General features: G+C 72.4%; 104 protein-coding genes and 1 pseudogene (1 of these 105 running past the window's edge). 49 read left to right on the top strand and 56 right to left on the bottom strand.

What is annotated here, in order from left to right; genetic code table 11:
• The first annotated feature begins 589 nt into the window (after positions 1 to 589).
• Positions 590 to 1372, top strand: a complete 783-nt coding sequence (locus AB0I89_RS03485) for a 3-hydroxybutyrate dehydrogenase (RefSeq protein ID WP_357119513.1) — start codon at positions 590 to 592, stop codon at positions 1370 to 1372.
• Between the two features lie 14 nt (positions 1373 to 1386).
• On the top strand, positions 1387 to 3306 hold the full coding sequence (locus tag AB0I89_RS03490; protein WP_357119516.1) for a helix-turn-helix domain-containing protein: 1920 nt from the start codon (positions 1387 to 1389) through the stop codon (positions 3304 to 3306).
• Between the two features lie 45 nt (positions 3307 to 3351).
• On the opposite strand, the gene AB0I89_RS03495 is transcribed toward AB0I89_RS03490, so the two are convergent.
• The 3 genes from AB0I89_RS03495 to AB0I89_RS03505 all read right to left on the bottom strand — a co-directional run bounded on the left by AB0I89_RS03495 (position 3352) and on the right by AB0I89_RS03505 (position 6325).
• Positions 3352 to 3960 carry a TetR/AcrR family transcriptional regulator gene (locus AB0I89_RS03495; RefSeq protein WP_357119519.1) on the bottom strand — a complete coding sequence of 203 codons (609 nt, stop codon included), beginning with the start codon at positions 3958 to 3960 and terminating at the stop codon, positions 3352 to 3354.
• 11 nt (positions 3961 to 3971) lie between these two features.
• Positions 3972 to 5540 (bottom strand): MFS transporter, encoded by a 1569-nt coding sequence (locus AB0I89_RS03500; RefSeq protein ID WP_357119522.1) that lies wholly within the window; start codon positions 5538 to 5540, stop codon positions 3972 to 3974.
• Positions 5541 to 5662: 122 nt separating this feature from the next.
• Complete coding sequence (locus AB0I89_RS03505; protein ID WP_357120740.1) at positions 5663 to 6325, bottom strand: transcriptional regulator; 663 nt, start codon at positions 6323 to 6325, stop codon at positions 5663 to 5665.
• Positions 6326 to 6535: 210 nt separating this feature from the next.
• Between AB0I89_RS03505 and AB0I89_RS03510 the strand changes: the two genes are divergently transcribed.
• The gene (locus AB0I89_RS03510; protein WP_357119525.1) at positions 6536 to 7393 is read left to right on the top strand and encodes an SPFH domain-containing protein; all 858 of its coding nucleotides are present in this window, start codon (positions 6536 to 6538) and stop codon (positions 7391 to 7393) included.
• Positions 7394 to 7630: 237 nt separating this feature from the next.
• Here the strand turns inward: AB0I89_RS03510 and AB0I89_RS03515 are convergent, their stop codons facing one another.
• Positions 7631 to 9025 carry a permease prefix domain 1-containing protein gene (locus AB0I89_RS03515; RefSeq protein ID WP_357119529.1) on the bottom strand — a complete coding sequence of 465 codons (1395 nt, stop codon included), beginning with the start codon at positions 9023 to 9025 and terminating at the stop codon, positions 7631 to 7633.
• Positions 9022 to 9387: a PadR family transcriptional regulator gene (locus AB0I89_RS03520; RefSeq protein ID WP_357119532.1), complete on the bottom strand. Its 366-nt coding sequence runs from the start codon at positions 9385 to 9387 to the stop codon at positions 9022 to 9024. The genes AB0I89_RS03515 and AB0I89_RS03520 overlap by 4 nt, the downstream gene beginning before the upstream one ends.
• Before the next feature lie 112 nt (positions 9388 to 9499).
• On the opposite strand from AB0I89_RS03520, the gene AB0I89_RS03525 reads away from it, so the two are divergent.
• On the top strand, positions 9500 to 10246 hold the full coding sequence (locus tag AB0I89_RS03525) for an aminoglycoside phosphotransferase family protein (protein ID WP_357119535.1): 747 nt from the start codon (positions 9500 to 9502) through the stop codon (positions 10244 to 10246).
• A 6-nt stretch (positions 10247 to 10252) separates the two neighbouring features.
• Here the strand turns inward: AB0I89_RS03525 and AB0I89_RS03530 are convergent, their stop codons facing one another.
• Both AB0I89_RS03530 and AB0I89_RS03535 read right to left on the bottom strand, forming a co-directional pair.
• Positions 10253 to 10789, bottom strand: coding sequence for an alpha/beta hydrolase (locus AB0I89_RS03530; RefSeq protein ID WP_357119539.1), 537 nt, complete (start codon positions 10787 to 10789; stop codon positions 10253 to 10255).
• 27 nt (positions 10790 to 10816) lie between these two features.
• On the bottom strand, positions 10817 to 11485 hold the full coding sequence (locus AB0I89_RS03535; RefSeq protein ID WP_357120743.1) for a TetR/AcrR family transcriptional regulator: 669 nt from the start codon (positions 11483 to 11485) through the stop codon (positions 10817 to 10819).
• 180 nt (positions 11486 to 11665) lie between these two features.
• Here AB0I89_RS03535 and AB0I89_RS03540 point away from each other — a divergent pair, with 180 nt between their 5' ends.
• Positions 11666 to 12658: an aldo/keto reductase gene (locus AB0I89_RS03540; protein WP_357119541.1), complete on the top strand. Its 993-nt coding sequence runs from the start codon at positions 11666 to 11668 to the stop codon at positions 12656 to 12658.
• A gap of 109 nt (positions 12659 to 12767) precedes the next feature.
• Positions 12768 to 13055, top strand: coding sequence for a hypothetical protein (locus tag AB0I89_RS03545; protein ID WP_355053485.1), 288 nt, complete (start codon positions 12768 to 12770; stop codon positions 13053 to 13055).
• A gap of 62 nt (positions 13056 to 13117) precedes the next feature.
• On the opposite strand, the gene AB0I89_RS03550 is transcribed toward AB0I89_RS03545, so the two are convergent.
• The 3 genes from AB0I89_RS03550 to AB0I89_RS03560 form a co-directional block, all read right to left on the bottom strand.
• Complete coding sequence (locus AB0I89_RS03550; RefSeq protein WP_357119546.1) at positions 13118 to 14260, bottom strand: zinc-binding dehydrogenase; 1143 nt, start codon at positions 14258 to 14260, stop codon at positions 13118 to 13120.
• Positions 14257 to 15711, bottom strand: coding sequence for an aldehyde dehydrogenase family protein (locus tag AB0I89_RS03555; RefSeq protein WP_357119549.1), 1455 nt, complete (start codon positions 15709 to 15711; stop codon positions 14257 to 14259). The genes AB0I89_RS03550 and AB0I89_RS03555 overlap by 4 nt, the downstream gene beginning before the upstream one ends.
• Before the next feature lie 76 nt (positions 15712 to 15787).
• Positions 15788 to 16453, bottom strand: coding sequence for a TetR/AcrR family transcriptional regulator C-terminal domain-containing protein (locus tag AB0I89_RS03560; protein ID WP_357119552.1), 666 nt, complete (start codon positions 16451 to 16453; stop codon positions 15788 to 15790).
• An 84-nt stretch (positions 16454 to 16537) separates the two neighbouring features.
• Between AB0I89_RS03560 and AB0I89_RS03565 the strand changes: the two genes are divergently transcribed.
• Complete coding sequence (locus AB0I89_RS03565; protein WP_357119555.1) at positions 16538 to 17710, top strand: acyl-CoA dehydrogenase family protein; 1173 nt, start codon at positions 16538 to 16540, stop codon at positions 17708 to 17710.
• Between the two features lie 75 nt (positions 17711 to 17785).
• Here the strand turns inward: AB0I89_RS03565 and AB0I89_RS03570 are convergent, their stop codons facing one another.
• The gene (locus AB0I89_RS03570) at positions 17786 to 18823 is read right to left on the bottom strand and encodes an aminotransferase class V-fold PLP-dependent enzyme (RefSeq protein WP_357119558.1); all 1038 of its coding nucleotides are present in this window, start codon (positions 18821 to 18823) and stop codon (positions 17786 to 17788) included.
• 149 nt (positions 18824 to 18972) lie between these two features.
• Between AB0I89_RS03570 and AB0I89_RS03575 the strand changes: the two genes are divergently transcribed.
• A complete protein-coding gene (locus AB0I89_RS03575) occupies positions 18973 to 22860 on the top strand; it encodes a COR domain-containing protein (protein ID WP_357119561.1) in 3888 nt (1295 codons plus the stop codon).
• A 10-nt stretch (positions 22861 to 22870) separates the two neighbouring features.
• On the opposite strand, the gene AB0I89_RS03580 is transcribed toward AB0I89_RS03575, so the two are convergent.
• Together AB0I89_RS03580 and AB0I89_RS03585 are read right to left on the bottom strand one after the other, a co-directional pair.
• Positions 22871 to 25018, bottom strand: a complete 2148-nt coding sequence (locus tag AB0I89_RS03580) for an FUSC family protein (protein ID WP_357119564.1) — start codon at positions 25016 to 25018, stop codon at positions 22871 to 22873.
• Between the two features lie 112 nt (positions 25019 to 25130).
• The gene (locus AB0I89_RS03585) at positions 25131 to 27350 is read right to left on the bottom strand and encodes a serine/threonine protein kinase (RefSeq protein WP_357119567.1); all 2220 of its coding nucleotides are present in this window, start codon (positions 27348 to 27350) and stop codon (positions 25131 to 25133) included.
• A 431-nt stretch (positions 27351 to 27781) separates the two neighbouring features.
• Between AB0I89_RS03585 and AB0I89_RS03590 the strand changes: the two genes are divergently transcribed.
• Positions 27782 to 30955: a hypothetical protein gene (locus tag AB0I89_RS03590; protein WP_357119570.1), complete on the top strand. Its 3174-nt coding sequence runs from the start codon at positions 27782 to 27784 to the stop codon at positions 30953 to 30955.
• A 108-nt stretch (positions 30956 to 31063) separates the two neighbouring features.
• Here the strand turns inward: AB0I89_RS03590 and AB0I89_RS03595 are convergent, their stop codons facing one another.
• Positions 31064 to 32452, bottom strand: coding sequence for a cation:dicarboxylase symporter family transporter (locus AB0I89_RS03595; protein ID WP_357119573.1), 1389 nt, complete (start codon positions 32450 to 32452; stop codon positions 31064 to 31066).
• Positions 32453 to 32542: 90 nt separating this feature from the next.
• Here AB0I89_RS03595 and AB0I89_RS03600 point away from each other — a divergent pair, with 90 nt between their 5' ends.
• From AB0I89_RS03600 to abc-f, 5 genes are all read left to right on the top strand, one after another.
• Positions 32543 to 34123 (top strand): sensor histidine kinase, encoded by a 1581-nt coding sequence (locus AB0I89_RS03600; protein WP_357119576.1) that lies wholly within the window; start codon positions 32543 to 32545, stop codon positions 34121 to 34123.
• The gene (locus tag AB0I89_RS03605) at positions 34120 to 34815 is read left to right on the top strand and encodes a response regulator (protein WP_357119579.1); all 696 of its coding nucleotides are present in this window, start codon (positions 34120 to 34122) and stop codon (positions 34813 to 34815) included. The genes AB0I89_RS03600 and AB0I89_RS03605 overlap by 4 nt, the downstream gene beginning before the upstream one ends.
• Positions 34816 to 34918: 103 nt before the next feature.
• Positions 34919 to 35350, top strand: a complete 432-nt coding sequence (locus AB0I89_RS03610) for a hypothetical protein (protein WP_357119582.1) — start codon at positions 34919 to 34921, stop codon at positions 35348 to 35350.
• Complete coding sequence (locus AB0I89_RS03615; protein ID WP_357119585.1) at positions 35347 to 35730, top strand: hypothetical protein; 384 nt, start codon at positions 35347 to 35349, stop codon at positions 35728 to 35730. Before AB0I89_RS03610 ends, AB0I89_RS03615 begins: the two co-directional genes overlap by 4 nt.
• A 337-nt stretch (positions 35731 to 36067) precedes the next feature.
• Entirely contained in the window at positions 36068 to 37705 is a 1638-nt protein-coding gene (abc-f, locus tag AB0I89_RS03620; RefSeq protein ID WP_357119588.1) for a ribosomal protection-like ABC-F family protein, read from the top strand.
• A gap of 190 nt (positions 37706 to 37895) precedes the next feature.
• On the opposite strand, the gene dnaE is transcribed toward abc-f, so the two are convergent.
• The gene (gene dnaE, locus AB0I89_RS03625; RefSeq protein WP_357119591.1) at positions 37896 to 41426 is read right to left on the bottom strand and encodes a DNA polymerase III subunit alpha; all 3531 of its coding nucleotides are present in this window, start codon (positions 41424 to 41426) and stop codon (positions 37896 to 37898) included.
• A gap of 143 nt (positions 41427 to 41569) precedes the next feature.
• Between dnaE and AB0I89_RS03630 the strand changes: the two genes are divergently transcribed.
• The 4 genes from AB0I89_RS03630 (at position 41570) to AB0I89_RS03645 (ending at position 44705) form a co-directional block, all read left to right on the top strand.
• On the top strand, positions 41570 to 42190 hold the full coding sequence (locus AB0I89_RS03630; protein WP_357119594.1) for an L-threonylcarbamoyladenylate synthase: 621 nt from the start codon (positions 41570 to 41572) through the stop codon (positions 42188 to 42190).
• 78 nt (positions 42191 to 42268) lie between these two features.
• Positions 42269 to 43288, top strand: a complete 1020-nt coding sequence (locus AB0I89_RS03635; protein WP_357119596.1) for an RNA polymerase sigma factor — start codon at positions 42269 to 42271, stop codon at positions 43286 to 43288.
• A gap of 131 nt (positions 43289 to 43419) precedes the next feature.
• A complete protein-coding gene (locus AB0I89_RS03640; RefSeq protein WP_110564981.1) occupies positions 43420 to 43761 on the top strand; it encodes a PadR family transcriptional regulator in 342 nt (113 codons plus the stop codon).
• Positions 43758 to 44705, top strand: coding sequence for a permease prefix domain 1-containing protein (locus tag AB0I89_RS03645; protein WP_357119599.1), 948 nt, complete (start codon positions 43758 to 43760; stop codon positions 44703 to 44705). The genes AB0I89_RS03640 and AB0I89_RS03645 overlap by 4 nt, the downstream gene beginning before the upstream one ends.
• A 93-nt stretch (positions 44706 to 44798) precedes the next feature.
• On the opposite strand, the gene AB0I89_RS03650 is transcribed toward AB0I89_RS03645, so the two are convergent.
• Positions 44799 to 45839 carry a peptidoglycan-binding protein gene (locus AB0I89_RS03650; RefSeq protein WP_357119602.1) on the bottom strand — a complete coding sequence of 347 codons (1041 nt, stop codon included), beginning with the start codon at positions 45837 to 45839 and terminating at the stop codon, positions 44799 to 44801.
• 252 nt (positions 45840 to 46091) lie between these two features.
• Here AB0I89_RS03650 and AB0I89_RS03655 point away from each other — a divergent pair, with 252 nt between their 5' ends.
• A complete protein-coding gene (locus AB0I89_RS03655; protein ID WP_357119605.1) occupies positions 46092 to 47108 on the top strand; it encodes a helix-turn-helix domain-containing protein in 1017 nt (338 codons plus the stop codon).
• A gap of 121 nt (positions 47109 to 47229) precedes the next feature.
• Here the strand turns inward: AB0I89_RS03655 and AB0I89_RS03660 are convergent, their stop codons facing one another.
• The 7 genes from AB0I89_RS03660 to pgsA all read right to left on the bottom strand — a co-directional run bounded on the left by AB0I89_RS03660 (position 47230) and on the right by pgsA (position 53385).
• On the bottom strand, positions 47230 to 47982 hold the full coding sequence (locus tag AB0I89_RS03660; protein WP_139587604.1) for a YebC/PmpR family DNA-binding transcriptional regulator: 753 nt from the start codon (positions 47980 to 47982) through the stop codon (positions 47230 to 47232).
• Positions 47983 to 48241: 259 nt separating this feature from the next.
• Positions 48242 to 48844 (bottom strand): pyridoxal 5'-phosphate synthase glutaminase subunit PdxT, encoded by a 603-nt coding sequence (pdxT, locus tag AB0I89_RS03665; RefSeq protein ID WP_357119609.1) that lies wholly within the window; start codon positions 48842 to 48844, stop codon positions 48242 to 48244.
• A 134-nt stretch (positions 48845 to 48978) separates the two neighbouring features.
• Positions 48979 to 49896 carry a pyridoxal 5'-phosphate synthase lyase subunit PdxS gene (gene pdxS, locus AB0I89_RS03670; RefSeq protein ID WP_357119612.1) on the bottom strand — a complete coding sequence of 306 codons (918 nt, stop codon included), beginning with the start codon at positions 49894 to 49896 and terminating at the stop codon, positions 48979 to 48981.
• Between the two features lie 143 nt (positions 49897 to 50039).
• Positions 50040 to 50543: a hypothetical protein gene (locus AB0I89_RS03675; protein WP_357119615.1), complete on the bottom strand. Its 504-nt coding sequence runs from the start codon at positions 50541 to 50543 to the stop codon at positions 50040 to 50042.
• An 83-nt stretch (positions 50544 to 50626) separates the two neighbouring features.
• Positions 50627 to 51787, bottom strand: a complete 1161-nt coding sequence (locus AB0I89_RS03680; RefSeq protein WP_357119619.1) for a glycosyltransferase family 4 protein — start codon at positions 51785 to 51787, stop codon at positions 50627 to 50629.
• A 16-nt stretch (positions 51788 to 51803) separates the two neighbouring features.
• Positions 51804 to 52733 (bottom strand): phosphatidylinositol mannoside acyltransferase, encoded by a 930-nt coding sequence (locus tag AB0I89_RS03685; protein ID WP_357120747.1) that lies wholly within the window; start codon positions 52731 to 52733, stop codon positions 51804 to 51806.
• A gap of 22 nt (positions 52734 to 52755) precedes the next feature.
• Positions 52756 to 53385 carry a phosphatidylinositol phosphate synthase gene (gene pgsA / locus AB0I89_RS03690; protein WP_355053455.1) on the bottom strand — a complete coding sequence of 210 codons (630 nt, stop codon included), beginning with the start codon at positions 53383 to 53385 and terminating at the stop codon, positions 52756 to 52758.
• A 251-nt stretch (positions 53386 to 53636) separates the two neighbouring features.
• Here pgsA and AB0I89_RS03695 point away from each other — a divergent pair, with 251 nt between their 5' ends.
• Entirely contained in the window at positions 53637 to 55793 is a 2157-nt protein-coding gene (locus tag AB0I89_RS03695; protein WP_357119623.1) for an elongation factor G-like protein EF-G2, read from the top strand.
• A gap of 510 nt (positions 55794 to 56303) precedes the next feature.
• Here the strand turns inward: AB0I89_RS03695 and AB0I89_RS03700 are convergent.
• On the bottom strand, positions 56304 to 57362 hold the full coding sequence (locus tag AB0I89_RS03700; protein ID WP_357119626.1) for an aldo/keto reductase: 1059 nt from the start codon (positions 57360 to 57362) through the stop codon (positions 56304 to 56306).
• A gap of 97 nt (positions 57363 to 57459) precedes the next feature.
• Between AB0I89_RS03700 and AB0I89_RS03705 the strand changes: the two genes are divergently transcribed.
• Complete coding sequence (locus tag AB0I89_RS03705) at positions 57460 to 57942, top strand: hypothetical protein (protein WP_357119630.1); 483 nt, start codon at positions 57460 to 57462, stop codon at positions 57940 to 57942.
• A gap of 34 nt (positions 57943 to 57976) precedes the next feature.
• Here AB0I89_RS03705 and AB0I89_RS03710 read toward each other — a convergent pair whose 3' ends face one another.
• Complete coding sequence (locus AB0I89_RS03710; protein WP_357120750.1) at positions 57977 to 58489, bottom strand: HIT domain-containing protein; 513 nt, start codon at positions 58487 to 58489, stop codon at positions 57977 to 57979.
• Positions 58490 to 58665: 176 nt separating this feature from the next.
• Here AB0I89_RS03710 and AB0I89_RS03715 point away from each other — a divergent pair, with 176 nt between their 5' ends.
• Entirely contained in the window at positions 58666 to 59394 is a 729-nt protein-coding gene (locus tag AB0I89_RS03715) for a D-Ala-D-Ala carboxypeptidase family metallohydrolase (protein ID WP_357119634.1), read from the top strand.
• A gap of 127 nt (positions 59395 to 59521) precedes the next feature.
• On the opposite strand, the gene thrS is transcribed toward AB0I89_RS03715, so the two are convergent.
• Positions 59522 to 61531: a threonine--tRNA ligase gene (gene thrS / locus AB0I89_RS03720; RefSeq protein WP_357119637.1), complete on the bottom strand. Its 2010-nt coding sequence runs from the start codon at positions 61529 to 61531 to the stop codon at positions 59522 to 59524.
• A gap of 206 nt (positions 61532 to 61737) precedes the next feature.
• Here thrS and AB0I89_RS03725 point away from each other — a divergent pair, with 206 nt between their 5' ends.
• Complete coding sequence (locus tag AB0I89_RS03725) at positions 61738 to 62598, top strand: DUF1775 domain-containing protein (RefSeq protein ID WP_357119640.1); 861 nt, start codon at positions 61738 to 61740, stop codon at positions 62596 to 62598.
• A 96-nt stretch (positions 62599 to 62694) separates the two neighbouring features.
• Here the strand turns inward: AB0I89_RS03725 and AB0I89_RS03730 are convergent, their stop codons facing one another.
• The gene (locus AB0I89_RS03730) at positions 62695 to 63663 is read right to left on the bottom strand and encodes an ADP-ribosylglycohydrolase family protein (RefSeq protein ID WP_357119643.1); all 969 of its coding nucleotides are present in this window, start codon (positions 63661 to 63663) and stop codon (positions 62695 to 62697) included.
• A 73-nt stretch (positions 63664 to 63736) separates the two neighbouring features.
• Here AB0I89_RS03730 and AB0I89_RS03735 point away from each other — a divergent pair, with 73 nt between their 5' ends.
• Both AB0I89_RS03735 and AB0I89_RS03740 read left to right on the top strand, forming a co-directional pair.
• Positions 63737 to 64426, top strand: coding sequence for a response regulator transcription factor (locus AB0I89_RS03735; RefSeq protein ID WP_074318485.1), 690 nt, complete (start codon positions 63737 to 63739; stop codon positions 64424 to 64426).
• Positions 64427 to 64455: 29 nt separating this feature from the next.
• Complete coding sequence (locus tag AB0I89_RS03740) at positions 64456 to 65859, top strand: HAMP domain-containing sensor histidine kinase (protein WP_357119646.1); 1404 nt, start codon at positions 64456 to 64458, stop codon at positions 65857 to 65859.
• A gap of 321 nt (positions 65860 to 66180) precedes the next feature.
• Here the strand turns inward: AB0I89_RS03740 and AB0I89_RS03745 are convergent, their stop codons facing one another.
• Positions 66181 to 67203 (bottom strand): adenosine deaminase, encoded by a 1023-nt coding sequence (locus AB0I89_RS03745; RefSeq protein WP_357119649.1) that lies wholly within the window; start codon positions 67201 to 67203, stop codon positions 66181 to 66183.
• The gene (locus tag AB0I89_RS03750; RefSeq protein ID WP_357119654.1) at positions 67200 to 67994 is read right to left on the bottom strand and encodes a trans-aconitate 2-methyltransferase; all 795 of its coding nucleotides are present in this window, start codon (positions 67992 to 67994) and stop codon (positions 67200 to 67202) included. The genes AB0I89_RS03745 and AB0I89_RS03750 overlap by 4 nt, the downstream gene beginning before the upstream one ends.
• An 82-nt stretch (positions 67995 to 68076) precedes the next feature.
• Here AB0I89_RS03750 and AB0I89_RS03755 point away from each other — a divergent pair, with 82 nt between their 5' ends.
• A complete protein-coding gene (locus AB0I89_RS03755; protein ID WP_357119657.1) occupies positions 68077 to 69060 on the top strand; it encodes an aldo/keto reductase in 984 nt (327 codons plus the stop codon).
• 94 nt (positions 69061 to 69154) lie between these two features.
• Positions 69155 to 69349 carry a hypothetical protein gene (locus AB0I89_RS03760; RefSeq protein WP_357119660.1) on the top strand — a complete coding sequence of 65 codons (195 nt, stop codon included), beginning with the start codon at positions 69155 to 69157 and terminating at the stop codon, positions 69347 to 69349.
• 121 nt (positions 69350 to 69470) lie between these two features.
• Here the strand turns inward: AB0I89_RS03760 and AB0I89_RS03765 are convergent, their stop codons facing one another.
• The 7 genes from AB0I89_RS03765 to AB0I89_RS03795 form a co-directional block, all read right to left on the bottom strand.
• The gene (locus tag AB0I89_RS03765) at positions 69471 to 69674 is read right to left on the bottom strand and encodes a cold-shock protein (protein WP_011905669.1); all 204 of its coding nucleotides are present in this window, start codon (positions 69672 to 69674) and stop codon (positions 69471 to 69473) included.
• A gap of 288 nt (positions 69675 to 69962) precedes the next feature.
• Positions 69963 to 70235, bottom strand: coding sequence for a DUF4235 domain-containing protein (locus AB0I89_RS03770; protein ID WP_007458126.1), 273 nt, complete (start codon positions 70233 to 70235; stop codon positions 69963 to 69965).
• Positions 70232 to 70594: a DUF3618 domain-containing protein gene (locus tag AB0I89_RS03775; protein WP_357119663.1), complete on the bottom strand. Its 363-nt coding sequence runs from the start codon at positions 70592 to 70594 to the stop codon at positions 70232 to 70234. The genes AB0I89_RS03770 and AB0I89_RS03775 overlap by 4 nt, the downstream gene beginning before the upstream one ends.
• Complete coding sequence (locus AB0I89_RS03780) at positions 70591 to 71025, bottom strand: phage holin family protein (RefSeq protein WP_357119666.1); 435 nt, start codon at positions 71023 to 71025, stop codon at positions 70591 to 70593. The genes AB0I89_RS03775 and AB0I89_RS03780 overlap by 4 nt, the downstream gene beginning before the upstream one ends.
• A gap of 286 nt (positions 71026 to 71311) precedes the next feature.
• Complete coding sequence (locus tag AB0I89_RS03785; RefSeq protein ID WP_357119669.1) at positions 71312 to 72499, bottom strand: mechanosensitive ion channel family protein; 1188 nt, start codon at positions 72497 to 72499, stop codon at positions 71312 to 71314.
• Between the two features lie 82 nt (positions 72500 to 72581).
• Positions 72582 to 73403, bottom strand: a complete 822-nt coding sequence (locus AB0I89_RS03790; RefSeq protein ID WP_357119673.1) for a DUF1206 domain-containing protein — start codon at positions 73401 to 73403, stop codon at positions 72582 to 72584.
• A 59-nt stretch (positions 73404 to 73462) separates the two neighbouring features.
• Positions 73463 to 73828, bottom strand: a complete 366-nt coding sequence (locus tag AB0I89_RS03795) for a hypothetical protein (RefSeq protein WP_357119675.1) — start codon at positions 73826 to 73828, stop codon at positions 73463 to 73465.
• Between the two features lie 75 nt (positions 73829 to 73903).
• Here AB0I89_RS03795 and AB0I89_RS03800 point away from each other — a divergent pair, with 75 nt between their 5' ends.
• Both AB0I89_RS03800 and AB0I89_RS03805 read left to right on the top strand, forming a co-directional pair.
• On the top strand, positions 73904 to 75130 hold the full coding sequence (locus AB0I89_RS03800) for a cysteine desulfurase-like protein (RefSeq protein ID WP_357119678.1): 1227 nt from the start codon (positions 73904 to 73906) through the stop codon (positions 75128 to 75130).
• Entirely contained in the window at positions 75127 to 75417 is a 291-nt protein-coding gene (locus AB0I89_RS03805) for a GNAT family N-acetyltransferase (RefSeq protein ID WP_357119681.1), read from the top strand. The genes AB0I89_RS03800 and AB0I89_RS03805 overlap by 4 nt, the downstream gene beginning before the upstream one ends.
• A 2-nt stretch (positions 75418 to 75419) precedes the next feature.
• Here the strand turns inward: AB0I89_RS03805 and AB0I89_RS03810 are convergent, their stop codons facing one another.
• On the bottom strand, positions 75420 to 76913 hold the full coding sequence (locus AB0I89_RS03810) for a glycoside hydrolase family 3 N-terminal domain-containing protein (RefSeq protein WP_357119684.1): 1494 nt from the start codon (positions 76911 to 76913) through the stop codon (positions 75420 to 75422).
• Between the two features lie 210 nt (positions 76914 to 77123).
• On the opposite strand from AB0I89_RS03810, the gene AB0I89_RS03815 reads away from it, so the two are divergent.
• From AB0I89_RS03815 to AB0I89_RS03830, 4 genes are all read left to right on the top strand, one after another.
• Entirely contained in the window at positions 77124 to 77249 is a 126-nt protein-coding gene (locus AB0I89_RS03815; RefSeq protein WP_355053401.1) for a hypothetical protein, read from the top strand.
• Positions 77250 to 77338: 89 nt separating this feature from the next.
• The gene (locus tag AB0I89_RS03820) at positions 77339 to 78289 is read left to right on the top strand and encodes a TIGR03557 family F420-dependent LLM class oxidoreductase (RefSeq protein WP_357119688.1); all 951 of its coding nucleotides are present in this window, start codon (positions 77339 to 77341) and stop codon (positions 78287 to 78289) included.
• A 74-nt stretch (positions 78290 to 78363) separates the two neighbouring features.
• Positions 78364 to 79995: a RecQ family ATP-dependent DNA helicase gene (locus AB0I89_RS03825; protein WP_357119691.1), complete on the top strand. Its 1632-nt coding sequence runs from the start codon at positions 78364 to 78366 to the stop codon at positions 79993 to 79995.
• Positions 79996 to 80080: 85 nt separating this feature from the next.
• On the top strand, positions 80081 to 80584 hold the full coding sequence (locus AB0I89_RS03830) for a hypothetical protein (protein ID WP_355053404.1): 504 nt from the start codon (positions 80081 to 80083) through the stop codon (positions 80582 to 80584).
• On the opposite strand, the gene AB0I89_RS03835 is transcribed toward AB0I89_RS03830, so the two are convergent.
• Positions 80574 to 82163, bottom strand: a complete 1590-nt coding sequence (locus AB0I89_RS03835; RefSeq protein ID WP_357119694.1) for an MFS transporter — start codon at positions 82161 to 82163, stop codon at positions 80574 to 80576. The two genes, AB0I89_RS03830 and AB0I89_RS03835, sit on opposite strands and share 11 nt — an antisense overlap.
• 79 nt (positions 82164 to 82242) lie before the next feature.
• Here AB0I89_RS03835 and AB0I89_RS03840 point away from each other — a divergent pair, with 79 nt between their 5' ends.
• Both AB0I89_RS03840 and AB0I89_RS03845 read left to right on the top strand, forming a co-directional pair.
• Positions 82243 to 83004, top strand: coding sequence for a TetR/AcrR family transcriptional regulator (locus tag AB0I89_RS03840; RefSeq protein ID WP_357119698.1), 762 nt, complete (start codon positions 82243 to 82245; stop codon positions 83002 to 83004).
• Positions 83005 to 83014: 10 nt separating this feature from the next.
• Positions 83015 to 84043: a helix-turn-helix domain-containing protein gene (locus tag AB0I89_RS03845; RefSeq protein WP_357119701.1), complete on the top strand. Its 1029-nt coding sequence runs from the start codon at positions 83015 to 83017 to the stop codon at positions 84041 to 84043.
• Between the two features lie 170 nt (positions 84044 to 84213).
• Here AB0I89_RS03845 and AB0I89_RS03850 read toward each other — a convergent pair whose 3' ends face one another.
• Genes AB0I89_RS03850 through AB0I89_RS03885 form a run of 8 tightly spaced genes read right to left on the bottom strand, consistent with a single transcriptional unit; the run spans position 84214 to position 92829 of the window.
• Entirely contained in the window at positions 84214 to 85197 is a 984-nt protein-coding gene (locus AB0I89_RS03850; RefSeq protein ID WP_357119704.1) for a DNA topoisomerase IB, read from the bottom strand.
• Positions 85181 to 86134, bottom strand: a complete 954-nt coding sequence (locus AB0I89_RS03855; protein WP_357120753.1) for a glycosyltransferase family 9 protein — start codon at positions 86132 to 86134, stop codon at positions 85181 to 85183. The genes AB0I89_RS03850 and AB0I89_RS03855 overlap by 17 nt, the downstream gene beginning before the upstream one ends.
• Positions 86131 to 86832, bottom strand: a complete 702-nt coding sequence (locus AB0I89_RS03860) for an SDR family oxidoreductase (protein WP_357119707.1) — start codon at positions 86830 to 86832, stop codon at positions 86131 to 86133. Before AB0I89_RS03860 ends, AB0I89_RS03855 begins: the two co-directional genes overlap by 4 nt.
• Positions 86829 to 88331 carry a PfkB family carbohydrate kinase gene (locus AB0I89_RS03865; RefSeq protein ID WP_357119710.1) on the bottom strand — a complete coding sequence of 501 codons (1503 nt, stop codon included), beginning with the start codon at positions 88329 to 88331 and terminating at the stop codon, positions 86829 to 86831. The genes AB0I89_RS03860 and AB0I89_RS03865 overlap by 4 nt, the downstream gene beginning before the upstream one ends.
• Positions 88332 to 88347: 16 nt before the next feature.
• Positions 88348 to 89031 (bottom strand): SIS domain-containing protein, encoded by a 684-nt coding sequence (locus tag AB0I89_RS03870; protein WP_357120756.1) that lies wholly within the window; start codon positions 89029 to 89031, stop codon positions 88348 to 88350.
• Positions 89028 to 90245 (bottom strand): glycosyltransferase, encoded by a 1218-nt coding sequence (locus AB0I89_RS03875; RefSeq protein ID WP_357119713.1) that lies wholly within the window; start codon positions 90243 to 90245, stop codon positions 89028 to 89030. The genes AB0I89_RS03870 and AB0I89_RS03875 overlap by 4 nt, the downstream gene beginning before the upstream one ends.
• On the bottom strand, positions 90230 to 91204 hold the full coding sequence (locus tag AB0I89_RS03880; RefSeq protein WP_357119716.1) for a glycosyltransferase: 975 nt from the start codon (positions 91202 to 91204) through the stop codon (positions 90230 to 90232). The genes AB0I89_RS03875 and AB0I89_RS03880 overlap by 16 nt, the downstream gene beginning before the upstream one ends.
• Positions 91201 to 92829, bottom strand: coding sequence for an HAD-IIIA family hydrolase (locus tag AB0I89_RS03885; RefSeq protein ID WP_357119719.1), 1629 nt, complete (start codon positions 92827 to 92829; stop codon positions 91201 to 91203). Before AB0I89_RS03885 ends, AB0I89_RS03880 begins: the two co-directional genes overlap by 4 nt.
• 200 nt (positions 92830 to 93029) lie before the next feature.
• On the opposite strand from AB0I89_RS03885, the gene AB0I89_RS03890 reads away from it, so the two are divergent.
• Together AB0I89_RS03890 and AB0I89_RS03895 are read left to right on the top strand one after the other, a co-directional pair.
• Positions 93030 to 93476 carry an SRPBCC family protein gene (locus AB0I89_RS03890; RefSeq protein ID WP_357119722.1) on the top strand — a complete coding sequence of 149 codons (447 nt, stop codon included), beginning with the start codon at positions 93030 to 93032 and terminating at the stop codon, positions 93474 to 93476.
• Between the two features lie 141 nt (positions 93477 to 93617).
• Positions 93618 to 94385, top strand: a complete 768-nt coding sequence (locus AB0I89_RS03895; protein WP_355053415.1) for a polyprenol monophosphomannose synthase — start codon at positions 93618 to 93620, stop codon at positions 94383 to 94385.
• A 110-nt stretch (positions 94386 to 94495) separates the two neighbouring features.
• Here the strand turns inward: AB0I89_RS03895 and AB0I89_RS03900 are convergent, their stop codons facing one another.
• Positions 94496 to 96106 carry an NAD(P)/FAD-dependent oxidoreductase gene (locus tag AB0I89_RS03900; RefSeq protein ID WP_357119725.1) on the bottom strand — a complete coding sequence of 537 codons (1611 nt, stop codon included), beginning with the start codon at positions 96104 to 96106 and terminating at the stop codon, positions 94496 to 94498.
• A gap of 72 nt (positions 96107 to 96178) precedes the next feature.
• Between AB0I89_RS03900 and AB0I89_RS03905 the strand changes: the two genes are divergently transcribed.
• Complete coding sequence (locus AB0I89_RS03905) at positions 96179 to 97612, top strand: aldehyde dehydrogenase family protein (RefSeq protein ID WP_357119728.1); 1434 nt, start codon at positions 96179 to 96181, stop codon at positions 97610 to 97612.
• 66 nt (positions 97613 to 97678) lie between these two features.
• On the opposite strand, the gene AB0I89_RS03910 is transcribed toward AB0I89_RS03905, so the two are convergent.
• Positions 97679 to 98080: a ChaB family protein gene (locus AB0I89_RS03910; protein ID WP_357119731.1), complete on the bottom strand. Its 402-nt coding sequence runs from the start codon at positions 98078 to 98080 to the stop codon at positions 97679 to 97681.
• 178 nt (positions 98081 to 98258) lie between these two features.
• Between AB0I89_RS03910 and AB0I89_RS03915 the strand changes: the two genes are divergently transcribed.
• From AB0I89_RS03915 to AB0I89_RS03930, 4 genes are all read left to right on the top strand, one after another.
• Positions 98259 to 99236, top strand: a complete 978-nt coding sequence (locus tag AB0I89_RS03915; protein ID WP_357119734.1) for a YihY/virulence factor BrkB family protein — start codon at positions 98259 to 98261, stop codon at positions 99234 to 99236.
• 82 nt (positions 99237 to 99318) lie between these two features.
• The gene (locus tag AB0I89_RS03920) at positions 99319 to 99735 is read left to right on the top strand and encodes a DUF2795 domain-containing protein (protein ID WP_007458076.1); all 417 of its coding nucleotides are present in this window, start codon (positions 99319 to 99321) and stop codon (positions 99733 to 99735) included.
• Positions 99736 to 99782: 47 nt separating this feature from the next.
• Entirely contained in the window at positions 99783 to 100244 is a 462-nt protein-coding gene (locus AB0I89_RS03925; RefSeq protein ID WP_357119737.1) for an SRPBCC family protein, read from the top strand.
• A 108-nt stretch (positions 100245 to 100352) separates the two neighbouring features.
• Complete coding sequence (locus AB0I89_RS03930; protein WP_355053421.1) at positions 100353 to 100604, top strand: hypothetical protein; 252 nt, start codon at positions 100353 to 100355, stop codon at positions 100602 to 100604.
• Here the strand turns inward: AB0I89_RS03930 and AB0I89_RS03935 are convergent.
• Positions 100559 to 101830: an MFS transporter gene (locus tag AB0I89_RS03935; protein ID WP_357119740.1), complete on the bottom strand. Its 1272-nt coding sequence runs from the start codon at positions 101828 to 101830 to the stop codon at positions 100559 to 100561. The two genes, AB0I89_RS03930 and AB0I89_RS03935, sit on opposite strands and share 46 nt — an antisense overlap.
• A 157-nt stretch (positions 101831 to 101987) precedes the next feature.
• Between AB0I89_RS03935 and AB0I89_RS03940 the strand changes: the two genes are divergently transcribed.
• Complete coding sequence (locus tag AB0I89_RS03940) at positions 101988 to 102197, top strand: hypothetical protein (protein WP_357119743.1); 210 nt, start codon at positions 101988 to 101990, stop codon at positions 102195 to 102197.
• 106 nt (positions 102198 to 102303) lie between these two features.
• On the opposite strand, the gene AB0I89_RS03945 is transcribed toward AB0I89_RS03940, so the two are convergent.
• Together AB0I89_RS03945 and AB0I89_RS03950 are read right to left on the bottom strand one after the other, a co-directional pair.
• Positions 102304 to 102627, bottom strand: a complete 324-nt coding sequence (locus AB0I89_RS03945) for a nuclear transport factor 2 family protein (RefSeq protein WP_357119746.1) — start codon at positions 102625 to 102627, stop codon at positions 102304 to 102306.
• Positions 102628 to 102686: 59 nt separating this feature from the next.
• Positions 102687 to 103517 (bottom strand): SDR family NAD(P)-dependent oxidoreductase, encoded by an 831-nt coding sequence (locus AB0I89_RS03950; protein WP_357119749.1) that lies wholly within the window; start codon positions 103515 to 103517, stop codon positions 102687 to 102689.
• Between the two features lie 58 nt (positions 103518 to 103575).
• On the opposite strand from AB0I89_RS03950, the gene AB0I89_RS03955 reads away from it, so the two are divergent.
• Positions 103576 to 104226: a TetR/AcrR family transcriptional regulator gene (locus tag AB0I89_RS03955; RefSeq protein ID WP_357119752.1), complete on the top strand. Its 651-nt coding sequence runs from the start codon at positions 103576 to 103578 to the stop codon at positions 104224 to 104226.
• Between the two features lie 222 nt (positions 104227 to 104448).
• Here the strand turns inward: AB0I89_RS03955 and AB0I89_RS03960 are convergent.
• Positions 104449 to 104646, bottom strand: a pseudogene (locus tag AB0I89_RS03960) (hypothetical protein); the annotation flags it as partial.
• Between the two features lie 99 nt (positions 104647 to 104745).
• Positions 104746 to 105186, bottom strand: a complete 441-nt coding sequence (locus tag AB0I89_RS03965) for a hypothetical protein (protein WP_357119755.1) — start codon at positions 105184 to 105186, stop codon at positions 104746 to 104748.
• A gap of 160 nt (positions 105187 to 105346) precedes the next feature.
• Between AB0I89_RS03965 and AB0I89_RS03970 the strand changes: the two genes are divergently transcribed.
• Complete coding sequence (locus AB0I89_RS03970; RefSeq protein WP_357119758.1) at positions 105347 to 105700, top strand: DUF6401 family natural product biosynthesis protein; 354 nt, start codon at positions 105347 to 105349, stop codon at positions 105698 to 105700.
• A 60-nt stretch (positions 105701 to 105760) separates the two neighbouring features.
• Here AB0I89_RS03970 and AB0I89_RS03975 read toward each other — a convergent pair whose 3' ends face one another.
• A complete protein-coding gene (locus tag AB0I89_RS03975) occupies positions 105761 to 106624 on the bottom strand; it encodes a hypothetical protein (protein WP_357119761.1) in 864 nt (287 codons plus the stop codon).
• A 198-nt stretch (positions 106625 to 106822) separates the two neighbouring features.
• On the opposite strand from AB0I89_RS03975, the gene AB0I89_RS03980 reads away from it, so the two are divergent.
• From AB0I89_RS03980 to AB0I89_RS03990, 3 genes are all read left to right on the top strand, one after another.
• Positions 106823 to 108955 carry a SpoIIE family protein phosphatase gene (locus AB0I89_RS03980; protein ID WP_357119765.1) on the top strand — a complete coding sequence of 711 codons (2133 nt, stop codon included), beginning with the start codon at positions 106823 to 106825 and terminating at the stop codon, positions 108953 to 108955.
• A 62-nt stretch (positions 108956 to 109017) separates the two neighbouring features.
• Positions 109018 to 109695: an HAD family hydrolase gene (locus AB0I89_RS03985; RefSeq protein WP_355053431.1), complete on the top strand. Its 678-nt coding sequence runs from the start codon at positions 109018 to 109020 to the stop codon at positions 109693 to 109695.
• A 107-nt stretch (positions 109696 to 109802) separates the two neighbouring features.
• Positions 109803 to 111092 (top strand): cation:proton antiporter, encoded by a 1290-nt coding sequence (locus AB0I89_RS03990; protein WP_357119769.1) that lies wholly within the window; start codon positions 109803 to 109805, stop codon positions 111090 to 111092.
• Positions 111093 to 111107: 15 nt separating this feature from the next.
• On the opposite strand, the gene AB0I89_RS03995 is transcribed toward AB0I89_RS03990, so the two are convergent.
• Positions 111108 to 112046, bottom strand: coding sequence for an FAD-dependent oxidoreductase (locus tag AB0I89_RS03995; RefSeq protein WP_357120759.1), 939 nt, complete (start codon positions 112044 to 112046; stop codon positions 111108 to 111110).
• A gap of 105 nt (positions 112047 to 112151) precedes the next feature.
• Here AB0I89_RS03995 and AB0I89_RS04000 point away from each other — a divergent pair, with 105 nt between their 5' ends.
• Complete coding sequence (locus AB0I89_RS04000) at positions 112152 to 112367, top strand: DUF3072 domain-containing protein (RefSeq protein ID WP_357119772.1); 216 nt, start codon at positions 112152 to 112154, stop codon at positions 112365 to 112367.
• A 9-nt stretch (positions 112368 to 112376) separates the two neighbouring features.
• Here the strand turns inward: AB0I89_RS04000 and AB0I89_RS04005 are convergent, their stop codons facing one another.
• Positions 112377 to 112709, bottom strand: partial view of a metallophosphoesterase gene (locus tag AB0I89_RS04005; protein ID WP_357119775.1) — the 3' portion only. 168 nt of this gene lie beyond the right edge of the window; 333 of the gene's 501 nt are visible here — the last part of the coding sequence; its start codon lies off the right edge, out of view — the gene reads right to left on this strand; its stop codon occupies positions 112377 to 112379.

Genomic DNA, 112709 nt, shown 5'->3' on the forward strand with positions numbered 1-112709 from the left:
CGCCCCGCGCCCCGCGCCCCGCGCCCCGCGCCCCGCGCCCCGCGCCCCGCGCCCCGCGCCCCGCGCCCCGCGCCCCGCGCCCCGCGCCCAAGATCCTCACAAGATCGGGGATGTTGCTGCCTCAGCCGCGCCGGAGACAGCAACATCCCCGAAGTCGCGCGGATCTTGACGGCGCGCGCCAGCCACGACCACCGACCGGCACGGGTCTGCGGGCCGACGGGCAGCGGCACGGGCGGGCCGGGCCGGCACGGCTCAAGGTCACGCTCGATCCTGGATGTAGTGGCCTCTCGCACCGCCGACACCACTACATCCTGGATGCAGCGCGATCTTGCGGGCGGCCCAGCGGGCAGCGCGGCGGCCGGGCGGGCAGCGCGGCGACCCGGCGGGCAGCGCGACGACCCAGCGGGCAGCGCGACGACCCAGCGGGCAGCGCGACGACCCAGCGGGGGCGCGGCGACCCGGCGGAGCGGCAACCCACCAGGCCTACGACCCAACGGAGCGGCGACCCAGCGGGGCACACAGCTTTGCCCGGGAGTATGTGGCTCCGGCCCATGTGCCGACGGACACACAGCTCGTAACTTCTTGCGCCATGACGGCAGAACCCGTGGCGGTCCCCCACGTCGTACAGGTCGACCTCGCCGGTCGGACCGCCCTGGTCACCGGCGGCGGCAGCGGCATCGGGCGGGCGTGCGCCCTGCGTCTCGGCGCGGCCGGCGCGAAGGTGCTCGTGGTGGACCGCAACCTGGAGGCGGCCAAGGCCGTGGCCGCCCAGGCCGGCGGACGCGCCGAGGGCGTGGACCTGGCCGACCCGGCTGCCGTGGACGCGCTCGACGTGGACGTCGACATCGTGGTGAACAACGCGGGGCTCCAGCACGTGGCGCCGGTGCAGGATTTTCCCGTCGAGCGTTTCGAGTACATCCAGCGGGTGATGGTGGAGGCGCCGTTCCTGCTGATCCGCCGGGCGCTGCCGCACATGTACGCCCGGGGCTGGGGTCGGATCGTCAACATCTCGTCGGTGCACGGTCTGCGGGCCTCGCCGTACAAGGCGGCGTACGTCTCGGCGAAGCACGCCCTCGAAGGGCTCTCGAAGGTGGTGGCGCTGGAGGGCGCCGCGCACGGGGTGACCGCCAACTGCATCAACCCCGCGTACGTGCGGACCGCCCTGGTGGAGAGCCAGATCGCCGACCAGGCGGCCAGCCACGGTATCGAGGAGGCCGAGGTCGTCGAGAAGATCATGCTGGCCCGGGCGGCCGTCAAACGGCTGATCGAACCGGAGGAGGTGGCCGAGTTGCTGGCGTACCTCTGCTCCCCGCCGGCGGCCTTCATCACCGGCGCGTCGATCGCGCTCGACGGGGGCTGGACGGCCAACTAGTGGGTCCGCGCACAATGTCGACCATGTCGTCGCCGGTGGAGTTCCTGGAACTGCTCGCCCGCGAGGCCGCCGCGGTGGAGTTCGAGGGCCCGCTGGTGGCCGCGCGGGCCGCGGGTGTGCCGCCGGCCCGGCTGGCCGAGTTGGAGCAGGCCAAGACGGTGGCGTTGCGGGTCCGTGCGCTGCTGGAGCGCCGTCGTCGCCGGGAGACCGAGCTGTCCGGCCTGTACGACACGGTCAGTGACCTGGCCGGGCTGCGCGACCTGGACGACGTGCTGCGGGCGATCGTGCACCGGGCGCGCAACCTGCTCGGCGCCGACGTGGCGTACATGACGCTGAACGACGACGAGCGCGGCGACACGTACATGCGGGTGACCGACGGGTCCGTGTCGGCCCGCTTCCAGCGGTTGCGGCTGCCGATGGGCGCCGGCCTCGGTGGTCTGGTGGCCCAGTCCGGCGCGCCGTACGTCACCGCCAACTACGGCGAGGACGCGCGCTTTCACCACACCGGTGAGATCGACGCCGGAGTGGGCGAGGAGGGCCTGGTGGCGATCCTCGGGGTGCCGCTGCGGCTCGGGTCCACCTCGATCGGGGTGCTCTACTCGGCCAACCGCTCGGCCCGGCCGTTCGCCCGGGAGGAGGTGGCGTTGCTGGTCTCCCTGGCCGCGCACGCCGCGGTGGCGATCGACACGGCCCGGCTGCTGGCCGAGACCCGTTCGGCGCTGGCCGAGTTGTCGGCGGCGAACACCACCATCCGGGCGCACAGCAGCTCGGTGGAGCGGGCCGCGGCGGCGCACGACCGGATGACGGCGCTGGTGCTGCGCGGCGGCGGCGTGGAGGACGTGGCGGCGGCGGTGACCGACGTGCTGGGCGGGGCGCTGCTGGCGTTGGACGCCGAGGGCCGCCTGCTGGCCCGGGTCGGCGAGATCGACGAGCCGGAGCGGGCGGACATTGTCGAGGCGGTGGCCGCTTCCCGGACCGAGGGGCGCAGCGTCCGGCGTGGTCCACTGTGGTACGCGGCGGTGGTGGCGGGCGCCGAGAACCTGGGCGCGCTGGTGTTGCGTCCCAACGACGAGTTGGTCGACGCGGACCAGCGCATCCTGGAGCGGGCCGCGCTGGTGACCGCGCTGCTGCTGCTGTTCCGCCGGACGGTCGCCGAGGCGGAGGGGCGGGTCCGTGGCGAGTTGCTGGACGACCTGATCGCCCGGCCGCTGCGCGACACCGACGCGCTGCGCAGCCGGGCCCGTCGGCTCGGCGTGGACCTGGACGCGCCGCACGTGCTGGTGACGGTGGGCGACGACGCGATCGCGGCGACCGGCTCGGCGCGGCAGCGGGTGCTCTCCTGGGCCACCACGTACGCCTCGACGCGGGGTGGCCTGGCGGCGGCGCGCGACGGTCGGGTGGTCCTGATGCTGCCGGGCCAGGATGCCGGCGGCAGCGCCCGCGCGGTGGCGCGGGACCTGTCGCGGGTGACGGGCCGGCCGGTGACCGCCGGGGCGAGCGGCCCGGCGACGGGGCCGGGGGCGCTGGCGGGGACGTTCCACGAGGCGGACCGGTGCCTCACCGCCCTCGGCGCGCTGGGCCGCGCCGGTCAGGGGGCGAGCACCGCCGAGTTGGGCTTCGTCGGGCTGCTGCTGGGCACGGTGGGTGACCGGGGCGACAGGGACGTGGCGCGGTTCCTCACCACCACGGTCGGACCGGTGGTCGACTACGACGCCCGGCGCGGGACGGCGCTGGTGAAGACGCTGGAGGCGTACTTCGGGGTGGGTGGCAGCCTGGCCCGGGCCGCCGAGCAACTGCACGTGCACGTCAACACGGTGACGCAGCGGCTGGAGCGGGTCGGGCAGCTGCTCGGCGCGGACTGGCAGCGCCCCGAGCGGGCGTTGGAGGTGCAGTTGGCGCTGCGCCTGCACCGGCTGCGCGCCCCGGCGGGCTGACCCGACGCGCGGTCGAGAAGGCCCCGGCCAGGGCGCGCGGTCGGCTCAGCGGGCGCGGATGCCCTCGAGAACAGCGTCCACGACCTGCGCGGGCAGCTTGCGGTTGTCCAGCTCCGGGTTCCACTGGAGTACGCGTTGGATCAGCATCGGCCCGGTGAGCAGCGCCATGGTGACCTCGATGTCGATGTCGGGCCGGAGCAGTCCCTCGTCGATGCCGCGCCGCAGCACCTCGCGCATGAGCTGCCGCCGGGGCTCGATGATGTTCTGGTAGAGCTGGAACTGGTCCGGGCTGCGGTTCACCGCCGGCACCAGGCACGGCATGATCTTCGTCGCGCGGGGGTCGACGTTCTGCCCGACCGCGCCGACCAGCAGCAGCAGGTCGTCGCGGACGGAGTGGCCGGCCGGCTGCGGCATGATGCCCTTGAGTCGGCGCAGCGCGTCCAGCAGCAACGCGTCCTTGCCGGCCCAGCGGCGGTAGATGGTGGCCTTGCCGACGCCGGCGCGGGTGGCGATCGCCTCGATCGAGAGCGCCTCGATGGTGCTGCCCTCGGCGAGCAGGTCGAGGGTCGCCTCGATGATCGCCTCGTCGGCGCGGATGCTCCGCGGTCGCCCGGGCGACCGCGGAGCATCTGCGGTGGAGGTCATGTCGGACATCGTCCCCGAACCTAGGCCGTCCCGGCCAACTCGGGCTCGGCGGCGGGGGCCGCCGACGCCGGAGCCAGCGCGTCGCGGCCCGGCATCCACCGCAGCACCACCAGCATGCCGAGAGCCGCGACGATCGCGGACAGCGCCGCCGCCCAGTGCATGGCGGTGACGAAGGCGTCGTTGGCCGCCGAGATCAGCGTGGGCGCTGCCGGGCCGAGCTGTCCGGCGGCTGCGTACGCCCCGGAGATCGACTCGTTGGCCGCGTCCTGCGCCTGGGCGGGCAGGCCGGTCAGCGCGTCGCCCACGTCGCTGCGGTAGACCGCGCTGAGCACCGAGCCGAGGACCGCCACGCCGAGCGCGCCGGCCACCTGGCGGACGGTGTTGCTCACCGCGGAGCCGACGCCGGCCTTCTCGCGCGGCAGCGCCGACATGATGGACTCGGTGGCCGGCGGCATGATGTTGGCCATTCCGACGCCCTGGAGGAAGAAGACGACCAGCACCATCCAGATCGGGGTGGAGGCGTCGATGAAGGCGAACGCGGCCAGCGCCACCACGGTCAGCCCCAGCCCGACGGCGGCGACCGCCCGGCCGCCGTAGCGGCGGACCATCGCGGCGCTGCGCGGCGCGAAGATCAGCTGGGCCCCGGCGAAGGGCAGGAAGAGCAGACCGGTCTGCAGCGGGCTGTAGTCGCGAACCAGCTGCAGGTAGAAGGAGCTGAAGAACATCACGCCCATCGCGGCGAAGAACACCAGGCCGACGATGGCCACCGGCGCGGCGAAACGGGGCACCTTGAACAGGCGGACGTCCAGTGACGGGTGGTCGGAGCGGAGCTCGTGCCGCACGAACCAGGCCAGCACGGCGATGCCCACCAGAATCGAACCCCAGGCCACCGGACGGTCGAAGCCGTGCTCGCCACCGTCGATGATGCCGTAGGAGAGGGCCACCAGGCCGACCACGGAGAGCAGGACGCCGAGCAGGTCGACGCGGCCGGGGCGCGGGTCACGCGACTCGGGGACGAGCAGCGCCACCAGGATCACGCCGGCGACGACCACCGGGACGTTGATCAGGAAGACCGAGCCCCACCAGAAGTGCTCCAGCAGCGTGCCGCCGAGGATCGGGCCGATCGCCACGGCCAGGCCGACCGCGCCGGCCCAGACGCCGATGGCCCGGCCGCGCTCGCGGGGGTCGAAGACGTTGGAGATGATCGAGAGCGTCACCGGCATGATGGCCGCGCCGCCGACCCCCATCAGGGCGCGGGCGCCGATGAGCTGCGCGGGGCTGTCGGCGTACGCCGAGAGCAGCGACGCCAGGCCGAACAGCGCCAGCCCGATCATCAGGAAGCGCTTGCGGCCGGCGCGGTCGCCGAGCACGCCGAAGGTGAACAGCAGGCCGGCGAAGACCAGCGTGTAGGAGTTGATCGCCCACTCCAGCTCGCCCTGGCTGGCGCCGAGACCGTGTACCGGGTCGGCCAGGGTGCGGAGGGCGACGTTGAGGATCGTGTTGTCGAGGACGACGACGAGGAGGCTGATCACCAGCACCCCCAGGATCGCCCACCTCCTCGGGTGTCCTGTGTTCTCGTGCAGCTCCATGCCCGGTTCTCCCCCCGGTTGCACCCGTTCCGCAATACGATACGGGCCAGACTCGTAACGGCGAACAGACTACGACCAGCCATTAACGATACGGAACTGTTTCGTATCGGAAGTGGTCGGCGTCACGTCTCGGCGCGACGCCGCTCCCCCGGCTCCGGCACGTTCAGACAGGCGGCCACGGCGGCCGGCAGCGCGCTCAGGTGGACCGCGGGCGCGGCGAGCGGTTCGATCCAGCCCGGCCCGGCGCCGTAGACGCGCAGGCCGGGGAAATCACGGGCGAAACGCACCAGCCGGTACGCGCGCCCGGTGACCGGCGTCTGCGACCACACCACGACGGTGTACGGGCGAGCGCGGCGCACGGCGCCGCTCAGCGCGGACCACGGCAGCGCGGGTCCCAGGTGCAGGCAGCCACGCCCCCGCTCCCGCAGGGCCGCGGCGAGGGCGTGCAGACCGAGCGAGTGCGCCTCCCGCTCGGCGCCGGCCAGCAGCACCCCGCCGGTCGGCAGGGACCGCCCGGGATCCCGGCGATACACGTCCAGCCCGACCCGGACGCCCTCGGACAGGGCGTGTTCCACGGCGATCTCGCCGACGTCGCGCCCCGACATCGGCGCCAGCAGCGGCTGGCAGACCTGCTCCCAGAGCGCCGGCACGCCCCACTCGGCCGCCAACTCCAGCATCAGCGTGGCGACCCGGTTACCGTCCAGGTCCTCGGCCGCCAGCGAGACCCGCTTGAGCGCGGTCTGCACGGCGTCGGCCGGCATCGGATCGGTCAGCACAGGCGGCATCGGATCGGTCAGCACAGGCGGCATCGGATCGGTCAGCACAGACGTACCCCCGGGTCGGTGTTCGCTACCCAGGGTTCGCCGCGACCGGGCGCGGCGGATGCGCCCGGCGCGGAATTTACCGGCGGCGGGCCGACGCCGACCGGCGCGGCCCGACTTGACCGGACCTCCTAGCGTGAAGATCCACACAGCCCAGCGGAAGGCCCCCACCCCATGCCCGTCGGCTTCACCATGGCGATCATCCTCGCCGTCGCCCTGGTCGTCAGCGCCGTCGCCGCGCTCGTCGCCCCCGCCCGCTCGCTGAAGCGGGTGGCCGCCCTCGCCGCGCTCGGCTTCCTCACCCTCAGCCTGGTGGTCGGCATCGCCTCCAGCGCCCACTCGGTGCCGATCCGCTCGGTCGGCATCGTGACCAGCTTCGGCAAGCCGACCGGCGAGGTGACCGGCTCGGGCCTGAAGTGGGTGGCCCCCTGGCAGAAGGTCGGCGAGTGGGACGCGGGCCGGCAGAAGTACGACCACATCGGCGGCGACGACTGCGTCCGGGTCCGTACCGGAACGCTCGCCGACGCCTGCGTCGAGGTGCTCATCGAGTGGCAGGTCAAACCGGAGAACGCCCCCAAGCAGTTCATGGACTACAAGGGCGACTTCGTGAGCTTCCGGGGACAGCGGGTGGGCGTGCAGCTCGACAGCGCGGTCAACGACGCGTTCGCCGCGTACAACCCGCTGGAGAAGATCGACGCGCGCACCGGCGACCTCAACGTGGACCTCAAACCGTTCGCGGCGAACATCAAGACCAGCGCGGAGAGCCGCCTCGCCACGGACGTCGACATCCTGTCGGTGACCATCACCCGGGTCAACCACGACGACAAGACCGAGGGCAACATCAAGGCGTTCCAGGACAAGCTGGCGCAGACCCGCAACCTGGAGCAGGACCGTAAGAACGCCGAGATCTCCAAGCAGATCACCGAGACCAACGCGAAGGTCGACAAGGTGACCCGATGCCTGGAGATCGCCGAGAAGAACGGCGCGAACCCGGGCCTGTGCATCAACCCGGGCATCGTCACCGGCAAGTGACCCGGGGCGGGGCTCGGACCATCCGACGCAGCGCGTCTTCCACGGCGTCCGTCAACGGATCACCCTCCGTCGCCGGCGACAGGTCTGCAGTCGTCGGCGCAGAGCGCCGGGTTCGCCCTGGGGTCCCCTCTCGTCGGCGTGGCGATCGACCTCTCCGTACCGGCCGGCGGCTTCGCGGCGGCCGGGATCGCCGGCCTCGCCGCCGCGCTGGCCGGACGCCTCCTGTCCCGCAGCTCGCTAGGCGTACCGGAACAGCGGAGGGAAGGCGAGGACCACGATCCAGGCCCAGGCGGCGTACACCGGCAGGTAGCCGGTCTGCCAGCGTTCGAGGGCCGCGAACGGCGTACGCCGACGGACGAAGCTCAGCAGGAGCCAGGCCGACCACGCGAGGTTGACCAGCAGGACCACGTTCTCGCCGAGGGCCGCCGCCCGGTTGGGCGTACCGCCGTAGTCGTCGGTGATCCGCCCGGTGATCTCGAACAGCACCAGCAGGTCGATGGCCAGCGCGCTGAGCACCAGCGCCAGCTGGAGCTTGTCGAACGCGCCGGGCGGGGCCAGCGGGTCGCGGGCCGACAACGAGTAGAGCAGCAGCCCCAGCACCACGACCAGCAGCAGGTCGAACAGGATCAGCGCCTCGCGCTCGACGTCGATGCCGTGGCTGGTCCAGACGACGGCGACGAGGAAGGCCAGGAGCGCGGCCGTGAACAGCGGGGTGAACAGCCGGGTGAGGACGGGCGCGATGTTCTCGACGACGCTCTGCTTGGCCTCGACCAGCCACCCGGCCACGACGACCGCGGCCGCCGCGCCGCAGGGTAGGAGCCACTGCGAGACGAACGCCTCCGGGACGATGCCGATGGCCGCGAAGGTGTTGAACAGGAAGGCGGCGAGCACTCCACCACCGAGGGCCATCAGCACGAAGTAGATGAACCACTCCCCGGTGAAGCGGATGAAGTCCATGCGTCGACGTGTCGAGCGCCAGTCGTCGGCGACGTAGGCCAGACCGACCACGAGCCACAGCGCGATCGGTAGGTGGACGCTGGTGACGACGATGGACTGCGAGTCGCCCGCCAGCGGGTAGACGTTGGCCGCCAGCGCGCCGAGGACGAACAGCGCCACCAGCGCCACGACCACCGCCGGCCGGGCTCGGCGCCGCCAGGCGAGGAACGCCGCCAGCCAGGGCAGCGCGAACAGGGTGAAGTTACGCGTGTAGAACGAGCCGTCGCCGTCGAAGGTCAGCCCGAACAGCGCCGGCACCTTCACCGACGCCACCGCGCCGGCCGCCGCGCCGAGCATCACCCACAGGTCCCGTCGGGAACGCGTGCCGGCGTCCGAGGCGCCGGAGTCGCCGGTGAGCACGAGCTGCTTCCAGAGCCGCTCCGAGTGTTCCCGGGCGAACTCCCGGGACAACTCGTCGAGGCTGCCCATCCGTTTCACGGCGACCAGGAACGCCTCGTCCGCGCTGAGGCCCGCCGCGACGAGCGCGTCGACGGAACCGCGGAGATGGTCCTCCAGCTCGTCGGCGTCGGCCGGGCTCAGCGTCCCGCGGCGCAGCACGTACTGACGCCACTGCGTCACCTGCGCCTCCAACTCGCGCGGGCCTTCGTGCTCGTGGGGACCGTCGTACACCGTCATGCGAGACCCTCCAGCGGACGCGGCGTCAGCGGCGCGCGGTCGTGCCAGACCGCCTTGAGCGCGCCCACGACCGTGTCCCACTGCCGGCGCTGCTCGGCCAGCTCGGCCCGGCCCCGGTCGGTGATCCGGTAGTACTTGCGCCTGCGCTCGCCGGCGACCGCCTGCCAGCTCGACTCCACGAAGCCGAGACGTTCGAGCCGGTGCAGCAACGGATAGAGCAGCCCCTCGGTCCAGTCCAGCTCACCGCCGGACAGCTCGTTGATCCGCCGGAGGATGGCGTAGCCGTAGCTGTCCCCCTCGGCCAGGATGCCGAGCACCATCGGCGTCGCCGACGCGGCGACCAGATCCTTGGCGACCTTCACGGGACCTCCCGTCCAACCCTAGAAGTACGATGCATAGTACTGCTAGGTATTTTCCCGCCGCAACGACTCCGCCACCGAAAACCCGTCGAAGGTCGCGGCCGATCCCGCGACAATGGCCGACGTGCCGGAGATCGAGGTCGTCGTCGCCCATTCCGAGCGGGCGACCGTACGTGCCGGGGACGTGTTTCTCAAGATCGACGCTGATCCGGATCACGCGGACGTCGAGGTGGCGGCGATGGCGCTGGCGCCCGTGCCGACCCCGCAGGTCCTCTGGCACAACCCGCCCGTGCTCGCGCTCGCCGCCCTGCGCGGGCGGGCGCTCGGCCGCCTGGGCGAGCCGTCGACCGCGCCGGCCACGGCGTGGGTCGCGGCGGGCGCCGCCGTACGGAGGCTGCACGACGCGCCGCTGCCGCCCTGGCCCGGTCGGAGTCTCGACGAGTTGGCCACGCGGCTCGACCGCGAGTGCGCCTGGCTCGTCGCGAACGGCGCTCTCCCCACCGACCTGGTCACCCGCAACCGGCACATCGCCGAGGCGGCGCTCCGGCCGTGGACGCCGGTCTTCACGCACGGCGACCTGCAGGTGGGCCACGTGTTCGTCGACGATGACGAGGTCACCGGCGTCCTCGACTGGTCCGAGGCGGCCCGGGGCGACGCCCTGTTCGACCTCGCCACGCTGACGCTCGGCCACGAGGAGCGCCTCGGTGATGTCCTGGCCGGCTACGGTGCCGACGTCGACCTCGACGTGATCCGGGCGTGGTGGTCGTGGCGCAGCCTGGTGGTGATCCGTTGGCTGACCGAGCACGGCTTCGACCCGTCGGCGCCCGGCTGCGAGGTCGACGTGCTGCGGGCGCGGATGTGACGAGCGTCAGGGGATGAGGCGGTCGAGCAGCTCGAACCGCTCGTACGGCTGGTCGTAGTCGCCGAAGTGGCCGTCGTCGCGCACGATCTGGGTGCCGCCGAGCCGCTCGAACATCGCGCGTCCCTGCCGGTCGTCGCAGCCGTACGGATCCTCGCGCGAGTTGACGAAGTAGATGTCCCGCACGTGCGACCGGATCGCCGCCCAGTCGTAGCGCTCCTGCAGGACGGGCTCGTCGCTCGTGTTGGGCCGGGTGCAGTAGCCGGCGACCAGGATCGCCTGGGCCACGGTCACCTCGACGTGCTCCAGGAGCGCCAGCAGCAGGGCCGCGCCGCCGGAGTGGCCCACCAGCACCGTCTCCTCGTCGAAGTGGTGCCCGGCCAGCACCGTCGGCAGGAACGTCGCGATCGGCTCGACGTTGACACCCGGCAGGTGCGGCACCTCGACGGCGTAACCCCGGGCCTCCAGCCGCCGGGCCAGCCAGCGGTACCAGACGACGTCCGGGTTACCGCCGGTGCCGTGGAAGATGATCGCGTTCCGTCCCACCGTGCCCCCTCCGCATCGACGTCGTGATCAAACCACCTGACCGCCAGCAGGACGAGAGGGATTCCCGGTCGTCGGTACGGGCTGGTCGTACAGCGCCGACACCCACAGGCGGGTGAGCGTGTCGACCAGCACCGCCCGGTCGTCGAACGGCGGCACCCCGCACGCGGCCAGGTAGTAGAGCCGCTCGCCGGTCCAGGTCAGCGTTGCGGCGAGCGCGTGCACGTCGACACCGTCGAGCCGGGCCGAGACAGCGGGGTCCGCCCGACGATCGGCCTCGATCCGTGCGACCGTCGCGTCGGTGAACGTCGCCATCTGGCCCAGCCACAGCTCGCGCAACTGCGGGTCGGACGCCCAGGTCTCCACGATCGCGCGCAGCACGGCGGCATTGGCGAGCCAGAGTTCGGCACCGGCGTCGATGCCCGCTCGCAGCGTCTCGCGCGGGTCGGCGGCCGCCTGCACCCACGGTTGGGCGGCCTCGTGACCGGCACCGACCGCCCGACGTACCAGCTCGGCCAGCACCGCCTGTTTGCCGGCGAAGTAGAAGTAGAAGCTGGCCCGCGAGACGCCTGCGGCGGTGATGATGTCGGCCACGCTGAGCGTGTCGAAAGTGCGTTCGCGCAGCAGTTCACGAAGTGCGTTCAAGACACGTTCGCGCAGCTCGGCGCGGCTCTGCTGCGGGTCGTCACGGCGGGCCATCACAGGCCGCAGCCTACCTGATAGAGCATCTGGACACTGTGACCAGACAGGGCGTATGGTCGGGCGCATGACCGAGGTTACCGACCGCACCGCGCAGTTCCTCGACCCGCCCGAGCACCGCTGGGCACCCCACCGGCACCTGAGCGACGTCGCTGCCGAGTTCGTTGCGACGGAGTTCGCATGAGGTACACGACGTTCGGGCGGACCGGGCTGCGAGTGTCCGAGTTGGTGCTCGGCGCGATGACGTTCGGTGAACAGGGTGGCGTCGGTGCGCCGATCGAAGAGTGCCGCCGCATCCTCGACGCCTACGCCGAGGCCGGCGGCAACGTCGTTGACACCGCCATCAACTACCGCGGCGGCGCCAGCGAGGAGATGCTCGGCGAGCTGCTCGCCGGGCGGCGCGACAGGTTCGTCGTGGCCACGAAGTACACGGTGACCCGTGATTCGGCCGACCCCAACGGTGGTGGCAGCCACCGCAAGAACCTCAGGCTGTCGCTGGAGACCAGCCTGCGCCGGCTGCGCACCGACCACGTCGACGTCTACTGGGTGCACATCTGGGACCAGCGCACGCCCATCGACGAGACCATGCGGGCACTCGACGACGCGGTCACCGCCGGCAAGGTCCTCTATGTCGGGGTGTCGGACACCCCTGCCTGGGTGGTCTCCCGCGCGAACACGTTGGCCGAGTGGCGCGGCTGGAGCCCGTTCGCCGGCCTCCAGGTGCCGTACAGCCTCGTCAACCGCGACGCCGAGCGGGAACTGTTGCCCATGGCCGAGGCGTACGGCATGACCGTGACGGCCTGGAGCCCGCTCGGCGGCGGCGTGCTGTCCGGCAAGTACAACGCCGGCCCGCCGCAGGAGAGGACGCGGCTGAGCCGGGACACGATCGGCGACCGCGACCTCACTGTGGCGCAGGTCGTGCAGGAGGTCGCCGGCGAGCTGGGCGTCACCCCGGCGCAGGTGGCCCTCGCCTGGACCCGCCTCCGCAGCGGCGTGCTGCCGATCATCGGCGCGCGGACCGTGGAACAACTCCGGGACAACCTGGGCTGCACCGCGGTCACGCTGCCGCCGGAACTGGCCCTGCGGCTGGAGACGGCCACCGGGTTCCGTCTCGGCTTCCCGGCCGATTTCATCGCCGAGACCAGACAGTGGGTGCTCGGCGCCGCCGCGTGACCCCGGTGGCCGCCGGCCAGCGACAAAGGCGTCCGGGCCGGCGGCGGTCGACGTTTACCCGCGCCGTCATCTGCCGCGACCGCGGCACTCCGGGATAGCCTTGGCGCATATGGCTACCTATCGCAGCGCCTCAGTGCTTCTCTCCTCGGACGGCACCAGGACCCCTGGCACCGCCGCCCTCTTCGCCGAGCCCGCCCGCAAAGGTGGGACCCGGCCGTGGGCCGGCGACTTCCGTCCCGCCAACAGCGCCGGAAATGGTCCCAAGAACGCGATCGGCAAGACCTTCACGTTGGAGCTGCCCGACGGCAGCACCGGCAAGGTCGTCGTCCAGAGCCTCAAGAGCGGAAGGGGTGGCGTCGTACTGGCGCTGATGGGCGAGGACGCACCACCCTTCTGAGCGAAGCCGATCTCCGGCCGGTGCCGCCGGCCGGAGATCGCCAGCGGGTGAGCCTGCTCGGCTCAGTCCAGTGTCACCACCCAGCGGGCACCCTCGCCTCGGGCGAGCCGGTCGAACGCGGCGGGCGCCTCGCCCAGCGCGACCGTGCCGCTGACCAGCACGCGCAGGTCCAGTGCACCGTCGGCCAGTTCGGCGGCCAGCACCGGCACCTCACGGTCCGGGTCGGACGAGCCGTACACCGAGGAGCGCAGCGTACGGGCGGAGTGGAAGATGTCGAGCGCGCCGAGGCTGACCATGTCGTCCTTCGCGCCCATGCCGACCACGGTGACCGAGCCCCCGCGCCGGGTGAGCCGCCAGGCCGCCCGGATGGTGGCGGCCCGACCCACGCACTCGAAGGCGTGGTCGACGCCCCGCCCCTCGGTGCGAGCCCGCACCTCCTTGGAGAGCCGATCGTCGGAGAGCAGGAAGTCGGTGGCTCCGGCGGCCAGGGCCAGGTCACGCTTCGCCTCGGCCACGTCCACGGCGAGGATCGTCGTGGCACCCGCCCGGCGTGCCGCGCTGAGCACGGCGAGCCCGACCCCGCCGAGCCCGACGACGGCGACCGACTCGCCGGACGCCACCCGGGCGGTGTTCCGGACCGCGCCGAGGCCGGTGAGCACCGCGCAGCCGAGCAGCGCGGCCTGCTCGACCGGCAGGCCGACGGGGATCGGTACGACAGCGCTCTCCGGGACCACCACCGCCTCGGCGAGCGCGCCGAGACCGAGGGTCAGGTGCAGCGGAACCCCGTCCTCGGTCTCGCCCCGCGGCACGGTCGGGGCCGTCGTGTCGGCGCACAGCCACGGCTCGCCGCGTCGGCACCACCAGCAGGCCCGGCAGGCGGGCGCCCAGTTGAGCACCACCGGTGTGCCGACCGTCAGCCCGCCGCCCGGCCCGACCTCGGCCACCACCCCGGTCGCCTCGTGCCCGAGCACCAGCGGGAACCTCGCGGCGATCGTGCCGTTCACCATGGACAGGTCGGAGTGGCAGACACCGGCCGCCCGGATCGTCACCCGCACCTCGCCGGGGCCGGGCGCGGGCAGTCGTACCCGCTCGACCCGCAGCTCGGCCCCGCGTTCGCGGGCGACCAGCGCGCGGACGACGACCGGCGCGGACGCCGGCTCGGCGGCGCCGCCCGGCGCGGCCGATGTCAGCTCGGGGCCGGTCATCGCTGGATCGCCTTTACCTCGCAGAACTCGGCGAGCCCGTGCGTGCCCAGCTCCCGGCCGAGGCCGGACTGCTTGTAGCCGCCGAAGGGAGCGAGCGGGTTGAACGGCGCGCCGTTGATGTCGACGGCCCCGGTCCGCAGGCGTCGCGCCACCGCGAGCGCCGCGTCGGTGTCGGCGGACCAGACCGCGCCGGCCAACCCGTACCGCGAGTTGTTGGCGATGGCCACGGCCTCGTCGGTGTCGTCGAACGGGATGACCGCGAGGACCGGGCCGAAGACCTCCTCCTGGGCGAGCGCGCTGTCCGGACGCACGTCGGCGAAGACGGTCGGGGCGACGAAGTGCCCGCGCGCCGGGACCGGGGCGTCCGGGCCGCCGACGACCAGCCGCGCGCCGTCGGCGAGCGCCCGGTCGACGTGACCGCGTACCCGCTGCGCCTGCGCAGCGGAGACGAGCGGGCCCAGCCGGGTGGCCGGGTCGAACGGGTCGCCGAGGCGGTAACCGGAGACCGCCGCCGCGACCAGGTCGAGCGCCTCGTCGTACCGGTCACGGTGCACCAGCATCCTGGTCCACGCCGTGCAGGTCTGCCCGGAGTTGAGCAGGGCGTTGCCCACGCCCACCTTGACCGCGGTGGCCAGGTCGGCGTCGCCGAGGATCACGTTGGCGGACTTGCCGCCCAGCTCCAGCGCGACCCGGGTGATCCGGTCGGCGGCGAGCCGCATGATCCGGCTGCCGGTGGCGGTGCTGCCGGTGAACGACACCAGGTCGACGTCCGGGTGCCCGGCGAGCGCCTCGCCCGCCACCGCGCCGGTGCCGGGGACCAGGTTGAGCACGCCCGGCGGCAGGCCGGCCTCGGTGACCGCGTCGAAGAGCAGGTACGCGGTCAGCGGGGTCAGCTCGCTCGGCTTGAGCACGACCGTGCAGCCGGCGGCGAGCGCGGACGCCACCTTGGCCATCACCTGGTGCAGGGGGTAGTTCCACGGGGTGATCGCGCCGACCACGCCGATCGGCTCGCGGACGACGAGAGAGTTGCCGATGCTCTCCTCGACCGGCGGACGGGCGGCGAGCGCGACGTGGTCGCGCAGCACCGTCAGCGGGAGCCCGACCTGCACGCGGGTAGCGAGCTTGAGCGGCGAGCCCTGCTCCACGGCGATGGTGCGGGCGAGGTCGTCGGCACGGGCGGCGAGCGCGGTGTGCAGCCGGTCGAGGTGCGCGGAGCGTTCCGCGGGCGCGGTGGCCGCCCAGCCCGCGAAGGCGGCGCGGGCGGCGGTGACGGCGGCGTCCACATCGGCCGCCGTGCCGGCGGGGACCTGGCCGACGGTGTCCCCGGTGCTCGGATTCTCCACGTCGAGCACGTCGGCGCCGGCGGGCGGCGTCCACTCGCCGCCGATGTGCAGGTGACGCCGGAGGCGCAGGGTGTCGGGGAGCGGCGACGGCGGTGCGGCGAGGTCCATGGCGTCCCTTCGGGGGGTGGGCGACGGGCGGCTCAGCGGCGGACGGACGATGAAACTAGCGCTGGGAGTTTGGACGCTACCCGCTGGACTGCCCGGACTCCACCGCGCCGAGGGGGCCGACGGCGCGGTCGTACTCGGCGGCCAGCCCGTGCAGCAGCGCGTCCAGGCCGAGGGCGAAGGCGCCCTCGTCGACGCTCTGCTGGTGCTCGGCGAGCCGGTGCGCCTGGCCCAGGTGCGGGTAGTGCGCGGCGTACAGCTCGGGATCCTCGACGAAGCCGCGAGCGAACGAGCCGAGCGCCGACCCGGCCACGAAGTAGCGCAGCGCCGCGCCGATGTGGGTGGCGCGGGCCGGCGGCCAGCCGGCGCGGACGAGACCGCCGTAGACCGCGTCCGCCATGGCGAGCGCGGCCGGACGTCGACCCGGCCCCTGCGCCAGGTACGGCACGATGTTCGGGTGCGCGGTGAGCGCCCGCCGGTACGACCACGCCCAATCGCGCAGCGCGGCGGCCCAGTCACGGCTGGCGAATCCGCTGGTGTCGACGGCGCCGGTGACCCCGTCGGCGACCGCGTCGAGGATCTCGTCCTTGGTGGCGAAGTGGTTGTAGAGCGAGGGCCCCTGGACGCTCAACGCGGCGGCGAGCCGGCGGGTGGAGAAGGCGGGCAGGCCCTCGGCGTCGATCAGCGCGGTGGCTGTCTCGACGATCAGCTGCCGGGTGAGCCGGGGCTGGCGGGGTCGGGGCACAACGCTCCTCGCGGGACTGGACTCAGCAAAACTTACACCGCTAGTTTAGTGGTGACCGGCCGCGCCGACGCCAGGAGGACCATCGTGGACTTTTCGCTCACCGACGAGGAGCGGGCGGTGCGGGACACCGCCCGGTCGTTCATCCAACGCGAGGTGATGCCGCTGGAGGCGGAGGTGCTTCGCCGGGAGCGGGCCCACCAGCCGAGTCTGGACCATTCCGAGGTCCGCGAGCTGCAACTCAAGGCCCGCAAGTTCGGCTTCTGGGGTCTCGCGACCCCCGAGGAGTACGGCGGGATGAACCTGCCGGCCGTCCTCCAGTCGCTGATCTGGACAGAGCTGGGCCACACGTTCGTGCCGTTCCGCTTCGGCGGCGAGGCCGACAACATCCTGTTCCACGCCACCGAGGAGCAGAAGCAGGAGTTCCTCATCCCGACGATCGAGGGTGAGCGCCGGTCCTGCTTCGCGATCACCGAACCGGGCGCCGGCTCGGACGCCGCCAACATCCGGCTCTCCGCCCGCCGCGACGGCGACGACTGGATCCTCGACGGCGAGAAGACCTTCATCACCGGCGGTCACGACGCCGACTTCGCCATCGTCGTCGCGGTGACCGACCGGGAGAAGGGCGCCCGCAACGGCGGCGCGACCGCCTTCCTGGTGGACCGGGCCATGGGCTGGCGCTCGGAGTTCATCCAGACCATGGGCGAGGGCGGCCCGGCGTCCCTCATCTTCGACGGCGTACGGGTGCCACACCGCAACATCCTCGGCGAGATCGGGCAGGGCTTCACCCTCGGCATGGAGTGGATCGGCAAGGGCCGCTACACCATCCCGTCGCACGCCGTCGGCATCGCCGAGCGGGTCCTGCAGATGGCCATCGAGTACGCCAACACCCGGGAGACCTTCGGCGCGAAGATCGGCACCAACCAGGCCATCCAGTGGATGATCGCCGACTCGGAGACCGAACTGGAGGCGGCCCGCTGGCTGATCCTGCGCTCGGCGTGGACCGTCGACCAGGGCCTCGACCCCCGGCACGCGTCGTCGATGGGCAAGTTGTACGGCGCGCAGATGGTCAACCGGGTCGTCGACCGGGTGCTCCAGATCCACGGCGGTATGGGCTACACCCGGGAGCTGCCCATCGAACGCTGGTACCGGCAGGTCCGGCTCTACCGCATCTTCGAGGGCACCGACGAGATGCAGCGGCTCATCATCTCCCGGGACCTGCTGCGCGGGTACACGAAGATCGGCGGTCACCTGGCCTGAGCCCGAATGTCAGTCCTCTGCTCCTGAGCGCCGGCCGGCCGTGCCCCACTGCGGGGCGCGGCCGGCCTTCCGGCCTCAGCCGACGAGCGCCGTCAGCGCCGCGTCCACGTCCGCCTCGGTCGAGTAGAGGTGGAACGAGGCGCGGACCCGGCCGGCCCGGACCGCCGCCCGGATGCCAGCCGCCGCGAGGCGCTGTTCCGCGTCGGGCACGTCAACGGCGACGATGGCGCTGTCCCCCGCCGGCCGGCCCAGGCCGGTCAGGAACCGGTTGGCCAGCGCCACGTTGTGCGCCTGGATCGCCGGCACGCCGATCTCGGCGACCAGCTCCATGGCGGGGGCCGCGCCCACCCAGCTGAACCAGGCCGGCGAGATGTCGAACCGGCGGGCATCGTCCGCCAGCCGCAACGGCAGGCCGTAATAGGAGGCGTGCGGGTCCTGCCCGGCGAACCAGCCGGCCGCGTCCGGGCGCAGCCGCTCGCGCAGGGCGGGGGCCAGATAGGCGTACGCGGTGCCGCGCGGGTTCATCAGCCACTTGTAACCGCCCACGGCCACCACGTCGGCCCGGCTGCCGTCGAACGGCAGCCACCCGCACGCCTGGGTCGCGTCCACCACCACCAGCGCGCCGTGCGCGCGGGCGGCGGCCACGATCTCGTCGTACGCGGCGACGGCGCCGTCGGACGACTGCACCAGGCTGAACGCGACCACGTCCGTGTCGGCGTCGATCGCGTCGACGAGCCCGTCCACTGGCACGGTGCGGACCGTGACGCCGCGCTCCTCCTGCACCAGCCAGGGGAACAGGTTCGAGGTGAACTCGATGTCCGGAACGACCACGGTGGCGCCGGCCGGCAGGGCCGCCGCCACCGGCGCGAGCATCTGGGAGACCGTCGCGCCGACGGCCACGTCGACGTCAGGCACCCCGATCAGACCGGCGAACGTCGTCCGGGCCCGCTGCACCGAGTCGCCCCAGCCCTCCCAGGAGGTGCTACCGACACGCCACTGGGCCAGGGAGTCCTGCAACGCCGTCCAGCCCGGCTCGGGCGGCAAGCCGTACGAGGCGGTGTTCAACCAGCCGGGCTCCGGCTTCCACAACTGCTGCGCCTGCGCGATCTCCATACCACCGACGTTAGGCCTGGTCACCGCCGGTGAACCACGGCCAATCGGCAATCGGCAGCCTGCCAGCGGGCATCCCTGCTCGCGACCCGGACGCACGGCAGACCGCGCCGGCCGTACCGACTGTGCACGGGAGACTACGCTGCTCGGGCATGGACGACGGCAGGCTTGTCGAGGCCCGGAAGCGCATTGATGCCGCCACCACTGGGCATGTCGACCTGAGCGGTCTCGATCTCACCTCAGAAGACCTCACCGAACTGCTGCGCGACACCTGGGCTTTCGCCGAGGTCGTCAGCCTCGATCTCGCCAGCAACGAGCTGGACACGCTGCCGGACGCCGTCGCCGCCTGGACGTCCCTCACCCTGTTGGACCTGAGTAGCAACCGGTTTTCGTCGCTACCCGACGCCGTCGCCGCCTGGACCACCCTGGAACGGCTCATCCTGGACAACAACCAGCTCACCGCGCTGCCGAACGCCGTCGCCGCCTGGACCTCCCTCAGCGAGCTGAACCTGATCGACAACAGAATCACCGCGCTACCCGACGCCGTCGCCGCCTGGACCGCCATGACAAAGCTCAACCTGGATAACAATCAGATCAGCGCACTACCCGACGCCGTCGCCGCCTGGACCGCCCTCACCCGGCTCGACATGGATCACAACCAGCTCACCGCACTACCCGACGCGGTCGCCGCCTGGAGCTGCCTCAATGTCCTGTACCTGGAAGGCAACCAGCTCACCGCACTACCCGACGCCGTCGCCGCCTGGACCTCCCTCAGCGAGCTGAACCTGGCCAGCAACAAACTCACCGCGCTACCCGACGCCGTCGCCGCCTGGACCTCCCTCAGCGGGCTGTACCTGGAGAACAACCAGCTCACCGCACTACCCGACGCGGTCGCCGCCTGGACCGCCCTCACCGACCTGCACCTGGACAGCAACCAGCTCACCGCACTACCCGAAGCCGTCGCCGCCTGGCCCTTCCTCGATGTCCTGCACCTGAATCACAACCAGCTCACCGCACTACCCGACGCCGTCGCCGCTTGGACCGCCATGACAAAGTCCAACCTGGATAACAATCAGATCAGCGCACTACCCGACGCCGTCGCCGCCTGGACCGCCCTCACCCGGCTCGACATGGATCACAACCAGCTCACCGCACTACCCGACGCGGTCGCCGCCTGGAGCTGCCTCAATGTCCTGTACCTGGAAGGCAACCAGCTCACCGCACTACCCGACGCCGTCGCCGCCTGGACCTCCCTCACCGAGCTGCACCTGACCGGCAACAAACTCACCGCCTTGCCCGACGCTGTCGCCGCCTGGACCGCCCTCACCAGCCTTTACCTCCAGAACAATGAGCTCACCGCCTTGCCCGACGACGCCGCGTCCTGGACCTCCCTCACCGAGCTGCACCTGGAAGGCAACCAGCTCACCGCACTACCCGACGCCGTCGCCGCCTGGACCGCCCTCACCGAGCTGAACCTCGACAGCAACCGCCTCACCGCGCTACCCGACGCCGTTACCGCCTGGACCTCCCTCACCGGGCTTTACCTAGCCGGCAACCGGCTCACCGCGCTACCCGACGCCGTCGCCGCTTGGACCTCCCTCACCGGCCTTTACCTGGAAAGCAATCAGCTCACCACCCTGCCCCACGCCATCGGTCGGCTCGCAGAGCTCCGGACGCTCGTCGTCGACGACAACCCACTTCCGCCCGAGGTGCTGGCCGCTGAGGCGGAGGGCACTGAAGCGCTGCTGGCGTTTCTCCGGAACGTCGCCGCCGACGGGATACCGATTTCGGAGGCGAAGCTCCTGTTCGTGGGCGCCGGCGAGGCGGGGAAGAGCTCGCTGCTCGGAGCGTTGCGCGGCGAGCCGTGGCGGGATCGTCACCAGACGCAGGGCATGGACATCAAGTCGCTGGTGGTGACCCACGCCGGTCGGGAGATCACCCTGAACGGGTGGGATTTCGGCGGTCAGCAAGCCTACCAGCCGGCGCACCAGTTGTTCTTCAGCGCGCCGGCCGTCTACGTCGTCGTCTGGAAACCGCGTCCGGGTGTCGCGGCCGGCATGGTGGAATCCTGGATCGCCATGATCGCCCACCGGGCCCCGGACGCCCGGGTGCTCGTGGTCGCGTCGCACGGCGGGCCGACCTCGCGGGCGGACGCCATCGACGAACGGCATCTCAAGCAGCGCTTCGGTGACCTGATCATCGGCTTCTACGAGGTCGACAGCGCCGTCCCGGACGACCGGCTGGAGGCGCTGCGGGAGGCGATCTCCGTGGCCGCCGGCACGCTCCCGCACGTGCACCGCAACTATCCGGCGAGCTGGCAGCGGACGATCGAGGCCGTCACCGCCGACGGTCAGCAGGTGATCGACTACCGCGACTTCGAGGCGATGGCCGAGGCGCAGGGACTGACCGTTGCCCAGGCGCGGGCGCTGGCCAGCAACGCCCACCACCTGGGAAAGTGGATCTACTACGCGGACGACGACGCGTTGGCCGCGTTCGTGATCCTCCAACCGGACTGGCTCAACGTCGCGATCGCCGCCGTCCTCGACAGTCGAGACGCCGTCGACGCCCTCGGTCTCGTTTCACACCGTATGCTCGGCAGCCTGTGGGGTGCCGGGCAGGCGCCCGACGGCACGCTCTACACGAGGGAACAACAGCGACTGTTCCTGGCGCTCATGGGGCGCTTCGAGCTGACGTACCAGGTCTCGCTCGACGCCTCGCCCGAGCCGGTGAGCCTCATCGCGCAACTCGTCCCCGCCGCGCAGCCGGACCTGCGCAGCGCCTGGGTCGACTTTCGTTCCGGCGACCGCGAGTACCTGGAGGTGTGCCGGATCTCGGAGGGCCCGGCGGGTCCCGTGGTCATTCCCGAGTCGCTGATGTACCGGCTCATCGTGCGTCTGCACCATCAGCGCTACACGGAGCCCGACTCGTTGCAGGGCGTGCACTGGCAGCAGGGTGTGATCCTGCAGAGCCGGTACGGCGCCCGCGCGCTCCTCACGGTGCGTACCGGAGTCGGTGTCCAGGTCCAGGTCCGTGGCCCGGATGCCGTCACCTACCTGCGACAGGTCACCGACGAAATCCGCTACTGCATCGAACGGTTCTGGCCCGGCCTGACCACAGTCGCCCTCGTCGCCTGCCGGCACGGCTGCGGCCTGCCCACCCCGGGCGCGGGCCTGTTCGACGTCGACAAGCTCGTCAAGCTGCGCGACGCGCACGGTCAGAGCGTGGCGCAGTGTCCCGTCTCCAGCTGCGATGCCTTCCCCGCCATCGACGCGCTGTTGGGCGGCTCGCACGCCGGGCACGACGCGCTCGCGGTGCTGCAGGACGGCATGGCCCTGGTGGACAGGCAGGTCCGCGGCCTGAGTCGGCGGGTCACCGAGCTCAGCGACACCGTCAAGGCCAACCTCGCGGGCGTGAACGCCCGGCTGACGGCCCTGATGTGGCAGCTCAACGACGAGGCCGCGGACGGGCCGCGCCTCTTCACCCTCACTCCCGTCGAGTCCTCCCTACGCAATCCGCAGTGGACCTCCATCCGGATGCGGCTGACGTTGTACTGCGAGCACTCGCTCCAGCCCGTGCACGTCCTGGAACCCTCCCGACGCGACGCCGGCGTCTACTCGATCGACGTCTCCCGGGAGTGGTGGGTCCGGGCCGTCCCGCTCCTGAAGGCAACCTCCATGCTCCTGAAGCCCCTGCTCGGCGTGGGGGTGGCCGAACTCAAACTCGAGTTCGACGACGAGCAGTGGAAGGCCGTGGAAGAGCAGGTCTCGCTGGCCAACGAGACACTGAAGACCGCGGCGGAGGCCGCCGACCACCTCACCGCCGACGACCACAGCGCCGGTCTGGCGGAGCAGGCCCCGGGCGCACCGCCGGTGCCGGTCATCGCCGAGGGCGCCACCCTCCGGACGCTGCACGCCGCGCTGCGCGCCCAGGACGTCACCATCGCCGATCTCCGCAAGGTCGTCCGCCCGGACGGCCGCATCCTCTGGGTACACCGCCAGTTCGAGCACCTGTACCACAGCGGCCTGCCCGTCATCCCCTGACCGGGCCGGCTCAGGGTCGCCGGGGCGCGTCGGCGTCCGGGTGGATCCGGCTGAGGCTGTCGGCGAGCCCGGCGAGCCACCTGTCGACCTCCACCAGGTGCCGCACCGCAGCGGAGTCGACGTCGCCGAGCAGCGGGCGGAGCCGGTCCACCTCGTCGACGCAGTCGATCGGTACGGGCATCGGCCCGGCCGCCCGACCGTTCGTCACCTCGCCGGCCAGGTCGTCGTACGCCGACCGCAGGTGACCGGCCGTGTCCCGCAGCAGTGCCCCGGCCGCCGGCCAGGCGGCCAGGCAGCCGGGCGGGTTCCGGCGCAGCAACGACTCGGCGCCGGGCACCGGGTGGTGCCCGGCGCTCAGGGCGGCGTCCCAGTTCAGCTGAGCGCGCCGTGGGTCGTGGCGCTCGGAGTGGTACTGGCAGTAGGACGAGTCGACCAGGATCATCCGCCGGCCGACCTGGTCGAAGTCGTGCTCGGGTGGCCGCCCGTCGCCGAGCACCGCCTCGACGGTCCGCTCGACCGCCGTCCCACTGGCCGCCAGGTAGCGGGCGGCGTTGTGCCGTAGGTCGTGGCCGGCGCCGCGCGGCCACATGGCCACACCGGCGAGCACGCCGATCACCGCGCCGAGCCCGACGTCGACCAGCCGTGCCTCGGCGAGTCGCCACCCCTCGGGGCTGAGCTGGGTGAACACGACGGTCAGCAGCAGGGTGAACAGCGCCTGTTGCCACACCGGGCCGAGCAGGCGACCGACTCCGAACGCCAGCAGCAACGAGACCGGCAGTACGACGGCGTACACGACCGGTTCCTGCACGACGAGCACCAGCAGGCCGCTCGCGACCACGCCCGCGATGGTGCCGAGCACGGCGGGTCGCAGCGCGGTGCGGGTGTCGGCGGCCGAGGTGCGCAGGACGGTGAGAGTCGCCAGGAGCACCCAGAAGCCGTGGTTGAGGTGCAGCACCCCGGCCGCCACCCGGGCGACCGCCAGCGCCACCGCCAGTCGCAGCGCGCTGTGCAGGTGCGCGGAGCGGGGCGCGAGGTGGGCGCGGAACTGTCGCCAGTACAGCGTCCACGCGCCGTGCCGCGCGTACTCGAAGAGCCGGGGATAGGCGTCGACGTCGACGCGCGCCCCGGCGGCGATCCGGGTGCCGAGGGCGAAGATCCGTACCTGGTCGGCGAGGGCCAGCGCCGTCGCGTCCCGGCACATCCGGGGTACGTCCGGCGGGCCCGATCCCACCGACGGCTCAGCCGCGCCGATCGCGGCGTCCAGGTCGCGCAGATCCGCCTGGGGCGCGTCGGAAAGCAGGCTACGGCTGGCAGCCCGGATCGCGTCGGCGCACGGGCGCAGCAGCCGCGCCGCCGCCAGGTCCGGGATCGGCGTCGAGGGGGCGTCCGTGGCGAGCCGGTCCGCCGTGGCCAGCACCTCCCGCAGCGCCGCTGCGGAGGTCCGCAGCGCCCGGTCCTGCGCTCCGGCGGCCGTGGGCGCCGACTCCGGGGAGTTGCGGCCCAGCCCGAGCAGTGCCACGAGGTCGTACGCCCGTTCGCGACGCCCGTCCCGAGCACCGGGGCCGGGGGCGGTCATCGCGTCGGCCGTGGCGTCGAGGAAGGCCGCGACGCTGTCCGCCGCTCGGGCGAGCAGTTGCCGGTAGGAGACGGGCACCGGGTCGGGCCAGAGCACCACCTCGGCCGCGGCGAGCAGCACGATCGCGAGGGTGACCCCGCCGAGGCGCTGCGGCAGGCTGTCCGGCTGGTACGGCGGGAACGACGCCAGGATGTAGAAGAGTTGGAACGCGCTGGCCAGACCCACCAGTCGCGGGTTACCGACCCCGGCGAACGCCACGACGAACCCGATGACCAGCATCCCGCCGGCCGCCGCCCAGGTGTTCCACGCCAGGAGCGTGCCGGCGGCGATCAACGCCCAGACCGCCGGCAGCGACGTGACGAGGATCCGCGCCCGTTGTGACGCCGGGCCGGGCAGTTGCGCGAACGCCCCGGCGGCGATCGTGCCGAACAGTGCGTACGTGGCGAGCAGCGGGCTGCCCACGCCGTAGCGGCAGGCGTAGAAGAGGACCGACGCGACCAGGGTCAGCCGGGCCGCGCGCCGCAGGACGGCGTCACCCGGGTCACGGCGGCGAAGCCGACCGAGGAGGCTGGTTCCGAGCACGACCGCTCCCCCGGTTCGTCGCAGCGCCCCTGTCCGGTCCACCATTCTCCCCGCGACCCGCCCGGGGCGATGGGTTTCGCGGCAATTCACCGCCGTGCTCAGGATCCAGAGGCTAGGTGGCCCGCCACTTCTGGTTGGCGTTGCCGGTGCACTGCCAGATCTGCAACTGGGCGCCGTTGTCCGGGTTCGATTCGACCACGTCGACGCATCTGTCCGCCTTGGTGTTCACCAGGTCGTACGCCTTGTTGAGGGTGAACTTCTGCGATGACGCTCCGGAGCATTCGGCCAGGATGACGGCGGCCCCGTCCTGGGTGGAGTGGCCCGCGACGTCCAGGCACATACCCATGGACCGGACCGTGCCGTCCGACGGGAAGGTCCACAGCTGCTTGGCGGTGCGCCGGCAGTCCCAGATCTGCGGTCGCGCGCCCGCGTAGGGGTTGCCGTCCTGGATGTCGATGCAGCGGTCACTGGCGAAGCTGGAGATCTGCTTGCCGGCGGGCGCGCTGGACTTCGTCGGGGACGGCGGAGCGGACGGCTGCTGCGCCTGGTTCCGCGGTGCGGTGGTCGTGCCGCTGCCGGTCCCGGTGGACGCCGGCGGCCCGACGCTCATCGACGGTGGCGGGCCGGGGGACCGGGGCGGAGCCGTCGCCGCCGGCAGGCCCTGGAAACCATCCGTGATCAGCGCGAACACGGGCGTGCTGGCGGACCATTCGGCGGCGGAGGTGGTCCAGTCGATGGAGTACGCGTGCCCGTTGTGGCCGACGAACAGCCGGCTCGCCATGCGGGTCGGCGTGTCGTCCCGGTCGGTGTACGTCCACTCCCATTCGGCGGCCCGCGCCTGGTAGCGCAGCGCAGCGAGCCGGACCGGCCGGTACTGGGTGTACCGCCCGCGTTCCGCGTCCTCGCGCTGCCGCAGGGCGGCGACCAGGTCCGCCGGGACGGCCCGAAGCTCGTTGATGACGAGCACCCGGCTGCCGTCCTGCTCGCGGAAGACGACGCGCTCGCCGTCGCGGCGCGCCTGCCAACCGTCTGGAACCGGCACGAGGAAGCGGGGGTCGTCGCGGTAGTAGCGCCATCCGGCGGGCGCGGGCGGCAGCACCCGGGACACCGGCATCTCCGCGATGTTCGGGTTGGCGCTCGGGTCCGACGATCCGAGGACGCCCGCACCGCCCAGCATTCCGCCGTACCGCAGCGACGTCGTCACCACCAGGACGAGCAGCAGCGCGGCGGCCAGCGACCCGATCAACCGAGCCCGACGACGGCGCGCTGGTCCTGGCGACGGCTCGTCGTGGACCGTCGACGACGCGGCCGGGCCGTCGGCGGTGACGAACTCGGGCACGATCGCCGGACGGGACACCGGGTCGGTGGCGTCGTTGCCGGCCATGTCATCGGCGCTGGTCACCGGCACGGTGGGGGCGCCGGCATCCGGCGCCGGGACGGCAGGCACGGCTACCGCGGGCACCGCCACGGCAGGCACGGCCACGGCGGGCATTGCGGGGGTGGAGAGCGTGTCGGGGGCGGTGGCCTGACGCAGCAGTCGCTCGGCTTCGTCCGCGCCGATCCGTTGGTCCGGATCCCGCCGCAGCAGTCCTTCCAGGAGCGGGGTCAGCCGACCGGCTCGCTGGGCCGGCGGTGGCGGCTCGGTGGCCAGGGCCGCCAGCGTGGCGAGCGGAGACGAACGGTGGTACGGGGTGCGCCCCTCGACGGCCGCGTAGAGGGTGGCGCCGAGTGACCACAGGTCGGCGGCCGGACCCACGTCGCCGTCGGTGGCCCGCTCGGGCGCGAGGAACGCCGGCGAGCCGAGCACCATCCCAGTCTGGGTCATCCGTGGGTCGCCCGGAAGGGTGGCCAGACCGAAGTCGGTCAGCACCACCCTGCCGTCGTCGCCGAGCAGCACGTTGGCCGGCTTGACGTCGCGGTGCAGCACGCCGGCCCGATGTGCGGCCCGCAGCGCGCCCAGGAGGCCCAGCCCGATCCGCGCGGCGCGGTCCACCGGCATCGGCCCGTCGGCTTCGAGCACCTGGTGCAGCGACCGGGACGGGACGAGTTCCATCACGATCAGGGGGTCGCCGCCCGAGTGCAGCACATCGAAGACGCGTACCACGTTGGGGTGGCCCAGGCGGGCGACGGCCCGCGCCTCGCGCATGGACCGTTCGCGCAGCTCCCGGCGTTCGTCGTCACGCAGGCCGAGCGGTGCCACCAGTTCCTTGATGGCGACGTCGCGCTGAAGCATCTCGTCGCGGGCCTGCCACACGCGGCCCATCCCGCCCTGGCCGAGGGGACGGACCAGCCGGTAACGATCGGCGATCAACTGTCGAGGGGCATCGGGCACGTCAGGAAGGTACCGGGCGTTGTTTACACACCCAATTTCTCGGGACCGTCAATAAGCGGCAGTTGGCTTTTTCACATAAGGCTTCCGGTGACAACCATCCGCCATTCGATACATATGCGCCGTTGACCTGGCCCAGTCGCCCAGAGCAACGTTACCGACACGTATATCGGCAGTGCCGCAAATTAGTCATGAATTCAAATTCAGCTAGGCCGAGCGCCCAACTACCGCCGGAGTGGAGATGAGGCATCGGGCATCGATTGCCGCTGAAGGATTCGGCCCCTCAACCAACTCTCAAAAGATATGGGAACATCCCAAAGCGGGAAAGGCAGGCGTTGCCCGCCCGTAGTCGCTGCACTACGGTGCGGCACATGCGCTCCCGCCCGCTGTGCTATGCCGATGCGGCTCGTCTGCTTGGCAGCCCGGAAAATCCCGTGATACGAGCCGTCGGCGCGACGAGCGGCGTAGCTGCCGCCGGCCTGACCGCGGCTGGCCTCGGCGGAGCCGACCTCCTTTCCCTGGGCCGCGAACTGATCCTCTGGGGCAACTCGGCAATGGCCGGCCTGCACGAGCGGATCGCTGGCCTACGGCGTTTCGACCGCACGCAACGTCTCGTAGCCGCCCACGCGATCATCGTCGTCACCGCCTTCTACGAGGCGCTTGAGATCGCCCTGGCCGACCATCCGGAGGTCGACCTGGCCGATGCCGCACTGACCGCCGGCGAACAGGTCGCCATCACCACCTCGACGGCGGTCGTCGACCGCTACGCCGACCTGGTGCGGGTGCTCATCGACACACCGCCTCCGATGCCCGCGCCGCACCAACCCTTCGAGGCGACGATCGCCGCGCTCGGCGGTTACTTCGGATCAGCGGCGGCAGCCTTGCGGGACTTCCTGCACGGTCTCAGCGCCTTCGAGGCACGCGACGACCGGGTCACCGAGACCATCGCGGCCATCGAAGGAGACGTACGGCGGATCGCGATTGACCGGTATACGCAGGCGTACCGGGCACTCATCACGCAGGCCCCCGAGTTCGGGGTCTGGGCGAGCATGGTCGACACCGAGGCCACCCGCGCGCTGCTGCGGGACTCGGTCGCCGACCTGTCCAGACAGCTTGCCGATCTGCGCGCCGTGTCGGCTGCGACCGCCGTCGACGCCGTCCTGGCCGGTCTCGGCCGGCGGTACCGGGCCGGATTGGACCGAGCCATCCTGGCCTCCGCGCATGCGCCTCGCCACGTCGTGCTTCCCAGCCTGGGCAAGGGCTACGTCAACCCGCACGGCCGGGTCGCGGTGGCCGGGCCCTACGATCTTCCCGCCACCGAGACGTGGTGGTCACGGTCCACCCGCCTCGATGACGTCCATGCCTTCCTGCTGGCGCACCTGACCGGACCGAACGCCGTCGAGAGCCCGCTCGTCGTACTGGGCCAACCCGGCTCGGGCAAGTCCGCGATGACGAGGGTTCTCGCCGCCCGGCTTCCTCCGGCCGACTTCCTGGTCATCCGAGTCGAACTACGCAACGTTCCCGCTGACTCCTCGATCCAGGGGCAGATTGAGGAGGCGCTCGTGCAGATGCTCGGCGAGCGGGTCTCCTGGCCCGACCTCGCCCGCCGCGCGGGCGACGCGCTGCCCGTCGTCATCCTGGACGGCTTCGACGAGTTGCTGCAAGCCACCGGGATCAACCACGCGGACTACCTCGACCAGATCCGGCTGTTTCAGCAGCGCGAGGAGGAACTTGACCGTCCGGTCGCCGTGCTCGTCACCAGCCGTACCGTCGTCGCCGACCGAGCGCGGTTCCCGGACAAGTCCGTGGTGCTGCGACTCGAACCGTTCGGAGAACCGCAGATCCGGGCGTGGCTCGACGTGTGGAACGACCACAACGGTGCCAGCCTCACCGCCCGGGGGTTGCGGCCGTTGTCCGCCGAAACAGCCCTCGCACATGGCGAGTTGGCGAGTCAGCCACTGCTGCTTCTCCTGCTGGCGCTCTATGACGCGGGTGACAACGGCCTGCAGAACGCCGAGGGCGACATGCGCCGCGTGGAACTCTACGAACGACTCTTCGCTGATTTCGTCGAACGCGAGGTCGACAAACAGGAGCGCGGCCACACCGACGACCAACGCGCCCACGAGATCGCTGCGGAATGGCGCCGTCTGATGGCGGTCGCCATCGCCATCCTGAACCGGAGCGGTGAGGTGATCCTGGAAGCCGAACTGGATGCTGACATCCCGCACCTGCTGTGGAAAGAAGACCTGCGCTCGCCGTCGGCCGAGTCTGCCGACCGGGCGCTCACCATGAGCCAGCTGATGGTCGGTCGGTTCTTCTTCATCCACGAGTCGCGAGCGTCCCGGGACACCAGCGGACCGGAACGCAGCTTCGAATTCCTGCACGCCACCTTCGGCGATTTTCTGGCCGCCCGACAGATTGTCGCCGCCCTTGTCGATCTCGCCGAAGAACGCGTCCATCAGCGACGGCGTCAGGGTGTGATCGATCCCGGCCCGTTGTACGGGGCGACATCCTTCGTCACCATCACCCGGCGAACTCCGCTGTGGGAGTTCTGCCGGGGAATGCTCGGGCGACTGGACCCACGGCGGCGTGGGATCTGCCGCGAGCTGGCCCTGGAGCTCCTGCCTGACGTCGGATACCCCCACCCCACCTGGACGAGAGGCGAATACGAACCTCGGCGGACACCGGCCGCCGTGCGGCAGGCGGCGTTCTCGGCGAACCTGGCCTGCTTCGTGCTGCTGTTGTCGGACGGCCCCGTGGACGCGGTCGAGTTGGTCGGGGAGCCGGTTGTCGACAACTGGCGACGGCAGGCGCTGCTGTGGCAGAGCCAACTCGACGCCGAGGACCGCAAGCGGATATGGCAGACGCTTCGGGTGGCCTGGCGGCTGGATGTGTCTCCCACCCGCCTGGAGGTACGCCCCGAGGACGGCGCCGAGATCAGCGTCTACGAGTCGCTGCCCTGGCCACCGGATACCCGTCCGGACACCCAGCCGCTTGATCGTCGGGTAGCTGCCATGGCGCCGGACGTGTTCGTCGCGGCGGACAGCCGCATCGGGCGGTCCCTGCGTCGGTCGGCGTTCGTGCAGACCGGACACGACGTTCGGGAATGCCTCTACGACCTGATGCCGTACTGGCAAGAAGCTGGCGTTCCCGGTCTGCACCAGATCGACGGCGAGCCGTTCCTGGTGTCCGAAGCGGCACTCTTTCTGCAACTACTGCTGTCGCCACAGGATCCGCAGCGGCGCGACATGCGGGCCGAGCAGTACGCCTGGGCCTTCGCGCTCACGCCCCTGCCACGGCAGCGGAGCCTGCTCATCCGGCAACTGGTCGACGATGCTCCGGGATTCTCCGCGGCGAACCTGAGGAAGATCTTCGGACGCCTCAGGATGGACGACCTCGTGAGCAACCCGACGGAGAGCGAACGGATCGTGACCACAGTGGCGGCGCGCGAGGATGACGGGCTAACGCTCGCGGAAGGACTGCTGCGCGCTGTTCAGCGCGGCGTACCTACCGAACCGATCGGGCCCGCCCGTGAGCAGGTCACTCACCTGCACCGGATGCTCGGCCTGGCGGATCCGTTCGCGCTCCCGGACCGGCCCTCCCGATAGATGGTCGGCTTCGGTGGAACCCCCTGCGGTCGCGCCGCTCGCCTCGCAACGCGGTCACGTCCTCGTCAGCGATGAGCAGGCGACCGCAGAGGGCTCCCAAGCTCCGGATCAGGTTCTCACACCTGCGGTAACCGCCTCGTCGTCTTCGGACCGCCGCGGCTCGGACTCCTCGTCGTCGTGGTGGTCGAGCATGGTCGCCTCGTCGAACGGATCGTCGCCGCGCAGGACCTCGGCCGCCCGCTCCCGGTCGAACTCGCCGGTCCAGGTGCCTACCAGCACGGTCGCCACCGCGTTGCCGGCGAAGTTGGTCAGCGCCCGCGCCTCGGACATGAAGCGGTCGATGCCGACGATCAGGCCGACCCCGTCGACGAGGTCCGGGCGGTGCGACTGGAGGCCACCGGCCAGCGTGGCCAGCCCGGCGCCGGTGACGCCGGCCGCGCCCTTGGACGCGATCACCATGAACAGCAGCAGCGAGATCTGCTCCCCGACCGCGAGGGGCTTGCCCAGCGCGTCGGCGATGAACAGCGACGCCATGGTCAGGTAGATGGCCGTGCCGTCGAGGTTGAACGAGTAGCCGGTCGGCACGGTGATGCCGACGACCGGCTTGCTGACGCCGAAGTGCTCCATCTTGGCGATCAGGCGGGGCAGCGCCGACTCCGACGACGACGTCGAGAGGATCAGCAGGAACTCGCGACCCAGGTAGCGCAGCAGCGAGAAGATCGAGATCCGGGCGATGAACCCGAGCAGCGCGCCCAGCACCACCAGCACGAAGATCAGACAGGTGACGTAGAAGCCGACCATGATCTGGGCGAGGCTCTTGAGGGCGTCCACGCCGGTCGCGCCGACCACGGCGGCCATCGCGCCGAACGCGCCGACCGGCGCCAGCCACATGATCATCGCGAGGACCTTGAAGACGACCCGTTGGATGACGGCGATCGCGCCGAGCACGGGCTCACCGCGTCGGCCCAGCGCCTGGACGGCGAAGCCGACGAGCAGCGCGACCAGCAGCGTCTGGAGCACCTCGCCCTCGGTGAGCGCGGAGAGCAGCGTCGTCGGGATGATCCCGAGGAGGAACTCCGTCGTACCGCCGGCCTCGTCTCCGGCGGCGGCCTTGCCGGCGCCCGCGAGGTCCTGACCCAGGTCGAGGCCGGAGCCGGGGTGGATGAGGTTGCCGACGACCAGGCCGATGGCGAGCGCCACGGTCGACATGGTCAGGAAGTAGCCGAGGGCCAGGCCGCCGACCTTGCCGACCTTCGCGGCCTGCCGGACCGAGCCGACGCCGAGCACGATCGTGCAGAAGATGACCGGGCTGATCATCATCTTGATGAGGTTGACGAAGCCCGTGCCGATGGGCTTGAGTTCCTTGCCGAAATCGGGGGCGACCAGGCCGACGACGATGCCGGCGAGCACGGCCACGATGACGGCCAGGTACAGGTAACGGGTACGGTCCCGACGGGCCGACGGTTCCGCCGTGGTGGTGGATGCGGTGGTGTCCATGTCGACAATGTGAAGCGCGTCTCACCCGTTGACAGCCTTGCGGTCATTCTGTTCACCGCTCACCGGGAGAAGTCCGAGGAGGTGCCGGAGGTGGCCCGACGGCAGTGGAGCATCGCGGGGCAGCTCTTCGCCCTCCAGGCGGTGGTGGTCACCCTGCTCGTGCTGGCCGGGGCGGCGGGCGCCGTCTGGCTGGCCCGCGTCGACTCCCGCCAGGCCGCGCAGGAGGAGGTGCTCGCGGTCGCCCAGACCGTCGCCGGCTCCCCCGACGTCCGCGCGGCCCTCACGACCGCCGACCCCGCCCGCACCCTGCAGCCGTACGCCGAGTCGACCCGCAAGGCCACGGGGACGGACTTCGTGGTCGTGATGGCCCCCGACCGCACCCGCTTCTCCCATCCCACGCTGGACCGGATCGGCGAGCCGTTCGTCGGGGAGATCGGGCCGGCCCTGGCGGGCCACGCGTTCACCACCACCAACGTCGGAACGCTCGGCGAGTCGGTGCGCGCGGTCGTCCCGGTGTACGACCAGCAGGGGCGCATCGTCGGCCTGGTCTCGGTGGGCATCACCACCCGCGCGATCAACCGGAAGCTGCTGCGCCAGCTCCCCGTGCTGCTCGGCGTCGCGGTACCGGCGCTCGCGCTCGCCGCGACCGGTTCGTGGCTGCTCAGCCGCCGCCTGCGCCGCCAGACCCACGGCCTGGGACCGACACAGATGACCCGGATGTACGAGTACTACGACGCGGTCCTGCACTCGGTGCGCGAGGGTCTGGTGGTGCTGACCACTGACCGGCGGGTGGCGTTGATCAATGACGAGGGCCGGCGACTGCTGGGCCTCGACGCCGACGAGCCGGTCACCGACCAGCCGGTGGCCGAGGTCGACCTGCCACCGGCGGTGGCCGAGCTGCTCGCGGCCGGTCGCGACGCCCTCGACGAGCCCCTGCTGGCCGGTGACCGGGTGCTGGTGGCCAACCAGCGGACCGCCCGCTTCGAGGGGGCGGCGCTCGGCACCGTGCTGACCCTGCGCGACCAGACCGAGCTACGGACCCTGGCCAGCGAGCTGGACTCGGTGCGCGCGCTCACCCAGGCGTTGCAGGCGCAGACGCACGAGTCGGCCAACCGGCTGCACACCGTCCTCACGCTGGTGGAGCTGGGCCGCGCCGACGAGGCGGTCCGGCTCGGCACCCGGGACCTCGCCCTCGCCCAGCAACTGACCGACCGGGTGGTCGACGCGGTCACCGAGCCGGCCCTGGCCGCCCTGCTGCTCGGCAAGTCCGCGCAGGCCGGAGAGCGCGGCGTGGACCTGGTGATCGAGCCGGACTGCCACCTCGACGACAGCCCGCTGCCGACCAACGACCTGCTCACCGTCGTCGGCAACCTGGTCGACAACGCCCTGGAGGCCGTCGCCGGTACGCCCCCGCCGCGCACCGTGCGAGTCTTCGTCGGCACCGTCGACGACGAACTCGTGGTTCGGGTCGCCGACAGCGGACCCGGGCTGGCGAAGGAGCGGGTGGCGGACGCCTTCCGGCGCGGCTGGTCCACCAAGAGCACCGGGCGGGGGCTCGGGCTGGCCCTGATCGGGCAGGTGGTCCGCCGGCACGGCGGCAGCGCCGAGGTGACCCGCTCGGACGCCGGCGGCAGCCTGTTCACCGTGCGACTCCCGGGGACCCGGCCGTGAACGACATCCGGGTGCTCGTGGTCGAGGACGAGCCGCTGCTGGCCGAGGCGCACGCCGCGTACACCGAGCGGGTGCCCGGTTTCGCGGTGGTCGGGGTGGCACACACCGCACGGGCGGCGATGGCGGCCCTGCGCGCCAACGACGGCGGCGACGTGGACCTCGTACTCCTGGATTTTCGGCTGCCCGACCTGCACGGCCTGGACGTCTGCCGGGCGCTGCGCGCGGCCGGCAGCAGCGTCGACGTCCTCGCGGTGACGTCCGCGCGGGACCTCGCGGTGGTGCGCACCGCGGTCTCCCTCGGGGTGACGCACTACCTGCTCAAGCCGTTCACGTTCGCGGCGTTCCGCGACAAGCTGGACCGCTACGCGGACTACCGGGCACAGGCGCTCGCCGACGGCGAGGTGGCCGCCCAGCACGACGTGGACCGGATGTTCGCCACGCTGCGCGGCGCGACCGGGCACAGCCTGCCCAAGGGGCTCGACGCGCAGACCCTCACCCGGGTACGCGCCGCGCTGGCCGACGGGTCCACTCCCGGGGCGGGGCTGTCCGCGACCGAGGTGAGCGCGGCGACCGGCATCTCGCGGGTGACCGCCCGCCGCTACCTGGAGTACCTGGTGACGATCGACAGCGCCGTCCGCCACCCCCGCTACGGCACCCCCGGCCGCCCGGAGGTTGAATACCGGCCCCGGTGAGCGGGGCGCCGCTCTACGCAGATTTGCGTAGAGCCAGAGCCTTCCGTGGGCTGACGCCAATCCCGGCTGGACTGCGGATAGTCGAGCCGTGACGGATCAATCCATGGTGAAGGCGGAACGGCGCCGCTGGGCCATCGCGACCTGCGTAGCGCTTGTCGTGGCGGCGATCGGCGACGCTGGTCCCGAGATTATCGAGTCCCGCAGCCTGGTCGCCGGTTACGACGGGCCGGGGCCGCTGATCTACCTCGGAGTGGCCGCCATGGTGGCGGCCTTCAGGTGGCGCTTCACGCCGTTGTTGGCGGTGGTGACGGGCGTCTTGTTTCTCTTCGGCGGGTTCTCCGACGCCTCCTTCGTGGGTCGGCTCGGTACCCCGACGGAACCCGTCCAGTTCTACGCGGGATGGCTTCAGATGGCCGGATTCGCCGCGGCTGTGGCGTTCGGGATCGCCGCCGTCTGGGTGCATGGTTCCGGGCCGGCCCGGACAGCGGATGCAGACAGACGACAGGACACTGAGACGGAGGGACCTCGACGGTGAGCGCGATCGTGGCGAGAGTGACGGCGGCCCGCAGAAGCACAAGGTTGTCGCTGTGGGGGCTGGTGGTGGGCATCTTGGGACTGCTCATCCAATGGATCGCGGATCCCGGCAAGTTCCCCCCGTTCCCACCGGGGATCGTCTTCATCGTGGTGTGCGGTGCCTTGGTGGTGTTCACCGTTCCGCGCTGGTGGGCACCGGTGTTCTCGGTGCTGATCTCATTGTGGATCGTCCTCGGCGGGTGGGCGGCCGGCCAGCTGACGCCGAATTTCCGATCGGAGAACGCGGGGACTGTCGCGGGCAATGTGGTGATGTCGCTCGGGCTGGTGTTTGCCGCGGCCACGGGGGTCGTGGCGATGCTCGGGGCGTGGCGGGCTCGGTGATTCCGGTCGGCCAGACCCTGGCCTGGATCATCAACCCGACCGTGATCAAGGCCGTCGTCAGAGCTCGTCGACTGGCGACGCCGTGCGGCGGTGTGGGGTCGGAACCCGGTGGCGGACGGAAGATCCGTTGTTAGACTTGGCCGAGTTGGGTCAGTGACACGACCAGGGAGACCAGACATGGCGGGTGACGACGACATCTCCGGGTGAGACCGGACATGTTCGGCCATCGGTTCGGCGCGCGTAGGCGCAGCCGTCGTGGCCATGCCGTCGCTCCACCGGTCCCGTTCGTCGTCGGGCCGCTCACGCGCGCCCAACCCACCCTCCGAGGTCACTCACCATGTCTGACGCTTTCATCGTCTGCTCGAACCTGTCCTTTTCCTGGCCGGACGACACTCCGGTCTTCTCCGACCTGTCCTTCAGCGTCCCCGGCGGTCGCACCGGTCTGGTCGCGCCCAACGGCGCCGGCAAGAGCACCCTGCTGCGGCTGATCGCCGGGGAGCTGCGGCCCAGCGGCGGTAGCGTCACGGTCGACGGTCTGCTCGGGTACCTGCCGCAGACCCTGCCGCTGGCCGGGAACCTGGCCGTGTCGCAGGTGCTCGGCGTCGCCGAACGCATCGCGGCGCTGCACGCCATCGAGGCCGGCGACGCCAGCGAGACGCACTTCGCCACCATCGGCGACGACTGGGACATCGAGGAGCGCACCCGCGCCGAGCTGGATCGGCTCGGCCTGGGCGACCTGTCGCTCGACCGGCCGCTGCACACGCTCAGCGGCGGCCAGGTGGTCTCCCTCGGGCTGGCGGCGCAGTTGCTGCGCCGCCCGGACGTGCTGCTGCTCGACGAGCCGACCAACAACCTGGACCTGGCGGCCCGGCACCAGCTCTACGACGTGCTCACCGACTTCACCGGGTGTCTGCTGCTGGTCAGCCACGACCGGGAGCTGCTGGACCGGATGGACCGCATCGCCGAGCTGGAACGCGGCGAGATCCACTGGTACGGGGGCAACTTCACCGCGTACACGGAGGCGGTGCGGGCGGCGCGCGAGGTGGCCGAGAGCAACCTGCGCAACGCCGAGCAGGAGGTCAAGCGGGAGAAGCGGGAGATGCAGCAGGCCCGGGAACGGGCCGACCGGCGGGCCAGCAACGCCTCGAAGAACCTGAAGAACGCCGGCCTGGCCCGGATCGTCGCCGGTGGGCTGAAGCGCAGCGCGCAGGAGTCGGCGGGCAGGGCCCAGGACACACACTCCGCCCGCCTCGGTCAGGCCAAGGCCCGACTGGACGAGGCCGGCCGGGCCGTCCGCGAGGAGGACCGGATCGTCGTGGACCTGCCGGACACCACCGTCCCGGCCGGACGGACGGTCTTCACGGGTACGGGGATGCGGGCCCGCTTCGACGACCGGGACCTGTTCGGCGGCGACGGCGCGGACCTGGTGATCCGGGGTCCGGAGCGGATCGCGCTCACCGGGGCGAACGGCGTGGGCAAGTCGACGCTGCTGCGCCTCGTCAACGGCGACCTCGAACCGGCCGGCGGCGAGATCCGCCGGGCCGACGGGCGGATCGCGTACCTGTCGCAGCGGCTCGACCTGCTGGACCCCGACCGGACGGTGGCGGAGAACTTCGCCGCGTACGCGCCGAGCCTGCCGGACGCCAAGCGGATGAACCTGCTGGCCCGGTTCCTGTTCCGGGGCGCCCGGGTGAACCTGCCCGTCGGGGTGCTCTCCGGCGGTGAGCGGCTGCGCGCCACCCTGGCCTGTGTGCTCTGCGCGGAGCCGGCGCCGCAACTGCTGCTGCTCGACGAGCCGACGAACAACCTGGACCTGGTCAGCGTCGCCCAGTTGGAGAGCGCGCTGACCGCGTACCAGGGGGCGTTCGTGGTGGTCAGCCACGACGAACGGTTCCTGGCCGAGATCGGCGTGCAGCGCTGGCTTCGCCTGACCGACGGCCAGCTACGCGAGATCGCCGCCCCCGACCAGGGCTGAGCCCTGGCCCGACCCTGGCCCGACCCTGGCCCGACCCTGGCCCGACCGCCCCGTCGATCATGGAGTGGTGGTGCCCACAAAGCGCGGTTATGGGCGCTTTGCCACCCACCACAACTCCTTGATCGGCGGGGCGGGCCGAGGACGGGCCGAGGACGGGCCGAGGACGGGCCGAGGGCGGGCCGAGGGCGGGTCAGCTCACGTTGGCTGGGCCGAGGACGCTCTTGAGGTCACCCATCAGCGCGGTCGTCGCCGCCACCCGGAACGGTCCCAGCCGCAGGGTGGTGGTACGGCCGCCGTTGAGCAGCTTCACGTGCACCTCGGTGTCGCCGGGGTGCAGCACCAGGGTCTCCTTGAGCCGTTCCACCAGCGGCGGGGTGCACCGGTGCACCGGGATGGTGAGGGTGACCGGCTTGTTGGTGGCGCTGGTGCTCACGTCCGGCATGGACATGTCCATCGCCATGATGCGTGGGGTGTCGTCGCGGCGGTCCACCCGGCCCTTGACCACCACGATGGCGTCCTCGGCGATGTACTGCCCGATCACCTCGTAGGTGTTCGGGAAGAACAGCGTCTCCACACCGCCGGCCAGGTCCTCCAGGGTGGCCGAGGCCCAGGCCCGGCCCTGCTTGGTGACCCGCCGTTGGACGCCGGAGAGGATGCCGGCGAGGGTGACGACCGCCCCGTCGGGCACCGCGCCGTCCTCGGCCAGGGACGCGATCGTGGTGTCGGCCGCCGCGCCCAGGATGTGTTCCAGGCCGAACAGCGGGTGGTCGGAGACGTACAGGCCGAGCATCTCGCGCTCGAAGGCCAGCTTGTCGCGCTTCTCCCACTCGCTGTCGCCGATCACCGGCATCACCGTCGTGCTGCCGGTGTCCGCGTCGCCGAAGCCGGCGCCGAACAGGTCGTACTGGCCGACGGCCTCCTTGCGCTTGACGTCGGCGTACGCGTCGATCGCGTCGGCGTGCACCGCGAGCAGGCCCTTGCGGGGGTGCTCCATGGAGTCGAACGCGCCCGCCTTGATCAGCGATTCGATGGTCTTCTTGTTGCAGACCACCGCGTCCACCTTGGACAGGAAATCGTAGAAGTCGGTGTACTCGCCCTTCTCCGCGCGGCACCGCATGATCGAGGCGACGACGTTCGCGCCGACGTTGCGGACCGCCGCCAGGCCGAAGCGGATGTCCTTGCCGACCGGGGTGAACGGGCCCGCCGAGGTGTTCACGTCCGGCGGCAGCACCTGGATGCGCATCCGGCGGCACTCGGACAGGTACAGCGCCATCTTGTCCTTGTCGTCGCCGACCGACGTGAGAAGACCGGCCATGTACTCGGCCGGGTAGTGCGCCTTCAGGTAGGCCGTCCAGTAGGAGACCAGGCCGTACGCGGCGGAGTGCGCCTTGTTGAAGGCGTACCCGGCGAACGGCACCAGCACGTCCCACACGGCCTGGATCGCCTCGTCGGAGTAGCCGCGCTCGCGGCAGCCGTCCCGGAACGGGATGAACTCCTTGTCGAGGATCTCCTTCTTCTTCTTACCCATCGCCCGGCGCAGCAGGTCCGCCTGGCCGAGGGTGTAGCCGGCGAGGATCTGCGCGGCGCGCTGCACCTGCTCCTGGTAGACGATCAGGCCGTGCGTCGGCGCCAGGATCTCCCGCAGCGGCTCCTCCAGCTCCGGGTGGATCGGCGTGATCTCCTGGAGGTTGTTCTTGCGCAGCGCGTAGTTGGTGTGCGAGTCGACGCCCATCGGTCCGGGCCGGTACAGCGCCAGGACGGCGGAGATGTCCTCGAAGTTGTCCGGCTTCATCAACCGCAGCAGCGAGCGCATCGGCCCACCGTCGAGCTGGAAGACGCCGAGGGTGTCGCCGCGGGCCAGCAGCTCGTACGCGGCCTTGTCGTCCAGCGGCAGACCCAGCAGGTCGAGCTTGAGGCCGTGGTTCAGCTCGATGTTCTTGACCGCGTCGTCGATGATCGTCAGGTTGCGCAGGCCGAGGAAGTCCATCTTCAGCAGCCCGAGCGACTCGCAGGTCGGGTAGTCGAACTGCGTGATGATCGCCCCGTCCGCGTCGCGGCGCATCAACGGGATGTGCTCGATGATCGGCTCGGCGGACATGATGACGCCGGCCGCGTGCACACCGGTCTGCCGGATCAGCCCCTCGATGCCCTTGGCCGTGTCGATCACCTTGCGCACGTCCGGGTCGGAGTCGTACAGGCCCCGGATCTCGCCCGCCTCGGCGTACCGGGGGTGCTTCGAGTCGAAGATGCCGGTGAGCGGGATGTCCTTGCCCATCACGGCCGGCGGCATGGCCTTGGTGATCCGGTCACCGACCGCGTACGGGAAGCCCAGCACCCGGGCCGAGTCCTTGATCGCGGCCTTCGCCTTGATCGTGCCGAAGGTGGCGATCTGGGCGACCTTGTCCTCACCCCACTTGTCGGTGACGTACTTGATCACCTCACCGCGCCGACGCTCGTCGAAGTCGATGTCGACATCCGGCATCGAGACCCGCTCGGGGTTGAGGAACCGCTCGAAGATCAGGCCGTGCTGGATCGGATCCAGGTCGGTGATGCCCAGCGCGTACGCCACCAGCGAGCCGGCGGCCGAACCACGACCCGGGCCCACCGCGATGCCCTGCTTCTTCGCCCACTGGATGAAGTCGGCGACCACGAGGAAGTACGACGGGAAGCCCATCTGGTTGATGACGCCCAGCTCGTACTCCGCCTGGACGACGTGCCCCTCGGGGATGCCGTTCGGGTAGCGACGGCCCAGCCCGGCGAAGGTCTCCTTGCGGAACCAGGACTCCTCGGTCTCGCCGTCGGGCACCGGGAAGCGTGGCATCAGGTTGTGGAACTCGAACATGCCCTTCGGATCGACCTTCTCGGCGACCAACAGCGTGTTGCGGCAGCCCTGCTGCCACAACTCGGACGAGTCGACCGCGCGCATCTGGTCGGCGCTCTTGACGAAGTAGCCGCCGCCCTCGAACCGGAACCGGTTCGGGTCGTCGATGTTGCTGCCGGTCTGCACACACAGCAGCACGTCGTGCGCGGTGGCCTGCGCCTCGTGCGTGTAGTGCGAGTCGTTGGTGACCACCGGCGGGATGTCCAGCTTGCGGGCGATCTCGGTGAGCCCCTCGCGGACCCGACTCTCGATGGAGAGGCCGTGATCCATGATCTCCAGGAAGTAATTGTCCTTGCCGAAGATGTCCTGGTAGCTCGCGGCGACCTTGAGCGCCTCGTCGAACTGCCCCAGCCGCAGTCGGGTCTGCACCGCCCCCGACGGGCAGCCCGTGGTGGCCATGATCCCCTCGGCGTGCTCGGCGATCAGCTCCATGTCCATCCGGGGCCACTTGACGTAGTGCCCCTCCATGGAGGCGCGCGAGTTGAGGGTGAACAGGTTCTTCAGACCCTGCGCGTTCTTCGCCCACATGGTCTTGTGGGTGATCGCGCCGTTACCCGAGACGTCGTCGCTCTTCTGCTCCGGCCGACCCCACTTGACCCGCGCCTTGTGGTAGCGAGACTCCGGCGCCACGTACGCCTCGACGCCCAGGATCGGGGTGATCCCGGCGGCCATCGCCTGGTTGTAGAAGTCGTTCGCGCCGTGCATGTTGCCGTGGTCGGTGATCGCCACCGCCGGCATGCCCAGCCGGTTGGCCTCGGCGAACAGGTCCTTCAACCGGGCCGCTCCGTCGAGCATCGAGTACTCGGTGTGCACGTGCAGATGCGCGAACGAATCAGCCATGCGTGGCGCCCCCCGGCGGTGTGGATCTAGGTGGTCGGAGCCGACCGGCACCTACCCTACCGAGGTGATCTCGGCGGCTCCACCGTCCGCGCCGAGGGTGGTCCGCGTCTCCTGTTCGCACCCGACAGGCCTAGGCTCGACGGATGGCGAGGTACTACGACGTACACCCGGAAAACCCGCAGCCCCGCGTGATCGGGCAGGTTGCCGACCTGGTCCGCGGCGGCGGCCTGATCGCCTACCCGACGGACTCCTGCTACGCGCTCGGCTGCCAACTGGGCAACCGGGACGGGTTGGACCGGATCCGCGCGATCCGCCATCTCGACGAGCGGCACCACTTCACCCTGGTCTGCCGGGACTTCGCGCAGCTCGGCCAGTTCGTCCAGATCAGCAATGCGGTGTTCCGCCTGGTGAAGGCGTCCACGCCGGGCAGCTACACGTTCATCCTGCCGGCCACCAAGGAGGTGCCCCGCCGGATGCTGCACCCGAAGAAGCGGACCGTCGGCGTGCGGGTGCCCCGGCACACGGTGACCCAGGCGCTGCTCGCCGAGCTGGGCGAACCGCTGGTGTCCAGCACCCTGACGCTGCCCGGCGAGGACGAGCCGATGACCCAGGGGTGGGAAATCAAGGAACAGCTCGACCACCAGCTCGACGCGGTGCTGGACGCCGGCGAGTGCGGCATGGAGCCGACGACGGTGATCGACCTGTCCGGGCCGGAGCCGGAGATCCTGCGCCGGGGCGCCGGGGACGTGTCCCGCTTCGAGTAGCCCGGGTCGGGTGCCGGACCGGACGAGGACGGACCAGCGCCGACGGCCGCACGCTTGAGGATCGGCCACCGGCGAGCATTGGACACCCGGCCGGCATCCCCGACCCCGCTGACCTCGACGCCCTGGCCCGTTCCGCCGCGCAGGGCGACCCGGCGGCGCTGGACGCTCTGCTGGTCGCGGTGCGTCCGGAGGCGCTGCGGCTGTGCGCCCGATTCCTGCCCAACCGCCAGGACGCCGAGGAAGCCTGCCAGGACCACGCTCCTGGCGCTGGCCGGCGGCATCACCCGGTTCGAGGGTCGCTCCTCGTTCCGTACCTGGCTGCACCGGCTGGCCGCCAATCGGGTCCGCTCCACGTACCGCAGGTTGCGTCGCCGCTGTCGACTGGAGGCCGGCGGTGTTCCGGTGCCCGATCAGGCCGATCCGCGGCGGACCAGCGTGGTCGCGGGCACCCGCCTCGATCTGCTCGACGCGTTCGACTCGGTCCACCCCGACCACGCCGAGGTGGTGGCCCTGCGCGACGTGCTCGGGCTGAGCTACCCCGAGATCGCCACCCTGCTCGACCTTCCGGTGGGCACGGTGAAGTCCCGGTTGCACCTGGCCCGGCGGCAGGTCCGGCAACGGCTCGGCGCCGGACGATCCCGTCATCGTTCCGCCGGCTCACCGTCGTCCTCGCGGCCACCGTGGGGGTCGCCGCCTGCGGCGCCGACGCCGTCTCGCCGCCGCCCGTCCAGCCGCCCGGCCCGACCCGTTCGACGCCGGCACCCCCGGCGATCTCCGCGAGCCCCCGCGCCCACCGCGTCGCCGTCCCGACCGCCGCCGACCAGCGGGCGTCCGCCCGCACCACCCACACCAAGGGGTACGCCCCGAACGACTCCCCCGTCGACCACCGCGACACCGGCCTGCCAGGGCGCGGTCCGCTACGACCTGCCACTCGCCGAGACCGAGATCGAGCTGCTGCGATCGCTCTGCTTCGCCACCGGTGCGGTGCTGCGGATCCAGGGCATCGGGCCCGGGCTCGTCACGGTGGACGTCGGCTACTTCCAGGTCGGCCCGGCCAGCTTCGTCGAGCGGAACTTCCGCCAGGGCGCGTCCTGCTGAGTGTGTGACCACGTGGCGGGGCGTCGGTGTCGACCGGGCGCCCCGCACGTCCCAGCGGCCCGAGCGGGGCTTGGCACACACGATGATGTCTCAGTAGACAACACTGTGTGGCACACAGTATGGTGTGACACATGGTTAGCGAGGACGTTCTACGGACGCATCTGCAGGAGTTGCGTCGAGGCACCGTCGTGGTGGCCAGCCTGGTCGCGCTCCGGCGACCGGACTACGGCTACGCACTGCTGCAACGGCTCACCGACCACGGCTTCCCGGTGGACGCCAACACGCTCTACCCGCTGCTGCGCCGCCTGGAGGACCAGGGCCTGCTGACCAGCGAGTGGAACACCGAGGAGAGCCGGCCGCGCAAGTTCTACCGGACCAGCGACGAGGGCGAGTCGATGCTGAGCCGGCTCCTGGACGACCTCGCCGCCGTACAGACCTCCATCACCGGGCTGATCCAAGGAGTCGACCGATGAACACCCTGACCGATCGCTACCTCGCCGCCACCCTGCGCTCGGTGCCCGCCCCGCGCCGCGACGAGATCGCCACCGAGCTGCGCGCCTCCATCGAGGACATGATCGAGGACCGGACGGGCGGCGGCGCGAACGCGGCAGCCGCCGAGCGGGAGGTGCTCACCGAGTTGGGCAACCCCGACCGGTTGGCCGCCCGCTACGCCGACCGCCGGCTCCAACTCCTCGGCCCGACCTACTACCTGATCTGGCTGCGGCTGCTGAAGCTGCTGCTCAGCTTCATCCCGGCGCTCGCCGGCACGGTCGTCGCGATCGTCGCGGTCGTCGAGGGCAAGGGCTTCGGCGCCATCGGCCCGGGCCTCGTCGTCGCCCTGCACGTGGCGGTGCACATCTGCTTCTGGCTCACCCTGACGTTCGTCCTCATCGAGCGGTCGCAGCCCACCGTCGACCTGCCCGACTGGACCGTCGACCAACTCCCCGACGTCCCCGCGCACCGGGACATCTCGCTCGTCGACACCATCGCGACGGTGACGATGCTGGTGGTGTTCATCGGCTACCTGCCGTGGCAGCACTACCAGTCCTGGGTGCGCGACACCGACGGCGACAACATCCCGCTCCTCGACCCGGCTCTCTGGTCGTTCTGGCTGCCGGCGCTGATCGGCGTGCTGGTCCTCGACGTGGTGTTCGAGATCGTCAAGTACCGGATCGGGCGCTGGAGCTGGCGGCTCTTCGCGACCAAGGCGCTGCTCAACCTGGCGTTCACGGTGCCGGTGGTGTGGCTGGCGCTCTCCGACCGGCTGCTCAATCCGGCCCTCGGTGAGCGGCTCGACTGGCTGGCGGTCGCCGACAATCGCGAGATCCTCGCGGTCATCATCGCGCTGAGCACCGCCGGGATCGCGGTGTGGGAACTGATCGACACCGCACTGAAGACCCGCCGCCGGACCACCTGAGCGGCACCCGGGACGGCGGCCCGGCGCGGATGTCCGCGCCGGGCCGGCGTTCTGCGCGAGCCCGCCTGCCCGTACGGCATCGGCGACGCCCGCTCAGGACGACGGGAGACACCGCCAGTGGCGGAAGTCGCCGGTACGCGACCAGACGTCGCGCGCCGCACTGATGTTCCAACCAGGATCCAGCGCGGTCCGGCGGTCAACACCGAGCCGTGACAGCTCCATGTCGCTGAACTGGAACAGGCCCCAGCGCCGCGACCCGTCGGTGGTCACCTCCACCCGTAGCGGATCCAGCCCGGACAGACACCGCGCCAGCCACACGGCCTCGGACGGGTCTTCCGGGAACCTCGCCCGGAGGTACTTGCTGATCCGGTTCTCCGTCCACCGGACAGGCGACACCGGACCGTCCTGGAGCGCGTCGAGCACCTGCCCGTCCACCGTGCCGCTGACCTCCAGGGCGGCCAGCGCCTGAAAGGCGATCACCCGGCTGGTGGTGTCGGGTCCGAACCACCCGTCGACGGGTACGCCCAACCCACCCGCCACCAGCCGCTCCTGGACATCCAGCACGCAGGGGCCGTACATGCCCTGGCGGAGGACGACGGGGCACGCGCCGCTCGATTCGGCGCCGCTCGACCTGGGGATCATTCCGTCGCCGCCGGGCAGCAGCGCGCCCACGATCAGCGCGCCCACCAGCGCCAGCGCGCCCAGTGACAGCCGGCGACGCGCCGGCCGTGGTCGGTCGGTGGACCGGCGGGGACCGGCCGCCTCGGCGGACACCGGAGCGGAAGGCAGCGGCGCCGGGTATGCCGGCTCGTCGGGCGCCGGTTGGCCGGTGGGGCGCATCGGCTCGCCGAGCTGCGCTTCGATGTCACGGCGTAGGTCGAGCCACCGTTCGATCTCGGCCGCGGACGTGCCGCACGCGGCGAGCAACGCCACGACGGTCCGTTCCCGGGGCAGCGTGTTCCGCCCCAGCATGGTGGCGAGTGTGCTCGGCGGGAGCCAGTGCCCGGCCGCCGAGGCCCGACGGGAGATCTCCCGGTACGTCAGGCCGGAACGCCTCCGCACGTTCCGAAGTGACACCAGGTACTCCCCCGCCGTGGCCGCCTGCGGCACCGGATCCCGGACAGCGTCAATCATCGGATCTCCCCCGTGTCGTTGATGTGGCCGGGCTTGGACCGATCCCCGGTCCCACCCGACGGCTCGCACGACGCAGAGCGTCGCGGTCATCGTCGAAAACGCTAGATAGTCGCGTCGTGGCGGACAATGCCCTGGTCAGGGTAATGCGGTGTCCGCGCAGCTCAGAGCCGTCTGTCCGGGTTGTGTCCGACCATCTCGGACAGACCCCGCGACGACTTGCCCGAAGGCGTGCGGGGTCAGCAGAATCAGGCGATGACCACGGGGGACCTCCGACCGCGTGCTGCGGCAGACCCGGCCGAGTTCGTCGACCTGCTGCGCCAGCTCAAGGACCGGTCACGGCTGACGTTCCGGCAACTGGAACAGCGCGCGGTCGCGGCGGGCGACGTGCTGGCCCGCAGCACCGCCGCCGACGTCCTGCGCCGGTCGACACTGCCGCGACCCGAGGTTCTGGCGGCCTTCGTGCGCGCCTGCGGCGCCGCTGACGAGGTCGACGAGTGGCTGCGGGCGCGGGACAGATTGGCCGCGGGCGCGTACGCCTCTGCCGAGCCGCCCGTGGAAGCGTCGTTCGGAGCGCGCGCGGACGACGTGCTGACCGTCGGCCCGGACGAGACGCGATCGGGCTTGTTCACCCGACCCGGGCCGCTGGCGCTGCTCGTCGTGGCCACCCTGCTGGTCGGTCTCGGCGTCTGGTTCTGGTGGCCGGACGACGACGGGCCCAGGACGTCGGACCGTACCGCTGTCGGCGCGTCGCCGACCGGCAGCGCCTCGGCCAACGGAACGGCGTCCGGCACCGGCCAGGGATCGCCGGCCAGCGGTCGGAGCCGGATTCATCCCGCCCGTGACCCGCAGCTCTGTATCAGCGAGGGTCGCGATCGCAGCGCCCGATACGAGAACGAGGTGGCGGTCCAGCGCCCCTGCGTGGGCGCCACACCGCCGGAGACCTACCTGGTGCCGGTGACCGACGGCATGTACTTCGTCAGGTGGGAGCACCCGGTCAAGGGGATCGGCTGCCTCACGGTGCGCCGCGAGGATCCCGGGCAGAACCTCATCGAGCCTCAGCACGAGTGCCGCACCGACTCCTGGGACCAACTGTTCCGCTTCGAACCGACCGGGTCGGCACCGAACGCGTACCGCCTGCGACCGGCGGGCGGTGACCTGTGCGTGGGCATCCGCGACGACGACACGGAGGTACCGGCCGAGGCCGCCGCCGAGCCGTGCACAGGCCAACCCGACCAGGTGTTCCTGATCGATCTGGTGGCGGAGGGCTGACGCCAGCGTGGGCGGGACGCTTGGTGCTTGATCGACTCCGGTTCACGGAAAGCGGGGTGTCCGCACGCGGCGGACACCCCGCTTTTCATGAAGTCGAGTCGATCAAGGGCCGGGCCGGACCTCAGGCGTCGACGGCCGCCATCACGTCGTCGGAGACGTCGAAGTTGGCGTAGACGTTCTGCACGTCGTCGCAGTCCTCCAGGACGTCGATCAGCTTGAAGATCTTGCGGGCGCCCTCTTCGTCCAGCGGGACGTTCATGCTGGGGATCAGGGAGGACTCGGCCGACTCGTACTCGATGCCGGCGTCCTGCAACGCCGTCCGCACCGGGATCAGGTCGGTCGGCTCGGAGACCACCTCGAACGCCTCACCGAGGTCGTTGACCTCCTCCGCGCCGGCGTCGAGGACGGCCATCATGACGTCGTCCTCGCTGGTGCCCTCCTTGGGCACGATCACCACGCCCTTGCGGGAGAACATGTACGACACCGAGCCGGCGTCGGCGAGCGAGCCGCCGTTGCGGGTCAGCGCGGTGCGCACCTCGGTGGCCGCCCGGTTGCGGTTGTCGGTGAGGCACTCGATCAGCATCGCCACGCCGTTCGGGCCGTACCCCTCGTACATGATGGTCTGCCAGTCGGCGCCGCCGGCTTCCAGGCCGGAGCCGCGCTTGACGGCGCGGTCGATGTTGTCGTTGGGAACCGAGCTCTTCTTCGCCTTCTGGATGGCGTCGAACAGCGTCGGGTTACCGGACGGGTCGCCGCCGCCGGTCCGGGCGGCCACCTCGACGTTCTTGATCAGCTTGGCGAACATCTTGCCGCGCTTGGCGTCGATGACGGCCTTCTTGTGCTTGGTGGTCGCCCACTTTGAGTGGCCGGACATCTTCTACCTCCGTCTGTCATTGCACGCCTGCGTCGACTGCCGCACCGATTCCGCGCCGCATCCGGCGGTCCGGCGGCCGGTCGGCCCCGCGGGAAGTGCCGCGCCGGGCGACGGCCCTGCCGAACCGCGGCAATCTTACCGAGGTCACGCCCCGCCATGTCACACCCGGGACCCGCCCGGGGCAGCGGCGCGGCGTCGGGGGGCCATCAGACCAACGGCCCGGGGGCCCGATCCATGCCCGCGCGGCGGTGTCGGCCGCTCAGGCGGTCCGTGCCAGCTCGACGAAGTACGCGTGCAGGCGCAGGTCGCCCGTCAGCTCGGGGTGGAAGGAGGTGGCCAGCAGGTTGCCCTGCCGGACCGCCACAATCCGCTCGGCGGCCGGGCCGCCGCTCACCGTGCCGATCACCTCGACGGCCGGGCCGACCCGCTCGACCCACGGCGCGCGGATGAACACCGCGTGGAAGGGGTCGCCCGGCACGCCGGTGATCTCCACCGGTGCCTCGAACGAGTCAACCTGCCGCCCGAACGCGTTACGCCGTACCGTCATGTCGATGCCGGCGAAACCGCGCTGGTCGGCGCGGCCGTCCAGCACCTCGGTGGCCAACATGATCATGCCGGCGCAGGAGCCGTAGACGGGCATGCCGTCAGCGATCCGCTTGTCGATCGGCTCGCGCATCTCGAAGATGTCGACGAGCTTGCTGATGGTGGTGGACTCGCCGCCGGGGATCACCAGACCGTCCACCGCGTCCAGCTCGCCCGGCCGGCGGACCGGACGGGCGTCCGCACCCGCCGCGGTCAGTGCCGCCACATGCTCGCGGACGTCACCCTGCAGGGCGAGGACACCGATCGCTGGTGTCGCCACGTTTGCACCGTTCCTCTCGATCCCGCGTTAGGAAGGTGCCCTTCCTATACGTCAGGCGTTAACAAGGTGCCCTTCCTTGCACACCAGCCGCGTTTTGCACACCAGCCGCGTTTTGCACACCAGCCGCGTTTTGCTCACCAGCCGCGCTCGGCCAGGCGGTGCGGCTGGGGAATCTCGTCAACGTTGATGCCGACCATCGCCTCACCCAGACCACGTGAGACCTTCGCCAGCACGTCCGGGTCATCGTGGAAGGTGGTGGCCTTGACGATCGCGGCGGCCCGCTGCGCCGGGTTACCGGCCTTGAAGATGCCGGAGCCGACGAACACGCCCTCCGCGCCGAGCTGCATCATCATCGCGGCGTCGGCCGGGGTGGCGATCCCGCCGGCGGTGAACAGCACGACCGGCAGCTTGCCGCTCTCGGCGACCTCCTTGACCAGCTCGTACGGGGCCTGCAACTCCTTGGCCGCCACGTACAGCTCGTCGGCCGGCAGCGACGACAGCCGGCGGATCTCCTGGCGGATCTTCCGCATGTGGGTGGTGGCGTTCGAGACGTCACCGGTGCCGGCCTCGCCCTTGGAGCGGATCATGGCCGCGCCCTCGGTGATCCGGCGCAGCGCCTCGCCCAGGTTGGTCGCGCCGCAGACGAAGGGCACCGTGAACGCCCACTTGTCGATGTGGTTCGCGTAGTCGGCCGGGGTCAGCACCTCGGACTCGTCGACGTAGTCCACGCCCAGCGACTGGAGGATCTGCGCCTCGACGAAGTGCCCGATGCGGGCCTTGGCCATCACCGGGATCGACACGGCGGAGATGATGCCGTCGATCATGTCGGGGTCGCTCATCCGGGACACCCCGCCCTGCGCGCGGATGTCGGCGGGCACCCGCTCCAACGCCATCACCGCGACCGCGCCGGCGTCCTCGGCGATCTTGGCCTGCTCGGCGTTGACGACATCCATGATCACGCCGCCCTTGAGCATCTCGGCCATGCCCCGCTTCACGCGGGCCGTGCCGACGACGGGGGCGGTACCGGTGGTCGAGGCGGTGGTGTCGGACACGGATCGGCGCTCCTAGAACGTGCGGCGGGCGGTGGCAGCGAAAATGCTACGCACGGCGCAACGCCGCTTCGACAGCCAATCAGGCCCCCGGTGGCCTGCTCTGTGGCCCCGCTCACGGTCCGCCGGCACCGCTGCCGACCTGGTCAGCCCGCCGGCACGTCCGCCGGCACGACGAGCGTCGGATCGTCGATGTCGAAGTAGCGCGGCCACTGACGACCCCGCCCCATCCGCAACAGCCGCACCAGCGGACGGCTACGCGCCGACCGGGCGTCGCGGACCAGGTCGGTGTGTACCTGCCGGGACAACGCGAGCCGGCGGCTCGCCGCGATGACCGCCGTGCAGTCCGCGTCGGCCGGGTCCAACCGCACCGTGCGTAGCTGCCGGGTCAGGTCGTTCTCCGCCGCCTCCCGCTCGTCCGGCACGGCGTCGAGCGCGATCCGGGCCGCCGCGTACAGCTCGACGCCGAACCGCCGCTCGGCCAGCACCGCGGCGGCCGCCGCCCGACGCAACAGGTGGGCGTCGAGGGCCCGCGCCGCAAGCTCCGCGCGGGCCTGCAGCCGCTCGACCCGGCCGGCGGTCCAGATGAGGTACGCCGCAAGCACCCCCACGAGCACACTCGCGGCCACCACCCACCACATGTGCGGCATCGTAGTGCTGCTCCGTTTCTCCTCCATCGCGCGCGTCGCCGCTCGTCACCGGCGTCACCAGGCGCACCATCGGTCACTCCGGCTCAGCCCAGCCCCACCCATTCCTGGTCGATGACCCGCCCGTCGGTCGCCTCGATCGCCGCTGCGTATACCTCCAGAACACGGCGGGCAACCATGGGCCAGTCGAAATTCGCCACCACCTGATCACCGCAGGCCGTCAGCGCGGCCCGTGCTCCCGGATCGTCGAGCAACTCGGACAGCGCGTCCCGCAGCCCGACCGCGTCGCCGGTCGGGAACAACCGCCCCGCCCGCCCACCGTCGAGCACCCGCCGGAACGCGTCCAGGTCGCTCGCCACGACCGTGGTGCCGGCGGCCAACGCCTCGGTAAGGATCATGCCGAACGACTCGCCGCCGGTGTTCGGCGCCACGTACAGGTGCACGCTGCGCAGCATCCGCGCCTTGTCCGGCTCGGAGACCAGACCGAGGAACGTCACCCGATCCCGCAGCTCGGCCGGGAACTGGTCGTACAGGTCGTCCGGGTCACCCGGGCCGGCGACCAGCAGCCGCAGGCCCGGACGGGTCGCCGCCAGCGCCACGAAGGCGTCCCGCAGCACCGGGAAGCCCTTGCGCGCCTCCGTGAACCGCCCCAGGAAGCCCAGCGTGCCGCCGGTGCCCGGCCCACACTCCCCCGGCCACTCCGGCAGCGGCTCGGCGTCGGCGAACTTCGCCACCGCCACCCCGTTGGGGATCTCCACCGCGCCGCCGTCCATGTGCTCGACCTGCACCTTGCGGGCCAGCGCGCTCACCGCGATCCGGGCGGTGATCCGCTCCAACACGATCTGCAGCACGCCCTGGGCGGCCGCCAGCACCCGCGAGCGGGTCATCGCCGTGTGGAAGGTGGCCACCACCGGCCCGCGCGCCGACAGCACCGCCAGCAGCGACAGGCTCAACGTCAGCGGCTCGTGTACGTGCAGCACGTCGAAGTCACCGTTGGTGAGCCAACGCCGGACGCGGGCCGTGGAGACCGGGCCGAACGCGATCCGGGCCACCGACCCGTTGTACGGCAGCGGCACCGCCCGACCGGCGGACACCACGTACCCCGGCAGGTCGGCGTCCTCGTCGGCCGGCGCGAGCACGCTGACCTCGTGCCCGAGGGTGATCAGCGTCTCGGCGAGGTCCACGACGTGGTTCTGCACGCCGCCGGGGACGTCGAAGGAGTACGGGCAGACGATACCGATCCGCATGCGTCAGCCACCCCCTTCAGGACCGACCCGAGGTCGACGCCGGCAGGTCCGTGCCCCCCGCGCCGCGCTGGTCCAGCCACATCCGCTGCAACATGTGCCAGTCTTGCGGATGCCGGGCGATGCCCGTCGCCAGACGGTCGGCGATCATCTGGGTCAGCGACCGGACCCGCGCGTCCAGTGGCCCCGCCTCCGGGCCGGGCACCGGCAGCGGGCCGGCGAGCGACGCGCACGCCCGGTCCTGCTCGTACCACATCGAGGCCACGTAGAGCGGCGCACCGGTGTGTATCGCGAGCAGCGCGGGGCCGGCGGGCATGCGCGTCTTCGCGCCGAAGAAGTCCACCTCGACGCCACGGGCCGACAGGTCCCGGTCGGCCAGCAGCGGCACGACCGCGCCTGAGCGCAGCCGGTCCAGCAGCACGTCGAACGCCGGACGCGGGCCGCCGTGGGTGGGCAGGATCTCCATGCCCAGCTTCCCGCGGAACGCCAGGAACCGCTTGTACACGCCCTCCGGCTTGAGCCGTTCCATGACCGTGCTGATCGGCCAGCCGGTGGCCGCCACCCAGGCGCCCGCCGCGTCCCAGTTGCCGGCGTGCGGCAGCGCCACCACCGCGCCCCGGCCGGCGGCGACGTCGGCGGCCAGCAGCTCCGCGCCGTCGAGCCGGAAGCCGGACAGGATCTGCGCCCGGCTCAACGACGGCAGGCGGAACGCCTCCATCCAGTACCGGGCGTACGAGCGCATGCCACGCCGCACGAGATCGTCCAGCTCGGCCTCGGGCACCTCCGGGCCGACCACCCGGCGCAGGTTGGCGCGCAGTCGGGCCGTACCCCCGCCGCCCCGGCGGTACGCGCGGTCCGCGCCCGCCGCGAAGGCCGCCGCCGCCAGCGACCGGGGCAGCGCGCGGACCAGCCGCCAGCCGGCGAGGTAGCCCAGCTCGGTGAGGTTCACGCGGCCCGGCCGCCGGTCGCGCTCACGCCTGGCCATCCGGCTGGAGCTGCTGGGCCTGGCGGTAGACGTGCGCCATCCGCTGCCCCACCGTGAAGATCGAGATGGCGGCCAGCAGCCAGAGCGCGATCTCCAACGCGGGCTTCACGCCCACGCCGGTGAGGATCCCACCGACACCGACGATCAGCAGTCGCTCGGTGCGCTCGGCGATGCCCACGTTGCAGGTCATGCCCAGCCCTTCGGCACGGGCCTTCACGTACGAGACGAGCCCGCCGGCGGCCAGGCAGAGCAGCGCGGCGGCGACGCCCGAGTGGTCGCCCCGGGTGGCCAGCCAGTACGCCACCGCGCCGAAGACGGCGCTGTCGGCGACCCGGTCCATGCTTGAGTCGAGGAACGCGCCGAACCGGGTGGAGCCGCCGCTCATCCGGGCCATCGTCCCGTCGAGCAGGTCGGTCAACGCGAACAGAGTCACGATCAACGCGCCCGCGACCAGATGGCCGCGGGCACCGAAGCCGAGCGCGCCGACGAGCACACCAACGGTGCCCGCGACGGTGACGACATTAGGGGTGACGCCCGCGCGCAGCAGGGCGCGGGCAATCGGCTCGACGACGCGGGTCATCCCCGCGCGGGCCGACACTTGGAAGATCTTCGCCATGGCGGTCCCCACGATAACGGTCCGCGCAGCTCCGGCCATAACGCCGGTCCGGACGACCCGCCCGGGGCAGGCTTGTGCGTGTCCGGCAACGGGTGTGAGATCGAGCCGGGAGGTGAGCCAGCTCACCCGTCCACCCGTTGAGTTCTCACCGGGCAGCAGACCACCGGAGGATATCGCCGCGCACTCGCCCCGGGCCGCTTCCACCTCGCGCGGCGGTCGCCACCCACCACCGGCTGAGGGAGGTGCGCCCCATGGCGCAGAAACATCAGGACAAGGGGGCCGCCGGCGGCACGCCGGTGGTGACCGAACCCGCGCGGGTTCGCAACGTGGCGCTCGTCGGGCACTCCGGCGCGGGCAAGACCACGCTCGTCGAGGCCCTGCTCGCCGCGACCGGCACGATCGGCCGGGCCGGCAGCGTCGTCGACGGCACGACCGTGGGCGACCACGACCCCGCGGCGGTACGCCAGCAGCGCTCGGTGAGCCTGTCGTGCGCGCCCCTGCTGCACGACGGCATCAAGGTCAACCTGCTGGACACGCCCGGGTACGCCGACTTCGTGGGCGAGCTGCGGGCCGGTCTGCGGGCCGCCGACGCCGCGCTGTTCGTGGTCTCCGCCGCCGGCGGCATGGACGCGGCCACCGTCGCCCTGTGGGAGGAGTGCGCGGCGGTCGACATGCCGCGCGCCGTCGCGGTGACCCGCCTGGACGCGCCCCGCGCCGACTTCGATGAGACGGTCGCGCTCTGCCAGCGGGTCTTCGGCGACAACGTGATGCCGCTCTACCTGCCGATGCTCGGCGACGACGGGGTCTCCACCGAGGGTCTGCTCGGGCTGATCACTTGCCGGGTCTTCGACTACACCGCCGGGCTGCCCGCGGACGTCCGCGACCCGGACCCGGAGCACCAGCGGGCCATCGACGAGTCCCGCGACGAGCTGATCGAGGGGATCATCGCCGAGAGCGAGGACGAGACCCTCATGGACCGCTACCTCGACGGCGAGGAGATCAGCACCGAGGTGCTCGTCGACGACCTGGAGAAGGCGGTCGCGCGGGGCCACTTCTATCCGGCGGTGCCGGTCTGCGCCGAGACCGGCGTCGGCCTGGACGCGCTGCTGGAGGTGCTGACCGCGGCGTTCCCGTCACCGTTGGAGCACGAGCTGCCGGCGGTCACCGGGGTGGACGGCTCGCCCCGCCCGCCGCTGACCTGCGATCCGGACGGCCCGCTCGTGGCCGAGGTCGTCAAGACCACCGTCGACCGGCACGTCGGCCGCGTCTCGCTGGTGCGGGTCTTCTCCGGCACGCTGCGTCCCGACGACACGGTGCACGTCTGCGGGCACGGCATGGCCGAGCGCGGGCACCCCGACCACGACGCCGACGAGCGGGTCGGGCACCTCTACACCCCGCTGGGCGCCACCCTGCGCGAGGTGCCGCACTGCGTCGCCGGCGACATCTGCGCGATCACCAAGTCGCCCAGCGCGGAGACCGGCGACACCGTGTCGGCCAAGGACGACCCGCTGCTGATCGCGCCGTGGGAGATGCCGGAGCCGCTGCTGCCGGTGGCGATCGTCGCCCGCAGCCGTGCCGACGAGGACGCCCTCGCCCGCAACCTGGCCCGGCTGGTCGCCGGCGACCCCACCCTGCGGCTGGACCGCAACCCGGAGACCCACCAACTGGTGCTCTGGTGCATGGGCGAGGCGCACGCGGACGTCCTGCTGGACCGGCTGCGCTCCGGGGGCGTCGAGCTGGACACCGAACCGGTGCGGGTGTCGCTGCGCGAGACGCTGACCGCCCCGGCACGGGGGCACGGCCGGCACGTCAAGCAGTCCGGCGGCCACGGCCAGTACGCGGTCTGCGACATCGAGGTCGAGCCACTACCCCGGGGCGCCGGCTTCGAGTTCGTCGACCGGGTCGTCGGCGGCGCCGTCCCGCACAACTACATCCCGTCGGTGGAGAAGGGCGTCCGCGCCCAGCTGGAACGCGGACTGGTCGCCGGCCACCCGGTGGTCGACCTGCGGGTCACCCTGGTCGACGGCAAGGCGCACAGCGTCGACTCCTCCGACGCGGCCTTCCAGACCGCCGGAGCGCTGGCGCTGCGCGACGCGGCCGAGCGCGGCCAGCCGGCCCTCCTGGAGCCCATCGACGAGGTGACCATCCGGGTGCCGGACGGCTCGGTGGGCGCTGTGCTGGGCGACCTGTCCGGCCGGCGCGGCCGGGTGCTCGGCACCGAGCCGGACCCGGACGCCGACGGCCGCACCCTGGTCCGCGCCGAGGTGCCGGCCCTGGAACTGCTGCGCTACGCCGTCGAGCTGCGTTCGATGACCGGTGGCACCGGCACCTTCCGCCGCCACTTCGTCCGCCACGACCCGATGCCCACCCACCTGGCCGACCAGACCCGCAAGGAGCAAACCCCGTAACACTCCGCTCCCGCCGACCCGCGTTTCGGCTGGCCCGATCGCCCGCGCTCCGTCCCTGACGGCTGCGCGGCCGCGGGCCGTCCCTGACTGCTGCGCGGCCACGGGCCGTCCCTGACTGCTGCGCGGCCACGGGCCGTCCCTGACTGCTGCGCGGCCGCGGGCCCGGGCGGAGGGGCGCCCTAGGTGTTCGCGTCCTGTCGAGCTGCCCCATATTCGGGGCATCGCAGCCGAGGAGGGCGGCCAAAGACGCGCGCATCCGCGCGCACATGGCGGGTGGGCCGCGGTGGGCCGAGGAGCTGTTCGGTTGTCCCATATTCGGGGCAGCTCGACAGGACGACACCAGCACAGGGCCAGGCCAACACAGAGCCAGGCCGGCACCAGACCCGACCAGTACAGGACCAGACCAGGCCGGCGCGGGCCGTCACGACGCCGCAGGCGGCGGCACATGGCGGCACGTGGCGGCACGCCGCGAAGGCTGGGCAGGTGTGCGCTCTGGGCTCGGTGGGTGGGTCAGGGGTGGGTCTGGGGGTGGGTGGGGCGGGGCCAGTGGGGGCGGTCGGCGTCGCGGAGGGCGGCGGTGCGCAGGGCGGCGAGTTGGCGTTCCACCTCGACGAACTGCTCCGCCGGTAGCGGGCCGCGGTGCAGTGCCGCCGCGTTCTCTTCGACCTGGGCGACGGTACGGCAACCCGGGATCGGGATGGCCCGCCCGCTGCGGGCCCAGATCCAGCCCAACGCGCCCTGGGCGAGGGTACGACCGTCGGCGGTCAGCGCGGCACGGACCGCTCCGACCCGGCGCAGCCACTCCGGCGCCGGCCGGCCGCCGCGGAACCACTCCAGCCAGCCCGGCGTCAACCCGCGTACGTCGTCGCGGGGCAGCGTGGACGTGGCGGTGTACTTGCCGGTGAGCAGTCCCATCCCGAGGGGCCCCTGGTCGATGCTGGCCAGGTCGTACTTGTCGCAGACGGCGAGCACCTCGGGGGCGTCGCGCAGCACCGACAGGGCGTGCTGCACGGCGGCGGCGCCCGGGGCGGCCGGCCCGAGCGCGGCGGCCCGGTCGGCGCGGTCGGTGCTCCACCCGTACGCCCGGATCAGGCCCTCGGCGACGAGGTCCTCGCAGGCGGCGAACAACGCCTCCGCCCGGTGCACGGGCAGGTCGGCCAGGTGGAGCTGGTAGAGGTCGATCCGGTCGGTGCCCAACCGGCGCAGCGAGGCGATAACGGCCCGCCGCAGGTACGCCGGTGACGCGTCCTCGCCGGTGGCCTGCCGGGTCGCCTCGTCGAACGTGTAACCCCACTTGGTGGCGATCACGGCGTCGTCCCGGTGGCCGGCGAGCGCCCGGCCCAGCACCCGCTCGCCGTGCCCCGCGCCGTACGTGTCGGCGGTGTCGAAGAGGGTCACGCCCAGCTCGAGCGCGCGGCGTACGGCCCGCACCGATTCGTCGTCGTCGACCGCGCCCCAGCCCAGCGGCTGGCTGCCCTCCGCCCAGGGGCCGGCGATCGCCCAGCACCCCATGCCGAGGGCGCTGACCTCGATGCCGCTGCGCCCCAACATCCGTGTCGTGACTGCCATCGGCCGATCGTGCCACCTTCCACGGGCCGGGGTGTAGCAACCACGGACGCGGAAACGCGGTACGCCTGCGCCGACGGCGTACGGCATGATCGTCGCCATGCGACGACTGGGCGTGGACATCGGCGGGGTGCTCATCGAGCCGGCCGACGACGACGCCGACACCTCCTTCTTCGGCGCGCACTACCTGCGTACGCCCATGGTCGACGGCGCGTTCGACGCGCTCGCGGCGCTCGGGCCGGCGTTCGACGAGGTGCACCTGGTCTCCAAGTGCGGCGAGTCCACCGAGCGGCGGACCCTCCAGTGGTTGGCGCACCACGACTTCACGGCCCGCACCGGGATCCCGGTCGAGCGGATGCACTTCTGCCGGACCCGTCCGGCCAAGGCGCCGATTGCCCGGCGGCTCGGCCTGACCCACTTCGTGGACGACAAGCTCGAGGTGCTCGGCTACCTCGATTCGGTGCCGTACCGGTTCCTGTTCCGGCCCCGCCCGGCGCAGGTAGCCGAGTACGCCGCGCTGCTGCCGCTCGTACACCGGGTGGAGAGCTGGCCGGAGCTGCTGCCGCTGCTGCGCGCCGACTAGCCGGACCGGCGCGGACGCCGCGTGGGCGGCGCGGTCAGGACGGCCAGGCGCGGGCGAACAGGTCGCGGGTGTCGTGCAGCAACTGCGGCAGCACCTTGGTGCGGCCGATCACCGGCATGAAGTTCGCGTCGCCGCCCCAACGCGGCACCACGTGCTGGTGCAGGTGGGCGGCGATGCCGGCGCCGGCGACGCCGCCCTGGTTCATGCCGAGGTTGAAGCCGTGCGCGTTGCTCACCTTGCGGATCACCCGCATCGCGGTCTGCGTGTGGGACGCCAGCTCGACGGTCTCCGCCTCGTCGAGGTCGGTGTAGTCGGCGACGTGCCGGTACGGGCAGACCAGCAGGTGTCCCGGGTTGTACGGGTAGAGGTTGAGCACGACGAAGACGTGCTCGCCCCGGGCCACCACGAGGCTCTCCTCGGCGGGCAGCCCGGGGGCGAGACAGAACGGGCAGCCGGTCGGCTTCTCGTAGCCCTCGGCGGGGCGGTCCTCACCCGAGATGTAGGTCATCCGGTGCGGCGTCCAGAGCCGTTCCAGGCCGTCCGCCATGCCGCCGCTTTCCGTGTGTCGCTCCGCCCCTGTCACGAGCCGATCCTACGGAGCCGGGCCGGCGGGCCGCGACACCCGTGACCGGAAACTCGCTGCTGCAACTTCTTGACGGAGTCGAGACTCAGCCGTGAAACTTCCATTCATCCATTTCATTAGATCGATGGAAGGTGAGCTTCATGATCCGTCAGCTCGGCAGAATCCTCGCGGCGCTCGCGCTGGCCGCCGTCACCACGGTTCCCGGGGTCACCCTCACCTCCAGCGCCGCGCACGCCGACGGCTGCTACACCTGGGGTCGCACGCTGTCCCAGGGGATGTCCGGCGAGGACGTCCGGCAACTGCAGATCCGCGTCGCCGGCTACCCCGGTTACGCCGCCGTGCTCACCATCGACGGCGCGTTCGGCCCGGCCACGCGATCGGCGGTGATCCGCTTCCAGCAGGCGTACGGGCTGGGCGCGGACGGGATCGCCGGCCCGCAGACCTTCAACCGGCTCTACGCGCTCCAGGACGACGACTGCACACCCGCCAACTTCAGCTATGCCGAGCTGAACAACTGCAACAGCACCTGGTCCGGCGGCGCGGTCTCGGCCAGCACCGCCCGCGCCAACGCGCTCGTCTCGATGTGGAAGCTCCAGGCGCTGCGGCACGCCCTCGGCGACGTACCCATCGCGATCAGCAGCAGCTTCCGCAGCTACGCCTGCAACAGCGCGGTCGGCGGGGCGTCGAACAGCCGGCACCTGTACGGCGACGCGGTCGACCTGGTCGGCTCACCCTCGTTCTGCCGGCTCGCCCAGCAGGCCCGCTACCACGGCTTCGGCCAGATCCTCGGCCCCGGCTACCCGGACCACAACGACCACACCCACGTGGCGGCGGTCGGCGGCTGGTCAGCGCCGAACTGCGGCATCTGACGACGGGAAGCCCGCCTCCCGGCTGAAGATCGCGCTCGACCATGGATGTAGTGGCCTCCCTGGCGCGGGAGGCCACTACATCCTGGATCGAGCACGATCATGACGCGCGGCGTGCGACAAGCGGGCGCTACTCCGCGGCGGCGGACGGGCCGATGTTGGTGCGGGAGCTGACCACGTCCAGGATGTGGGTCACCGCCTCGGCGATCGGCACGCCGTTGCGCTGCGAGCCGTCGCGGTAGCGGAAGGAGACCGTACCGGCGGCCACGTCGTCGTCACCGGCGATCACCATGAACGGGATCTTCTGCTGCTGCGCCGTACGGATCTTCTTCTGCATCCGGTCGTCACCCGCGTCCACCTGGGCCCGGATGCCCTCGGCGCGCAGCGCCGCGACGAAGCCGTGCAGGTAGTCGGTGTGGTCCTCGCGGATCGGGATGCCCACCACCTGCACCGGAGCCAGCCAGGCCGGGAACGCGCCAGCGTAGTGCTCGGTGAGCACCCCGAAGAACCGCTCGATCGACCCGAACAGCGCCCGGTGGATCATCACGGGCCGCTGCCGGGTGCCGTCGGCGGCCTGGTACTCCAACCCGAACCGCTCCGGCTGGTTGAAGTCGACCTGGAGGGTGGACAGCTGCCAGGTCCGGCCGATCGCGTCGCGGGCCTGCACGGAGATCTTCGGCCCGTAGAACGCCGCGCCACCCGGGTCGGGCACCAGGTCGAGGCCGGAGGTCTCGGCGGCGGTCCGCAGCGCCTCGGTGGCCTCGGCCCAGTCTTCCTCGGCCCCGATGAACTTGGGCGAGTCGTCCCGGGTCGACAGCTCCAGGTAGAAGTCGTCCAGGCCGTAGTCGCGCAGCAGGTCCAGCACGAAGCTGAGCAGCGTGGTCAGCTCGCCGGCCATCTGCTCGCGGGTGCAGTAGATGTGCGAATCGTCCTGGGTTAGGCCCCGGACCCGGGTGAGGCCGTGCACGACGCCGGACTTCTCGTACCGGTAGACCGTGCCGAACTCGAACATCCGCAGCGGCAGCTCCCGGTACGACCGCCCGCGCGCCCTGAAGATCAGGTTGTGCATCGGGCAGTTCATCGCCTTGAGGTAGTAGTCCGCGCCCTCGAGCTGCATGGGCGGGAACATGGTGTCCGCGTAGTACGGCAGGTGACCGGAGGTCTGGAAGAGCTGCGCCTTGGTGATGTGCGGGGTGTTGACGAACTCGTACCCCGCCTCCTCGTGCCGCCGCCGCGAGTACTGCTCCATCTCGCGGCGGATGATGCCGCCCTTGGGGTGGAAGACCGCGAGGCCCGAGCCGATCTCGTCGGGGAAGCTGAACAGGTCCAGGTCCGCGCCGAGCTTGCGGTGGTCGCGCCGGGCGGCCTCCTCCAACAGCTTCAGGTACGCCTTCAGCTCGTCCCGGGTCGGCCACGCGGTGCCGTACACCCGCTGCAGTTGGGGGTTCTTCTCCGACCCGCGCCAGTACGCGGCGGCCGAGCGCATCAGCTTGAACGCGCCGATCAGTCGGGTGGTCGGCAGGTGCGGGCCCCGGCACAGGTCCGACCAGCAGACCTTGTCCTCCTTGGCGTCGAGGTTGTCGTAGATCGTCAGCTCGCCGCCGCCGACCTCCATCACCTCGTCGGTGTCCAGGCCCTCGCCCTTGACCTCGATCAACTCCAGCTTGAACGGCTCGTCGGCCAGCTCGGCGCGCGCCTCGTCGAGGCTGCCGAAGCGGCGGCGACGGAACCGCTGCCCGGACTTGATGATCTCCTGCATGCGCTTCTCGAGCTTGCTGAGGTCATCGGGCTGGAACGGCTTGTCGACGTCGAAGTCGTAGTAGAAGCCGTTCTCGATGGGCGGCCCGATGCCCAGCTTGGCCTCGGGGAAGACGTCCTGCACGGCCTGCGCGAGCACGTGCGCGGTGGAGTGCCGCAGCACGTTCAGCCCGTCCGGCGAGTCCAGGCTGACCGGCTCGACGACGGTCTCCTCGGCCGGTGACCAGTCCAGGTCGCGGAGCTGGCCCTGCGGGTCGCGGACCACGACGATCGCCTTGGGGCCGTTCGCGGGCAGTCCGGCCGCGGCCACCGCGTCGGCCGCCGTCGTCCCGGCGGCGACGACGACGGGGTCGGCCACGGCGGGGGTACGGGGTGCGGACACGGTGATTCCTCCAAGCAGTACGAAACGGTGCCGGCAGTCGGCTCCTGCCGATGCTATCGGGTAAGGAAGGGCACTTTAGTAACGCCTCCGGTAGAGCAAGGTGCCCTTCCTAACGGTCGGCGTTGAACCTTTCGCGTCTCGAATCCGAACTACGTGGTGTGGCCGGAAACCGGTGCCGGTCGCGCCGAGAGGGATGGGGGCACGAGATGGCGAGCACGCACGGCGGTGGCCGTCCGCGGCGGATCGTGGCGGTGACCGCGCTGACCGCGGTCGGGCTGCTGCTCTGGCCCGCTGCGGCGGCGCAGGCCGCGGACGTGACGACCACCCCGACGGAGGCGCGGCAGGGCGACGCCGTACGGCTGGAGTTCAGCGTGCCCGAGGAGCGCGCCGGCACGACGACCAAGCAGGTCGAGATCCGGTTGCCGGCCGACGCGCCGGTGGCCGAGGTCTACCCGATGTCGGTCGACGGCTGGGCGCCCAGGATCGACTCCAAGACCCTGGACAAGCCGGTCGCGGGCATCCACTCCTCCGGGGTGAGCACCGTGACCACGGCGGTGACGTGGGTCCGCGTCGGCCAGGGAGCGACCGGCCCGGCCAAACTGGCCCTGTCCATGGGCCCGTTGCCGCAGGCCGAGCGGCTCACGTTCGAGGTCGTCCAGACGTACGCCGACGGCACGGTCGTCCGGTGGGCGGATGCCGGCGGCGACCACCGCGCGCCGGTGCTGACGCTGCTGCCGGCGGTCCCGGGCGCCGCCGGACCGGCCGCGCACGGCGGCCACGGCGCGCCGGCGGCCGGCGGACCCGCCGCCGGGGACAGCGGTGTGAATCCCGCACCGGTCGGCCGGGAGGGCGACGAGGATTCCGGCAACGCCGACGGAATGCTGGCCGCCGGACTGCTGGCCGGGCTGGGCGGCGGCGCGGCGATCGGCTGGGTGATCAGTCGTTGGCGGCGGCGCGACCCGGTCCAGGCCGCCGCGCTCGCCGAGGCGACCGGCAGCGCCGACGAGCCACCTTCCCTCGCCGAGATCACCGGCCGCGCGGACGAGCCGGTGTCCGCCTCCCGTTGATCCACCCGGGTTCCTGCAAACCGCGCCATCCGAGCCGCGCGGACAGCCCAATGTCCGGGAGCCCGAGTCGATCAAGCCTGGGGCGGACCAGGGCCGTCAGGGCAGCCAGGCGGGTAGCGGCTCGCGGGCGGCCAGCCACGCGTCGGGGACGCCGCCCGGGGTGCCGACCCCGGTGTACGCCGCCACCACCGCCCCCGCGATGGCGGCCGTGGTGTCCACGTCGCCGCCGGCGCGTACGCAGGTCCGGATCGCCGTCGGGTAGTCGTCGAGGTGTGTCGCGGCAACCCAGAGCGTGAACGCGACGGTGTCCTGGGCGGTCACCCGGGCGCCGTTGCCGAGCGCGGCCACCACGCGGGACAGCGGGCGGCCGAGCAGCCCGATGGCGGTGTGTACGCCACGGTGCACCTGGGTGCCCGCGTCGACCACGGCGGCGACCCCGGCGAGGAGCCGGGCCGGGGCCGGTCGGTGGCCGTCGAGGCGGGCCCGGGCGGCGAGCGCGGCGGCCACCGCCACGGCGACCGCGCCGGCGATCCCCTCGGGGTGCGCGTGGGTCACCTCGGCCGAGGCGCGGGCCTGCGCGGCCGCGCGGGCCGTGGAGTCGGCGAAGTACGCGCCCAGCGGACCCACCCGCATGGCTGCCCCGTTGCCGCAGGAGCCCTGCCCGTCGAAGGCGGACGCGGCGGCCACCGGCCACGGGGTGCCGCTGCGGATCAGCCGTAGGGTCAGCATCGCGCCCGCGCCGTAGCCGCGTCGCGCGTCGCAGCGCTCGGCGAACGCCAGCGCCAGCCGGTCCCGGTCGATGGCGCCCGCCGCGGCCAGTTCGGCGACGACCGAGCAGGCCATCTCGGTGTCGTCGGTCCAGGACCACGGTGCCGGTGGCAGGCTGCCCGCGCCGGGATCGGCCACGCCCGACGGGCCGGCCCACGCGCCGGGCACGTCGTCGCCGGGAACGACGGCCGTGGCCGGCGGGGCGTACCGCTCGCCGAGCGCGTCACCGGTGGAGAGGCCGGCGAGACTGTCCCGGGCGAGCGCCAGCCGAGCGTCGGCGAACAGGGTGAAGGACATCGTCGTACCAGCTTGCCCGCTTCCCGGGTACGTCGCAACGCGATCAACTTGCCAGGCCAAGTACCGTCTTGTCGTGGCCTCCGTGCTCCTGGTCGAAGACGATCACGTCGTACGCGGCGCGATGCTGCGGTCCCTCGCTGACCGGGGGCACGCCGTGCACGCCGTGGGCACCGCCCTGGACGCGCTGCGACGGGTCGCCGCGGAGACGCCCGACCTGGTGGTGTTGGACCTGGGCCTGCCCGACCTGGACGGCTCGGACGCGCTGCGGATGCTGCGCGGCATCACCGACATCCCGATCATCATCGCCACCGCCCGCGACGACGAGCAGTCGGTGGTCAAGCTGCTGCGCGCCGGGGCCGACGACTACATGGTCAAGCCGTTCACCGGCGCGCACCTGGACGCCCGCATCACCACGGTCCTGCGGCGCGCCGGACGGGCCAGCCGGACGGTGCAGCCGGCGGTGCACACCGTCGGCGGGCTGCGGGTGGACGTCGGCGAGCGCAGCGCCCATCTCGACGGGGAGCCGCTGGCGCTGACCCGTAAGGAATTCGACCTGCTGGCGTATCTCGCCGCACGACCCGGGCGGGTAGTGTCCCGCCGGGAACTCTTGGAGGAGGTATGGCGGCAGCCATCGGTCGGCGAGGATCAGACCATCGACGTACACCTGTACTGGCTTCGCCGAAAGATGGGCGAGTCCGCGGCGAAGCCGCGCTACCTGCGCACCGTGCGGGGGGTCGGGTTCCGGCTGGTGGCACCGGACTGAGGACCGCGCTGGCCCTGCTCACGGCCGGCATGTGCAGCCTCGTCGCGCTCGCGTTCCTGATCCCGCTCGGGTTGAGCCTGCGGGGGCAGACGCGGGACGAGGCGATCGCCGAGGCGGCCCGACGCAGCGCGCTGGTCACCGGCGCGTTGGCGGTGAGCACGGACCGCGCGGTGGTCGAACGGGCCGTCGTGGCCAGCGGCGACGATGCCGCCGTCCGGCCGGTGGTGTACGGGTTGGGGCTGGACGAGTCCGCGGGCCGCGCCGGTGGCGCCGACCTGGACCGGGCCCGCGCCGACCGCCGCTCGCTGGTCACCGACGTCGACGGCGGGGTGGTCCGGCTCGACCCGGTGGTCCTGGGTGACCGGACGGCCGTGGTCGAGGTGTTCGTGCCGGACTCGACGCTGGGCGAGGGCGCCGGTGGCACCTGGTTGCTCCTGTTCGCGGTGGGCGCGGCGATGGTCGGCGCGGCGGTGCTGGTGGTCGACCGGGTGGCCGCCAGGGCGGTGGACGCCACCCAGGGTCTGGTCAAGGCCGCCCTGTCGATCGGTGACGGCGACTTGGGCGTACGCGTGGAGCCGACCGGCCCGCGCGAGCTGGCGGAGGCCGGGTACGCCTTCAACCGGATGGCCGACCGGCTGGACGCGGCCCGCACCGACGAGCGAGAGCTGGTGGCCGACCTGTCGCACCGGCTGCGGACGCCGTTGACCGTGCTCCGGCTCGACGCGGAGGCGCTGGAGTCCGACGACACCAGCGTGGGCTCGTTCAGCCCGGCGGAGCTGGACCGGCTGCGGGGTATCCGGCGCATCCGGCAGGCGATCGTCACGCTCGAGGGCGAGATCGACGTGCTGATCAAGACCACCCGCAAGGCGGTGGCGCACGAGGCCGGCCCGGCCGAGTGCGACGTCAGCGAGGTGGTCCGGGACCGGATGGTGTTCTGGGCGGCGCTGGCCGGTGACCAGAACCGGCCGCAGCGGGTGACCGGCGCCCAACTGCGCATCCCCGCGCCCGTGCCGCGGGCCGAACTGGCCGCCGCGTTGGACGCGGTGATCGGCAACGTCTTCCGTTACACGCCGCAGGGTACGGCGTTCGAGGTGGCCGTGTCCCGCCGCGACGGGTACGTGGCGATCCGGATCGACGACGCCGGCCCGGGTATCGCCAACCCGGATCGGGCGCTGCGGCGGGGCACCAGCGACCAGGGCTCGACGGGGCTCGGCCTGGACATCGCCAAGCGGGTGGCGTTGCAGGCGAACGGCTCGGTCAGCATCGACCGGGCCCGGTTGGGCGGCGCCAGCGTGGTGATGCTGCTCGCCGACCCCGAGGCGACGCCCCGGCAGGTCAGCAGGTTCGGCCTGGTGGGCCGGATGGCCCGCGACGCCCGGGATCAGAAGAGCAGCGGTCGTCGCTGGCCCCGCCAGCGCCCCACCGACGACTGAGCGTCCACCGGCGGGCGAGGACCGCCCGACCGGCGACCGAGCACTGTCGACCGACGGCCGAGGTCCGCCCGGCCGATCGGTTGATGGGCACGCTCCGATCGGCCGGGCGGGCCGGGGCTGTGCGGCGGCACAAGTCTTCCTTAGATCGAGGTTAACGAGCGCGGTCAGCCGCTTGCGGGCTGACAGGATCAGTGCACGAACCCACCAGTTCCACCGGCCAGCGCACCGCGCACCCACCGGCCGGTGGAGCCGTGCGCGCGGCGGGAGTCTCAGGTCCCCCCACACCCACGCTCCCGCCGCGCGCCCCGCTCACCCCGTACCTCAGCGGGCGTCGGCCACGTACGCGTCGATCTCCTCGATGATCCGCTGCTTGCCGGCCGGGTCGAGGAAGGACGCGGTCACCGCGTTGCGGGCCAGCGCGGCCAGCTCCCCCGGGCCCGCACCGAGCAGTCGGGCCGCCACCGCGTACTCGTCGTTGAGGGTGGTGCCGAACATCGGCGGGTCGTCGGAGTTGATGGTGACCAGCAGCCCGGCCTCGACCAGCCGGGGCAGCGGGTGCTCGTCGAGGGTGGCCACGGCCCGGGTCCGCACGTTCGAGGTCGGGCAGATCTCCATCCCGATCTGCCGTTCGGCGAGGTAGGTGAGCAGTTCCGGATCCTGTGCGGCGGAGATGCCGTGCCCGATCCGCTCCGCGCCCAGCTCGTGCAGGGCGTCCCAGATGGTCTGCGGGCCGGTGGTCTCGCCGGCGTGCGGCACCGAGCGCAGGCCGGCGGCGCGGGCCTGGTCGAAGTAGGGCCGGAACTGCGGCCGGGGTACGCCGATCTCCGGGCCGCCCAGACCGAAGCTGATCAGCGAGTCCGGCCGCTCGTCGAGGGCGATCCGCAGCGTCTCCTCGGCGGCCGGCAGGCCGGCCTCGCCGGGGATGTCGAAGCACCAGCGCAGGTCGAGGCCGAAGTCGGCGGCGGCGCGCTTGCGGGCGTCCTCGATCGCCTCGCAGAACGCCGGCGCGGGAATGCCCCGCCGCACGTGCGAGTACGGGGTGATGGTCAGCTCGGCGTACCGGACCTGCTGGCGGGCCAGCTCCCGGGCCACCTCGTGGGTGAGGAGCCAGACGTCCTCCGGGTCCCGGATGAGGTCGACGACGCTCAGGTAGACCTCGATGAAGTGCGCGAAGTCGCGGAACTCGAAGTAGCTGGCGAGCGCGTCCGGGTCGGCCGGGACGGGGGTGTTGCCCTCGTGGCGGGCGGCCAGTTCGGCGACGATCCGGGGCGAGGCGGAGCCGACGTGGTGCACGTGCAGCTCCACCTTGGGCAGACCGGCGATGAAGGTGGTCAGATCGGTCACGGATTCTCCTGTGCGGGGGCGCCGGTACGGGCAACGACGAAGACACGGCGGAACGGGAAGGACACCTGACCGTGCCGCACCGGGTAGGCGGCGCTGAGGCGTACCCCCAGCTCGGCCCGGAAGGCCGACCAGCCGGCGGCGTCCAGCGCGGCCCGGACGGGTCGCAGCGCGGTGCCCTCCATCCAGGCCAGTACCGGGTGGTCGGCGGCGGGATCGGCCGGCAGCAGGTGCACGTAGGTAGTCTCCCAGGCGTCCACCGCGCAGCCCGCGGTGGTCAGCAGGTCCGCGTAGTCGGCCGGGTCGTCGACGGGGTCGGCCCGCTGGAGCGGGGCCAGCTCGGCCCGCCAGGCCGGGAGACCGGCGACCTCGCGCAGTGCCCGGTGTGACGGGGCGTCGAAGTTGCCGGGGACCTGCATGGCGAGCCAGGCGCCGGCGGGCAGCTCGACGGCCCAGCGGCGCAGCAGCTCCTGGTGGCCGGGCACCCACTGCAGGGCCGCGGTCGTGACCACCACGTCCTCGTCACCGGTTGGCCGCCAGTCGCGCAGGTCGGCGACGGCGAACTCGACCGGGGTCGGCAGGGCCCGCGCGCGATCGATCATCTCGGGCGCGGAGTCGAGGCCGACGACCCGCGCGTCCGGCCAGCGTTCGGCCAGGATGGCGGTGAGGTGGCCGGGACCGCAGCCGAGGTCGACCACCGTTCGGGGCCGGGCGGCGGGGATCCGGCTGAGCAGGTCGTGAAAGGGGCGGGAGCGCTCGTCGGAGTAGCGCAGGTACGTCGTCGGATCCCACATCGCAGCCTCCAAACCGTACGTCCGTCTTGTTGACGGTACGACTCGCGTGGCAGCCCGGCAACCCGATCACTAGGCTCGGGGCATGGAACAGCGCAGCTTCAACCGGCTCGGCCGGACCGTCGGGGTCGTCGGCCTGGGCGCCTGGCAACTCGGCGCCGACTGGGGGACCGTCAGCGAGACCGACGCCATGGCCGTGCTCAGCGCCGCCGTGGACGCCGGAGTCACCTTCCTGGACACCGCCGACGTGTACGGCGACGGCCGCAGCGAGCAGTTGATCGGCCGCTTCCTGCGCTCCCGGCCGGACGCCGGGCTGACCGTCGCCACCAAGATGGGCCGGCGCGTCGAGCAGCGGCCCGAGGCGTACACCATGGCCAACTTCCGGCAGTGGACCGACCGGTCCCGGGCCAACCTCGGGATGGACACCCTGGACCTGGTCCAACTGCACTGCCCGCCGACCGCCGTCTTCGCCGACGACGCGGTCTTCGACGCCCTGGACACCCTCGTCGCGGAGAAGGCCATCGCGGGGTACGGCGTCAGCGTGGAGACCTGCGACCAGGCGCTGACCGCCATCGCCCGGCCCGGCGTGGCCAGCGTCCAGATCATCCTCAACGCCGTCCGGCACAAGCCACTGGAGCAGGTGCTGCCGGCGGCCGCCGAGGCCGGCGTCGGGATCATCGCCCGGGTGCCGCTGGCCAGTGGCCTGCTCTCCGGCCGGTACGACGAGCACACCGAGTTCCCCGCCGACGACCACCGCAACTACAACCGCAACGGTGCGGCGTTCGACGTGGGCGAGACGTTCTCCGGCGTCGACTACACGCAGGGGCTCGCGGCCGTACGCCGGCTCGCGCCGCTTGTCGACGCCGACCGCACCATGGCCCAGTTCGCGCTGCGGTGGGTGCTGGACCAGGCCGGCGTCACCGTCGTCATCCCGGGCGCGCGCGACGCCGAGCAGGCGCGGCGCAACGCCGCCGCGGCGGACCTGCCGCCACTGGAGGCCGCCCAACTGGCCGGTGTACGCGAGGTCTACGACGAGCTGATCCGCCCGCAGGTGCACGACCGGTGGTGAGCCGCCGACCCCGGGTGCTCGCGTCGCGCCGTCAAGACGACGATGCTGGACGCCCGGGGCGGCGTGCCGCCCGATCCGGCGAGGAGGGTGCGCGATGAGGGGTTGGCTGACACTCACCCTCGGCCTGCTGGCCGTGGTGATCGGTGCGGTGTGGACGGTGCAGGGCCTCGGCTACGTCGACGGCAGCCCGATGACCGACGAGACGCTCTGGGTGGTGGTGGGCCCGATCGTGGCCGCCGCCGGACTGGTGGCGCTCTGGCTGGGACTGCGCTCACGACGCCGCCGGTGAGAAGCCAGCCTGGTCGCCGGCGCGAGCGGGTGAGCGGTGGACGTGGAAAGCCCCGCATCCCAGCACGGGATACGGGGCTTCACTTCAACGAGCCCTGACCGGCGGGGGCCGGCCAGATGTGTCAGAGGGGACGGACCTGCTCGGCCTGCGGGCCCTTCTGACCCTGGGCGATCTCGAACTCCACCCGCTGGTTCTCCTCCAGCGTGCGGTAGCCGCTGGTCTGGATGGCCGAGAAGTGGACGAACACGTCAGCACCCCCGCCGTCGACGGTGATGAAGCCGAAGCCCTTGTCAGCGTTGAACCACTTCACGGTTCCCTGCGCCATGTGTATCTCCTTCTAAAACTGGCGGCCGTGCACGCCGTGCGGCCGATTGGCCGTTTTCGAGCAGCGGCGTCTGAGGCGGCCCCCACGAAGGAGACTTCTCTCAACCCACGCCATCTCGCAACAGCGTGGAACAGCAAATCACGTACGCAAAAAGTCTGCACGACCTGTCCGACGAATTTCTCCGACATGTGACCTGACGGATGACTCAGGTCGCTGGGCGGCGTTGCGAGTCGTGCGAAAGGCCCCCTTCCCGTCGATGGGGAAGAGGGCCTGACGTCTATGCGTCGGTCAGTCCGGCCAGTGGCCGGTCATCCGGCGGACGCCGACCGCCCCGCCCCGGTCCACGGCGGCACGGACCACCGCGAAGATGGCCCCCTGCAACGCCGCGGCGGCCAGGATCTCTCCCCAACCACGGTCCTCGTCGGTGGCGTTCGGCGCCTCGCCGTCGCCCGCCGTGACCTTCCAGACCTGCCGGAAGATCGCGCCGGCCACCGTACCCGCGGCGATACCCAACAACACGCCGACCGGCCGGTACGCGACCTTGCCGATGCTCCTGCTCACCTACGCCTCCCCCGCACGATCATCAGCACCACCACGGTGGCCACCGCGCTGGCGGCGAGCGCCGCCCACGGCACCGGGTTGCGTCGAACCAGCTCGCCCTTCTCACGGACCAGGCCGCCCTTGTCGTACGCCTGGGCGCGGGCCATCCCGGCGCCGCGCGCGGCCTGCCCGCGGACCCGGGCCACGGTCTGCGCCGCCTGCTCGCGCATCCGCTCCTTCGCCTGTTCGGCGGACTCCTTCAGGCGGGCCTTGACGTCCGCCTTGGCGGCCAACGCCTCCATGGTCTCGCCCAGCTCCACCCGGGTACGGCGGATCTCCTCGCGTAGGGCCTCGGTGTCGCCCGTTCCGTTGCCCGTCATGCCCGTCCCCTGTCCTTCACGGCGGCGGCCACGGTGTCCACGTCGGCACGGAGGCTGCGGACCGTCGCCGCCGGCACCGGTGGGACCGCACGACTGACCTGCTTCTTGCCCACCAGCGCGAGGATGCCGGCCACCAGGAAGAGGGCCACCGCCACGATCAGCGCGGCGGCCCAGGCGGGCAGCACCAGATCCAGCAGCAGGATGGCGGTGGCGACGAGCGCGCCCAGGCCGTAGAACGCCAGCGCCCCGCCGCCGCCGAACAGGCCGATCCCGATGCCGGCGTGCTTGCCCTTCTGGGTCAACTCCGCCCGGGCCAGCGCCAGTTCGTCCCGTACCAGACGGGATACCTGTTCGGTGGCCCGCTGCACCAGCTCGGCGGTGGAGGGCTCGCTCCCATTGCGGGATGTGCGGGCATTCGCCACGTCAGCCATGCTGTCCTCCTTTCCTCATCACCGCGCTGTATGCCCGGAGTCGTCGCCTGTCAATCCTAAAACTCGACGTGCGGCGACCTGTCGCCGTTGTCGGGATGCCGCGCCGACAAGCTGGCGTGGGTCACCCCGATCACGGCAGAGACGTCCGGCAGCACATCCCCCGCGCAACCCCAACCAAACCTCCCCAGACCCCACCCCACCCATTCGCGGCGATCATGAAGTTATTGCCAGGACACGCCGAAGCAAGAGGCAATAACTTTCATGAACAACGGGGTGAGTACGGGGGTCAGGGGCGGGTTTCCTCGGGGCCTACGAAGGCTTCGCTGCGGGCGTCGCCGTCGTCGCTACCGCCGAAGACGCGGGCGTCGTCGGGGGCCTCGGTGTCGGAGAGGCGTCGGGTCGGCCGCCTGGGCTGCACCCACTGCCAGGACAGGTTGCTGGTGGCGTCGCCCAGTTCGGTGCGGACGCGGGGCATGGCGGTGGGCCGGTTGTCCCGGATCCAGGCCACCAGGTGCTCGCGGACGAGGGCGCGCAGGTCCCACAGACTGCCCGCGTCGGCGGCGCTGACCAGCGCGCGCAGCCGCACCATCCCGCCGGTGGCGTCGGTGACCTGGAGGACGCAGACCCGGCCGTCCCACAACTCGGTGCCCTCGACGAGCCGGCGCAGCTCCTCGCGCATGGTCTGCACCGGCACGGCCCAGTCGACGTCGAACTCGGCGGTGCCGAGCACCGCCGCCTCGGTGCGGGTCCAGTTCTGGAACGGCTTGCTGGTGAAGTACGAGGTGGGCAGGATCAGCCGTCGGTCGTCCCAGATCTGGACCACCACGTAGCTGAGGGTCAGCTCCTCGATCCGACCCCACTCCCCCTCGACGACCACCACGTCGTCGAGGCGGACCGCGTCGCTGAAGGCGAGTTGCAGCCCGGCGAAGACGTTGCCGAGCAGGCTCTGGGCGGCCAGGGCGGCCACCACGCCGACGACACCGGCGGAGGTCAGCACGCCGGCGCCGATGCCGCGCACGCTCGGGAACGTCATCAGCATCACGCCGACGGTCAGGATGACGATCACCGCGACGGTCAGCCGGCGCAGCATCACCACCTGGGTACGCACCCGCCGGGCGTGCCGGTTGTTGGGCACGTCGACCCGGAACCGGGCGAGCGCGGTGTCCTCGACGACGATCAACAGCGCCGCCACCAGCCAGGCGGCGCTGGCGATCACACAGAGCACCAGCAGGTGCAGCAGGAGCCGCCGCCAGCTCTCGCCGACGGCGTACCCGGTGGTGAAGCGGGCGGCGAACTGCACCGCGAGGACGGTGGCGGCGACCTGGAACGGACGGTGCGCGTGGTCGGTCAACTCGGTCAACAACAGGGACCGGCGGCCGAACCGCCGGGTGATCCGGTGGACGACCTCGACCAGGAAGAGGGCGACCGCCGCCGCGGCGAGCGCGGCGACGGTCGTTTCGAGATAGCTCTGCACGAGTGGGGCGCTTCCCTTCGACCGAGCGGCGGAACTTCGGGCAAAAGCCCAATAGTGCCCGACGTCCTCGGTATCGACCAGTTCAGACCTTGCGGTACCGGGACTGGAGGAAGCAGTACACGCCGAAGGCGGCGATGCCGAGGGCGACCAGGGTCAGCAGGATGGAGCCGTACGACTGCTCGCGCAGCGTGTGCAGGGCGGCGTCCAGACCACGGGCCTTCTCCGGGTCGTACTTCACCGCCGCGACGATGACCAGCAGGCCGGCGATGCCGTACGCGACACCCTTGGCGACGTACCCGGCGATGCCGAGGCGACGGGCCAGCTGGCGGGTCTTCGGGCTCATCTCGCCGGTCTTGAGGTGCTTCTCGAACGTCTTGCGGATGCCGTAGATGACCAGGCCGATGCCGATCGCCGCGACCACCAGACCGGCCAGGCCGACCAGCCAGCGGCCACCGGTGGAGGTCATCAGCTTGCCGCTCAGCGCCTCCTGGTTGTCGGCGCTGTTCGACCCGGCCTCGGAGAACACCTTGAAGGCGGTCCAGGCGAAGTAGAGGTAGACGATGGTCCGGCCGGCCGAGGCCAGCCGCTCCATGACCCGCTCCTTGCCCCGCTCGGCGCGGTGCCCGCCCGCCGCCTCGAGGCCCTGCCAGATCGCCATGGCGAGCAGGCCGACCGCGACGGCGATGACGAGGAACTTGCCGAGCGGCTGTTCCGAGAGGGTACGCAGCGCGCCGGACTGGTCGCCGTCGTCGGACGACGTGCCGAACGCGATCTGCAACGCCAACCAGGCGAAGAGCAGGTGGACGATGCCGTAGCCGATGAAGCCGGCCCGGGCGAGAAGTTCCAGCCACCGGCTGTCCGCCGTCCGGGAGGCGGTGGCTTCGGCGCTACGGGTGAGTGACATGGCGTCACAATCTCCGATTCCGACGATTCCCAAACGTCGGCCACCGCCGCCCGCGCGGGTCAGTTACCCGGGTTGCGGGAAACGCGGATCTTGACCTGCTGGTCGGTGACGCTGTCGACGGTGACCGCGAACCCGCCGGCCTCGGTGGCCTGCTGGCCGGTGGTGAGGGTGAGCTGCTCGCCGGCGACCTCGACGGTCACCTGGTCGCCCTCGGCGCCGACCAGCTTCGCCTCGACGCCGAGGATGGTGGCGCTCGCCTCGACGCCCCGCTCGAAGGTGACCGTGCAGGCGTCCAGCCCGCAGTCGGTGGAGGCGCCCTGGGAGCTGCAGCCGGCGAGCAGGGCGAGGCCGAGCGCCACGGCGGCAACCAGGCCGGCAGCACGGCGGACGGGGGGCAGGCCGATGGTGGTGGGTCGGTTCGTCACCCCGCCAAGGGTACGAGACGTCCGCGACGACCGGGCGGGGGCGAGCGTGGCCGGCGTCCCGGCTAGGGTCCGGGCATGGCCTTCGACATCGCCCGTACCCGGGCCGCCTATCCCGCCCTGACCGAGGGCTTCGTCCACTTCGACGGCGCCGGGGGCACGCAGACCGCGGCCGGCGTGATCGACGCGGTCACCGACGCCATGCGCGCCGCCGTCGGCAATCGCAGCGCCGCCTTCACGCCCGGTCGTCGGTCGCTGGAGATGGTGGCGCAGGCCCGCTCGGCGGTCGCCGACCTGCTCGGGGCCGAGCCGGACGGGGTGGTGCTCGGGCCGAGCGCCACCGCGCTGACGTACACCCTGGCCCGTACCCTCGGCGCGACCTGGCGGCCCGGCGACCAGGTGGTGGTGTCCCGGCTCGACCACGACGCCAACGTGCGCCCGTGGGTGCAGGCCGCCGAGGCGGCCGGCGCGACGGTGCGCTGGGCCGAGTTCGACCGGCACACCGGCGAGCTGCCCAGCGGCCAGTACGCCGACCTGGTGGGCGAGCGGACCCGGCTGGTGGCGGTGACCGCCGGCAGCAACGCCATCGGCACCGTGCCGGACGTGCCGGCGATCGCCAAGATCGCACACTCGGTCGGGGCGCTGGTCTGCGTGGACGGCGTGCATTCCGTGCCGCACGGTCCGACCGACCTGACGTCGCTCGGCGCGGACGTGCTGGTCACCAGCGCGTACAAGTGGTCCGGGCCGCACCTGGCCGCGATGGTGGCCGACCCGAGCCGGTGGGCGGCGTTGCGCCCGGCGAAGCTGGTGCCGTCCGCCGACGCCGCGCCGGACCGTTTCGAGTACGGCACACCGAGCTTCCCGCTGCTGGCCGGCGTGACGGCCGCCGTGGATCACCTGGCCGCCCTGGACCCGGACGCGACCGGCGACCGCCGGGCGCGGCTGCGGTCCGGGTTGGCCGCCGCCCAGGCCCACGAGGAGGCGCTGCTGGATCGGCTGCTCGCCGGTCTCGCCGCGCGGCCCGCCGTCACGGTCTACGGCTCGCCGGCCCGGCGCTGCCCGACCGTCTCCTTCCGGGTCGCCGGGCTGTCGCCGCAGCAGACCCAGCAGGCGCTGGGCGATGCCGGGTTCTGCCTGTCGGCCGGCGACTACTACGCCTACGAGTACTTCCAGACGATGGGTCTGCGCGACAGCGGCGGCGCGGTGCGGGCCAGCATCTACCACTACAACACGGTGGACGAGGTGGACCGGTTGCTCGCCGAACTCGACGTGCTTGCCGCCGGGGCTGGGACAATGGCCCGGTGAGCACCCTCGTCGAGGACAATCCCGCCAAGAACCGATTCGAGATCCTGGTCGACGACGCGTTGGCCGGCTTCACCGCCTACCTGCAGCGTGGCGACGACGTGCTGGTCTTCACGCACACCCAGGTGGACCCGGGCTTCCAGGGCAAGGGCGTCGGCGGCGCGCTGATCCGCGGCACCCTCGACCAGGTGCGGGCCCGGGGTGGGCGGGTGGTGCCGCAGTGCCCGTTCGTGGCGGCGTTCATCGACAAGCATCCCGAGTACGCCGACCTGGTCGCCGAGCAACCGTAGCGTCAGCGGGCCCGGCCGGTCAGCACCTCGGCGGCGGCCCGCCCGCTGGCCCGGGTGGCGCCGTGGGTGGCCAGGTGCACCGCCCCGACGACCAGCTCGGGCACACCCAGCTCGACCACGACCGCGTCCGGCCGATTGGCGAGCGCTCGCCGCACCGCCGCCTGCATCCAGTCGTGCCGGTGCAGGTCACGCACGACCAGCACCAGCGGGCGGTCCCCGGCGTCGGCTCCCGGGTCGGCGGGCACGTCGGGCTCGGCGTGGCGGACCGTCGTCGTGCCGGGCAGCAGTTCGCCCAACGGCTCGCCGATGCCCCACGGGGTCTCCGCGCCGATGGCGATGTTGCGCGGCGGCTCGAACTCGACCACATGGGCGGCGCGGGTCAGGGGCAGCGCGACCGGGGCGTCCGGGCCGGTGCTGATCCGGACGGCCCGGCGGGCGGCGACCAGCCCGACGTCGGTGGCCCGGTGGGTGAGGCTCGGGCGGGCGGCGCGGGCGGCCACCGTCCAGGCGGCGAGCTGGCCGACCCGCTTGGCGGCCTCGGCGAGGCGTTCCTCGGGCAGCTCACCGGAGACGACGGCGGCCACGATGGCGTCGCGCAGTTCCCGGGCGGCGTCCTCGTCGCTGCGCTCGCCACCGACGCAGATGGCGTCGGCCCCGGCCGCGAGCGCCCGCACGGCCGCGCCCGCGAAGCCGTACCGGTCGGCGACCGCGCGCATCTCCACGGCGTCGGTCACGACCACGCCGGAGAAGCCCAACTCGTCGCGGAGCAGCCCGCCCAGGATGCGCTGGCTCAGCGTGGCCGGCAGGTCCGCGTCGAGCGCGGGCACGAGCAGGTGGCCGGTCATCACCGCCTGCGCGCCGGCCGCCACCGCCGCCCGGAACGGGGCCAGCTCGCAGGCGTCCAGGCGGGCCCGGTCGGCGGTGATGCGCGGCAGGTCGTGGTGGGAGTCGACGCGGGTGTCGCCGTGCCCGGGGAAGTGCTTGGCGCAGGCGGCCACGCCGCCACCCTGGAGGCCACGGATCCAGGCGGCGGTGTGCCGCGCGACGAGCGCCGGGTCGGCCCCGAACGAGCGGACGCCGATCACCGGGTTGGCCGGGTTGGAGTTGACGTCGGCGTCCGGGGCGTAGTCGAGGGTCACCCCGGCCGCCGCCAGCTCGATGCCGAGGTCGAGGGCGACGGCCTCGGTCAGCGCCGGGTCGTCGACCGCGCCGAGGGCGTAGTTACCCGGCCGGGAGCTGCCCCGAGCGGACTCGATCCGGGTGACGTCGCCGGCTTCCTCGTCGATCGCCACGATGACGTCCGGCCGTTCGGCGCGCAGCGTCGCGGTGAGCGCCGCCACCTGGGCGGTGTCGACGACGTTGCGGGCGAACAGCACCACCGAGCCGAGCCCTTCGCCGAGCCAGCGGCACACCCAGGGCGGCGGCGTGGTGCCGACGAAACCGGGTTGCAGGACGGCGGCTGCCAACGTCGGAAGGTGCCCGGCCGGCGCGGTCACGCCGTCGCCTCGGAACGGTCGACGTTTCCCGCCGGCGCGGTGACGCCGACCCGCTGGTTGCGCTCGCTCATGCGGCCCCGTACCCCATCTCTCGCGCGCCCTCGGCGCACCGCCCTGGGCAGGCGGTGCTGCCATGGTCACACCGAGCGATTCAATAGTCAATAAACCTTACAGTTGCCCGACGGGACCCTTCCCCGGAAGAGTGCGGGGATGGACACCGCCCCGCTGGCCGACGCCACGAGCCCGGCCGACATCCCCGGCGTACGCCTGCTCGGCCTGGTGGTCGGCGCTCTGCTGCTGCTCGCCGCGATCCGGGCCATGTTCGGTCGACGCTGAGGCGATCGGGCCCCGACCCGCCGGTGTGGCCCGCCGCGACCGGGGTACGGCTCTCCCCGACAGCAGGACCGCGCGCCGAAGGGGAAGCCATGAAGATCGGATATTTTCTGTCCAGTGAGGAGTACCCGCCGGCCGAGTTGCTGGCGCAGGCCCGCGGCGCCGAGGCGGCCGGCTTCGAGGCACTGTGGATCTCCGACCACTACCATCCCTGGGTCGACGCGCAGGGGCAGAGCCCCTTCGTCTGGTCGATGATCGGCGCGCTCAGCCAGGTCTGCGCGCTGCCGGTGACCACGGCGGTGACCTGCCCGACCGTACGGATCCACCCGGCCGTGATCGCCCAGGCGGCGGCGACCAGCGCGGTGCTGCACGGCGGCCGGTTCGTGCTCGGCGTCGGCACCGGCGAGGCGCTCAACGAGCACATCTTCGGCGACGCCTGGCCCTCCGCCGACGTGCGGCTGGAGATGCTCGAAGAGTCCGTCGAGGTCATCCGCGAGCTGTGGCGGGGCGACTTCGTCAACCACCGGGGCACGCACTACACGGTGGAGAACGCCCGGGTCTACACGCTGCCGGACACCCCGCCGTCGATCTACGTCTCCGGGTTCGGGCCGAAGGCCGTCGACCTGGCCGCCCGCATCGGCGACGGCTACGTGAGCACCATGCCCGACGGCGAGCTGGTCCGGCGCTTCCGGGAGAACGGCGGCGGTGACAAGCCGTGCCAGGCCGGGTTCAAGGCGGCGTACGCGGCCAGCGAGGAAGAGGGCGCACGGATCGCGTACGAGCGCTGGCCCAACGCGGGCGTGCCGGGCGAGCTGTCGCAGGTGCTGCCCTCGCCGCGCCACTTCGAACAGGCCTCCGAGCTGGTCACGCAGGACATGGTGCGGGAGTCGTTCGTCTGCGGCAACAGCGCCGACGCGCACCTGGAGATGATCGACAAGTACGCCAAGGCCGGCTTCGACGAGCTGTACGTGGCCAACACCGGCCCCCACTTCCAGGGCCTGTTCGACCTCTACCAGCGCGAGGTCCTGCCCCGCCTACGGTGAGACCTGACGCACCCGAGCCCATGATCGCAACGGAGTGTTTCGGTGGTCATGGGCTCGGGTACCTCCGGCCCTCGATGAAACTGTCCACGCACTCGATGACGTTGCGCCGCGCCGCGAAGAGCCTCTTCGGCTGGAAAGCGCTCCGGCCCAACCAGCTCGCCGCCATGCGCGCGGTGATGAAGCGACACGACGCCCTGGTGGTGTTGCCCACCGGGGCCGGCAAGTCGGCGATCTACCAGATCCCGGCCAGCCTGATCCCCGGCCCGACCGTGGTGATCTCTCCGCTGCTGGCCCTCCAGCAGGACCAGATCGCGGCGCTCAACGAGCGGCAACGTCCCGAGCTGCGGGCGGTACGGATCAGCTCGAACGAGTCGGCCGGCCAGCAGGCCGAGGCGATCGCCGAGATCCAGGCCGGGCGGGCCGAGTTCCTGTTCATCACCCCGGAGCAGTTGAGCAACCCGGACCGGATGGCTGAGGTCGCCGCGCTGAAGCCGGCGCTGGTCGCGATCGACGAGGCGCACTGCATCTCCGCCTGGGGGCACGACTTCCGGCCCGACTACCTGGCGCTGGGCCACCTCATCGAGGGCATCGGCCGACCGCCGGTGGTCGCGCTGACCGCCACCGCGTCCCCGCCCGTACGCGACGACATCATCGCCCGGCTGCGGCTGCGCGACCCGGAGGTGGTGGTCTCCGGGCTGGACCGGCCCAACCTCTTCCTCGAGGTGGCGCACTGCCCGACCGAGGACTACCGGTGGCGGCGGCTGATCGCCCTGCTGCGCGACGACGAACGGCCCGGGATCATCTACGTGCCGACCCGCCGCTCGGCCGAGGAGTTGGCCGAGAAGTTGACCAAGGCGGGCTTCCCGGCGCAGTTCTACCACGGTGGGATGCCCACCGGCGCGCGCAACGACCTGCACGAGGCGTTCCTCGCCGACCAGGTGCCCATCATGGTCGCCACCTCGGCGTTCGGCATGGGCATCGACAAGCCGAACATCGCCTGGGTGGTGCACACGGCGCTGCCCGACTCGCCGGACAGCTACTTCCAGGAGATCGGCCGGGCCGGGCGGGACGGGCAACCGGCCCGGGTGCTGCTGCTCTGGCGGGCCGAGGACGTGGGCCTGCAACGGTTCTTCAGCGGCGGCCTGCCGGACGAGACCGAGCTGCGGGACCTGGCCGCGCTGCTGCGCCGCAAGCCGGCCACCAAGACCGAACTGCGGGAGGCCACCGGCCTGGGACCGCGCAAGCTGGGCCAGTACCTGGCGCTGCTGGAGCAGGTGGGGGCCGCCGAGCCCCGCGCCCGCCAGCGCATCGGGGCCCCGCGCTACTCTCCCGCGCCGGTCGACGCGGCGGCGGCCGCCCTGGCCGAGGCGGAACGCCAGCAGACGGTGACGCGTTCGCGTACCGACATGATGCGGGCGTTCGCCGAGACCACCGCCTGCCGGGGGCAGACCCTGCTGGCCTACTTCGGCGAGCAGATGACCGAGGTCTGCGCGCACTGCGACAACTGCCACCGGGGTACCAGTACCGCCGACGAGGGCGCGGTCGGCCCGTTCCCGGTGCACAGTCAGGTGCGGCACGGCGAGTGGGGGCGCGGCCTGGTGCTCAGCTACGAGGACGACAAGATGACGGTCCTCTTCGACGAGGTCGGGTACAAGACCCTCTCGGTGCGCGTGGTGTCCGAGCAGGGTCTGCTGACCCTCGACTAGCCTGACCCGGGCACCACACGGGCCCGGTGGATCGACTCAAGCAGCACCGATTGACCACACAGCGCAGGGCGGAAGGGGCATTGCCGTGATCGAGCAGCCGGCGTACACCGGTTTCGGTTTCTCCGACGAGGAGTGGGGGCTGCTGGTCGGCCTGCCGCAGTCGGTGCTGACCGCGGCGAGCGCCGCCGAGTCCGACGGCACCCGCCGGACCATGGCGGAGAACGCGGCCGGTCTGGAGTCCATCGGGGCGGGTCGGGAGTCGGCCAACCCCCTCGTCGCCGCCGTGGCCGGGGAGATCGTGACCCGGGTCGGCGACCCCGAAGCCGGCGAGGAGCTGCCGGTCATCGCGCCCGCCGACCCGCAGGCGTACATCGACGACGTGCTGGTGCGGGCCCGTGAGGCGGCCGTGCTGCTGGCCGCCCGGGTGGACGAGGGCGAGGCCGGCGCGTACAAGCACTGGCTGGTGACCATCGCCGACCAGGTCGTGGGCGCGGCGTCCAGCGGCGGTCTGCTGGGCCTGGGCGGCGAGTCGGTCAGCGACTCCGAGCGGCGGTTCCGCGACCGACTCGCCCAGGTGCTCAACGACTGACCGGGGCGGCGTCCGACAGCGACGGTTCGGTCGGCTCGGCGGCCAGCGCCGCGGGGTCGGCCGGCCGGACGCCGCGCAGCGTCAGCAGCGCGGTCACCGCGCCGAGCGCCATCGCCACCATGGCGGCGAGGGCGGCGAGGTGCAGCCCGTCGGTGAAGGCGAACCGGGCCGCGTGCAGCACCGCTTCGCCGACCTCCGCCGGCAGTCCCCGGGTCACGGCGAGCGCGCCGCCCAGGGTCTCGCCGGCCGCGTCGCGGACGCCCGTCGGCAGCCCGGCCGGCAGCTCGTCCAGAACCTCCCGGTGGTAGATCGCGGCGCCCACGCTGCCCAGGATGGCCATTCCCAGCGCGCCACCCAGTTCGCTGCTGGACTCGGTCAGCGCGGAGGCGACACCGGCCTGCTCCGGCGGGGCCGCGCCGAGCACCAGCTCGGTGACGAGCGACATCACCATCACCAGGCCGCCGGCGTACACGCTCGCGCCGACGAGCAGCAGCCAGAGCGGCGTCTCGGGGGTGACCCGGGTCAGCACCGCGAAGCCGACGACGGCGATCACGAAGCCGGCCCCGATCAGGTACGCCCGCTCGACCCGCTGGGCGAGCGCGGCGGCGGCCGGGGCGACGCCGCCGACCGCGAGCGACGGTACGAGGCTCCACAGTGCCGCCCGCAGTGGACTCAGCCCGAGCACCAGTTGGAGGTGCTGGGTGGTGAAGATGGCGAACCCGACCAGGGCGAACATCGCGAGCAGGTTGACCGCCAGCGATCCCGCGAAGCCGTGCCGGCGGAACAGCGCCAGGTCGATCATGGGGTACGCCCGGGTCCGTTGCCGGTGCAGGAAGAGCGCCCCGACCAGCAGGCCGGCTACGACGGCCAGCACCCGCGCCGCGCTGACGCCGTCGCGGGCCATCTCCTTGATGCCGTAGATCACCGGCAGCAGCGTGCCGAGCGACAGCGCCGCGCTGACCAGGTCGAAGCGGCCGCGCGCCGGGTTGCGGAACTCGGGCACCAGGACCGGGGCGAGCAGGAGCAGGAGCAGCATCGCCGGGATGTTGATCAGGAAGATGGAGCCCCACCAGAAGTGCTCCAGCAGGACGCCGCTGAGCACCGGGCCGATGGCGATGCCGCCGGTGAGCGTGGCGGTCCAGATGCCGATCGCGGTGCCGCGCTGCTTGGCGTCGTGGAACATGTTGCGCACCAGGGCGAGCGTGGAGGGCATCAGGGTGGCCCCGCCGACGCCGAGCACGGCGCGCGCGGCGATCAGGGTCGCGGCGCTGTCGGCGTACGCGGCCAGCAGGGACGCCGCCCCGAAGGCGGTCGCGCCCAGCAGCAGCAGCCGACGCCGGCCGATCCGGTCACCCAGGGCGCCCATGGTGATCAGCAGCCCGGCCAGCACGAAGCCGTAGATGTCGAAGATCCAGAGTTGCTGGGTGGCGCTGGGCCGCAGCTCCTCGCTGATGAACGGGACGGCGAAGTAGAGCACCGACACGTCCATCGAGACGAGGAGCAGCGGCAGCATCAGCACCGCGAATCCGATCCATTCCCGCCGGCCCGCTCGGGGCGCCGGTGCGGTCGTCGCTGTCATGAGAACTCCTTCTGCGTATGCCGTACGCTTTAATGCGTAGACCATACGCAGAACTAGGATGGCGGGGCAAGGAGGAAAAGTGGCGGAGACGAAAGACGACAGCGGCCCGGCGCTCCCGCCGGCCATCGAGAGCGCCTGGGGGCTGCGCGAGCGGGCGCCGAAGGGCCCCCGGCCGGGCCTCACCGTGTCCGGCATCGTCGACGCGGCCATCCGGGTCGCCGACGCCGACGGGCTGGCCGCCGTGTCGATGGGCCGGGTGGCCAAGGAGCTGGGCGCCGCCACCATGGCCCTCTACCGGCACGTCGGCTCGAAGGACGACCTGCTGACGCTCATGGTGGACGCCGGCTACGGCCCCTCACCGGGCCCGGCCGCGCCGGACGACGACTGGCGTGCCGGCCTGACCCGCTGGGCCTGGGCCGAACACGACGTCCTGCGACAGCGCCCGTGGCTGCTGCACATTCCGATCGCCGGGCCGCCCGTCACACCCCAGCAGCTCGGCTGGATGGAGGACGGGCTGGGTTGTCTCGACGGCACCCCGTTGCCGGAGGGCGCGAAGATGTCGATCCTTCTGCTGGTCACCGGATACGTGCGCAACGAGGCGATGCTCACCAACCAGATCGCCGAGGGCAGCCGGGCCGCCGGTGTCGAGCCGGGCGACATGATGCCGGCGTACGGCGCGATGCTGGCGCGACTGATCGACCCGGCCCGCTTCCCCGCGCTGACCCGGGTGCTCGACGCCGGCGTCCTCGACCAGGACGATGATCCGGACGACGAGTTCACGTTCGGCCTCGACCGGATCCTCGACGGCGTCGAGGCCCTGATCGCCCGCCGGACGGCGTGAGGGGGCGCGGGTGCTGGCCAGGAACACCATCGACACGACCGTCCTGCCGCCCGCCGAGCGGTTCGGGATGTGGCTGGACCTGGTGGCGCGCACGTCCGTGCCGTTGCGGATGGAGTCCCCGTACGCCGACGACTTCGCCGCCCGGGCCGAATTCATCGACCTCGGCGCGATCCAACTGGTCAGCTACCAGTACCCCTCACTCGATGCCACCCGCAAGCTGATCCGACAGTCGGACCCGGAGCTGTACATCCTCGCCTTCACCACCAGCGGGGTCGGCACGTCCAGCCAGGACGGTCGACGCAGCGACATCCTGGCCGGCGAGTTCACCTTCTACGACGCCTCGCGCCCGCACGACGTCTGCCACCACGCGAGCGAGCCGGGCCGGACCCGGGCCACCTCGATCACGACGGTGATCCCGCACTCCGCGCTCCCGCTGCCGCCAAAGCGGATGGCCGCGCTCTACGGCGGGCGGATGTCCGGCAGCGAGGGGCTCGGGGCGCTGCTGGCGCAGTTCCTGATCCAGGTGACCGGCCACCCCGAGCAGTACCACGCCGCCGACGCCGGCCGGCTCGGCACGGTGGGCCTCGACCTGGCCACCACCCTGCTCGGCCGGAACCTGGTCGCCGAGGACGCGGTGCCGACCGAGGTCCGCCGCCGTGCGCTGATCACCCAGGTGCAGGCGTACGTCCACCGTCACCTGGGCGACGCCACGCTGGGCCCGCAGACCATCGCGGACGCCCACCACATCTCGCTGCGGACGCTGCACCGCCTGTTCGAGGCCGAGAACACCACCGTGGCGGCGTACATCCGCGACCTTCGGCTGGCCCGGTGCCGGCGCGACCTCACCGACCCGGCGCTGCGGGCCCAGCCGGTGCAGGTCATCGCGGCACGCTGGGGGTTCGGCGACAAGGCCCACTTCAGCCGGGCGTTCCGGGCGGCGTACGGGGTGAGCCCGCAGGCGTGCCGCGACGGCGATCCGGTTACGGCACGGGACGTCAACGACCTGGCGTCCAGAGTCAACTCGGGCCAGGCAGACTGACAACCGACGCGGCAGAGGCGGCGCCCGCGTACCCCGGGGCCCGCATTGGCCGCGAACGGGGGCCGTGGCGAGGCGCCCGCCGTGGCGCGCGGCGGGCGGCCGCCCGGTGTCGCCCCCGGCCGAGGCTCCGGCCCCGTCGCTTCCCCCCCCAGGATCGTCGGCGGGGCCGGTCAGGCCTTCTCCAGCAGCTCCAACACGACCCGCTCGATCTCCTCGCGGGGGGCGCTCGGGTCGACCGGCACCACCACCCCGTCGTGGTAGAGGTCGACGACCCGCGGGTCCACGTAGGACGTGCGCGCCACGGTCGGGGTGTTGCCCAGCAGCTCCGCCACCGCCCGCATCACCGCGGCCACCGCCCTGCGCCGGGCGGTGACCGAGCGGGCCGGGTCGGCGGCGGCCAACTCCGCCGCCGCGCGCACCGTGGCGTGCCAGGTGCGGAAGTCCTTGGCGGTCATCTCGCCGCCGCTGGCGTCGCGCAGGTAGCCGTTGACCTCGTCGCTGCGCACGTCCCGCCACTGGAGGCCGTCCCAGTAGCCGAACAGCCGGTCCGCCCTGCGGCGACGCCGACGCAGGTTGACCAGCACCTCGCACAGCTGTGGGTCCTCGATCCGGCGCACCTGCTCGATACCGCCCTTGGCGGGGAACTCGAAGACCACGCAGTCGCCCCGGCGTCGCGCGTGCTCCGGGCGCAGGGTCGACACCCCGAACGTCGGATCGTCACCGGCCGCGTACTGGTCACTGCCGACCCGGAACATCCCCATGTCGAGCAGGCGGGCCACGGTGGCCAGCACCCGATCGCGGTTCAGTCCCCGCCCGACGAGGTCCTGCCCCACCCGCTCGCGCAACGTCGGCAGCCGTCGGGCCACCTCCAGCATGTGGTCGAACTTCGCCGCGTCCTGCTTCTCCCGCCACACCGGGTGGTAGAGGTACTGCTTGCGTCCGGCCGCGTCGACGCCGGTGGCCAGGATGTGTCCGTTCGCGTGCGGCGCGATCCACACGTCCTGCCAGGCCGGCGGGATCACCAGGTCGTTCAGCCGCGCCCGGATGGCCGGATCGCGCACGACGGCGCCGCTGGGATCGACGAAGGTCCAGCCCTTGCCGCGCCGGCGTCGCCCGTAGCCGGGCCGAGCCGGGTCGCTACGCCGTAACCGCACCGGAGACCCGCACCGCTCTCTCCACCTCGTTCACCGCAGCCAGCACCTCGTCCAGCGGCAGAGCCGTCAGTGTCGGGTGGGTTCCTACCCCGTCCCACCTGGGCCAATCCCCCTCGCCGGCCCAGAGCGCCCGGTGGCGGGGCCGGTCCGGCGGCGGCCCCCACGCCGCCGGGGGCACCGGGCCGAAGAGCACCACCGAGGCGGTCCCGTACGCGGTCGCCAGGTGCGCCACACCGGTGTCCCCGCTGACCACCAGCCGCGCGTCGGCGACCAGCGCGGCCAGCGCGCCGAGGTCGGTCCGGCCCGCCAGCACGGCGGCCGGCGGCAGACCGGACGCCTCGGCCACCCGCTCGGCCAACCCTCGTTCGTCGGCCGAGCCGGTGACCAGCACGCGGTGCCCCCGCTCCCGCAGCGTCCGGGCCAACGCCGCGAACCGCTCGGCCGGCCACCGCTTGGCGGGGACGTTGCTGCCCGGATGCAGCAGGGTCGCGCCGACCGGCAGGCCGGCCGGGTCGGGCCGGCGCAGGCCCAGGTCACGGCGGTCGGCCGGGATGTCGTACCAGGAGAGCAGCCGGCACCAACGGTCCACCTCGTGCTCGTCGTCGCGCCAGCGCGGACCGTCGCCGAACCCGGCGTCGGCGTTGGCGAAGGCGACGAGCCGCCCGGGACGGGCGGCGGCCAGCAGTCGGTGCGACTGCGGCCCACGCCCGTGCAGGTTCACCGCGATCTCCGGCGCACGGCCCGGCCGCAGCGGCCCGTCCAGCCCGGTGGTGTCCACCAGCTCGTCGACGCCGCCGACCAGGTCGACCAGCGGGGCCAGGCCGCCGGGAGCGGCGAGCGCGAGCTCGTGATCCGGGTACGCGGCCCGCAGCGCCCGCAGCGCGGGCACCGCGGTGACCAGGTCGCCGACGCCGAGGGCGCGCAGCACGAGGATCACGGGTACGACGTCTCCTGCTCGGCGCACACCACCATCTCCCGCACCGCGCAGCCGGGTGGCTGTTGGAGCGCGAACATGATCGCCGCGGCCGTGTCGGCGGGGTCGTTGAGGATGGCGTCCGGACCCGGCCTGTACTGCGGATCGCGTTCGTCGAAGAACGCGGTGCGCATGCCACCGGGGATGAGCAGGGTGACACCGACCTGACCGGCCAGCTCGGCGGCCAGCGCACGGGTGAACCCGACGACGCCGAACTTCGCCGCGCAGTACGCGGTGGCGTCGCTGACCGCCTTCACGCCCAGGGTCGAGGCGACCGTGACGATCCGCCCGGCGGAGGTCTGCAGGAACGGGAGCGCGGCCCGGATCACCGCGGCCGTGGCCAGCAGGTCCACCATGACGATCCGGTCCCACGTCTCCCCCGGCACGTCGGCGAGCCGGCCCGGCACGTCCACACCGGCGGCCGTCACCACGGCGTCCAGGCCACCGGCCTGCTCGGCGAGGTGCCGGGTGGCCACCTCGGCGGCGCGGGTGTCGGCGAGGTCGCACTCGGTCCAGTCCACGCCGTCGACCGGCGGCTGCCGGTCCAGCACGAGTGGACGGCCACCGGCGGCGGCCACCGCCGCGACCACCGCCGCGCCGAGCCCGCTGGAACCGCCGGTGACCAGGACGGCGGGTCCGGCGTCGGGTCGTGTGGCGGTCATCGGTTCCGCTCCCCTGTAGTCGTGACCGGGACGGCGATGCCGACCGGCTGTGGCGGCCCGCTGTCGGTGCCGAGGGCCGGTCCGGCGGCGGCGCGCGCGATGAGGTCGCTGGTGGAGCGGCCGTCCAGGTACGGCACCACCACCGTGTTCCCGCCCCACCGACGCAGCACTTCCGCCTCGGGCAGCGTGGCCTCGTCGCCGACACCGCTCGCGTAGTCGCCGCCCTTGACCCAGACGTCCGGGCGTACCCAGGACAGCACCGCCTCGGGCGTCGGCTCGTCGAAGACGAGGACGGCGTCGACGCAGCTCAGAGCGGCCAGCAGCCGGGCGCGGTCGCCCTCGGGCAGCACGGGTCGCTGCGGCCCCTTCAACCCGGCGACGCTGGCGTCGGAGTTCACGCAGACGATCAGGCAGTCGCCGAGCTGCCGGGCGGCCTGCAGGGTGGCCAGGTGCCCGGCGTGCAACAGATCGAAGCAGCCTCCGGTGGCCACCACCGTGCCGCCCGCGCTGCGCACCTCGGAAAGGAGTGCGGCGACCGCCGCGACACCCACCCGCTCGGCGCCGACGCCGGGCCGGCGGGCGCCGCGCACGCTCACCACGTCGGTGGGGGGCGGCAGGGCCGTGGCCACTCCCCCACCCGCCACGTACGTGGCGGCCTCGGCGACGGCCGCCTGCACCGCCTCGGAGACGAGCGCGCCCTGGGCCAGCGCGAGGCTCGCGGCGGCGGCGAAGCGGTCGCCCGCCCCGCAGGTGTCGCCCTCGGCGCTGCCCGATGTGGGCACCACCAGCGGCGTCGACCCGGCGTGGCAGAGCAACGCGCCGTCCCCGCCCAACGTCACCGCGACCGCGCCCGCCCGCCACCGGCGACGCAGCCCCTGCGCACCCTGGGAGGCGGCGGCGATCCGGGACGCGCCGGGCAGTGTCGGGACCAGTTCGCGCACCTCCGACTCGTTCGGCGTGGCCAGGTGCACGCCGGGTACCGCGGCCGGCCCGCGCGGGTGCGGGTCCCAGACGACCGGCGCGCGGGTGGCGGCCAGCGCGGCGCGCAGCGCGGGCTGGCGGGCGACGCCCCGGCCGTAGTCGCTGACCAGCACCGCTGACGCGGCGGCGAGCACCCGCAGCACCTCGTCGGAGGGCTGGCCCGGCTCACCGGAGGGACCGCCCCGGTCGTGGCGCAGCAGCACCCGACCCCGGGCCCGCAGCCGGATCTTCTCCGGCGTCGCGCCGGCGAGGGCCAGCGGGTAGACCCGCACGCCGGCGGCGGCCAGCAGCGCGCTGAGCCGCGCGCCCCCGGCGTCGTCGGCGAGCGCGGTGACCAGCACCACGTCGGCGCCCTGCGCGGCGGCGAAGACCGCCGCGAGGCCCGCGCCGCCGGGCCGGTCGACGGCCGAGGTCTCGTCGAGCACCGGCACCGGGGAGTCCGGGCAGAGGCGGTTCACCACCCCTTCCACGTCCCGGTCGAGCAGGGTGTCCCCGACGACCACCACGGGTCCCCTCACGCCTACCTCCTCATGCTCACGCGTCGATCTGCTGTGCGGTCGGGCCGTCGAGCACGACCTCGACCCCGGTGCGTACCGGCTCGGACGCGAGCCGACCGGTCGTCGCGGGCTCCACGGCGGCCAGCGCCGCGGGCAGTTCCTTCTCGAGGTACTCGCAGATCAGGTGACTGGTGACGAGATGCAGCTCCTGGACGACCTGGGTGTCGGCCGACGACACGGCGAGCGCCTCGTCGCAGGCGTCCGCGAGGGGATTGGGCGCGGGTCCGGTGAGCGCCCAGGAGGTGAGCCCGGCGTCGCGCGCCGCGTGCGCGGCGCTGAGCAGGTTGCCGCTGACGCCGCTGGTGCTGAGCAGCAGCAGCACGTCGCCGGGTCGGCCGTGGGCGCGGACCTGACGGGCGTAGACGTCGGCGTAGCCGTAGTCGTTGGCGATGGCGGTCACCGCGCTGGTCTCGGCGTGCAGGGCGATCGCCGACAGGGGCTGGCGGTCGTCCCGCAGCTTGCCCACCAGCTCGGCGGTGAGGTGCTGGGCCTCGGCGGCGCTGCCGCCGTTGCCGGCGACGAGCAGTCGTCCGCCGCCGGCCAGCCGGTGCGCCAGGTGCCCGCCCCAGCGCGCCAACTGCGGTTCACACCGGCGGTACGGGTCCAGTGCGGCGGCGAGGTTGGTCAGGTGCTCCTCGAGCGGGCTGACCGCCGGCATCAGGCCACCACCCGGGTCGGCCGGCGTACGGCGGCGACCTCGTTGTAGACCTCGGCGAGGCGTTCGGCGGTGGCCTCCCACGAGTAGCGCGACCGGGCCCGCTCGCGGGCCGCCGTGGCGTACCGGAAGCGGCGGATCCGGTCGTCGAGCAGTCCCCGGATCGCGGCGGCGAGGGCGTTGGGGTCGCGGGCCGGCACGAGGTCACCGGTCGTACCGTCGACGACGGTGTCGCGGATGCCGCCCACGGCGGTGCCGACGACCGGCACGCCGCACGCCATCGCCTCCAGCGGGGTCAGGCCGAACGGCTCGTACCAGGGGGCGGCGACCAGCAGGTCCGCGGAGCGGTACCAGCGGCCCATCTCCTCGCGGGGCACCGCGCCGACCAGGTGCACCCGGTCGGCGACCCCGCACGACTCGGCGAGGGCCCGCAGCCGCCGGGCGTACGGGTCGGTCTCCAGCAGCCCCTCGGGCGGCCCGCCCACCACGACGCACTCCGCGTCGGGCACCAGCGCCATCGCGCGGACGACCGTCTGGAAGCCCTTGCGCTCGACCAGCCGGCCCACGGTGAGGATGCGGGCGCGGCCCGGCTCCCGGTCGGCGGCCGGCCCGAGCGGGGCGAACGAGGCGAGGTTGACGCCGGAGGGCACGACCACCATGCGGTTCCGGGGCACCCCCATCCGGACCAGCTCGCCGACCTCGTCGCGGCACTGGGCGACCACCCGGTCCACCGAGCGGCCCAGCTCCCGCTCGTAGGCGATGCGCCGGGCCGGGCTGGTGTCCTGCACGCCCTGGTGGCGGCGCTTGACCGTGCCCAGCGCGTGGTACGTCTGCACCACCGGCACGCCGGCCTGCCGGCCGGCGGTCAACGCGGCGAGGCCGCTCATCCAGAAGTGCGCGTGGATCACCTCGGGTGTCCAGTCCCCGCCCCGCCACCGCTCGACGAGCCACCGGCTGAACTCGCGCATGTGCGGCAGCAGCGCGTCCTTCGCGAGCGGCTCGGCCGGGCCGGCGGGCACGTGCACCACGTCGTACCCGTCCGGGGCGCGGACGGTCACCGGCAGGTCGAGGGCGTCGCGGCGGGTGTAGACCCGTACGTCGTGCCCGGCGGCGACGAGCGCGGCGGACAACTCGGCCACGTGCGTGTTCTGGCCGCCGGCGTCCTCCCCTCCGAGGATGGCGAGCGGGCTGGCGTGCTCCGAGATCATCGCGATCCGCATACTTCCTCCTCCAGCAGCCGGTCCCAGTCAGCGAGGAAACGGTCGAGGCCGTACCTGTCGCGCGCGGCGGCCTGGGCCGCCACGCCGGCCTGGCGTGCGGCCGCCGGCTCGGCGATGAACCGGCGGGCGGCGTCGAGCAGGACGTCCATCCGGGTGGCGAGGGCCCCCGCCTCCGGGGGCACGGCGGTGACCGCCTCGGTGGTGGCGAGCGCGACGACCGGCATGCCGATCGCCATCGCCTCGATGAGGCTGAGCCCCAGGCTGGTCCAGCGGCACAGGTGCAGGTACGCCCGCCGGCGGGCCAGTTCGGCGTGCATCCGGTCCTGCGGGACGTCGTCGTGGCTGGTGAGCCGGTCGGCGGGCAGTCCGAGGTGGTCGGCGAGGCCCGCGACGCCCATGCCGAACACGTCCAGGGGCGCGATCTCGGCGAACTGCGGCAGCAGGTCGGTGCCGGTGACCCGTCCCCGCCGCACCGGCTCGTTGATCACGACGGCGAGCCGGTCGAGTTCGCCCGTGTACGACACGGCCGGCGCGACGATGCCGTGGTCGACGACGCCGGTGCGGGTCGCGCCGGTGTCCCAGAAGATCTGGTTGAACCCGGTGACGTGGGCGACGAGCAGGTCATCACGGTCGGCCATCGGGTGCCGGGTGTTGGGGACGTCGCCCTTGGGCGTGTTGTGCTCCACGTAGATGGCGGGCAGGTCGCGACCCGGACGCCGGCCCAGCCACTGCTCGGCCAGGTCGATCTCCTCGGGGCGTTGCAGGACGACCACGTCGACGTCGGCGTCCGGCAGGTCGTCGGGGGCCACCTCGACGGCGCTGTCCGGCCACGGATACGTCCGCGCCCGGCCGAGGCCGTACGGACCCCGGTCGGGCGTGGTGGGGATCAGGTAGCGGTGACTGCCGTGCACGAAGGACGTCGTCCAGGAGCCGTGCACGTGCCAGAGCAGGATGTTCATCGGACGCCACCACCGCTGGCGGTCAGGGTCCGTACCGCCTCGACCACCTCGGCCGGGTCGACGCCGCTCAGGCACGGGTGGCCGGGGACCGGGCAGGCCGCCGCCCGGGTGTCACGGCAGGGCGCGCTCGCGTCGCCGAGCCGGACAGTGGGCACCCGGTAAGGACCCCACTGCCCGAAGGGGACGGTCGGCGCGAACAGGCTCACCACCGGTACGCCGGCGGCAGCGGCCAGGTGCGCGGGCCCGGTGTTGCCGACCACCACGGCGGCGGCGTCGGCGACGAGCGCGGCCAGTCCGGCCAGGTCGGTCGTACCGCCCAGGTCGGTGCCGCCCGCCGCCGCGACCCGGGCGGTCACCGTCCGCTCGTCGGGCCCGCCGGTGACCAGCACGCGATGCCCGGCCGCGCTGAGCGCCCCGGCGATGCGGGCGGCCAGCTCGGTCGGGCAGGCCCGGCTCGACGCGGCCGAGCCCGGGTGCAGCACCACGTAGCCGGGGTCACCGACAGCGGCCGGGCGGGACGCCACGGCGTCGTCGCGGAGCCGCAGCACGGGTTCGTCGCCGGCCGGCAACCGGTGACCGGCCGCGGCGGCGAGGGAGAGCGCCCGCTCGGGTTCGGGGACACCCGCCGGCACCCGGTGGCGGATGTCCACCAGCGCGCCCGGGTAGTCGTCGCTGATCGCGGCGATCCGGGTGATCCCGGCCATCCGCAGCAGCAACGCCAGCGGCAGGGCCGACTGGTGGAACGAGGTGAACACCACCGCCTCGTCCGCGCCGACGGCGGCGAGCCGGGCGGTCAGGCGTCGCATGTCGTCCGGGTCGACGGGCGTCGGCGCGGGGTCGATCCACGGCAGTGGGTGCTCGATGATCTCGTCGACGCCGGGCAGCAGCTCGGCGGCGGCACGCCCACGTGGTCCGCAGAGCAGCACCACCCGTCGCGCGCCGGCCGCGACGGCCCGGATCGCCGGCCCGGTGACGAGCACGTCCCCGGCCGAGTCGGAGCGCACCACCAGCGCGGTGCCCACTGCGTCGGCGGTTCGCGCGGGCTGCATGGCCCGCTGGCGGCGCAGGATCTCGTCGACCGCGGACGGCAGGTCCGGCGCCACCCAGCCGGCGGCGGCGATCTCCTCCGGGCGGGTCACCGGCGTGGGCACCAGCACCCCGGCCGCTCCGGCGGCCAGCGCCGCGCCCACGTCACGGCCGATGTCGCCCACCAGCACGCAGCGCGACGCGCTCGTGCCCAACTGCCGGGCGGCGGCGTGCACCAGGCCGGGCGACGGCTTGCGGCAGTCGCAGCCGTCGGCGTCGTCGTGCGGGCAGACCAGCCAGGCGTCGAAGCCGCCCAGCAGCTCCTCGACGCGGGCGTGTACCGCCCGCATCTGCGCCTCGTCGAAGTAGCCCCGGGCCAGGCCGGACTGGTTGGTCACCACCGCGAGGCGCAGACCGGCGGCCCGCAGTCGGTCCAGCGCCGCGCGGACGCCCGGCAGCGGGCGTACCTTCTCCGGGTCGCCGTTGTACGGCACGTCCTCGATCAGGGTGCCGTCGCGGTCGAGCAGCACCGCGTCGTACAGGACGCCACCGTGCGGTGCGGCAGGCCCGCGACCAACCCGGCCAGCACCGGCGTACACCCGGGCTGACCTGCGCTGATACGGATCCTCCTGGTCCTGTCGCACAGCCGGCGGGTTCCCGGCGCCCGAAGGAGTAAACGTCGTCGTCGGCGCCGTGGGCCAACGCCACCGGCGGTGCCCCGGTCGGCCTTACCCGCCGCCCGGAAGAAGCTAACCCGCCGGCTCGTTAGCCTCCGTCACCGCAGGGGTATGGGAGTCCAGTGGCGATAGTGGAGAAAGTGATCGACGCTCCCCCGCAGCAGGTGTTCGACGTGCTGGCCGACGGGTGGACGTACAGCGACTGGGTGGTCGGTACGGCGCACGTGCGCGACGTGGACGACGCGTGGCCCCGGGTGGGCAGCCAACTGCACCACCGGGCCGGCCCGTGGCCGTTCTCGTTGCAGGACGCCTCGACGGTGCTGGTGTGCGAGCCGCCGCACCGGCTGGTGCTGCGCGCCGGGCTGTGGCCGGCCGGGGAGGCGATCGTCGCGTTCACCCTGGAACCGGTCGACGGGAGCGCCACCCGCGTCCGGCTCGGTGAGGACTTCGCGGCCGGTCCGCTGCGCTGGGTCCGGAACAAGGCCAACGACCTCGTGCTGCACCTGCGCAACCGGGAGACGCTGGCCCGGCTCTCCGACATCGCCACCCGGCAGAGGGGCCCGCAGTGACGCGGACGGTGGTGCGCCGCCGCCCGCGCTGAGCGCGCCGCCACCTGCGGGGGGCCGGACCCACGGGGAGCCTTTTCAATCCGGGTCGGGCAACTGGCTACCCTCTGGGGTAGCCGTGTCCGCAAACCGAGGATGTCCGACATGATCGAGCCCGTCCAGCTGCCGTCGCCGTGGCGAGACGTACACCTGACAGTCGTCGTGCCCACCTACAACGAGGCGGGCAACCTGCCGGCGCTGGTCGAGCGGCTGCTCGCGCTGCCGCTGCCGGGGCTGCGCATCCTCGTCGCCGACGACAACTCCCCCGATGGCACCGGCGAGGTGGCCGACAAGCTGGCCATCGAGTACCCGGAGCGGATCGAGGTGATGCACCGGGCCGGCAAGGAGGGCCTGGGTCGGGCGTACGTCGACGGGATGACCCGGGCGCTCGAGGGCGGGGCCGAGTTCGTGGCGCAGATGGACGCCGACCTGTCGCACCCGCCGGAGGCGCTGCCCGGGATGCTGGGCGCGCTGCTCTCCACCCAGGCGGGCGTGGTGATCGGTTCCCGGTACGTGCCGGGCGGCGAGCTGGACGAGAACTGGCCGCTGTACCGCCGCGCGCTCAGCGGCTGGGCGAACCTCTACGTGCACACGCTGCTGCGGGTGCGCATCCGCGACCTGACCGCCGGCTTCAAGATCTGGCGGGCCGACGCGCTGAAGGACATCGGCCTGCACCGGGTGCAGTCCAACGGCTACAGCTTCCAGGTGGAGATGCACTACCTGGCCACCAAGCTGGGGCACACCATCCTGGAGGTCCCGATCCGCTTCGAGGAGCGGCGTGACGGCGTCTCCAAGATGACCACCGCGACCAAGGTCGAGAGCGCCCTGATGCCGTTCCGCCTACGCAGCAAGCACCGCAACATCACCCCCTGACCCCCCCTAACCCCCTCCCCCTCCCCCTCTCCCCTCCCTCCCCCCGCGTCGATCAAGAGGTTTGCGTCAGAATCCGGCCCGCCGGTGACGCAAACCTCTTGATCACCGCGTCAGGTGGGGGGGTAGATCGCTCGGTGGGCTGTGGTTACGGCCGCCTTGTAGGCGGTGCCGGTTAGGGCGCGGTCGCGGGCCAGGGCCGCGCGGGCCGCGTTCGCGCCCGGCGCGCCGTGCACCCCACCGCCCGGGTGCGCCGACGAACTGGCCAGGAAGAGCCGGTCCACCGGGGTGTCCGCGCGGCCCAGGCCGGGGATCGGGCGCAGGAACAACTGTTGGTACGCGGCGGCGGTGCCCCCGCCCAGCGCGCCACCGACCAGGCTCGGATCGCCCTTCTCCAGGTCGGCCGGTCCGGCCACGTGCCGGCCCACGATGAGCTGCCGGAAACCCGGGGCCGCCGCTTCGAGCACGTCCTCCATACGCTGCACGTGTTCGGCGATGTCCTCGGCCCGCCAGTTCCGCCGGAACGGCAGGTGGGTGTACGACCAGAGCGACTCGGTGCCCGGCGGCGAGTGGCTGGGGTCGGCCACGGACATCTGCCCGACCAGCAGGAACGGGTCGCGGGGCAGTTCACCCCGGGCCAGCTCGCCGGCGTAGCGGGTCAGCCCGTCGAGGTCCGCGCCGAGGTGCACCGTGCCGGCCCCGGCGATCGCCCGGTTGGTCCACGGGACGGGGGCGGAGAGCGCCCAGTCCACCTTCAGCGTCGAGCCGTCCCACCGGAAGTGCGCCAGGTCCTCCACGAGCCGCGACGGCAGGACCGCCGCACCGACGAGGTCGAGGTAGAGGGCGGGCGCCGGCACGTCGGCGAGGACCGCCCGCCGGGCCCGCCACAGCGTGCCGCCCTCGGTGCGTACGCCCATCGCCCGGCCGCGCGCGGTGAGCACCCGGTCGACGCGCGCGCCGTACAGGATGCGGCCGCCGCGTTCGGCGAGGCGGTCCACCAACGCGTCGGTGATCCGCCGCGCGCCGCCGTCGGGCACCGGCCAGCCGACCTGCTGGCCGAGCATGGCCAGCAGCCAGCCGTACACGCCGGAGCCGGCCTCCTCGGGGGACAGGTCGGTGTGCAGGGCGCATCCGGCGAGCAGCGCCGGGCCCCCCTCGCCGTCGAACAGCTCGTCGCCGAGTTTGCGCACCGGCACCACGAGTCGGCGGGCCAGCCGCAGCGCTCCCGCGACCCGCAGCCGGCGCAGCAGACCCAGTCCGCCGCGTACCGGCGGGAACGGCGTGGTGATCGCGGTCAACATCGGCTCGGCCACCTCGAGCCAGTCCGTGTACGCGTTCAGCCAGCGCTTCCCGTCCCCGGGGGCGAACTGTTCCAACGAGGCGGCCGTGGCGTCCGGGTCCCGGTTGATCACCGCGGCCCGCCCGTCGGGCAGCAGGTGCGCCAGTACGTCCGGGGCGTGCCGCCAGGACAACCCGTGGCGGCCCAGGTCGAGGCCGTTGAGCACGGGCGAGGCGTACCCGAGGGGGTAGAACGAGCTGTAGAGGTCGCTCAGATAGCCCGGCGCGGTCACCTCGGCCGACTGGACGGCGCCGCCGGGTACGGCGGTCGCTTCCAGCACGACCACGTCCCACCCGGCGTCGGCCAGCAGGTTCGCCGCGACCAGGCCGTTGTGCCCGGCGCCGATGACGACGGCGTCCGCGCCCTGCGCGCCGGTGGTAGTCATCCGACCCGCCTACCCGGGGCGCAACCGGGCGAAACGCGTTTGTCTCGCCGGGACCCGGGCATCCAGCGCCGCATGTACACGGTTGCGCAGCTGGTGGGCGGGGTGTGGGGCGCGGGCGGGTCCGGCGGCGAGCTGGTCGTGTGTGATCCGGCGGACGGCGAACCGGTCACCTCGGCGCCGGTCGCCACGGCCGACGAGGTCGGCAAGGCGGCCCAGGCGGCACGCGAGGCGGCCGACGAGTGGGCGGCGACCGCGCCGGCCGAGCGGGCGGCGACCCTGCACCGGGCCGCGGACGCGGTCGCGGCGCTCACCGACGAGCTGGCGGCGGCGGTCACCGCGGAGATGGGCAAGCCACTCGCGGACGCCCGCGGCGGCGTCGAGGCGGGCATCGGCACCCTGCGACAGTACGCGGAACTCGCGCCGCTGCGCGGCGGACGGACGTTGCACGGCGCGACCGACGCGGTGGACTTCATGACTCCACAGCCGCGCGGCGTGGTCGCCGCGATCACCCCCTGGAACGACCCGGTGGCGGTCTCGTGCGGGCTGCTCGGCGCGGCCCTGGTCACCGGCAACGTGGTGCTCTACAAGCCGAGCGAGCGGACGCCCGCGACGGGTTGGCTGCTGGCCCGGGCCCTGGACGGGGCGTTGCCGGCGGGCGTGCTGTCCCTGCTCACCGGCGGCCCGGAGGTCGGCGCGGCGCTGGCCGCGCAGGACGTGGACGTGATCGCGCACGTCGGGTCCACCGCCACCGGGCGCAAGATCGCCGCCGCCGCTGCCGGCACCGGCGCGAAGGTGCTGCTGGAGAACGGCGGCAGCGACCCGCTCATCGTCGACGCGGGTGTCGACCCCGAGTGGGCGGCGGAACAGGCCGCGCTCGGCGCGTTCGCCAACGCCGGGCAGATCTGCGTCGCGGTGGAGCGGATCTACGTACATCGCGACCTGGCCGACGACTTCGTGGCGGCGCTGGTGCGCCGGGCCGACGCGTTGCGGGTCGGGCCGGGGCGCGACCCGGGCACCGAGTTGGGCCCGCTCGTCGACCGGCGGCACCGCGACCACGTGCACGGACAGGTGACGGCGGCGGTGGCGGCCGGCGCGCGGGTACGCACCGGCGGGGAGCTGCCGGACGGACCGGGCGCGTACTACCCGGCCACCGTGGTCGCCGACTGCCGGCACGACATGGCGTTGGTACGCGAGGAGACGTTCGGGCCGGTCGCCCCGGTGGTGGTGGTCGATTCGTTCGACGAGGCGCTGACCTGTGCGGCGGACTCCCCGTACGGGCTGGCGGCCACGGTGCTGACCGCGTCGATGAGCCACGCGCAGCGGGCCTGGCGGGAGCTGCCGGTGGGCACCGTGAAGGTCAACGCGGTGTTCGGTGGGGCGCCGGGCGGAGCCGCGCATCCGCGCCGGTCCAGCGGGCAGGGCTTCGGCTACGGCCCGGAGCTGCTGGACGAGTTCACGGCCACGAAGGCGGTGCACATCGAGGCGCCCGGCGGCGGGCGGTGGTGAGCGGTCAAAGCGGCACGGGGCGGACGCAGGGGTGGCGCGTCCGCCCCGTGCCACGCTGCGCGTGGGTCAGTCGCCGCGAGCCTTGCGGGTCGCCCGGTCGTTGGCCTTCTCGATGGCCGTGACCAGCTCCGACTTGGTCATGCTGGACCGGCCCGGCACGTCCAGCTTGCGGGCCACCGACATCAGGTGGTCCTTGCTGGCGTTGGCGTCCACCCCACCGGCGGTGGGGGCACGCCGCTCGGGGCCTCCACCGGCGGCCTGGCGGTCGCTCGGGCCCTTACGACCCTTGGGCTCCCAGTGGTCGCCCACCTTCTCGAACTGGTGCTTCACCGCCGCGAAGGCGGTACGGTGCGACCGCTCGCCCTCGCCGTAGGTCTCCACCGCCGAGTCGTGGGTCTTCTCCCAGGTGCGCTGCGCCTTGTCCGAGGAGCGTCGCAGCGTGCTGGGCATGTCCTCGCGCGCGGGCATCTCGTCCTCCTGATGCATCGACAGAGTCACTGTGTCCGTTCCCCGCGAGCGCGGCGGCAAACCCTAGCGGCGTCGGCGGGCCGCCGAGCGGGTTTGTCGATTTCCCGCCCTGGGTACCGGCCGGTCCAGGCCAGACCGGACGACCGGTCATCCGGTGGCCGGGGCACAGGGAGCGGGCATGACGACCACGGATCCCGGCACGACACTCACCGGTTCGGGGATTCCCCGGCGGATCCGGCAACTGAGCTGGCGGACGTGGCGCGGGGTGCTGGTCCGCAGCGTGCAGAACTTCGTGAACGACAACTGCTCGGACTGGGCCGCCGCGCTCACCTACTACGGGGTGCTGGCGCTCTTTCCGTCCGCCATCGTGGTGGTGGCCCTGGTCGGCCTGGTCTCCTCGGGCGAGCGGACCCTCGACACGGTTGTCGACCTGGCCAAGCAGGTGGGTGCCGGTTCGGTGGTGGCCGACGACGACGGCGGCGTGGTCGGGGTGATCCGCTCGGTGGTCGTCCAGCAGAGCAACGCCAAGGTGCTGCTGAGCTTCGGTCTGCTCGGCGCGCTGTGGTCCGCGTCGGGCTTCATCGGTGCGTTCACCCGCGCCTCCAACGCCATCTACGGGGTGACCGAGGGCAGGCCGGTCTGGCGGCTGCGGCCGTTGCAGATCGGCCTGGCCGCCGTGACGCTGGTGCTGCTCGCGGTGGTCGCCCTCGCTCTGATCGTCAGCGGCCCGGTCACCGACGCGGTCGGCGACCTGATCAACGCCGGTGGTCTGGCGCGAACGGTGTGGAGCGTCGCGAAGTGGCCGGTGCTCGCCCTGGTGATGATGGTGCTGCTGTCCCTGCTGTTCTGGATCGCCCCGAACGTGCGCCAACCCCGTTTCCGCTGGCTCACCCCCGGCGGCGCGGTGGCCCTGCTCTCCTGGGCGGTGGTGTCCTTCGGTTTCGGCTTCTACGTCGCGAACTTCGCCACCTATCAGACGACCTACGGCAGCCTGGGCGCGGCCATCGCGTTCCTGGTCTGGCTCTACCTGTCCAACTGCGCCCTGATGCTCGGCGTGCAGATCAACGCCGAGGTGCAGCGCGGCCGGCAGTTGCAGGCGGGCGAGCGGGACGCGGACGATCCGGTGCTGCCGCCACGCAGGCCGGCCGAGGACTGAAAGGGACCGGATGTCCGGCCCGAGGGCCGGTTCGTGACCGGGTGCCGGTTTACCGGGCGGGGTGCCGGGTAGCGCAGAAGGCATGGAGCGTGGCAACAGCAAGCACGGACCGAGGATCGACGAGCAGATGAGCCAGGAGGTCAGCGGCCTCGTGCAGGGGCCGGGCACCGGCGGCTCACGGGTCGACGAGTCCCGGGTGCCCGAGCCGGCCGGTGAGGACCAGCCGGAGACCACCACGGCCCCGGCGGGCGACCTGCGCACCGGCACCCCGCAGGGGATGAGTTCCACGGACGTGGAGCAGCGCAGCCGGCTCGGCCGGTTCATCTCGATGAGCGCGCTGCCCGGCGACCGGTTGGTGCTCATCGCCAGCGCGCGGGAGAACGAGGCGCCCGACGACATCGTGGCGGCGCTGGAACGGCTGCCCGAGGGCACCGAGTACCAGACGGTCTCCGAGGTGTGGGCCGCGCTCGGCCACAAGAACGAGACAACCCGCTGGTAGTGATCGCCCCCCGATCCGACAGACAGCGGCCGAAGGAGGATTGACCGATGAGTGGCGTTACCGAACACGTCGAGGTTTCCGTACCCGTGCGGACCGCGTACGACCAGTGGACGCAGTTCGAGGAGTTCCCCCAGTTCATGGAGGGCGTGCAGGAGGTCCGGCAGCTCTCCGAGACGATGACCCACTGGACGGTGGACATCGCCGGTGTCAAGCGCGAGTTCGACGCCGAGATCACCGAGCAGCTTCCCGACGAGCGGGTCGCGTGGCGTTCGACCGGCGGCACCCAGCAGGCGGGTGTGGTGACCTTCCACCGCCTGGACGAGAGCAAGACCCGGGTCACCCTCCAGCTCGAGTTCGAGCCGCACGGTGTGGTCGAGCAGGCTGGCGACAAGCTCGGCATCGTCGACCGGCGCGCCAAGGGCGACCTGGAGCGGTTCAAGACGTTCATCGAGCGGCGCGGTCAGGAGACCGGCGCCTGGCGTGGCTCGGTGGACCGCCCGCAGCCGTGATCGGGCGTACGCGATCAACGATGGCCGCCGGTTTCCCGGCGGCCATCGTCGTGTTCCGGGCCGCGGCGCACCTGTTTGCGATCATCGCGCCCGGGTACCGCTGATGGCATGACGGACGACAGGGTGTGGCGGGACGAGGAGCGGCTGCCGCTGGAGGAGTTGGAGCGCGCCGTGGCGGGTTCCAGCATCGACGGGCAGGCTGACGACGTGACCGGCAACGACGCCGGCGAGGAGGCCGCCTTCGGGCACGGGCCGGCTGCGGCCGACCGGGGCGGCGAGGCGCCGGGGCGGGAGCCGACCGACCCGGAGCGCGCCTACCGTCCCTCCACGACCGGCCGTACCGGACCGGACAACGGATAGTCCACGCCGGGCGGCCCGGTCCGCCCGGCGTCCCCGGACGACCGGCGGGCGCCCAGCTCGTAGAGCACGATCAGCGCCAGCGCGAGCACCACCAGGGACGGGCCGAGCGCCTGTACCGACACGTTGCTGATCAGCACGCCGAGGCCCGCCGGAACGAGCGCCGCGCCCAGACCGGCGGCACCGATCTGCAACCCGATGGCGCGGTCCGCGTGCGCCGCGCCGACCCGCTCGGCGGTGGTGAGGGTGAGCAGCGGGAACACCGGCGCGGCGGCGAAACCGAGCACGACCAGGCCGAGCACGGCCAACACGGCCGAGCCGGGGACGGCGATCAGCGCCGCGCCGACGGCCATGCCCGCCAGGCTCACCCGCAACACCAGCCGGGGCCCGAGCCGTTCGGCCACCACCCCCTGCACCACCCGGCCGACGAAGAGACTCCCCCAGTACGCGGAGACGCAGCCGCCCGCCACCGCGCCGGTCAGGCCGCGCCCCTGGGTGAGCAGCAGGAACGCCCACAGCCCGGCGGACACCTCGATGGCGACGTACAGCGCGAAGGCCAGTGTCCCCGACCAGACGACCGGCAGCCGCAGGGTGGCCAGGACCGGCACCCGGACCGGCGCGGCGGTGTCGGACGTTTCCGCGTCCGCCCCGGGAGCGGGATCGCGGCGTCGCCACGCGCGTACGGTCAGCGCGAACGCCGTGGCGAGGGCGAGCTGGGCGGCGGCCACGATGCCGTACCCCCACCGCCAGGCCAGTCCGGCGCTCAGCGCCGCTGTCATGATCAGTGGACCGATCGCCACGCCCAGGCCGAAGAAGGCGTGCAGCCAGTTCATGTGGCGCGGACCGAACGCGCCGGCGGCGTACGCGTTGAGCCCGGAGTCGACAGCGCCGGAGCCCAGCCCGAGCAGCAGCGCGCAGCCCACGATCACCGCCAGCCCGGGGCTCAGGGCGTATCCGGTCAGCGCCAGGCTGGCGAGCAGGGTGCTTCCGGCGAGCAGCGCGCCCACGCCGATGCGGGCCAGCGTGAACCCGGCCAGCACGCTGGAGGTGAGGTAGCCGACGGTGCCCGCGGTGAGCAGCAACCCGACGGCCTCGGTCGGGATGCCGAAGTCCGCCCGGATCGACGGCCAGCCGACGCCGAGCAGGCCGTCCGGCAGGCCGAGGCTGACGAACGCGAGGTAGGCCAGCAGGAGCAGCGCGGCGCGGGGTGGCGGGGGCGAGGTGGACATGGGACAGCATCCTGCCGCAGCGCACCGTACCGTCGTCGGAAGGCGCCCGCCCGCTGCGACAAGAAGTGGTGTCCGGACGGTCGAGAAAGCGGACAGCTCAGTCAGAATCGGCCGATCGGGGGACGGCAAACGCGCGTGTTCGCGTAAGAATTTCGGGATGCATCAAGGCTCCGGAATCCTCTCCACGCGTCAGCGCCGCATCGCCTGGCTCGGCTTCCTGCTCGCCGCGCTCCAGGCGCCGGTGTCGGCCCGGCTCGTCTCCGACGACTCGTGGCTGTTCAGCGTCTGCGTCGCGCTGATGGTGGCCACCGTGATCATCGCCGACGACGCCGCCCGTCGTCGGCCCGCCAACGCCCCCAGCGAGTAGAGCGGCCAACCGCACTTCCGGCCAGGGGCGCTCTGCTGGTGCCGCTGGCTGCCCGTTCCTGGTCACCGGCCGGAGCCGCCCTGTGGCAGTTTCGGCCGGCGACGAATCAGACGGGCTCGATCGCAAGGCCGCTGATCTGGTCGTCCTTGATGTCGAACACGAGGGCGAAGGACAGGGGCCCGCCAGGGAAATCACCGTCCCCGGAGGCCACCAGCCGGTCGTGGGCGAACGAGGTCGGCGTGAGCACGACCCTGGGGTCGATCAGGTGCCCCTGGATCCACTCGCGGATCTCGGCCTCGCCGGTCCAGGTCTGCCCGTCATCGCGCACGGTGGCCCCGTCGCCGAAGACCGCGGCCAGCTCGTTCGCATCGTGCGCGTTGGTCGCCGTGATGAAGTGATCGACGGCCTTGGGCAGAGTGATGTCGTTCATTTCTTCTCTCCAGTCTTCTCGGGTGCCAGGACGCGGGCGCGTCCTGGTGTGTGACAGGCTCAGAAGTCCGCTCCACGGGAGAGCTTCTCGTTCGCGCGCAGCTCCGCGAGCGCGTTCTCGTGCATCGCGACAACGGCGTCGTAGCCGGAGTTGCCGAGCACGATCCGCTTCGGCGGGACGGGTGCGTTCAAGGCGCTGATCACGGCCTGCACTCCACGAACGGGGTCTCCCGCCTGCTTTCCGTTGTGGTCCACGAACGCCGCCCGGACGCCCTCGACCATCGGCAGGTAGGCGTCGACGGTCTCGTTGACGTCCTCGTTCTGGAAGTAGGCGAAGGCCTTGGTGCGGAACGCTCCCGGCTCCACGACGAGCACGCGCACGCCGAACGGCTCGACTTCCTGGCGCAGTGTCTCCGACAGTCCTTCGATCGCGAACTTCGCCGCCGCGTAGTAGCCGAACCCCAGCGCGCCGACGAGGCCTGCCACCGACGACATGTTCACGATCCAACCGTCGCCGCGTGCCCGCATACCGGGCAGGACGGCGCGTACCACCTCGACCACGGCGAACAGGTTGAGGTCGAACGTGCGGCGGATCGTCTCGTCGGGGGCACCCTCGATCGAGCCGTACCAGCCACGGCCCGCGCTGTTGACGAGCACGTCGATCCCGCCGAACCGCTCCTCGGCCGCCCTGACCGCCGCACGCACCTGGTCGGCATCGGTGACGTCGAGCTGCAGGACCAGCACCCGGTCGCCGTAGGACTCAGCCCACTCCCGCAGCTCAGCAGGCCGACGCGCGGTCACCACCACCTGATCGCCCTGCTCCAGGGCAGCCTCGGCATAGACGAGGCCGAACCCGCCGGGCGTCCCACCCGTGATGAACCAAGTCCTCATGGACTTCTCCTTTCGCTATAGCGAGCAATGTAGCGCTACATGAGCTAATGTAGCAACTATGCAGAACGCACGAGATCGACTCCTGCTCGCCGCGGCGGAACTGCTGGAGAGCGGCGGCACGGTGTCCACCAGGGCGGTGTGCGACCGCGCCGGCGTGCAGGCCCCGACGCTGTACCACCACTTCGGCAGCAAGCAGGGCCTGATCGACGCCGTGGCGAGCCACGGCTTCACCCAGTACACGGCGATCGAGAACTCTGGCGACCCGCTGAACGACCTGCGCGAGGGCTGGGACAGACACGTACAGTTCGGGCTGGAGCACCCGTCGTTCTACGGGCTGCTCTACGGCCGCGCAGAGCCGGGAAGGCCCTGCGCCGTCACCGCTCCCGCGCACGCCGCGTTGCGCGACCGGTTGACCGCCGCCCGGGGCCGACTCAAGGTGCCGGCGGCCGATGCCGCCGAACAGGTGTTGGCCGCCAACGTCGGCATCACGCTCACCTTGATCAGCCAGCCAGAGCCGGATCTCGAGCTGTCCGGACGTGTCCGCGAGGCCGCGCTGGCCGGAGTCCTGCGCATGGCCCCCACCGACGCCCCCGCGACTCGTGCGAGCGCCGCGCTGACGCTACGTGCGCTGGTCGGCGACGACCCGGGCGACCTCACCCCCGGCGAACACGCGCTGCTCGGCGAGCTCCTGGACCGCCTGGCCCGTTAGGCCGTGTCTTCGAAGGATCTTGGTGGAGAATGATGTAGGGCGGCCTTCGATGGCCTGGGACGAACTCTGGCGTTCCGACCGCCACGCCATGCGACCGACGGTGACAACACCCCGGTGAGTGTGATGCCGGTGAGTCATCTAGATGACTCACCGGCATCACGCTCACCAGCACGACCGCCGCCGCTCAGCGCCCCGGCCCCGACCGTCCACCCCGACCGCCGGCGGCTCGACGCGGGCCAACCACGGCTCCAACGCCCCCACCGTGCCGGCGAACGTCGTCGCCGGGACGGCGACGAACAGCCTCGCGACCACCTCGGTCTCGCCCGGCTCGATCTTCAGCGTGCGGTCGGGGGTAAGGCTGGTGCCGTGGGTCGCGCCCTCCCAGCCCAGGTCCTGGCTGGCCCGGTCGATCACCAGCCGAAGCGGCGCAACAGTCCGGCGGCCAGGGCCACGAACGCTCCTTGTGAATGACGGGGACCGGCCCATCAGGCCCCATCATTCGCGTCCGCCAGTCCAGTGTCAGTCCGGGCGGGCCTCGTGCCCCGGCTGGCCCCGGGTGCGGCGGCGCTCCTTCATCTCCGCCTCGTAGAGGTGTCGCCGCCCGCCCACCAGTTCGTCGCGGGCCTGCTGGTCCAGCTCCCGGAACAGCGCGTGGTAGCCGTCGTCGAAGTCCTCGACGATCTGGAAGGTCCACCGGCCGGCGATCACGTTGCGGCCCAGCAGCTCGGTGTCGATCCGCTCGGCGATCCGGTGGTGCCCGGCCGCGCGGAACGTCTCGATCGCGTCGTCGAGCATCAGGTCGGCGTGCCCGATGAGCTGGTGCAGCGAGTAGAGGTGTCCGCGGGCCCGTTCGACGCACTCCAACGCCTCGCTGAGCTTGCCCAGCGCGGCGACCGTCTCGTCGCTCACCCCGGCCGGCCGCCGGTGCTGCTCGTCCGGCCCATCCGCCCGCTGCCCCATCGCCGCTCCCACACTCTGCGCCGTCCTGCGTCGTCCAGTGCCTGGTGCCCCGTCTGTGCCGGATCAACCCTCGCGGCCAGCGTCGCTCGTCCGGTGGCACAACCCACAAGCACCGAGCGGCCGAGGTCGGTCGATCACCGGTCGGTTAGCCTCGGTCACCATGCGTGTGCCGTTCAACCGGGTCGCCTCCCCGACCGCCGTCGAGTCGGCGCGGTCCACCCTGGCCGCCCTCACCGTCACCGTGGGCACCGCCGGCCTCGCGGCCGCCGCCGCGCGTCCCGGGCTGCTGGCGCTGGTCGACCAGCACGCCGCCGCCGTCCGCGACAGCCTGGACGGTGACCGCCGGCCGTTGACGGCCGCGGCGCTCGCCGGCTACGCCGAGGGGGTACGCGACGCCGCCCTGGAGCACGGGTGGGCCCCACCGCGCGGGTCGGTGGACTGGAGCGCGCCGGAGTGGCCGCTGGCCCGGCTGGTCGCCGTCTGCGCGCTGGCCCGCTCGCTCGACCGTTCCTGAGCACGCGGAGGGCGCCCACGCGAGCCGCGTGGACGCCCTCCCTCGCACGATCACGCCCCGTTACGGGCGGTACTGCTGGGTTTCGTCGGCCGCTCCGGACTGGTACGTACCACGTCCGCCGGCCACCGTCGACTGCTCGTCGACCCGGGGCATGGCCTGGGTCCGGTCGCCGCCACGGTCGGCCATCTGCCGCTCCATGTCGCCGCGCCCCGCCGAGGCGGCCCGCCGGTGCTCCTGCACCGCCTGGGCTTCCCGGGCGGCCCGGTCCAGCCAGCCGTCCCAGCGGTTCTGCATCGGCTTGACCAGGCCACCGCCGACGCCGACGATCAGGATGCCGGCGACCGTTGCGAGGACCGCGATCAACACCGGAGTGGTGACCGTGGTGGCGATACCCACCTGGTTCAGGGCGGCGATCACGCCGAGCGCGATGATGAAGATCGCCGTCAGGTCCGCCAGGACCTTGCCGTACGAGAGTCCGCCCAGCGCCCCGGTGACCAGATCCCGGACGGCGTTGGCGATGGCGGCCGCGACCACCACGATGACGATCGCGATGAACGCGCGCGGCAGCCAGGCCACCACACCGCGGATCAGGTCACTGATCGCGTTGGGCCCCCAGACTCCGAAGGCGAACTGCAGGGTGAACAGCAGGACGGCGTAGTACGCCAACCTGGCCAGGATGTCGCTGGCGTCGTACTTCGTTCTCTCAAGTGCCCGTTTGATGCCTCCGCGTTCTACCGCTTCGTCGAAGCGCACCCGTTCCAGCACCGCATCCACGATCTTGAGGACCGCTCTGGCGATAAGCCAGCCGACCACGAGGATGACGATGAAGGCCACTGCCTTCGGGATGAAGAGCAGCACCGACCTCCAGGTGTCGGCGATGGCGTCGCCGATGTCGGCCTGCCGCACCGCGAGGGTTTTCAGCATGATGTCCCTCCTGTCGCGTGGACTGCGCCGGGCGCATACCCGGCCACCGGTACGGCAGTCCGGGCGGCTCACTGCCATTTTTCCGACAAGTCGACAAACAGGGGCCTTGACCTGCCCGAACAGCAACCGCGCCGGGGGTGTCGGCGACCCGCGCGCATGATCGGATGCGGCTGAGCGACGGCCGGCTAGGCTGCGAACATGCCAGGAACGGTCGGGCGAGTCCCCACGCCATCAATTCCGGCCCCCGGCGCATCCACCGGCCCCGGCGCGGCAGCCGTGCTCGCCCACGACTGGTCCGCCACCGCGCTCGGCCCACCTGAGGGGTGGGACGCGGCGGTCCGGGCCGTGGTGGGGCTGATCCTCGCCTCGCCGATGCCGATGGCGCTGGCGTACGGCGACGACCTGGTCCTGCTCTACAACGACGGCTACGCCGAGTTGCTGGGGAGCAAGCATCCGACCGCCCTCGGTCGACCCGCCGCCGAGGTCCACGCCGAGGTCTGGGACCTGCCCGGCTTCGGTGACGCGATCGAGCGCGCCTACCGCCAGGGTGTGCCGTTCCTGGAGAAGGAGTCCACGCTCCCCCTGATCGGGGAGAACGGCGGCGCCGAACAGGTGGTCTTCACCCGCAGTCACTCGGCCGTACGCGACAGCGACGGGCAGATCGTCGGAATCCTGACGGTGGCCGCCGAAACCACTCACGTCACCGAGCAGTTGCAGAGTCTCAGCGAGGTGGCCGCCGCGCTCGCCGGCACCCTCACCCTCGACGACGTGGCCCGGGTCGCGCTGCGCCACACCATCGGAATGTTCGACGCCGACCGGGTGGCGTTCGTGGTCGACGAGGGTGGCGGCGGCTGGCGGATGGTGCGTCGGGTGCGCGGCGAGTTGATGGACGAGGCAGACGAGCGGCTGCCTCCGCTGTGGCGGCGGGCGCCGGCCGACTGGGAAGGTCCCGTCGCGCTGGCCGCCCGGTCGGGCGAGGCCCGGTTCATCCGCGACGGCCAGCCGCTGCGCGAGACCGCCGTGGACCGGCATGACGAGAAGATCCGCTCGATGGCCACGCTCCCGCTGGGCACGTCGGTGGTTCAGGGCGGGCTGACGGTCGGCTACCAGGGCGCACACTCCTGGTCGGCCGCCGAGCGCGCGCTGCTCGCCGCGGCGGCGGAGCTGATCGGCCAGGCCGCCGAGCGGGCGCGGCGGTTCGAGACCCAGCACGGCACCGCCCAGTTGCTGCAACGCAGCATGCTGCCCGAGCACCTGCCCGACCTGCCCCGGCTGCGGATCGCGGCCCGCTACGACCCCGGGGTCGACGGCAACGCTGCCGGCGGCGACTTCTACGACGCGTTCCTGCTGCCCACCGGCGCGCTCGGCGTGGTGTTGGGCGACGTCGCCGGGCACGACGTCCAGGCGGCGGCACGGATGGGGCAGGTGCGGGCGGCCCTGCGCGCGCTGGCCCTGGCCGATCCGGCGCCGGACGCGGTGCTGACCGGTCTGGACCGGTTGGTGACCAGCCTCGGCGCGGAGGCCGGCAGCCACGAACTGTTCGTCACCGTGGCGTTCGGGGTCATCGACGCCGAGCGGCGGGAACTGACCCTGGCCAGCGCCGGTCATCCCGCTCCCCTGATCCGCCGGTGCGCGCCCGACGGCCGCACGCACGCCGAGTACGTGCAGGTGCCGGCCGCTCCCCCGCTGGGACTGGGCGGACGACCGACCACCGTCACCGTCGCGTTCCCGCCCGGCGACACCCTGCTGCTGTTCAGCGACGGCGTGGTGGAGCGGCGCAGGCAGAGCCTGAGCGCCGGGATGGACGCCCTCGGCGACGCGGTGGCCAAGGCCGGTACCAGCGACCCTCGTGCCCTCTGCGCGGTGGCGACCGCGGCGGTGGCCGGCGGTACCGAGGACGACGTGGCGGTGCTGGCGGTCGAGCACGCCCTCAAGCCGAGCCGGTCGACGGCGATGGAGATGCCGGCGGAGCCGACCGCGCCGAGCCGGGTCCGGCACTGGATGACCGGTCAGCTCACCGAGTGGCAGGTGCCCGAGTCGGTGATCGGGGCGGCGGTATTGTGCACCAGCGAGCTGACGACCAACGCGTTGCTGCACGCCGGCACGGCCGCCCGGGTGGAGATCGACCTGAGCCCCGAGCGGCTGCTGGTCTCGGTCGCCGATTCCGGCACCCGGGGCACCGTGACCCGGGCCCGTACCGACACGTTGAGCAGTCGCGGGCGTGGACTGGGCCTGATCGAGGAGCTGAGTGACGCTTGGGGCACCGATCCGTCGGTGCGCGGTTCGACGGTCTGGTTCGAGATCCTCGTCCCACCGGCCGAACCACACTGAGTCGTACCCACCGACCCGTGCGGGGCGAGTCAGCCGATCGCCGAAGGGGTAGGAGTGCGGCCATGGCCAACGAACAGCCCCAAGGGGTGCTCTTCGACGTCGACGGAACGCTCGTCGACACCACGTACCTGCACACGGTGAGCTGGTGGGAGGCGCTGCGCCAGGCCGACCGGCCGGTACCGATGGCCACCGTGCACCGCTCGATCGGCATGGGCTCGGACAAGCTGCTGGATCACCTGCTCGGCCCGGAGCGGGACCGCGACGAGGATCCGAAGCTGCGCGAGGCGCACGACACCCTCTACACCGAGTACTGGGAACGGCTGACGCCGCTGCCCCGGGCGGCGGACCTGCTGCGCGCCTGCGCCGAGCGCGGGTTGCGGGTGGTGCTCGCCACCTCCGCCGCCGAGCACGAGGTGGGCGCGCTGCGCCGGGCACTGAACGCGGACGACGTGGTGGACACCGTCACGTCGTCGGCCGACGCCAAGGAGAGCAAGCCCGCGCCGGACATTCTCGAAGCGGCGCTCGATCAGTCGGGGCTGGCCGCCGAGCGGGTCGTCTTCGTCGGCGACTCGGTGTGGGACGTCGCGGCGGCCGGCAAGCTCGACATCCCGTGCGTCGGGTTGACCTGCGGCGGCACGAGCCGCGGCGAACTCGCCGGCGCCGGCGCGGTGGCCGTGTACGACGACCCGGCCGCGCTGCTGGCCGAGCTGGCGGACTCCCCCCTCACCCGCCCGAGGTGAGCCCCACTCCGGTTCGTCCGGGTCGACACGCATAGCCACCAGTCTCGCGGGGCATGGTCTGTGGCCACCTGCCCGCACCGTGCGGGTGCGGCGAGAGGGTGGTGTCCGTGGAGCCGGTAGATGTGGCGTTCGCGTTGGTGGGCGTGGGCGCCCTGCTCGCGGGCATTCTGCCCCGGGTGTTGGAGCGCCGACCGCTGTCCATGCCGATCGCGTTCCTCGCCCTCGGCATGCTGGTCTTCCTCCTTCCGATCGAACTGCCCACGCCGGACCCGCTGGCCCATCCCGAGCTGGCCACCCACCTCACCGAGATCGGCGTGATCGTCGCCCTGATGGGCGCCGGGTTGAAGATCGACCGACCGTTGAGCTGGGCCCGGTGGTCCTCCACCTGGCGACTGCTGGCCATCGCGATGCCGGTGTGCATCGCGGCGGTGGCGCTGCTCGGCTGGTGGTGGGCCGGTCTGGTGCCGGCGGCGGCGCTGCTGCTGGCCGCCGCGCTGGCCCCGACCGACCCGGTGCTCGCCGCCGACGTGCAGGTCGGCGAGCCGACCGATGTGGAGGACTCCGAGGACGAGGTCCGCTTCGCCCTGACCTCGGAGGCCGGCCTCAACGACGGGCTGGCGTTCCCCTTCGTCTACGCGGCCATCGCCATCGCCTCGACCAGCCTCGCCCCGCGCGCGTGGATGGCCGAGTGGTTCACCGTCGACGTGCTCTGGAAGGTCGGCGTCGGGGTGGGCGGCGGCCTGCTCATCGGCTGGCTGCTCGGCAAGCTGTTCTTCCGGGCGCCCAGCGAGTTGCGGCTGGCCCGGCACGCCGAGGGGTTCCTGGCGCTGGCCGCCACGTTCCTCGCGTACGGGCTGGTGGAGGTGGCCGGCGGGTACGGCTTCCTGGCGGTTTTCGTGGCCGCGCGGGCCATCCGGGCCGCCGAGCGGACCCACGAGTTCCACTCGGTGCTGCACGACTTCGCCGAGCAGGTCGAGCGGCTGCTCACCCTGGTGCTGTTGCTGCTGCTCGGCGGCGCGATCGTGGGCGGCCTGCTCGCGCCGCTGACCTGGCCGGCGGCGGCCGTCGGGCTGGCGCTGGTCTTCCTGATCCGGCCGGTCGTCGGCTGGTTGTCGCTGCGCGGCGCGCCCGGTCGTCCGGCGGAGCACTGGGTGATCTCGCTGTTCGGCATCCGTGGGGTGGGCTCGTTCTACTACCTGGCGTACGCCACCACGAAGGCGGACTTCCCGCAGGCAGAGTTGCTGTGGGCCACCGTCGGGCTGGTGGTGCTCGTGTCCGTGGTGGTGCACGGCGTCGCCGCGACCCCGGTGATGCAACTGCTGGACCGCGAGGGCGAGCGCACCGAGGACCCGTCCGAGTCCGAGGCCCGGCCGGTGGCCGTCGCCGGGCACTCCTGAGCGCGCCGGGACTCCTCAGCCGAGGCGGGAGACGAGCGCGTGACCGAGGTCCCGGCCGGAGCGCCAGGCGCTCTGCACACGGGGTGCGCCGAACGCGTCGCCGGCCAGGCCGATCCCGTCGGCGTCGAGGTGGTGGGTGACGTCGGTGGGTTCGCCGGTCGGCTTGGCGTACGTCCAGCGGTGCACGTGCACGTCGGCGGCCTCGTCGGGCAGACCGAGCAGGTCCCGGACGGCCTGCTCGATCGCCGGGCCGGCGGCGCTGGGCTGGGCCAGGTGCCCGGCGGCGAACTCCGGCACGGTGTGCGCGACCAGCACCGGCGCGTCGTCGCCCCGCCGGTCGCCGTCGTCGCAGACGAGACTGAGCACCGGATGGTCGTTGACGAACGCGCCACGGAAGGTCGGCCAGCGCCGGGAACCGAAGCGCAGCACCGCGGCGAGGGTCGGCGACCAGGTCTGCGCCTGCACGACGCGGGTGGCGTCGGCCAGGGCCGGATCGAGCAGCAGGGCCGCCTGTGGTCCCGGCATCGCCAGGGCGACCGCGTCGTACGCCTCGCCGTCGACCGTCGGCCCGGGTTCCACGGCGAGCACCAACCGGTCGACGGTCACCGGCACCGGACGGGCCAGGTGTTCGACGAGCGACCGCAGCCCGCGTGGGGCGGCGTAGCGCAGCGGGCCGGGCACCTCGTGCCGGCCGTTCGTGTCGTACGCCCAGAAGGTGTCGGTCCACTCGCGGACCAGGCCGGCGGCACGCCACTCGTCGACCACGGCGGCGAAGTCCGGGTCGCTGGCCGTGAAGTACGCGGCGCCGATGTCGGCGGGGCGACCGTCGAAGCGTTTGCTGGCCATCCGGCCGCCACTGACGTGCCCCCGCTCGCGCACCCGCACCGGCAGCCCGGCGCGGGTCAGCTCCACGGCGCACGCCACCCCGGCGATGCCCGCCCCGACCACCAGCACGCCCGCCGAGTCAACGCTCATCCGATGATCGTAGGCGTCGTCCGGGGGCATGAACCGGCGGTAATCGGGGTACTGGCACACCTGTTCGAAGAAAGGGTGATGAGGATGACGGACCGTAGCAACGATCAGGCCGACCCGCGCGGCGCGATCAAGGACCCGGACGAGTGGGTCACCGGCGACGAGCCGCCCACGGCGGCCCAGGAGTCGTACCTGGCCACGCTGGCCCGGGAGGCGGACGCGACGCTCCCGGACGACCTGACCAAGGCCGAGGCCTCCAAGCGGATCGACGAGCTCCAGGCCGAGACGGGCCGGGGCCAGTAGGCGCGCTGGTCAGCGACGCGGCAGGATATGCAGGCGTACGGACGTAAGGCTCCCCCGGGTCGTCTCGGCCTCGATGTAGGTGGCGTGTGGCTGAGAGCGGCGGTCGGTGGGCGACCCGGGGTTGAGCAGGCGCAGCCCGTTGGGGGCCACGGTGTCCCAGGGGATGTGCGAGTGCCCGAAGACCAGCAGGTCGACGTCGGGGAAACGGGCCGCGCACCGCTGTTCGCGGCCGGTGCGCGGACCCGTCTCGTGCACCACGGCCACCCGTAGCCCGTCGAGGTCCACGCGGGCCACCTCGGGCAGCTGGGCGCGCAGCGCCGGCCCGTCGTTGTTGCCGTACAC

Origin of the sequence: Micromonospora sp. NPDC049801, assembly GCF_040656575.1 — a bacterium.
Classification (GTDB): Bacteria; Actinomycetota; Actinomycetes; order Mycobacteriales; family Micromonosporaceae; genus Micromonospora.

Excerpts from the sequence above, each read along its gene's own strand:
- AB0I89_RS03485 (WP_357119513.1), top strand. The coding sequence starts at position 590 with ATGACGGCAGAACCCGTGGCGGTCCCCCACGTCGTACAGGTCGACCTC.
- AB0I89_RS03490 (WP_357119516.1), top strand. The coding sequence starts at position 1,387 with ATGTCGACCATGTCGTCGCCGGTGGAGTTCCTGGAACTGCTCGCCCGC.
- AB0I89_RS03495 (WP_357119519.1), bottom strand. The coding sequence starts at position 3,960 with ATGTCCGACATGACCTCCACCGCAGATGCTCCGCGGTCGCCCGGGCGA.
- AB0I89_RS03500 (WP_357119522.1), bottom strand. The coding sequence starts at position 5,540 with ATGGAGCTGCACGAGAACACAGGACACCCGAGGAGGTGGGCGATCCTG.
- AB0I89_RS03505 (WP_357120740.1), bottom strand. The coding sequence starts at position 6,325 with ATGCCGCCTGTGCTGACCGATCCGATGCCGGCCGACGCCGTGCAGACC.
- AB0I89_RS03510 (WP_357119525.1), top strand. The coding sequence starts at position 6,536 with ATGCCCGTCGGCTTCACCATGGCGATCATCCTCGCCGTCGCCCTGGTC.
- AB0I89_RS03515 (WP_357119529.1), bottom strand. The coding sequence starts at position 9,025 with ATGACGGTGTACGACGGTCCCCACGAGCACGAAGGCCCGCGCGAGTTG.
- AB0I89_RS03525 (WP_357119535.1), top strand. The coding sequence starts at position 9,500 with ATGGCCGACGTGCCGGAGATCGAGGTCGTCGTCGCCCATTCCGAGCGG.
- AB0I89_RS03535 (WP_357120743.1), bottom strand. The coding sequence starts at position 11,485 with ATGGCCCGCCGTGACGACCCGCAGCAGAGCCGCGCCGAGCTGCGCGAA.
- AB0I89_RS03540 (WP_357119541.1), top strand. The coding sequence starts at position 11,666 with ATGAGGTACACGACGTTCGGGCGGACCGGGCTGCGAGTGTCCGAGTTG.
- AB0I89_RS03545 (WP_355053485.1), top strand. The coding sequence starts at position 12,768 with ATGGCTACCTATCGCAGCGCCTCAGTGCTTCTCTCCTCGGACGGCACC.
- AB0I89_RS03550 (WP_357119546.1), bottom strand. The coding sequence starts at position 14,260 with ATGACCGGCCCCGAGCTGACATCGGCCGCGCCGGGCGGCGCCGCCGAG.
- AB0I89_RS03555 (WP_357119549.1), bottom strand. The coding sequence starts at position 15,711 with ATGGACCTCGCCGCACCGCCGTCGCCGCTCCCCGACACCCTGCGCCTC.
- AB0I89_RS03570 (WP_357119558.1), bottom strand. The coding sequence starts at position 18,823 with ATGGAGATCGCGCAGGCGCAGCAGTTGTGGAAGCCGGAGCCCGGCTGG.
- AB0I89_RS03575 (WP_357119561.1), top strand. The coding sequence starts at position 18,973 with ATGGACGACGGCAGGCTTGTCGAGGCCCGGAAGCGCATTGATGCCGCC.
- AB0I89_RS03595 (WP_357119573.1), bottom strand. The coding sequence starts at position 32,452 with ATGGACACCACCGCATCCACCACCACGGCGGAACCGTCGGCCCGTCGG.
- AB0I89_RS03610 (WP_357119582.1), top strand. The coding sequence starts at position 34,919 with ATGGTGAAGGCGGAACGGCGCCGCTGGGCCATCGCGACCTGCGTAGCG.
- abc-f (WP_357119588.1), top strand. The coding sequence starts at position 36,068 with ATGTCTGACGCTTTCATCGTCTGCTCGAACCTGTCCTTTTCCTGGCCG.
- dnaE (WP_357119591.1), bottom strand. The coding sequence starts at position 41,426 with ATGGCTGATTCGTTCGCGCATCTGCACGTGCACACCGAGTACTCGATG.
- AB0I89_RS03630 (WP_357119594.1), top strand. The coding sequence starts at position 41,570 with ATGGCGAGGTACTACGACGTACACCCGGAAAACCCGCAGCCCCGCGTG.
- AB0I89_RS03640 (WP_110564981.1), top strand. The coding sequence starts at position 43,420 with ATGGTTAGCGAGGACGTTCTACGGACGCATCTGCAGGAGTTGCGTCGA.
- AB0I89_RS03645 (WP_357119599.1), top strand. The coding sequence starts at position 43,758 with ATGAACACCCTGACCGATCGCTACCTCGCCGCCACCCTGCGCTCGGTG.
- AB0I89_RS03650 (WP_357119602.1), bottom strand. The coding sequence starts at position 45,839 with ATGATTGACGCTGTCCGGGATCCGGTGCCGCAGGCGGCCACGGCGGGG.
- AB0I89_RS03655 (WP_357119605.1), top strand. The coding sequence starts at position 46,092 with ATGACCACGGGGGACCTCCGACCGCGTGCTGCGGCAGACCCGGCCGAG.
- AB0I89_RS03660 (WP_139587604.1), bottom strand. The coding sequence starts at position 47,982 with ATGTCCGGCCACTCAAAGTGGGCGACCACCAAGCACAAGAAGGCCGTC.
- AB0I89_RS03675 (WP_357119615.1), bottom strand. The coding sequence starts at position 50,543 with ATGCCGCACATGTGGTGGGTGGTGGCCGCGAGTGTGCTCGTGGGGGTG.
- AB0I89_RS03680 (WP_357119619.1), bottom strand. The coding sequence starts at position 51,787 with ATGCGGATCGGTATCGTCTGCCCGTACTCCTTCGACGTCCCCGGCGGC.
- pgsA (WP_355053455.1), bottom strand. The coding sequence starts at position 53,385 with ATGGCGAAGATCTTCCAAGTGTCGGCCCGCGCGGGGATGACCCGCGTC.
- AB0I89_RS03695 (WP_357119623.1), top strand. The coding sequence starts at position 53,637 with ATGGCGCAGAAACATCAGGACAAGGGGGCCGCCGGCGGCACGCCGGTG.
- AB0I89_RS03700 (WP_357119626.1), bottom strand. The coding sequence starts at position 57,362 with ATGGCAGTCACGACACGGATGTTGGGGCGCAGCGGCATCGAGGTCAGC.
- AB0I89_RS03705 (WP_357119630.1), top strand. The coding sequence starts at position 57,460 with ATGCGACGACTGGGCGTGGACATCGGCGGGGTGCTCATCGAGCCGGCC.
- AB0I89_RS03710 (WP_357120750.1), bottom strand. The coding sequence starts at position 58,489 with ATGGCGGACGGCCTGGAACGGCTCTGGACGCCGCACCGGATGACCTAC.
- AB0I89_RS03715 (WP_357119634.1), top strand. The coding sequence starts at position 58,666 with ATGATCCGTCAGCTCGGCAGAATCCTCGCGGCGCTCGCGCTGGCCGCC.
- AB0I89_RS03725 (WP_357119640.1), top strand. The coding sequence starts at position 61,738 with ATGGCGAGCACGCACGGCGGTGGCCGTCCGCGGCGGATCGTGGCGGTG.
- AB0I89_RS03730 (WP_357119643.1), bottom strand. The coding sequence starts at position 63,663 with ATGTCCTTCACCCTGTTCGCCGACGCTCGGCTGGCGCTCGCCCGGGAC.
- AB0I89_RS03740 (WP_357119646.1), top strand. The coding sequence starts at position 64,456 with ATGTGCAGCCTCGTCGCGCTCGCGTTCCTGATCCCGCTCGGGTTGAGC.
- AB0I89_RS03750 (WP_357119654.1), bottom strand. The coding sequence starts at position 67,994 with ATGTGGGATCCGACGACGTACCTGCGCTACTCCGACGAGCGCTCCCGC.
- AB0I89_RS03755 (WP_357119657.1), top strand. The coding sequence starts at position 68,077 with ATGGAACAGCGCAGCTTCAACCGGCTCGGCCGGACCGTCGGGGTCGTC.
- AB0I89_RS03760 (WP_357119660.1), top strand. The coding sequence starts at position 69,155 with ATGAGGGGTTGGCTGACACTCACCCTCGGCCTGCTGGCCGTGGTGATC.
- AB0I89_RS03765 (WP_011905669.1), bottom strand. The coding sequence starts at position 69,674 with ATGGCGCAGGGAACCGTGAAGTGGTTCAACGCTGACAAGGGCTTCGGC.
- AB0I89_RS03775 (WP_357119663.1), bottom strand. The coding sequence starts at position 70,594 with ATGACGGGCAACGGAACGGGCGACACCGAGGCCCTACGCGAGGAGATC.
- AB0I89_RS03780 (WP_357119666.1), bottom strand. The coding sequence starts at position 71,025 with ATGGCTGACGTGGCGAATGCCCGCACATCCCGCAATGGGAGCGAGCCC.
- AB0I89_RS03790 (WP_357119673.1), bottom strand. The coding sequence starts at position 73,403 with ATGTCACTCACCCGTAGCGCCGAAGCCACCGCCTCCCGGACGGCGGAC.
- AB0I89_RS03800 (WP_357119678.1), top strand. The coding sequence starts at position 73,904 with ATGGCCTTCGACATCGCCCGTACCCGGGCCGCCTATCCCGCCCTGACC.
- AB0I89_RS03815 (WP_355053401.1), top strand. The coding sequence starts at position 77,124 with ATGGACACCGCCCCGCTGGCCGACGCCACGAGCCCGGCCGACATCCCC.
- AB0I89_RS03820 (WP_357119688.1), top strand. The coding sequence starts at position 77,339 with ATGAAGATCGGATATTTTCTGTCCAGTGAGGAGTACCCGCCGGCCGAG.
- AB0I89_RS03825 (WP_357119691.1), top strand. The coding sequence starts at position 78,364 with ATGAAACTGTCCACGCACTCGATGACGTTGCGCCGCGCCGCGAAGAGC.
- AB0I89_RS03835 (WP_357119694.1), bottom strand. The coding sequence starts at position 82,163 with ATGACAGCGACGACCGCACCGGCGCCCCGAGCGGGCCGGCGGGAATGG.
- AB0I89_RS03860 (WP_357119707.1), bottom strand. The coding sequence starts at position 86,832 with ATGACCGCCACACGACCCGACGCCGGACCCGCCGTCCTGGTCACCGGC.
- AB0I89_RS03875 (WP_357119713.1), bottom strand. The coding sequence starts at position 90,245 with ATGCGGATCGCGATGATCTCGGAGCACGCCAGCCCGCTCGCCATCCTC.
- AB0I89_RS03880 (WP_357119716.1), bottom strand. The coding sequence starts at position 91,204 with ATGAACATCCTGCTCTGGCACGTGCACGGCTCCTGGACGACGTCCTTC.
- AB0I89_RS03895 (WP_355053415.1), top strand. The coding sequence starts at position 93,618 with ATGATCGAGCCCGTCCAGCTGCCGTCGCCGTGGCGAGACGTACACCTG.
- AB0I89_RS03900 (WP_357119725.1), bottom strand. The coding sequence starts at position 96,106 with ATGACTACCACCGGCGCGCAGGGCGCGGACGCCGTCGTCATCGGCGCC.
- AB0I89_RS03905 (WP_357119728.1), top strand. The coding sequence starts at position 96,179 with ATGTACACGGTTGCGCAGCTGGTGGGCGGGGTGTGGGGCGCGGGCGGG.
- AB0I89_RS03910 (WP_357119731.1), bottom strand. The coding sequence starts at position 98,080 with ATGCCCGCGCGCGAGGACATGCCCAGCACGCTGCGACGCTCCTCGGAC.
- AB0I89_RS03915 (WP_357119734.1), top strand. The coding sequence starts at position 98,259 with ATGACGACCACGGATCCCGGCACGACACTCACCGGTTCGGGGATTCCC.
- AB0I89_RS03920 (WP_007458076.1), top strand. The coding sequence starts at position 99,319 with ATGGAGCGTGGCAACAGCAAGCACGGACCGAGGATCGACGAGCAGATG.
- AB0I89_RS03925 (WP_357119737.1), top strand. The coding sequence starts at position 99,783 with ATGAGTGGCGTTACCGAACACGTCGAGGTTTCCGTACCCGTGCGGACC.
- AB0I89_RS03930 (WP_355053421.1), top strand. The coding sequence starts at position 100,353 with ATGACGGACGACAGGGTGTGGCGGGACGAGGAGCGGCTGCCGCTGGAG.
- AB0I89_RS03935 (WP_357119740.1), bottom strand. The coding sequence starts at position 101,830 with ATGTCCACCTCGCCCCCGCCACCCCGCGCCGCGCTGCTCCTGCTGGCC.
- AB0I89_RS03940 (WP_357119743.1), top strand. The coding sequence starts at position 101,988 with ATGCATCAAGGCTCCGGAATCCTCTCCACGCGTCAGCGCCGCATCGCC.
- AB0I89_RS03945 (WP_357119746.1), bottom strand. The coding sequence starts at position 102,627 with ATGAACGACATCACTCTGCCCAAGGCCGTCGATCACTTCATCACGGCG.
- AB0I89_RS03950 (WP_357119749.1), bottom strand. The coding sequence starts at position 103,517 with ATGAGGACTTGGTTCATCACGGGTGGGACGCCCGGCGGGTTCGGCCTC.
- AB0I89_RS03955 (WP_357119752.1), top strand. The coding sequence starts at position 103,576 with ATGCAGAACGCACGAGATCGACTCCTGCTCGCCGCGGCGGAACTGCTG.
- AB0I89_RS03965 (WP_357119755.1), bottom strand. The coding sequence starts at position 105,186 with ATGGGGCAGCGGGCGGATGGGCCGGACGAGCAGCACCGGCGGCCGGCC.
- AB0I89_RS03970 (WP_357119758.1), top strand. The coding sequence starts at position 105,347 with ATGCGTGTGCCGTTCAACCGGGTCGCCTCCCCGACCGCCGTCGAGTCG.
- AB0I89_RS03975 (WP_357119761.1), bottom strand. The coding sequence starts at position 106,624 with ATGCTGAAAACCCTCGCGGTGCGGCAGGCCGACATCGGCGACGCCATC.
- AB0I89_RS03980 (WP_357119765.1), top strand. The coding sequence starts at position 106,823 with ATGCCAGGAACGGTCGGGCGAGTCCCCACGCCATCAATTCCGGCCCCC.
- AB0I89_RS03985 (WP_355053431.1), top strand. The coding sequence starts at position 109,018 with ATGGCCAACGAACAGCCCCAAGGGGTGCTCTTCGACGTCGACGGAACG.
- AB0I89_RS04000 (WP_357119772.1), top strand. The coding sequence starts at position 112,152 with ATGACGGACCGTAGCAACGATCAGGCCGACCCGCGCGGCGCGATCAAG.